Annotated in this window: 111 protein-coding genes and 2 pseudogenes (1 of these 113 only partly in view); 38 read left to right on the forward strand and 75 right to left on the reverse strand. The window is 67.5% G+C overall.

Annotation, left to right across the window (positions count from 1 at the left end; all coding sequences use genetic code 11):
- Window positions 1-61 precede the first annotated feature (61 nt).
- Together G6N59_RS11855 and G6N59_RS11860 are read right to left on the reverse strand one after the other, a co-directional pair.
- Window positions 62-610 carry a DUF5994 family protein gene (locus G6N59_RS11855; RefSeq protein WP_163911255.1) on the reverse strand — a complete coding sequence of 183 codons (549 nt, stop codon included), beginning with the start codon at window positions 608-610 and terminating at the stop codon, window positions 62-64.
- The gene (locus G6N59_RS11860) at window positions 607-870 is read right to left on the reverse strand and encodes a hypothetical protein (RefSeq protein ID WP_138232449.1); all 264 of its coding nucleotides are present in this window, start codon (window positions 868-870) and stop codon (window positions 607-609) included. Before G6N59_RS11860 ends, G6N59_RS11855 begins: the two co-directional genes overlap by 4 nt.
- Window positions 871-1,129: 259 nt before the next feature.
- Between G6N59_RS11860 and G6N59_RS11865 the strand changes: the two genes are divergently transcribed.
- Both G6N59_RS11865 and G6N59_RS11870 read left to right on the forward strand, forming a co-directional pair.
- Entirely contained in the window at window positions 1,130-1,879 is a 750-nt protein-coding gene (locus G6N59_RS11865) for a TetR/AcrR family transcriptional regulator (RefSeq protein WP_138232450.1), read from the forward strand.
- Between the two features lie 24 nt (window positions 1,880-1,903).
- Window positions 1,904-3,007: a fatty acid desaturase family protein gene (locus tag G6N59_RS11870; RefSeq protein ID WP_138232451.1), complete on the forward strand. Its 1,104-nt coding sequence runs from the start codon at window positions 1,904-1,906 to the stop codon at window positions 3,005-3,007.
- A 37-nt stretch (window positions 3,008-3,044) separates the two neighbouring features.
- On the opposite strand, the gene G6N59_RS11875 is transcribed toward G6N59_RS11870, so the two are convergent.
- Both G6N59_RS11875 and G6N59_RS11880 read right to left on the reverse strand, forming a co-directional pair.
- Window positions 3,045-3,188: a hypothetical protein gene (locus tag G6N59_RS11875; protein WP_163910715.1), complete on the reverse strand. Its 144-nt coding sequence runs from the start codon at window positions 3,186-3,188 to the stop codon at window positions 3,045-3,047.
- Complete coding sequence (locus G6N59_RS11880) at window positions 3,176-3,463, reverse strand: maleylpyruvate isomerase N-terminal domain-containing protein (protein WP_407665849.1); 288 nt, start codon at window positions 3,461-3,463, stop codon at window positions 3,176-3,178. The genes G6N59_RS11875 and G6N59_RS11880 overlap by 13 nt, the downstream gene beginning before the upstream one ends.
- A gap of 353 nt (window positions 3,464-3,816) precedes the next feature.
- Here G6N59_RS11880 and G6N59_RS11885 point away from each other — a divergent pair, with 353 nt between their 5' ends.
- Window positions 3,817-5,295: a hypothetical protein gene (locus tag G6N59_RS11885; protein ID WP_138232452.1), complete on the forward strand. Its 1,479-nt coding sequence runs from the start codon at window positions 3,817-3,819 to the stop codon at window positions 5,293-5,295.
- Here the strand turns inward: G6N59_RS11885 and G6N59_RS11890 are convergent.
- The 12 genes from G6N59_RS11890 to G6N59_RS11945 form a co-directional block, all read right to left on the reverse strand.
- On the reverse strand, window positions 5,259-5,876 hold the full coding sequence (locus tag G6N59_RS11890; protein WP_138232453.1) for a TetR/AcrR family transcriptional regulator: 618 nt from the start codon (window positions 5,874-5,876) through the stop codon (window positions 5,259-5,261). The two genes, G6N59_RS11885 and G6N59_RS11890, sit on opposite strands and share 37 nt — an antisense overlap.
- A complete protein-coding gene (locus tag G6N59_RS11895) occupies window positions 5,860-6,717 on the reverse strand; it encodes an oxygenase MpaB family protein (RefSeq protein WP_138232454.1) in 858 nt (285 codons plus the stop codon). Before G6N59_RS11895 ends, G6N59_RS11890 begins: the two co-directional genes overlap by 17 nt.
- Before the next feature lie 178 nt (window positions 6,718-6,895).
- On the reverse strand, window positions 6,896-8,107 hold the full coding sequence (locus G6N59_RS11900; protein WP_138232455.1) for an acyl-CoA dehydrogenase family protein: 1,212 nt from the start codon (window positions 8,105-8,107) through the stop codon (window positions 6,896-6,898).
- 10 nt (window positions 8,108-8,117) lie between these two features.
- Complete coding sequence (locus G6N59_RS11905) at window positions 8,118-8,360, reverse strand: hypothetical protein (protein WP_138232456.1); 243 nt, start codon at window positions 8,358-8,360, stop codon at window positions 8,118-8,120.
- Window positions 8,357-8,857 carry a transport-regulating membrane protein Mce1N gene (locus G6N59_RS11910; protein WP_138232457.1) on the reverse strand — a complete coding sequence of 167 codons (501 nt, stop codon included), beginning with the start codon at window positions 8,855-8,857 and terminating at the stop codon, window positions 8,357-8,359. The genes G6N59_RS11905 and G6N59_RS11910 overlap by 4 nt, the downstream gene beginning before the upstream one ends.
- Window positions 8,854-9,216 carry a hypothetical protein gene (locus G6N59_RS11915; protein WP_306789632.1) on the reverse strand — a complete coding sequence of 121 codons (363 nt, stop codon included), beginning with the start codon at window positions 9,214-9,216 and terminating at the stop codon, window positions 8,854-8,856. Before G6N59_RS11915 ends, G6N59_RS11910 begins: the two co-directional genes overlap by 4 nt.
- A 279-nt stretch (window positions 9,217-9,495) precedes the next feature.
- Window positions 9,496-9,978 (reverse strand): hypothetical protein, encoded by a 483-nt coding sequence (locus G6N59_RS11920; RefSeq protein WP_306789633.1) that lies wholly within the window; start codon window positions 9,976-9,978, stop codon window positions 9,496-9,498.
- On the reverse strand, window positions 9,975-10,955 hold the full coding sequence (gene hemB, locus G6N59_RS11925) for a porphobilinogen synthase (protein WP_138232459.1): 981 nt from the start codon (window positions 10,953-10,955) through the stop codon (window positions 9,975-9,977). Before hemB ends, G6N59_RS11920 begins: the two co-directional genes overlap by 4 nt.
- Before the next feature lie 10 nt (window positions 10,956-10,965).
- Entirely contained in the window at window positions 10,966-12,648 is a 1,683-nt protein-coding gene (locus G6N59_RS11930; RefSeq protein WP_138232460.1) for a bifunctional uroporphyrinogen-III C-methyltransferase/uroporphyrinogen-III synthase, read from the reverse strand.
- A gap of 3 nt (window positions 12,649-12,651) precedes the next feature.
- Window positions 12,652-13,611 carry a hydroxymethylbilane synthase gene (gene hemC / locus G6N59_RS11935; protein WP_138232461.1) on the reverse strand — a complete coding sequence of 320 codons (960 nt, stop codon included), beginning with the start codon at window positions 13,609-13,611 and terminating at the stop codon, window positions 12,652-12,654.
- A 6-nt stretch (window positions 13,612-13,617) separates the two neighbouring features.
- On the reverse strand, window positions 13,618-14,988 hold the full coding sequence (locus G6N59_RS11940; protein ID WP_138232462.1) for a glutamyl-tRNA reductase: 1,371 nt from the start codon (window positions 14,986-14,988) through the stop codon (window positions 13,618-13,620).
- Between the two features lie 165 nt (window positions 14,989-15,153).
- On the reverse strand, window positions 15,154-15,423 hold the full coding sequence (locus tag G6N59_RS11945) for a glutaredoxin family protein (RefSeq protein ID WP_268815828.1): 270 nt from the start codon (window positions 15,421-15,423) through the stop codon (window positions 15,154-15,156).
- 104 nt (window positions 15,424-15,527) lie between these two features.
- Between G6N59_RS11945 and G6N59_RS11950 the strand changes: the two genes are divergently transcribed.
- Together G6N59_RS11950 and G6N59_RS11955 are read left to right on the forward strand one after the other, a co-directional pair.
- A complete protein-coding gene (locus G6N59_RS11950) occupies window positions 15,528-16,424 on the forward strand; it encodes an HAD family hydrolase (protein ID WP_138232464.1) in 897 nt (298 codons plus the stop codon).
- A gap of 69 nt (window positions 16,425-16,493) precedes the next feature.
- Window positions 16,494-17,024, forward strand: coding sequence for an FAS1-like dehydratase domain-containing protein (locus G6N59_RS11955; RefSeq protein WP_138232465.1), 531 nt, complete (start codon window positions 16,494-16,496; stop codon window positions 17,022-17,024).
- Between the two features lie 144 nt (window positions 17,025-17,168).
- On the opposite strand, the gene G6N59_RS11960 is transcribed toward G6N59_RS11955, so the two are convergent.
- The 8 genes from G6N59_RS11960 to G6N59_RS11995 form a co-directional block, all read right to left on the reverse strand.
- Window positions 17,169-18,227: a lysophospholipid acyltransferase family protein gene (locus G6N59_RS11960; RefSeq protein WP_138232466.1), complete on the reverse strand. Its 1,059-nt coding sequence runs from the start codon at window positions 18,225-18,227 to the stop codon at window positions 17,169-17,171.
- Between the two features lie 33 nt (window positions 18,228-18,260).
- The gene (locus G6N59_RS11965) at window positions 18,261-19,379 is read right to left on the reverse strand and encodes an SDR family oxidoreductase (RefSeq protein WP_163911258.1); all 1,119 of its coding nucleotides are present in this window, start codon (window positions 19,377-19,379) and stop codon (window positions 18,261-18,263) included.
- A 39-nt stretch (window positions 19,380-19,418) separates the two neighbouring features.
- Entirely contained in the window at window positions 19,419-19,520 is a 102-nt protein-coding gene (locus tag G6N59_RS11970; RefSeq protein ID WP_003402602.1) for a 30S ribosomal protein bS22, read from the reverse strand.
- Window positions 19,521-19,747: 227 nt separating this feature from the next.
- On the reverse strand, window positions 19,748-19,972 hold the full coding sequence (locus G6N59_RS11975) for a cell division/environmental response transcriptional regulator (protein WP_029105159.1): 225 nt from the start codon (window positions 19,970-19,972) through the stop codon (window positions 19,748-19,750).
- A gap of 139 nt (window positions 19,973-20,111) precedes the next feature.
- Complete coding sequence (gene proC / locus G6N59_RS11980) at window positions 20,112-20,975, reverse strand: pyrroline-5-carboxylate reductase (protein ID WP_179970302.1); 864 nt, start codon at window positions 20,973-20,975, stop codon at window positions 20,112-20,114.
- A 29-nt stretch (window positions 20,976-21,004) separates the two neighbouring features.
- Window positions 21,005-21,850, reverse strand: coding sequence for a sugar phosphate isomerase/epimerase family protein (locus G6N59_RS11985; RefSeq protein WP_138232468.1), 846 nt, complete (start codon window positions 21,848-21,850; stop codon window positions 21,005-21,007).
- A gap of 11 nt (window positions 21,851-21,861) precedes the next feature.
- Window positions 21,862-22,986: an Rv0497 family membrane protein gene (locus G6N59_RS11990; RefSeq protein WP_163911260.1), complete on the reverse strand. Its 1,125-nt coding sequence runs from the start codon at window positions 22,984-22,986 to the stop codon at window positions 21,862-21,864.
- Window positions 22,983-23,969, reverse strand: coding sequence for a Ppx/GppA family phosphatase (locus G6N59_RS11995; protein WP_138232469.1), 987 nt, complete (start codon window positions 23,967-23,969; stop codon window positions 22,983-22,985). Before G6N59_RS11995 ends, G6N59_RS11990 begins: the two co-directional genes overlap by 4 nt.
- A 25-nt stretch (window positions 23,970-23,994) precedes the next feature.
- Here G6N59_RS11995 and G6N59_RS12000 point away from each other — a divergent pair, with 25 nt between their 5' ends.
- Window positions 23,995-24,822 (forward strand): DUF3109 family protein, encoded by an 828-nt coding sequence (locus G6N59_RS12000; protein WP_407665851.1) that lies wholly within the window; start codon window positions 23,995-23,997, stop codon window positions 24,820-24,822.
- A gap of 11 nt (window positions 24,823-24,833) precedes the next feature.
- Here the strand turns inward: G6N59_RS12000 and regX are convergent, their stop codons facing one another.
- From regX to G6N59_RS12030, 6 genes are all read right to left on the reverse strand, one after another.
- A complete protein-coding gene (gene regX, locus G6N59_RS12005; protein WP_043401347.1) occupies window positions 24,834-25,520 on the reverse strand; it encodes a two-component sensory transduction protein RegX in 687 nt (228 codons plus the stop codon).
- On the reverse strand, window positions 25,517-26,734 hold the full coding sequence (locus G6N59_RS12010) for a sensor histidine kinase (protein WP_138232470.1): 1,218 nt from the start codon (window positions 26,732-26,734) through the stop codon (window positions 25,517-25,519). The genes regX and G6N59_RS12010 overlap by 4 nt, the downstream gene beginning before the upstream one ends.
- A gap of 125 nt (window positions 26,735-26,859) precedes the next feature.
- A complete protein-coding gene (locus G6N59_RS12015; RefSeq protein WP_138232471.1) occupies window positions 26,860-27,603 on the reverse strand; it encodes a phosphoglyceromutase in 744 nt (247 codons plus the stop codon).
- Window positions 27,604-27,685: 82 nt separating this feature from the next.
- Window positions 27,686-28,192, reverse strand: a complete 507-nt coding sequence (locus G6N59_RS12020; protein WP_163911263.1) for a type III secretion system chaperone family protein — start codon at window positions 28,190-28,192, stop codon at window positions 27,686-27,688.
- Window positions 28,189-29,475, reverse strand: coding sequence for a D-inositol-3-phosphate glycosyltransferase (gene mshA / locus G6N59_RS12025; protein ID WP_138232472.1), 1,287 nt, complete (start codon window positions 29,473-29,475; stop codon window positions 28,189-28,191). The genes G6N59_RS12020 and mshA overlap by 4 nt, the downstream gene beginning before the upstream one ends.
- Window positions 29,476-29,614: 139 nt before the next feature.
- Window positions 29,615-30,913, reverse strand: a complete 1,299-nt coding sequence (locus G6N59_RS12030; protein WP_138232473.1) for an ROK family transcriptional regulator — start codon at window positions 30,911-30,913, stop codon at window positions 29,615-29,617.
- A gap of 196 nt (window positions 30,914-31,109) precedes the next feature.
- Between G6N59_RS12030 and G6N59_RS12035 the strand changes: the two genes are divergently transcribed.
- The gene (locus G6N59_RS12035; protein WP_138232474.1) at window positions 31,110-31,871 is read left to right on the forward strand and encodes an SDR family oxidoreductase; all 762 of its coding nucleotides are present in this window, start codon (window positions 31,110-31,112) and stop codon (window positions 31,869-31,871) included.
- Between the two features lie 88 nt (window positions 31,872-31,959).
- On the opposite strand, the pseudogene G6N59_RS12040 reads toward G6N59_RS12035, so the two are convergent.
- Window positions 31,960-33,246 (reverse strand): annotated as a pseudogene (locus G6N59_RS12040) (L,D-transpeptidase); the annotation flags it as partial.
- A 35-nt stretch (window positions 33,247-33,281) separates the two neighbouring features.
- Window positions 33,282-34,352, reverse strand: coding sequence for a UDP-N-acetylmuramate dehydrogenase (locus tag G6N59_RS12045; RefSeq protein ID WP_138232475.1), 1,071 nt, complete (start codon window positions 34,350-34,352; stop codon window positions 33,282-33,284).
- Window positions 34,353-34,378: 26 nt separating this feature from the next.
- On the opposite strand from G6N59_RS12045, the gene G6N59_RS12050 reads away from it, so the two are divergent.
- From G6N59_RS12050 to G6N59_RS12070, 5 genes are read left to right on the forward strand one after another with little or no spacing between them, the layout of a single operon-like run.
- Window positions 34,379-34,885: a DUF2505 domain-containing protein gene (locus tag G6N59_RS12050; RefSeq protein WP_138232476.1), complete on the forward strand. Its 507-nt coding sequence runs from the start codon at window positions 34,379-34,381 to the stop codon at window positions 34,883-34,885.
- A gap of 20 nt (window positions 34,886-34,905) precedes the next feature.
- Complete coding sequence (locus G6N59_RS12055; protein ID WP_138232477.1) at window positions 34,906-35,739, forward strand: class I SAM-dependent methyltransferase; 834 nt, start codon at window positions 34,906-34,908, stop codon at window positions 35,737-35,739.
- A gap of 25 nt (window positions 35,740-35,764) precedes the next feature.
- Window positions 35,765-36,940: a glycoside hydrolase family 3 N-terminal domain-containing protein gene (locus G6N59_RS12060; RefSeq protein WP_138232478.1), complete on the forward strand. Its 1,176-nt coding sequence runs from the start codon at window positions 35,765-35,767 to the stop codon at window positions 36,938-36,940.
- Between the two features lie 28 nt (window positions 36,941-36,968).
- Window positions 36,969-37,799, forward strand: a complete 831-nt coding sequence (locus G6N59_RS12065) for a carbon-nitrogen hydrolase family protein (protein WP_138232479.1) — start codon at window positions 36,969-36,971, stop codon at window positions 37,797-37,799.
- The gene (locus G6N59_RS12070) at window positions 37,796-38,806 is read left to right on the forward strand and encodes an LmeA family phospholipid-binding protein (RefSeq protein WP_138232480.1); all 1,011 of its coding nucleotides are present in this window, start codon (window positions 37,796-37,798) and stop codon (window positions 38,804-38,806) included. The genes G6N59_RS12065 and G6N59_RS12070 overlap by 4 nt, the downstream gene beginning before the upstream one ends.
- A gap of 63 nt (window positions 38,807-38,869) precedes the next feature.
- Here G6N59_RS12070 and deoC read toward each other — a convergent pair whose 3' ends face one another.
- The 6 genes from deoC to G6N59_RS12100 all read right to left on the reverse strand — a co-directional run bounded on the left by deoC (window position 38,870) and on the right by G6N59_RS12100 (window position 43,036).
- On the reverse strand, window positions 38,870-39,550 hold the full coding sequence (gene deoC / locus G6N59_RS12075) for a deoxyribose-phosphate aldolase (RefSeq protein ID WP_138232481.1): 681 nt from the start codon (window positions 39,548-39,550) through the stop codon (window positions 38,870-38,872).
- A complete protein-coding gene (locus G6N59_RS12080; RefSeq protein WP_179970303.1) occupies window positions 39,550-39,972 on the reverse strand; it encodes a DUF2599 domain-containing protein in 423 nt (140 codons plus the stop codon). Before G6N59_RS12080 ends, deoC begins: the two co-directional genes overlap by 1 nt.
- A 3-nt stretch (window positions 39,973-39,975) precedes the next feature.
- Entirely contained in the window at window positions 39,976-40,260 is a 285-nt protein-coding gene (locus G6N59_RS12085) for a DUF2516 family protein (protein WP_020101171.1), read from the reverse strand.
- A gap of 103 nt (window positions 40,261-40,363) precedes the next feature.
- Window positions 40,364-41,050, reverse strand: coding sequence for a heparin-binding hemagglutinin (locus G6N59_RS12090; protein WP_138232482.1), 687 nt, complete (start codon window positions 41,048-41,050; stop codon window positions 40,364-40,366).
- Between the two features lie 33 nt (window positions 41,051-41,083).
- On the reverse strand, window positions 41,084-41,539 hold the full coding sequence (locus G6N59_RS12095) for a helix-turn-helix transcriptional regulator (protein WP_138232483.1): 456 nt from the start codon (window positions 41,537-41,539) through the stop codon (window positions 41,084-41,086).
- A 108-nt stretch (window positions 41,540-41,647) separates the two neighbouring features.
- Complete coding sequence (locus G6N59_RS12100) at window positions 41,648-43,036, reverse strand: DUF445 domain-containing protein (RefSeq protein ID WP_138232484.1); 1,389 nt, start codon at window positions 43,034-43,036, stop codon at window positions 41,648-41,650.
- A gap of 50 nt (window positions 43,037-43,086) precedes the next feature.
- Between G6N59_RS12100 and G6N59_RS12105 the strand changes: the two genes are divergently transcribed.
- Both G6N59_RS12105 and G6N59_RS12110 read left to right on the forward strand, forming a co-directional pair.
- Window positions 43,087-43,791, forward strand: a complete 705-nt coding sequence (locus tag G6N59_RS12105) for a TetR/AcrR family transcriptional regulator (RefSeq protein WP_138232485.1) — start codon at window positions 43,087-43,089, stop codon at window positions 43,789-43,791.
- A gap of 5 nt (window positions 43,792-43,796) precedes the next feature.
- Window positions 43,797-44,657, forward strand: coding sequence for a polyphosphate kinase 2 family protein (locus G6N59_RS12110; protein ID WP_179970304.1), 861 nt, complete (start codon window positions 43,797-43,799; stop codon window positions 44,655-44,657).
- A gap of 48 nt (window positions 44,658-44,705) precedes the next feature.
- Here G6N59_RS12110 and G6N59_RS12115 read toward each other — a convergent pair whose 3' ends face one another.
- The 4 genes from G6N59_RS12115 to G6N59_RS12130 all read right to left on the reverse strand — a co-directional run bounded on the left by G6N59_RS12115 (window position 44,706) and on the right by G6N59_RS12130 (window position 49,094).
- Window positions 44,706-45,581: a cyclopropane mycolic acid synthase family methyltransferase gene (locus G6N59_RS12115; RefSeq protein ID WP_138232487.1), complete on the reverse strand. Its 876-nt coding sequence runs from the start codon at window positions 45,579-45,581 to the stop codon at window positions 44,706-44,708.
- Window positions 45,582-45,744: 163 nt separating this feature from the next.
- Complete coding sequence (locus tag G6N59_RS12120; RefSeq protein WP_138232488.1) at window positions 45,745-46,605, reverse strand: 3-hydroxybutyryl-CoA dehydrogenase; 861 nt, start codon at window positions 46,603-46,605, stop codon at window positions 45,745-45,747.
- Window positions 46,606-46,756: 151 nt separating this feature from the next.
- A complete protein-coding gene (aceA, locus tag G6N59_RS12125; RefSeq protein ID WP_138232489.1) occupies window positions 46,757-48,049 on the reverse strand; it encodes an isocitrate lyase in 1,293 nt (430 codons plus the stop codon).
- Between the two features lie 265 nt (window positions 48,050-48,314).
- Complete coding sequence (locus tag G6N59_RS12130; RefSeq protein ID WP_163911985.1) at window positions 48,315-49,094, reverse strand: acyl-[acyl-carrier-protein] thioesterase; 780 nt, start codon at window positions 49,092-49,094, stop codon at window positions 48,315-48,317.
- Window positions 49,095-49,330: 236 nt separating this feature from the next.
- Between G6N59_RS12130 and ramB the strand changes: the two genes are divergently transcribed.
- Window positions 49,331-50,752, forward strand: coding sequence for an acetate metabolism transcriptional regulator RamB (gene ramB, locus G6N59_RS12135; protein ID WP_138232491.1), 1,422 nt, complete (start codon window positions 49,331-49,333; stop codon window positions 50,750-50,752).
- A gap of 28 nt (window positions 50,753-50,780) precedes the next feature.
- Here ramB and G6N59_RS12140 read toward each other — a convergent pair whose 3' ends face one another.
- A complete protein-coding gene (locus tag G6N59_RS12140; RefSeq protein WP_234884407.1) occupies window positions 50,781-52,112 on the reverse strand; it encodes a phosphatase PAP2 family protein in 1,332 nt (443 codons plus the stop codon).
- A gap of 89 nt (window positions 52,113-52,201) precedes the next feature.
- Between G6N59_RS12140 and G6N59_RS12145 the strand changes: the two genes are divergently transcribed.
- Window positions 52,202-52,780 (forward strand): carboxymuconolactone decarboxylase family protein, encoded by a 579-nt coding sequence (locus G6N59_RS12145; protein ID WP_138232492.1) that lies wholly within the window; start codon window positions 52,202-52,204, stop codon window positions 52,778-52,780.
- A 67-nt stretch (window positions 52,781-52,847) separates the two neighbouring features.
- Here G6N59_RS12145 and G6N59_RS12150 read toward each other — a convergent pair whose 3' ends face one another.
- Window positions 52,848-53,057 carry a hypothetical protein gene (locus tag G6N59_RS12150; protein WP_306789634.1) on the reverse strand — a complete coding sequence of 70 codons (210 nt, stop codon included), beginning with the start codon at window positions 53,055-53,057 and terminating at the stop codon, window positions 52,848-52,850.
- A 67-nt stretch (window positions 53,058-53,124) separates the two neighbouring features.
- Entirely contained in the window at window positions 53,125-54,519 is a 1,395-nt protein-coding gene (gene lpdA, locus G6N59_RS12155) for a dihydrolipoyl dehydrogenase (RefSeq protein ID WP_138232493.1), read from the reverse strand.
- Window positions 54,520-54,626: 107 nt separating this feature from the next.
- Here lpdA and G6N59_RS12160 point away from each other — a divergent pair, with 107 nt between their 5' ends.
- Complete coding sequence (locus tag G6N59_RS12160) at window positions 54,627-55,490, forward strand: cyclopropane mycolic acid synthase family methyltransferase (RefSeq protein ID WP_138232494.1); 864 nt, start codon at window positions 54,627-54,629, stop codon at window positions 55,488-55,490.
- 6 nt (window positions 55,491-55,496) lie between these two features.
- Window positions 55,497-56,387 carry a cyclopropane mycolic acid synthase family methyltransferase gene (locus G6N59_RS12165; RefSeq protein ID WP_138232495.1) on the forward strand — a complete coding sequence of 297 codons (891 nt, stop codon included), beginning with the start codon at window positions 55,497-55,499 and terminating at the stop codon, window positions 56,385-56,387.
- On the opposite strand, the gene G6N59_RS12170 is transcribed toward G6N59_RS12165, so the two are convergent.
- Entirely contained in the window at window positions 56,371-56,859 is a 489-nt protein-coding gene (locus G6N59_RS12170; protein WP_138232496.1) for a DUF779 domain-containing protein, read from the reverse strand. The genes G6N59_RS12165 and G6N59_RS12170 overlap by 17 nt on opposite strands.
- Between G6N59_RS12170 and G6N59_RS12175 the strand changes: the two genes are divergently transcribed.
- Window positions 56,853-58,913: a prolyl oligopeptidase family serine peptidase gene (locus G6N59_RS12175; RefSeq protein WP_407665853.1), complete on the forward strand. Its 2,061-nt coding sequence runs from the start codon at window positions 56,853-56,855 to the stop codon at window positions 58,911-58,913. The genes G6N59_RS12170 and G6N59_RS12175 overlap by 7 nt on opposite strands.
- A 51-nt stretch (window positions 58,914-58,964) precedes the next feature.
- Here G6N59_RS12175 and G6N59_RS12180 read toward each other — a convergent pair whose 3' ends face one another.
- The 7 genes from G6N59_RS12180 to G6N59_RS12210 form a co-directional block, all read right to left on the reverse strand.
- Window positions 58,965-59,846 carry a hypothetical protein gene (locus G6N59_RS12180; RefSeq protein WP_138232498.1) on the reverse strand — a complete coding sequence of 294 codons (882 nt, stop codon included), beginning with the start codon at window positions 59,844-59,846 and terminating at the stop codon, window positions 58,965-58,967.
- A gap of 27 nt (window positions 59,847-59,873) precedes the next feature.
- Window positions 59,874-60,740 (reverse strand): polyphosphate kinase 2, encoded by an 867-nt coding sequence (ppk2, locus tag G6N59_RS12185; protein ID WP_138232499.1) that lies wholly within the window; start codon window positions 60,738-60,740, stop codon window positions 59,874-59,876.
- A 58-nt stretch (window positions 60,741-60,798) separates the two neighbouring features.
- Window positions 60,799-62,316, reverse strand: a complete 1,518-nt coding sequence (locus G6N59_RS12190) for an aldehyde dehydrogenase family protein (protein ID WP_138232500.1) — start codon at window positions 62,314-62,316, stop codon at window positions 60,799-60,801.
- A gap of 53 nt (window positions 62,317-62,369) precedes the next feature.
- The gene (locus G6N59_RS12195) at window positions 62,370-62,930 is read right to left on the reverse strand and encodes a phosphatase PAP2 family protein (protein WP_138232501.1); all 561 of its coding nucleotides are present in this window, start codon (window positions 62,928-62,930) and stop codon (window positions 62,370-62,372) included.
- Window positions 62,931-62,937: 7 nt separating this feature from the next.
- Window positions 62,938-63,471, reverse strand: coding sequence for a mycothiol transferase (locus tag G6N59_RS12200; RefSeq protein ID WP_179970306.1), 534 nt, complete (start codon window positions 63,469-63,471; stop codon window positions 62,938-62,940).
- A 26-nt stretch (window positions 63,472-63,497) separates the two neighbouring features.
- Entirely contained in the window at window positions 63,498-63,881 is a 384-nt protein-coding gene (locus tag G6N59_RS12205; protein ID WP_138232503.1) for a VOC family protein, read from the reverse strand.
- A 100-nt stretch (window positions 63,882-63,981) separates the two neighbouring features.
- Window positions 63,982-64,593 (reverse strand): hypothetical protein, encoded by a 612-nt coding sequence (locus G6N59_RS12210; RefSeq protein ID WP_407665854.1) that lies wholly within the window; start codon window positions 64,591-64,593, stop codon window positions 63,982-63,984.
- A gap of 134 nt (window positions 64,594-64,727) precedes the next feature.
- On the opposite strand from G6N59_RS12210, the gene G6N59_RS12215 reads away from it, so the two are divergent.
- Window positions 64,728-66,485, forward strand: coding sequence for an N-acyl-D-amino-acid deacylase family protein (locus G6N59_RS12215; RefSeq protein WP_138232504.1), 1,758 nt, complete (start codon window positions 64,728-64,730; stop codon window positions 66,483-66,485).
- Here the strand turns inward: G6N59_RS12215 and G6N59_RS12220 are convergent.
- The 11 genes from G6N59_RS12220 to G6N59_RS12270 form a co-directional block, all read right to left on the reverse strand.
- Entirely contained in the window at window positions 66,464-67,933 is a 1,470-nt protein-coding gene (locus G6N59_RS12220; protein WP_220099691.1) for a hypothetical protein, read from the reverse strand. The genes G6N59_RS12215 and G6N59_RS12220 overlap by 22 nt on opposite strands.
- Window positions 67,934-68,157: 224 nt before the next feature.
- Window positions 68,158-69,168, reverse strand: coding sequence for a hypothetical protein (locus G6N59_RS12225; protein ID WP_163911266.1), 1,011 nt, complete (start codon window positions 69,166-69,168; stop codon window positions 68,158-68,160).
- Entirely contained in the window at window positions 69,165-70,208 is a 1,044-nt protein-coding gene (locus G6N59_RS12230) for a vWA domain-containing protein (RefSeq protein ID WP_138232506.1), read from the reverse strand. Before G6N59_RS12230 ends, G6N59_RS12225 begins: the two co-directional genes overlap by 4 nt.
- A complete protein-coding gene (locus G6N59_RS12235) occupies window positions 70,205-71,269 on the reverse strand; it encodes a hypothetical protein (protein ID WP_138232507.1) in 1,065 nt (354 codons plus the stop codon). Before G6N59_RS12235 ends, G6N59_RS12230 begins: the two co-directional genes overlap by 4 nt.
- Window positions 71,260-71,733 (reverse strand): hypothetical protein, encoded by a 474-nt coding sequence (locus tag G6N59_RS12240; protein ID WP_138232508.1) that lies wholly within the window; start codon window positions 71,731-71,733, stop codon window positions 71,260-71,262. The genes G6N59_RS12235 and G6N59_RS12240 overlap by 10 nt, the downstream gene beginning before the upstream one ends.
- Window positions 71,723-72,622 (reverse strand): DUF58 domain-containing protein, encoded by a 900-nt coding sequence (locus G6N59_RS12245; RefSeq protein ID WP_138232509.1) that lies wholly within the window; start codon window positions 72,620-72,622, stop codon window positions 71,723-71,725. Before G6N59_RS12245 ends, G6N59_RS12240 begins: the two co-directional genes overlap by 11 nt.
- Before the next feature lie 5 nt (window positions 72,623-72,627).
- On the reverse strand, window positions 72,628-73,638 hold the full coding sequence (locus G6N59_RS12250) for an AAA family ATPase (protein WP_163911269.1): 1,011 nt from the start codon (window positions 73,636-73,638) through the stop codon (window positions 72,628-72,630).
- The gene (locus G6N59_RS12255) at window positions 73,635-74,870 is read right to left on the reverse strand and encodes a DUF4878 domain-containing protein (RefSeq protein ID WP_138232510.1); all 1,236 of its coding nucleotides are present in this window, start codon (window positions 74,868-74,870) and stop codon (window positions 73,635-73,637) included. The genes G6N59_RS12250 and G6N59_RS12255 overlap by 4 nt, the downstream gene beginning before the upstream one ends.
- Before the next feature lie 212 nt (window positions 74,871-75,082).
- A complete protein-coding gene (gene groL / locus G6N59_RS12260) occupies window positions 75,083-76,708 on the reverse strand; it encodes a chaperonin GroEL (RefSeq protein ID WP_138232511.1) in 1,626 nt (541 codons plus the stop codon).
- 197 nt (window positions 76,709-76,905) lie between these two features.
- Window positions 76,906-77,742: an LLM class F420-dependent oxidoreductase gene (locus G6N59_RS12265; protein WP_138232512.1), complete on the reverse strand. Its 837-nt coding sequence runs from the start codon at window positions 77,740-77,742 to the stop codon at window positions 76,906-76,908.
- Between the two features lie 10 nt (window positions 77,743-77,752).
- Complete coding sequence (locus tag G6N59_RS12270) at window positions 77,753-78,319, reverse strand: TetR/AcrR family transcriptional regulator (RefSeq protein ID WP_138232540.1); 567 nt, start codon at window positions 78,317-78,319, stop codon at window positions 77,753-77,755.
- Between the two features lie 100 nt (window positions 78,320-78,419).
- On the opposite strand from G6N59_RS12270, the gene G6N59_RS12275 reads away from it, so the two are divergent.
- On the forward strand, window positions 78,420-79,325 hold the full coding sequence (locus G6N59_RS12275) for an SDR family NAD(P)-dependent oxidoreductase (protein WP_138232513.1): 906 nt from the start codon (window positions 78,420-78,422) through the stop codon (window positions 79,323-79,325).
- Window positions 79,326-79,400: 75 nt separating this feature from the next.
- Here G6N59_RS12275 and G6N59_RS12280 read toward each other — a convergent pair whose 3' ends face one another.
- Window positions 79,401-79,808, reverse strand: a complete 408-nt coding sequence (locus tag G6N59_RS12280) for a hypothetical protein (protein WP_138232514.1) — start codon at window positions 79,806-79,808, stop codon at window positions 79,401-79,403.
- 839 nt (window positions 79,809-80,647) lie between these two features.
- Between G6N59_RS12280 and G6N59_RS31580 the strand changes: the two genes are divergently transcribed.
- Entirely contained in the window at window positions 80,648-85,246 is a 4,599-nt protein-coding gene (locus G6N59_RS31580) for a PE family protein (protein ID WP_163911274.1), read from the forward strand.
- Window positions 85,247-85,286: 40 nt separating this feature from the next.
- Here G6N59_RS31580 and G6N59_RS12290 read toward each other — a convergent pair whose 3' ends face one another.
- Together G6N59_RS12290 and G6N59_RS12295 are read right to left on the reverse strand one after the other, a co-directional pair.
- On the reverse strand, window positions 85,287-85,985 hold the full coding sequence (locus G6N59_RS12290; RefSeq protein WP_138232541.1) for a M24 family metallopeptidase: 699 nt from the start codon (window positions 85,983-85,985) through the stop codon (window positions 85,287-85,289).
- A 10-nt stretch (window positions 85,986-85,995) separates the two neighbouring features.
- Window positions 85,996-86,757 (reverse strand): polysaccharide deacetylase family protein, encoded by a 762-nt coding sequence (locus G6N59_RS12295; RefSeq protein WP_179970307.1) that lies wholly within the window; start codon window positions 86,755-86,757, stop codon window positions 85,996-85,998.
- 141 nt (window positions 86,758-86,898) lie between these two features.
- Here G6N59_RS12295 and G6N59_RS12300 point away from each other — a divergent pair.
- Together G6N59_RS12300 and G6N59_RS12305 are read left to right on the forward strand one after the other, a co-directional pair.
- Window positions 86,899-87,376: pseudogene (locus tag G6N59_RS12300) on the forward strand (cupin domain-containing protein).
- 336 nt (window positions 87,377-87,712) lie between these two features.
- Window positions 87,713-89,185, forward strand: coding sequence for a hypothetical protein (locus tag G6N59_RS12305; protein ID WP_138232543.1), 1,473 nt, complete (start codon window positions 87,713-87,715; stop codon window positions 89,183-89,185).
- 84 nt (window positions 89,186-89,269) lie between these two features.
- Here the strand turns inward: G6N59_RS12305 and G6N59_RS12310 are convergent, their stop codons facing one another.
- Window positions 89,270-92,041 (reverse strand): helix-turn-helix transcriptional regulator, encoded by a 2,772-nt coding sequence (locus tag G6N59_RS12310; RefSeq protein WP_163911276.1) that lies wholly within the window; start codon window positions 92,039-92,041, stop codon window positions 89,270-89,272.
- 113 nt (window positions 92,042-92,154) lie between these two features.
- On the opposite strand from G6N59_RS12310, the gene G6N59_RS12315 reads away from it, so the two are divergent.
- On the forward strand, window positions 92,155-92,796 hold the full coding sequence (locus G6N59_RS12315; RefSeq protein WP_138232545.1) for a TetR/AcrR family transcriptional regulator: 642 nt from the start codon (window positions 92,155-92,157) through the stop codon (window positions 92,794-92,796).
- 30 nt (window positions 92,797-92,826) lie between these two features.
- On the forward strand, window positions 92,827-94,548 hold the full coding sequence (locus G6N59_RS12320) for a DEAD/DEAH box helicase (RefSeq protein ID WP_138232546.1): 1,722 nt from the start codon (window positions 92,827-92,829) through the stop codon (window positions 94,546-94,548).
- Window positions 94,549-94,554: 6 nt separating this feature from the next.
- On the opposite strand, the gene G6N59_RS12325 is transcribed toward G6N59_RS12320, so the two are convergent.
- A complete protein-coding gene (locus tag G6N59_RS12325) occupies window positions 94,555-95,370 on the reverse strand; it encodes an HAD-IIA family hydrolase (protein WP_138232547.1) in 816 nt (271 codons plus the stop codon).
- Window positions 95,371-95,437: 67 nt separating this feature from the next.
- Here G6N59_RS12325 and G6N59_RS12330 point away from each other — a divergent pair, with 67 nt between their 5' ends.
- The 6 genes from G6N59_RS12330 to G6N59_RS12355 are packed head-to-tail and all read left to right on the forward strand — an operon-like array spanning window position 95,438 to window position 102,044.
- Window positions 95,438-96,358, forward strand: a complete 921-nt coding sequence (locus G6N59_RS12330) for an SDR family NAD(P)-dependent oxidoreductase (RefSeq protein ID WP_138232548.1) — start codon at window positions 95,438-95,440, stop codon at window positions 96,356-96,358.
- A 4-nt stretch (window positions 96,359-96,362) separates the two neighbouring features.
- Window positions 96,363-97,562 carry a molybdopterin molybdotransferase MoeA gene (gene moeA, locus G6N59_RS12335; protein WP_138232549.1) on the forward strand — a complete coding sequence of 400 codons (1,200 nt, stop codon included), beginning with the start codon at window positions 96,363-96,365 and terminating at the stop codon, window positions 97,560-97,562.
- A gap of 29 nt (window positions 97,563-97,591) precedes the next feature.
- A complete protein-coding gene (locus tag G6N59_RS12340) occupies window positions 97,592-98,332 on the forward strand; it encodes a phosphatidylserine decarboxylase (protein ID WP_138232550.1) in 741 nt (246 codons plus the stop codon).
- On the forward strand, window positions 98,329-99,219 hold the full coding sequence (locus G6N59_RS12345) for a CDP-alcohol phosphatidyltransferase family protein (RefSeq protein WP_138232551.1): 891 nt from the start codon (window positions 98,329-98,331) through the stop codon (window positions 99,217-99,219). The genes G6N59_RS12340 and G6N59_RS12345 overlap by 4 nt, the downstream gene beginning before the upstream one ends.
- Before the next feature lie 35 nt (window positions 99,220-99,254).
- Window positions 99,255-101,453 (forward strand): AAA family ATPase, encoded by a 2,199-nt coding sequence (locus G6N59_RS12350; RefSeq protein ID WP_138232695.1) that lies wholly within the window; start codon window positions 99,255-99,257, stop codon window positions 101,451-101,453.
- 9 nt (window positions 101,454-101,462) lie between these two features.
- A complete protein-coding gene (locus G6N59_RS12355) occupies window positions 101,463-102,044 on the forward strand; it encodes a TetR/AcrR family transcriptional regulator (protein WP_138232552.1) in 582 nt (193 codons plus the stop codon).
- 6 nt (window positions 102,045-102,050) lie between these two features.
- On the opposite strand, the gene G6N59_RS12360 is transcribed toward G6N59_RS12355, so the two are convergent.
- The 5 genes from G6N59_RS12360 to G6N59_RS12380 form a co-directional block, all read right to left on the reverse strand.
- Complete coding sequence (locus tag G6N59_RS12360) at window positions 102,051-103,568, reverse strand: zinc ribbon domain-containing protein (protein ID WP_138232553.1); 1,518 nt, start codon at window positions 103,566-103,568, stop codon at window positions 102,051-102,053.
- Window positions 103,565-105,166 (reverse strand): S53 family peptidase, encoded by a 1,602-nt coding sequence (locus tag G6N59_RS12365; RefSeq protein ID WP_407665885.1) that lies wholly within the window; start codon window positions 105,164-105,166, stop codon window positions 103,565-103,567. The genes G6N59_RS12360 and G6N59_RS12365 overlap by 4 nt, the downstream gene beginning before the upstream one ends.
- Window positions 105,167-105,179: 13 nt before the next feature.
- Window positions 105,180-105,461, reverse strand: a complete 282-nt coding sequence (locus G6N59_RS12370; RefSeq protein ID WP_138232555.1) for a hypothetical protein — start codon at window positions 105,459-105,461, stop codon at window positions 105,180-105,182.
- Between the two features lie 171 nt (window positions 105,462-105,632).
- The gene (locus tag G6N59_RS12375; RefSeq protein ID WP_138232556.1) at window positions 105,633-106,079 is read right to left on the reverse strand and encodes an SRPBCC family protein; all 447 of its coding nucleotides are present in this window, start codon (window positions 106,077-106,079) and stop codon (window positions 105,633-105,635) included.
- 15 nt (window positions 106,080-106,094) lie between these two features.
- Entirely contained in the window at window positions 106,095-107,108 is a 1,014-nt protein-coding gene (locus G6N59_RS12380; RefSeq protein WP_138232557.1) for a VWA domain-containing protein, read from the reverse strand.
- 160 nt (window positions 107,109-107,268) lie between these two features.
- Here G6N59_RS12380 and G6N59_RS12385 point away from each other — a divergent pair, with 160 nt between their 5' ends.
- From G6N59_RS12385 to mnhG, 6 genes are read left to right on the forward strand one after another with little or no spacing between them, the layout of a single operon-like run.
- The gene (locus G6N59_RS12385) at window positions 107,269-110,103 is read left to right on the forward strand and encodes a Na+/H+ antiporter subunit A (protein ID WP_138232558.1); all 2,835 of its coding nucleotides are present in this window, start codon (window positions 107,269-107,271) and stop codon (window positions 110,101-110,103) included.
- Window positions 110,100-110,570 (forward strand): Na(+)/H(+) antiporter subunit C, encoded by a 471-nt coding sequence (locus tag G6N59_RS12390; protein ID WP_138232559.1) that lies wholly within the window; start codon window positions 110,100-110,102, stop codon window positions 110,568-110,570. Before G6N59_RS12385 ends, G6N59_RS12390 begins: the two co-directional genes overlap by 4 nt.
- Window positions 110,567-112,159, forward strand: a complete 1,593-nt coding sequence (locus G6N59_RS12395) for a Na+/H+ antiporter subunit D (protein WP_138232560.1) — start codon at window positions 110,567-110,569, stop codon at window positions 112,157-112,159. Before G6N59_RS12390 ends, G6N59_RS12395 begins: the two co-directional genes overlap by 4 nt.
- Window positions 112,156-112,686 carry a Na+/H+ antiporter subunit E gene (locus G6N59_RS12400; RefSeq protein ID WP_138232561.1) on the forward strand — a complete coding sequence of 177 codons (531 nt, stop codon included), beginning with the start codon at window positions 112,156-112,158 and terminating at the stop codon, window positions 112,684-112,686. Before G6N59_RS12395 ends, G6N59_RS12400 begins: the two co-directional genes overlap by 4 nt.
- Complete coding sequence (locus tag G6N59_RS12405) at window positions 112,683-112,970, forward strand: monovalent cation/H+ antiporter complex subunit F (RefSeq protein ID WP_138232562.1); 288 nt, start codon at window positions 112,683-112,685, stop codon at window positions 112,968-112,970. Before G6N59_RS12400 ends, G6N59_RS12405 begins: the two co-directional genes overlap by 4 nt.
- A complete protein-coding gene (mnhG, locus tag G6N59_RS12410; RefSeq protein ID WP_138232563.1) occupies window positions 112,967-113,302 on the forward strand; it encodes a monovalent cation/H(+) antiporter subunit G in 336 nt (111 codons plus the stop codon). The genes G6N59_RS12405 and mnhG overlap by 4 nt, the downstream gene beginning before the upstream one ends.
- 65 nt (window positions 113,303-113,367) lie before the next feature.
- On the opposite strand, the gene G6N59_RS12415 is transcribed toward mnhG, so the two are convergent.
- Window positions 113,368-113,810, reverse strand: partial view of a DUF4878 domain-containing protein gene (locus G6N59_RS12415; protein WP_163911279.1) — the final stretch only. The gene runs 847 nt beyond the window's last position; 443 of the gene's 1,290 nt are visible here — the last part of the coding sequence; the start codon falls outside the window, past its right edge — the gene reads right to left on this strand; its stop codon occupies window positions 113,368-113,370.

Raw genomic sequence — 113,810 nt, forward strand, 5'->3', positions numbered from 1 at the left:
GCGCCGAGAAGCGGTCGGGCACTGACTTTTCGACCGCCGGTCGCGGATTGAGGTTCGGACTTCAGCCGGCAATCCGCGCCAGCTTGGGGTTGGCAGACGTTCCGCCTTCTGACTCCCAGCGCTCTTGCGCAGTGGCCGCCTGAGCGCGCCTGCTCCGGTCTCGGGAACTGATCATCAGCAGCCCGTCGACCGTGGCAGCGCTTTCCGGCTGGGCTGCGGCCATCATCGTGGTGTGGGCGTCGTCGGGGTCCGTGCGTGGGGGGATAACCAGCAGTATCAGCCGGTCCCGGTCGTCGTCGAGACCGCGAACCTCGATGGTGTTGAGCGGCTGACGTCGGTACCCGTCCAGGCGTATTGCCCGACCACCGGTGGTGAGCTTGTGGGGTGCATTCGCCCAGGCGCCCAGGCGATACGACACGCGGTCGATGCGGCCCAGCCGCACCGACAGCACGGCCAACAGATCCGGCAGCTCGGCGGCAAGGTCATCGCTGTGCGGCCACCATGCCCCATCGACGTATCCGCCATGCGGCGCTTTGGATTTCAACCGAAGCCGCGGTGTGTGCGCGGGCACGGTGCCGTTCTCGTCGTTCTTGCGAGTGTGTGGCGTCATGACGACGCTCCCTTCGTTACTTCTCTGGTGTCGGCGCGATCCCACTGAGTCGTTGAGCTGCCCAGCGCAGACCGGTGCCTCGTTGTGGTGCATGCCGACGGGTGATCGCCGACATCAGCCGGCGTCGACACCGGCCGTGCTTGGAGTGACGAGGCACGATGCTTGTTGCGGTTGTTGCCCGCCAGCCACGCGAAACCCGCGATGAGCGCCATCGCCACGAAGACGACGAGAACCATGAAAACTGTTTTGCTGGTAGCCATTTCGGCTCCTAAGGTTGGCGGACGGGAGGGAAATGTGTACCCACATCACCGGCTATCTGCCGTGGGCCACGCCAGAGCCATGGCCGCAGCGCCGAGCACCGCGGGCGATCCAACAATGACGATCATGACGGCGCCTCAATCCGGTGCTATATGTCCAGTAGACGCGCCGATTCCACCAATGTCAACAGCGTAGACCTACGATATAGGCTTACACTGAAGCGATGCCAGAGAGACGCGCCCCGAGGGCGGTGCTTCAGCCATGACGCCGCCGCCAAGAGGTCCAGCACGTCCGGGTCGCGTGACCCAGGGCGCCGCCTCGATCACGGAGGACGGCGCCAGCCGGCCGATCACCCGCGCGGCGGTCCTGACCAGCGCCCTGGAAATCATCGACCGTGACGGCGTCGACGCACTGTCGATGCGCCGCCTCGGCGATGCCATGGGGCGTGACCCGATGGTGCTCTACCGGCACGTGTCGAACAAGGCAGCCGTGCTCGACGGTGTGGTCGAGATGATCTTCGAGCAGTTGGCACTGGACACGGCGGCGACGGACTGGGCTGCCGCGTTACGCAAACTCGGTCACGACTTCCGCGAACTGGCGCGCGCGCATCCCAACGTGGTGCCGCTGCTGGTCACCCGCCCCCTTGCCACACCGCTCGGGATGCGGCCACCGGGCATCCTGCGGCACCTCGAAGAGGTGCTCGCACTCCTGACCGAGGCAGGCTTCGGCGGAGACGACGCGCTTCATATGTACCGGACGCTGTTCGGGTTCCTCTACGGACATGTCCTGACCGAACTGCAGGAGATCGTCGAACGCCCCGAGGAAACCGATCATGTGTTGCGGCTCGGGCTGTACCGGCTGCCGATCGACCAATTCCCCCACGTGCGAGACCTCGCCCCGACGTGGGCCCGCTATGACGGACGGGCCGAGCTCGACCGGGGACTCGACATCTTGCTCAGCGGGCTCGGTTCCCGATTCGGCGTACCGCGGCCTGCGGCCGATTCGCCATAACCACCACGAACGGAGGTGACCCAGATGGCGATCACCGAGGTAGCCGAATACGCCCATCTCAGCGAGGCAGACCTGGACGCGCTGGGAGCCGCGCTGGATGACATCCGTCGCGACGTCGAGAATTCGCGTGGCGCACCCGACCGGGCATACATCCTGCGCACCATCGTGTTTCAGCGCTGCCTGGAACTCTCTGCCCGGCTGATCATCGCCGTCAGCCGCGGCAAGGTCGGGTCCACGCTCGGCACCACCGCACTGGCCACGGCCAAGGCCATCGAGAACATGGAACTCGGCCACAACATCTGCCACGGTCAATGGGATTGGATGAACGACCCGGAGATCCACTCCAGCACCTGGGAGTGGGACATGGCCGGCGTCTCCGCGCAGTGGCGCCATGCCCACAACTACCGCCACCACGTGTTCACCAACGTGATCGGTATGGACGACGATCTCGGGTACGGCATCATGCGGGTCACCCCAGACCAGCCATGGAGACCCAGCAATCTGCTGCAGCCGCTGCGAAACGTCGTGCTGGGTGTCCTGTTCGAATGGGGTATCGCCCTGCAGGGCTGGGAGTCCCAGCAGAAGGCCTCGGCCACTCGCGCCGAGAAATCCGCCCACACCCGGGCGCTCGTCCGCAAGATCGCCCGCCAGGCCGGCAAGGACTATCTGTTTTTCCCCGCGCTGAGCGTTCGCCGCTGGCGCCGCACGCTCACTGCGAACGCGGTCGCCAACCTGGTGCGCAACGTCTGGGCCTACATGGTGATCTGTTGCGGTCATTTCGCCGACGGCACACAGAAATTCACGCCCGCGGCCTTGGACGACGAGACCAAACCCGAATGGTATTTACGACAGATGTTGGGCACCGCGAATTTCCGCGCGGGGCCCGTGTTGGCGTTTCTCAGCGGAAACCTCTGCTACCAGATCGAGCATCACCTGTTCCCCGACCTTCCGAGCAACCGTTATGCCGAGATCGCCGTCCAGGTTCGGGCCGTGTGCACTCGATTCGGCCTGCCCTACACGACCGGACCGCTCGCTCTTCAGTATCTCCGTACCCTGCGGACCATCATCACACTCGCGTTGCCGGATCACGTTGCGCCCGAACGGGTCTGCGTGTGCGCTAGCTCGTAGGCGAGCCGAACGATCATGTCATCGACATCGTGGACGGTCATTGTCCGACCTCGCCTATCCCCGATATCCAGTACACGCCCGCTGCCGCGGCGCTGTCGACGCCGGAGCCGGACCAGCTACCGGACACCCAGGTTCCGGCGTAGCCGGTCCACACCGGGGCCGGCGAGATCAGCGAGCGCACAAGGCCGCGCGACCATCACCATCAGCAGGGCTTCCGCCGGCCCAGAGGCTTCCGGTCCGCGCCCGAACCGCGGCATTGATCCGTGGCGGGAAGAGCCCGCCGCGGAGGAACTCCCGAACCGTCTGCGCGCCGGTCAGTTCGTCGTACCCGATGATGTGGCCGACGACGTCGCGTACCCGCCAGCCGGTGCACAGCGAGGGCTGTTCCCACTGCTGCGTGGTGAGCCCACCCAGAAACTCGACGAGGTCCCGGCGTTCGAGACGAGCCAGATCCATTGCTGCCACCACTACCCCACTTCCCAGCGAAGCGCCCACCAGAACCGGCCCGAGTGTGCGGAGTTCGATTCCACCATACGTCGCAACCACGCGATCGATTGCTGCGAATTCACGCACGCAACACTGCGCGAATTCAGCAAATATTCACGCCATCGAAAGACGAGATATTAACCCGCACAACATGATTGACTTCCACAAATGTGTGCATCAGGCACCGAAAATTGTGGTTAGCTACCCCTGGCGACAAAGGGACTGCGCAGGTTCATTGCGCTTCCTACGGGGGTGGGGAAAACATCATTACATTTGCCGGCACCACAACGAACGAACGCGTTATCACCTGGGCCATTCATCGGATGGTTCCGGCCGCGCTCGTCGGACTCTGCCTCTGGCGCATCTTCGGTGGCCTTGATCCGACCGTCCGATTCTTCGATGACTTCTTCTATTACCTTAAGGCCGCCCAGAACTGGGTCGATGGCGCCGGATCCACGTTCTTCCCCGGTGAATCCACCAACGGCTATCACCCGTTGTGGTTCTTGTGGTTGTCGGCGCTCTATGCCGTCACCGGCCGCGATCCGGCATTCTTTGCCGGCGTCGACATCAGCGTAACGATTCTGCTGATCGGATTCTTCTTCCTGTTCGAGCGGTTCCTGCAGCAGGTCACCGGCCGCCGGTTGCCGGCCGCCGTGGGCGCTGCCGTCGCCACCATCGTGATCGCGCCATTTGCCGCATGGGGACTCGAGATGGCCCTGACGGTCTTCCTCGCCGCGGCGCTGCTCAGGCATCTCACGCGCACGCCCCTCGCCGAGCAGTCCACCCGAAATGCCGCCGTCGCGGGACTGCTGTGCGCCCTGATGGTGCTGGCCCGCATCGACGCAATCGTGTTGGCGCCGTTGCTGTTAGCGGCGATCGCACCCACCTGGGGCTGGCGTCGCACGCTGGCAGCAGTGGCGGGAGCGTTTCCGCTGGGGCTGTACGCCTGGTTCAACGAAGTCTTCTACGGCCACTTCTCCACCACGTCCATGGCCGCCAAGTCGCTCGGCAGCTATCTGCCGCCGAACCTGCACTTCGTGTCCGTCGACCTGCCATTCCCCGGCGCGAACGCGATGCAGCTGGCCGCCGTCGTGGCCGTGGTCGGCACGCTGGCCCGCCGACTCGAGAACCGTGACGCCCGGCGGATCGTGCTGGCACTGGCCGCGGCCCCGGTCGTGCAGCTGGTCCTGCAATCGGTCATGAGCGGCTGGATGATGTTCTGCTGGTACCTCTACTTCGAGAACATGGCGCTCGGTGTGGCCGCCGCGCTGGTGGCCGTCGAACTGACCCGGTCACCTGCGCGGACCAGGCGTGTCGGCGTGCCGGTCGGGGTGCTGACCCTGGCGGTACTGTGCGCGACGGTCACTTTCGAAGCACGGCCGCAGCCCGTTCAGGGCGGCATTTCCCAAGCCGCACACCAACTCAGGGACTTTGCGCAGCAGCATCCGGGCGTCTACGCCATGGGCGACGCCGCGGGGACTCCCGCCTGGCTCATGACCCAGCCGGTGGTGCACCTCGAAGGGCTGATGATGTCCCACGCGTTCCTGAAGCTCATCCGGGAGCAGCGGCCGTTATGGGCGGTTTTCAAGCGGTACGAAGTCAACTACTACGTCGCGGTCCGGCCCGAGTTCACCGATGACTCCGGGTGCCAGCATTACCGTGAACCCAATTCCCGGCAGTCGTCGTCCCGGGCCCCGGCCATGTCGATGACGATCTGCCAGCAGCCGATCCACGAGATCCGCGCCGGCTCCTATCACATGCGCATCTACCGCATCGACCCTGCGACCGGCTTGCCCGGCTGACCCTGCAGCGCCGACGGCAGACTCGGCACGAAATGCCTTGCGGCGAAAGCCCGGATGTCCTCGGCACTGTCCAGCGCCTCGACGCTCGGCAGCAGCAGTACCATCGCGGCGTAGCGCAGGATGGTGTCGGCCAGGTCGTTGACCGCCTGCTCGCCGATCCGGTCGGCGAACCCGTCGGGGAAGATGACGCGCAGCGCTGCCGCCATCCGGCCGACCGCGGCGCCATAATGCCGTTGCATGAGCTCGATGACGAGAGCGGGTTCGTCGGTCATCATCCGGTTCAGCACCCGGTGCCGCCGGAAGCGCAGGATCGACAGCGTGAATGCCTCGACATACAGATTTGATTGCGGCCCAGCAGCTTTCAGTTCGCTCGCGATGTCGTCGAACAGCTCGACGTTCTCCCGCTCGACGACAGCGGCCGCCAGTTCGTCGCGATTCACGAACCGCCGGTAGATCGTGGTGCGGCTGACGCCGGCCCGGCGGGCGACGTCGTCGAGCGCAACGCGGCGGAAGCCGTGCTGTTCGAACTCGACGAGTGCGGCATCGAGGATCGCGGTCGTCGCATCACCGAGCACGTGCATAGCCCTTCTGCGCAAATGTGTTGTACCGCAGCGACATCGGCAGCCGATCCCACATCCAGTTCACGGGCTTGGAACGCCAAGCAGCCGCGAACAGCTGGTAGGCGCGCTCCTGCCGGTCGGTCCAGGGCAGCTCCAGTAGATCGCGCGCCCGCGGCGGGAGGCCACCGGTCGTCAGGAAGGCCGCGACCGGGTTGAACACGATCGAAATCGCGCGCCACACCGCCGGGTTGACGCCCTTCGGCGCCGGAAAACCTTTGGTTACATAGCCGACGCCGTAGCGGGCCGTCTTGTGCGGCACCGCAACCTCGTTCATCATCCGGTCCCAGTACTCCTCGAATTCGGCGTAGGTGGCCGGCATCGGCCGGTCGCTCACACCGTAGCGGCGGTACCAGGTCTTGGACTCGAGGTAGATCTGTTCCTTTTCGGCGTCGCTCAGCCGTTTGACGAAGGTGTCCGCGAAGTACAGCACCTGCTCGACGAACGTCGCGTGCGCCCAGTAATAGGTCTCGGGATCGAGCGCGTGGTACCGGCTGCCGTCCGGCATGTCGCCTTTGATCTCGCGGTGGAAGTCGCGGACCTGAGTACCAGTGTTGGCGTCATCGGTGCCGTAGACGGTGCGGAAGATCGGCGGCAGCGACCGCTTGATCCGCGCCGACGTGTCGGCGAAGAACACCGAATGGTCCAGCACGCCCTGGCCGAGCTGGGCCAGCATGTTCTGCAGCACCGCCGGCCTAGGCCCGATCAGATACATGCGGTTGTCGCCGAAGTACTTCCACACCAGCGACTCCGGCCCCAATGGCAAGGAGTCGACGAGCTCCGCCTGTTCCGCGATTTCGGTCATACGGAACAGTGTTACAAATTTTGCACTCTGTAACAACTCCCATTCAGCGCGAGCGTGCGTGTCTGCGGACGACACACCGTGAGTTCCGAACACAAACGTCCCGCTCGGGCCAGCCGAGCGGGACGTTCGCGGACGCCAATTGCGGCGCGTCGTGTGCAGACACGCACGGTCGCGGAACCTATTTGAGCGGCAGCCCCGTGATCGCGCGGGCCATCACGAGCCGCTGAATCTCGCTGGTGCCCTCGAAGATCGTGAAAATCTTGGCGTCACGGTGCCACCGCTCCACCGGGTAGTCGCGGGTGTAGCCGTTGCCGCCCAGAATCTGGATGGCCTCGTCGGTCACATAGACCGCCGTCTCGCTGGCCACCAGCTTCGCCATGGAGCCTTCGGCGTTCTCGAACGGCTTGTTGTTGCGCGCCATCCAGCCGGCCCGCCACACCAGCAGCCGCGCCGCGTCGACCCGGGACTTCATGTCGGCCAGCTTGAATGCGACGGCCTGGAAGTCTCCGATCTTGCGGCCGAACTGCTCGCGCTCCTGGGCGTAGCCCAGCGCGTACTCGTACGCCGCGCGGGATACGCCCAGTGCCATGGCCCCGACGGTCGGCCGGGTCCGCTCGAACGTCTTCATCGCCACCTGGCCCGCGGAGCTCTTGCCCTCGCGGGTACGGGCCACCCGCTCCTCGAACTTCTCCCGGCCGCCGACGATCAGCCGGCCCGGCAGCCGGACCTCGTCGAGCACGACCTCGGCGGTGTGCGAGGCCCGGATGCCGTGCTTCTTGAACTTCTGGCCCTGACTGAAACCCTTGGTGCCCGGCGGAATGATGAAGCTGGCCTGGCCGCGCGAGCCGAGTTCCGGGTACACCGAGGCGACGACGATGTGCACGTTGGCGATGCCGCCGTTGGTGGCCCAGGTCTTGGTCCCATTGAGGACCCACTCGTCAGTGGCCTCGTCATAGCGGGCGCGCGTGATGATCGCCGAAACATCCGATCCCGCACCGGGTTCCGACGAACAGAAGGCCGCCAGCTTGGGCTCGTCGATGTCGCCGAACATCTGCGGCAGCCACTCGCCCATCTGCTCCATGGTGCCGTTGGCCGCCAGCGAGGCCGCCGCCAGACCGGTGCCCATGATGGACAACGAGATTCCGGCGTCACCCCAGAACAGCTCCTCGACGGCGACGGGCATGCCGAGCCCGGTCGGCTCCGCGCTCTGGGTGGCAAAGAATTCCATGGAGTACAGGCCGACCTTGGCCGCCTCCTGGATGATCGGCCATGGCGTCTCCTCGCGCTCGTCCCACTCTTCGGCAGCCGGGCGGATCACCCCGGCAGCGAACTCGTGGACCCAGTCGCGGACCTGGCAGACGTCAGCAGACAGTTCTAACGAAAAAGACATGGGCGACACACTACTTGGCGCGCCGCCACCTCGCCGTACCCACTACGGCGAGCACCCCGGCCAGGGTCGCCAGCAACAACGACAGTGTGACGAACGACGGGTCATAGAGCACCGACGTCTTCACCGGCTCGCCGGGGATCACCGGCGCCACGTCGGCGATGGACGTCGCAGCCAGCCAACTCACGACCGAGCCGACGGCCGCCAGCACCGCCAGCACCAGGGCGCCGGCCGCCACGATCCTGCTGCTGCTCATTCGTCGTCGTCCTCGCCGAGTTCGCGCACACCCAGCGACTCCAACTGGGCACGCAACCCGCGATGGCGGCGGGCCCAGGCCTGGCCGCTGCGCTCACCGGTCAGTTCGAGGCCGATCCCCGTGCGCCCGCGCGGGACGCCCGTCAGCTCCCCGAACGCCCGGTAAGACTGCCAGCGGGGTGCGTCGGCGCCGCGGGCCTCGGGGAACATTCCGATGATGTCCGCGACGCGGACGGACTCGGTGCCCTGGCGCAGGTACTCGGGAGTGAGCTCGACCGACGTGTGCAGGCGTGCGGCCTTGACCTGCAGCGCCAGGAAGCCGGTGACCAGCACCAGGAACACAATCGGGACCAGCGGGTCCAGCCGGTGGGCCGACCACAACTGCATTGCGGCGATGGAGCCACCGGAGAACGGACCCAGCAACAGCCACCACCAGCTGGCCCCGACTTCGTGGAAGAGAACCTGTTCGGCGTCGGTGTCCGCCGGCGCATCCGTCACGTACCGGCCTTCCCGCCGAACCAGGACTGCGCATCCGGCCGGGTTATCGACACCGTCCCGGCAATCAGCGGCAGCAGTGCGACCAGTGACAGCAGCTGCGCGATGCCCACCAGCGCGAGGACGCCGACGAAGACCACTGTCGCCATGGACAGCGCCGCAGCGGCCCGCCGAAACCTGTTGTCACCCCGGCGGGCACGCCCGGCAGAAAAGGCCATGGCTGCGCCGGCGACGGCGGTGATGACGCCGACGCCCAAGACGAGGTTGCGGTAGGCGGCCGGCACCTCAGCGGTGGCGGTCAGCGTGCCGCCAACCATCAGCAGCACCGCGGCCACCGCCCAACACCAGAAAGCAACAGTCACAGCCCGAGGCCGGGCGGGTACAGGAGGTGTGGTCTCAGTCATGTCCGGGCCAGCCTAGCGGGGGTTTGCCGGCACGGCCGCGATCGGCTCCGGGTTGGTCACGTCGACCTGACATCGACGCGCACCCGCTCTCGACCTTCTGCGGCCTCATTTCACGGTCAACCAGCGTGGGTGCGAATCCGACGTTCACCCTGCATCCGCGCACACCCGTTCTCGACCTTTTACGCCCACGATTCAGGATCAACGCGGAGACGGAATCGGATCGCGCGGGGGATGTGGTCAGCGGACGAAGTAGCCGTTCGAGTCGGGGCGGTGCAGGAGATAAACACCGCCGCCGATGAGCACCACACCGCCGATGCCGCACACCGCGTAGCCGAGCGCGGCGGCCGCGCCGTGGTAGTCGGCGAAGAGATTGGTGGTCAGGTAGAGGATCGTCGCCGCCGCCCCGCCGGTCAGGATGCTGCGCGCCCACCGGTAGCCCTGCCGCAACAGCACCAGGAACGTGGCCACCAGGACCACGATGATGAACAGCATCAGGCCCGACACCGCGTAGGCGTAGCCCGATACCGCACGCTCGGGCGTCGTCAGCAGGTTGATCACGTAGCCGATCACCGACAGCGGCAGCGCCGCCGTCCACAGCCAGAAGCCGGTGACGACGTCCTGCGGCATTTCGTGCGGCTCGGGGTCGGGCCCATCCGGCCCCGGACCCTGATACGGCGGGTACTGCGGATTCTGGGGATGCTGCGGGTGCTGTGGGTTCACCGCAGCCAGCCCGCGACGTCCGTCGCCCAGTACGTGAGCACGATGTCGGCGCCGGCGCGCCGAATGCTGATGAGCGACTCCAGGACCGAGGCCCGCAGATCGATCCAGCCGTTGGCCGCAGCCGCGCTGATCATCGCGTACTCCCCCGAAATCTGGTATGCCGCAACGGGTACCGGCGAAATGTCGGCAGCGGCTCGCACCACGTCCAGGTAGCTCATCGCCGGCTTGACCATCACCATGTCGGCGCCTTCGGCCAGATCCAGCTCGATCTCCCGCACCGCTTCCCGCGCATTGCCCGGATCCTGTTGGTAGGTACGACGATCGCCCTGCAAGCTGGAACCGACGGCCTCGCGGAACGGGCCGTAGAACGCCGACGCGAACTTGGCGGCGTAGGCCAGGATCGCGACGTCGGTGTGCCCGGCCAGGTCCAGCCCGTCGCGGATCGCCGCAACCTGACCGTCCATCATGCCGCTCGGCCCGACGACCTGCGCTCCCGAATCAGCTTGGGCCAACGCAAGTTTGATGTACTGCTCGTTGGTGGCGTCATTATCAACTCTGCCGAACCGGTCCAATACGCCACAGTGCCCGTGATCGGTGAACTCGTCCAGGCAGGTGTCGGCCATCAGCACGGTCGCGTCACCGAGGTCCGAATTCAGGTCGCGCAGCGCCACATTGAGGATGCCCTCGGGGTTGACGCCCTCGGAGCCGGTGGCGTCCTTGTCACCGTCGCACGGGACGCCGAACAGCATCAGCCCGCCGACACCGGCCTCGACCGCTTCGGCCGCGGCGCGGCGCAGCGAATCCCGGGTGTGCTGGACGACCCCGGGCATCGACCCGATGGGACGCGGCTCGGTGAGCCCGTCCGCGACGAACATCGGCAACACCAGATGCCGTGGCTCCAGCGAGGTTTCGGACACCAGACGCCGCAACGCCGGGGTGGTACGCAGTCGCCGGGGCCGGTGCCTTGGAAAGGACATGGTGCCGAGTCTAGCGACGCCGGCTCTTCTTACGCGGGGGTGGCAGGGCACCCTCGGCGCGCAGGCGAGCGGCGTGCTCGGCCAGCGCCTCGACCAGCGGACCCACGGCGGCGGTCTCCGGCTGCACGTCCACACGCAGGCCGAATTCGGCTGCGGTTTCAGCGGTTTTCGGGCCGATGCAGGCGACGATGGTCCGGGCGTGCGGCTTGCCGGCGATGCCGACCAAGTTGCGCACCGTGGAGCTCGAGGTGAAGCAGACGGCGTCGAAACCACCGGTCTTGATCATCTCGCGGGTATGCGCCGGCGGCGGTGCCGCACGGACGGTCCGGTAGGCCGTGACGTCCTCGATCTCCCAGCCACGCTCGCGCAGGCCCTCGGCCAGCGTCTCGGTGGCGATGTCGGCGCGCGGCAGCAGCACCCGGTTCACCGGGTCGAAAATTTCGTCGTAGTCCGGGAATTCGTCGAGCAGGCCCAACGACGACTGCTCACCGGCCGGCACCAGCTCGGGATTGATGCCGAACGCACGCACCTTGTCGGCGGTGGCCTGACCGACGCACGCGATCTTCACACCGGAGAACGCGCGGGCATCCAGACCGAATTCGTTGAACTTCTCCCACACCGCGCGCACGGCGTTGGTGGAGGTGAACACGACCCACTGGAAACGACCGTCGACCAGGCCCTTGACCGCACGCTCCATCTGGGCGGGGCTGCGCGGCGGCTCGACGGCGATGGTCGGCACCTCGATGGGCAGGGCGCCGTGGCCCACCAGCCGATCGCTCATCTCGCCGGCCTGGTCCTTGGTGCGCGGCACCAGCACGGTCCAGCCGTACAGCGCGCGGCTCTCCCACCAGTTCAGCTTGGCCCGGTGCGCCACCGTCTTGCCGATGGTGACGACCAGCGGACCCGCCAGCGGGCCGACGGGCTCGGGGCCGACCGGCTTCTCCAGCACGGCCTTGTCCAGCAGCCCGGCCAGCGTGGTCTCGATGGACCGCTGCTGGCACGTGGTGCCGTGGGCGGTCACGACGCACGGGGTGCTGTCGGTGAGGCCGTATTCGATCAGGGTGCGCGCGGCATCCGGCAGGTGCGACACCGTCGCGTGCAGGATCAGCGGCCCCGGAGCGGCGGCCAGCGCGGCCCAGTCCACGTCACCGCGGACGTCGGCCACGGTGTGCGCCGAGCCGACGGGCAGGCCCGCGTAGGTGGGCACCGCCGTCGACGACGGCAGGCCCGGCACAATCTCGAAGTGCGCCGCGGTCTTGGCCAAGGTGTTCACCTCGGTGATGACGGCGTCGACCGACAGCGGGTCGCCCGCCACCAGACGCACCACGTCGACGCCGGTCTTGGCCTCGGCGATGAGCAGCTTGGCCACCTCGGTCGGGTCACCCAGGGCGGGGCGGACGTCGACACCATGCGGGAACGTCATGGCCGGGGCCGCCGGCGCGGCCGGAGCGGCAGCGTCGTCGGTTTTGGCATCGGCGGCCGGCTCGGCGTCGGCCGGGTGCGGCCCGGAGGTCGGCGGCAGATCGGTACCGATCAGCGCCAGCACCGCCTCGGGCACATCAGGATCGGTGAAAACCAATGCCGCATGCGCCAAAACGTTCCGCGCACGCGTCGTCAACAGGCCCGGGTCACCGGGGCCGGAACCGACAAAGGTGATGCGGCCGGGCTTGTGCTTACGCACTCGGGTCGTCATCTCTCACTCCCGCTCTACAGTCCGCTGATCCAACACGTCGCGCGCCCCCAGGTCGAACAACTCCGCGGCCACCGAGAGCCCCAGCTCCCGTGCCCGTTCGGGTGTCCCGATCCCGGACGCCCGGATCACGTCGGATCCGTCCAGCGCCGCCACGCAACCGCGCAGCGACAGCTCTTCGAAGACTCGGCCGTCCTCGTCGATGGACTCGACCACTTCAGCGATCGCACCCACCGGCGCGGAACAACCCGCCTCCAGTTCGGCCAACAGGACTCGTTCTGCAGTGATCGCGGCGCGCGTGTCGGGATGGTCCAGCTTTCCCAGCAGCATCGCCAGCTCGGTGTCACCCACTCGGCACTCGACCGCGAGGGCGCCCTGCGCCGGCGCTGGCAACATCTGCACCGGCTCGAGGCTCTCGGTGACGACATCGAGCCGTCCGATACGGGCCAGACCCGCTCGGGCGACGACAACAGCGTCGAGATCACCACTACTTACCCTGTTCAACCTGGTATCTAGGTTGCCTCGTAGGGGGCGGATTTCCAAACCGAGACCCAGTGCTCTAAGCTGTGCCGCCCGTCGCGGGCTCGACGTGCCGATCACCGAGCCGGCTGGCAACTCCCCCAGGACCATTCCGTCGCGCGCCACCAAGGCGTCACGCGCATCTTCGCGCGGCGGCACCGCGGCGATGACGAAGCGCTCGTCGGGTGCCGTCGGCAAATCCTTGTACGAGTGCACCGCGACGTCGATGCGGCCGTCGGCCATGGCGTGCCGCAGCTCGGCGGTGAACACGCCGATGCCGATGTCTGCGACCGGCGCCTGGGAGCGGTCGCCTTCGGTGCTGATGATGACCAGCTCCGCGGGTTGGCCGAGAGCTATCAGGGCGTCACGGACGGTGCCGGCCTGCGTGGTAGCCAACAGGCTGCCCCTGGTGCCGATCCGGACAACATTTTCGAGGGTAGTTACCAAGTGAGATTACTCAGCCTTGTCGTGGTGGGAATGCGGCTCGCCTACCGCCAAATCTGGTGCCGCCAAGGGCAGTTCGCCGGCGGAAACCGCATCGATGGCCTGCGGGTCGAGCTCGAACAGCTCACGCAGCGCCTCGGCGTAGCTATCACCGCCGGGCGCGCTGGCCAACTGCTTGACCCGCACCGTCGGAGCGTGCAGCAACTTGTCCACGACCCGACGGACCGTCTTGGCGACCTCGTCGCGGTGGACGGCGTCGAGTTCCGGAACACGGTTGTCGAGGCGCAACAACTCCGCTTCGACGACGTCCGCGGCACGCTGACGCAGGGCTGTGACGGTCGGGGTGACCTCGGCCATCCGCTGGCCGGCCAGGTAACTGGCGACCTCCGCGGCGACCATCGAGCGGGCCGCTTCGGCATCCGAGGCCGCGGCCCGGGCCGACGGTTCCCGCTGGATGCGCTCCATGTCGATCACGTGCACGCCGGGCAGGCCAGCAATCGCGCCGTCGACGTCCCGCGGCATGCCCAGGTCGCAGATGACCAACTGGCGATGCTCGGGGCGGTTCATCAGTCCGCGGTGCGCATCGGCCAACGACACCACCGGGCGCACGGCGCCGGTACACGCGACGACGACGTCGGCGTTGCCCAGCGCGACAGCGATGTCGTCGAGGGTGTGCGCAGCGGCGTCGATGCCCTGGGCCTTCAGATTCTCGACCATGCGCTCGGCCCTCGGCAGCGAGCGGTTTACCACCTCGACGCGGGCGATCCCGGCGCGCGTCAGATGCGCGGCGGCCAGGGCACCCATGGAACCGGCGCCGATCACGGCGGCCGTCAGCCCGGTCAGCGACGTCAGCTTGGACTTGGCCATATCCAGCGCCACCGACACCACCGAGGCGCCCGCGGCGTCGATCCCGGTCTCGGCGTGGACGCGCTTGCCGACCGACAGCGCCCGCTGCGACAGCTCGTGCAGGGTGCGGCCGACCGTCTGGTGCGCTTCCGCGGAGGTGTAGGCCCGGCGCACCTGGCCCAGCACCTGCGCCTCGCCGATGACCGCCGAGTCCAGGCCGCTGGCGACGGCGAACAGATGCTCGACAGCCGCCTCGGCGTACCGCACGTAGGCGTGCTTGGTGAGGTCGTGCAGCGACATACCCGAGCGCTCGGAGAGCACCGAGCCGATCACCGAGAGCCCGCCGTGGAACGCATCCACGACCGCGTACACCTCGACCCGATTACAGGTGGAGAGCACCATCGCCTCGGTGACCAGAGAGGACTGCAGCAGCAGCTCGATGATCTTGGCCTGCTCAGCCTCGTCGGTGCTCAGTTGTTCCAGCACGGAAACCGGTGCACTGCGGTGCGAAACCCCGAACAGCAGTACGCTCACGGCCTCTTCACCTCGTCGCACCTCCGTCGCGCAGGCAGGTTGCCCGGGCCTCGTCTGGCCGCAGGAACGCATTCAAAGCTAGCCGCTCACCAGCCCGCCGACCAAATTTGCTATACGCCTGCCGAATCCCGGGGCACCGCCTCACCGGCGGCCTGATCGGCCGGGTCAGCCAGTCAAGTCGGCTCGCAGCTGCTCCTCGTCGACCTCCCAGTAACTGTGCTCAACATCATCAAGGAGCACCACAGGCAGCCGATCACCGAACTCGGCGCGCAGCGCGGTGTCCCCGGCAGCGGCCAGGACATCGACATCCGTGCTCGTCAGGACGAATCCGAGCTCGTCGGACAACGCCACGAGCTGAGCCGACGCGCGTTCGCACATGCTGCATCCGGCGCGGGTGAGCAACGTCACGCGGTGGCTGTTCCCTGATCGATCCACGCGCATCAGTATGGCGTGACCTGGCCGCACGATGATCACGCGGCGAGGTATGAGTCGCCCGAGTCGCCCTGAGGAGTGTGCCCAACGGGCACTAGTGTTGAACTGTGTCCGAATCCAGCCCCGTGACTGCCGACGAGCCCGTGCCCGCCGGCCCTGCCGACGGCCCCGATCAGGCGGCCGTCGACCAGGAGTCCGGGACCGAAGAACCCGCCGCCCCGGCGCTCCCGCCGCCGCCCGACCTCACCGCGGCCGCGTTCTTCGACGTCGACAACACGCTGGTGCACGGATCGTCGCTGGTGCACTTCGCCCGCGGCCTGGCCGCCCGCGACTACTTCAAATACGCCGACCTGGCCCGGTTCGCGTACGCGCAGGCCAAGTTCCAGGTGACCGGCAAGGAGAACAGCGACGACGTCGCCGCCGGCCGGCGCAAGGCCCTGTCGTTCATCGAAGGCCGCCAAACCGCGGAACTGGAAGCCCTCGGCGACGAGATCTACGACGAGATCATCGCCGACAAGATCTGGCAGGGCACGCGCGCACTGGCACAGATGCACCTCGACGCCGGCCAGCAGGTCTGGCTCGTCACCGCGACGCCCATGGAGCTGGCCCAGACCATCGCCCGCAAGCTGGGACTGACCGGGGCTCTGGGCACCGTCGCCGAATCGGAAGACGGCGTGTTCACCGGCCGGCTGGTCGGCGACATCCTGCACGGCGTCGGCAAGGCCCACGCGGTGCGGCAGCTGGCCATTCGCGAGGGCCTCAACCTGCGCCGGTGTACCGCGTACTCGGACAGCTTCAACGACGTGCCGATGCTGTCGCTGGTCGGCACGGCCGTCGCGATCAACCCCGACGCCGCGCTGCGCGACGTCGCCCGCGAGCGTGGCTGGGAGATCCGCGATTTCCGGACCGCCCGCAAGGCCGCCCGCATCGGCGTGCCATCCGCGCTGGCCCTGGGTGCCGTCGGCGGGGCGCTCGCCGCCATGGCGTCACGCAAGGGAAACTAGGCGCGTCGCCTGCGCACCCCGCCCGCGGTGTGCAGGTCAGCGACTCGAACGCTGATAGGCTCACCCGCCATGGGCATTGCGGACGACATCATCGGCACCCACTACCGGTACCCGGACTACTTCGAGGTCGGCCGCGAGAAGGTCAAGGAGTTCGCGCAGGCCGTCCAGGACGACCACCCCGCCCATTTCACTGAAGAAGCGGCCGCCGAGTGCGGTTCGGACACGCTCATCGCGTCGCTGACGTTCATCGCGGTCGCCGGGCGCCGGGTCCAGCTCGAGCTGTTCAACCAGTTCGACGTGCCGATCAACCTGGAGCGCGTGCTGCACCGCGACCAGAAGCTGATCTTCCACCGCCCGATCAAGGTCGGCGACCGGCTGTGGTTCGACTCGTATCTCGATTCGGTGATCGAGTCGCACGGCACGGTGATCAGCGAGATCCGCGCCGAAGTCACCGACGACGACGGTCAGCCGGTGATGACCAGCATCGTCACGATGCTCGGCGAGGCACAGCACGAAGGCGAAGCGAGCGAGGTCAGCGCGCAGATCGCCGCGGCCCGCGACGCCGCCATCGCGAAAATGGTTGCGGCACAAAAGGGTTAGCACTTCAGCGCGAGCGTGCGTGTCTGCACTTCGACACGCGCGATGCGCGTGCAAAAACGTCCCGCTCAGCAGCAGCGAGCGGGACGTTTTTGCACGAAGTCCGCGGTGTTTCGCGCCCAGACACGCACGCTCGCGGGTCGTTGACTACAGGAACGTACCGCGGCGATTGGCCAGCAGCTGGTACAGCGTCTGCTGAATGGTCGCGCGCACCTGGTCCGTCAGCTCGAAGGTGATCATCGGGTCGTCGGCGGCGGACTCGTCGTAGTCGGCCGTCGAGATGGGCTCACCGAACTGGATGTACCACTTCGACGGCAACGGCAGCAGCCCGATGGGCCCGGCAAGCGGGAACAACGGCGTCAGCGGGAAATACGGCAACCCGAGCAGCCGGGCGAGCAGCTTCACGTCGCCGATCTTCGGGTAGATCTCCTCGGAGCCGACGATCGAGCACGGCACGATGGGTGCCCCGGTGCGCAGCGCCGCCGAGACGAAGCCACCGCGGCCGAACCGCTGCAGCTTGTACCGGTCCTTGAACGGCTTGCCCAGCCCCTTGTACCCCTCGGGGAACACGGCGGTCAGCTCACCGGCCTCGAGCAGTCGGTGCGCGTCGGCGGTGCAGGCCATGGTGTGTCCGGCCTTGCGTGCGGCCTGGCCGACCACCGGCAGGTCGAAGACGAGGTCGGCGGCCAGCAACCGCAAGTCGCGATGCTTGGGGTGCTTGTCGTGCACGGCGACCGATGTCATCAGCCCGTCGAACGGCAATACGCCGGCATGGTTTGCCACAACCAACGCGGCGCCGTCATCCGGGAGGTTCTCGATACCAGAAACCTCGACGCGGAACCAGGAGTTGAAAAGCGTTCGCAGCAAAGGAAGAAACACCGCATTATTGAGGTGCTGGTCGAATCCGAATTCGTCGACGACATAATCACCGGTCATCCGCTTGCGGATGAAATCCGAAGCGGCACCGATACGTTGGGCCAACTCGTTGGGCCCGTCACCGGCCGAGGGGCCGGCTGCGGCAAACCGGTGCTGGTCGATCTCACGAACCACCGCAGCAATCTGCTCAGCCGATGCGCGGGTGCCGGGGTCGGTCAACAACGAAGGATGTCGCAGCGTTGCATCCCGTCTCGACGCACGACGTTGTGCAGAAGCACGTGTCGAATTCGAGTGTAGCGGAATGACTTTGGCTTTAGATTCGCCCGCCACGTCAATATCTCCCACCATCAAAGACTTGCGAAATCAGCGTCCCCACCGCTGCGCTGCGGCCACTGCACGACGCTCTACTGAGCCTACCCACCCCGGGTCGATAATGGGGGTCAGCGCACGGCCCGAAACGTAATCGTCAAAAGCCTCCATGGTCGTCCACTTTGGGGTATAGCCGAGTTGCCTCGTCATCCGTGTGGTGTCCATGACCCGGCCGTAGCGCATGTAATCGGACTGTTCGCGGTCCAGTTCGACGCCCGCCGTCGCGCGCCGCCACGCATCCAGTGCCCACATCGTGGGTCCGGCCAGCGGCAGCCCGATCCGGCCCGAGCGGCGAATGGCCTGGCTCATCAGGATGATCCCTGGCGCCCCGATGTTGAAGGTGCCGGCCCGGCCCAGCAAGGTGGCGCGTTCGAGCGCCCCGAGGGCGTCCTGCTCATGCAGGAGCTGCAACCGCGCGTCGTGCCCGAAGGCGGTCGGCACCAAGGGACCCGCCAGGTACCGCGACAACGCGGTGTCCATGGCCGGACCGATCATGTTGGCGAGCCGCAGGATGGTGACCGCGATGTCGGGCCGCCGGCGCGCGAGACCGCGGGCGTAGCCCTCGATGTCGATGCTGTCCCGGGCGAAGCCCTCCCCCGGTGGCCGACGAGCGCTGCTGTCCTCGGTGAACATCACCGGATCACGCGGGCTGGCCCCGTAGATCTCCGATGTCGACTTCAGGATCACCCGACGGACCGACGGCGCCTTCTGACAGGCCGCGAACAACTGCATCGCGCCCATCACGTTGAGCTCTTTGAGCGCCGCGCGACCGGACTGCGGCACGTAGGACGCCGCCGCCGCGTGGACGACCGTGTCGACGTTGCCGTTCCGGATGACCTTGGCGATGAAGGGGTTGCGGATGTCCGCGCGGACGAACTCCGCGCGGCCCATGCGCCGCAACATGTCCTTGCTCGGCGTGATCGCGTCAACCGCGATCACATGCTCGATGAGCTGATTCTGCGCAAGCCTGGCTGTCAGATACCCGCCCAGGAACCGGCACGCCCCGGTGACCAGCACCACCTTGGGGTGGTGCAGGGTCTCGGGGAGGTCCGGGCCGGAATCGCTTCCGCCCGGCGCACTGGGCCGGCTTCCAGGGCGTCCGTCGGCATCCATTTGGTCAGCCTAATGGGCGTCGCAGATGAGCGCTGAGAACTACTTACCGAGTTTTCTGCGCTGAACCCGGGTACGACGAAGCAGCTTGCGGTGCTTCTTCTTCGACATGCGCTTACGCCGCTTCTTGATGACTGAACCCATAGACTTTGAAGTCTCCGCTACTAGACGTCGATCCGTGAAGATCGGTGTGAAACCAACCCCGCCACTTTACCCGGCCGGGTTTCCCGCCACGAAAACGCCTGCTGGATACGCCCGCTCATCCGCGATTTCGGCGTGGCCTGTATCGCTCACCGATACAAATCACGCCGAAGTCGCGGATTCGGTGCTGCGCACGCAAGGTACGCAGCACTCACCCGGGCGCGCGGAGACTAACCCGCGTCGTGGTACGAGGACTCGAGTAGGTCGTGCACCGCCTTGGCGTGCACCCGAAATGATCGGCCGACACGCACCGCGGGCAACTCCCCGTTGTGCACCAGCCGGTATACCGTCATCTTGCTCACCCGCATAAGGCTCGCAACCTCGGCAACAGTCAGGAACTGCGTTCGTGGCTGATCGCCACCGTCACGCGCCGATGGCCCGTTCATAGACGTCATCGCAACCCAATCAATCAGGCACGGCCAGCTCCAGCGGCTTCCCCTCCGCTGGCACCAACGCGTGCTTACGAGAAGGAGAATAGCGTGGCCAATGTGGTTATTGCGACGGGTGTGGGGTAATCAATCTGAAATCTTAGAACTACTCAGATGTAATTCTGAGCTGCTCAGACCGGGTTTTTGCGGCTTCCACCGCACTCGCGACGGCTGCCCGCAACCCACCGCGCTCGAGTTCCCGCAGACCAGCGGCGGTAGTGCCCCCCGGAGAGGTCACCGAGGCCCGCAATTCAGCGGCACTGGTATCCAGGGGACCGACCGCGGAACCTGTTCCCGATTCGGCAATCCGATTGAGCAACATGGCCGCCGAGCCGGCCATCGTCCGGGCCGCCAGCTCGGTCGCCACGGCCCGTGGGAGGCCTGCCGCGACACCCGCGTCGACCACGGCTTCGACCATCAGGAAGAAGTACGCAGGGCCCGAACCGGACACCGCGGTGACCGCGTCCATCTGCTTCTCGGGCACGGTCAGCACCGCGCCGACGGCGGAGAAGATCTCCGCCACCTCGGCCAGCTGGGCCTCGTTCGCGAAACGGCCCCGCGACAGCGCGGTGATGCCCGCGCCGACCAACATCGGCGTATTGGGCATCACCCGCACCACCGGCGCACCGGCGGGCAGCTTGGCCTCGTAGAAGGACGTCGGGACGCCCGCGGCCACCGACACCACCACCTGCTCGACGCTGCTGCTGTCGGCGTCAGCGGCCGCGGCGGCCAGCGTCTCGACGACGCCCTCGACGGCGTCGGGCTTGACGGCCACGATCACATAGGCCGCGTTCTCCGCGGCATCGGCGACATCGGTGACCCGAACCGAGTACTTGTCGGCGAGCTGTGCGGCACGTGCCGGATAGGCCTCGGCGACCACCAGATCCTTGACCTGCCGCCCTGACTGCAACAGCCCCGCCAACAGGGCCTCTCCGATATTTCCGCCACCGATGATCGCAATTCTCGCCACGGGAGACAGCATGCCAGGACTGCGCAGGGTCAACGCAGCAGGTGCCGACGCGCGAATTCGAGCGACTCGACGAGCAGCGCCTCGCGCTCGGCGTTGTTGCGTGCCGCCGACGTGGTGACCTCCAGGATCACGTGCCCGGAGAATTCACTGGCGGCGAGCATCTGACAAATCTGTACCGTCGGCTGGCTGCCGCGCCCCGGCACCAGGTGTTCGTCGGTGGACGCACCGTTGCCATCGCACAGATGCAGGTGCACCAGACCGTTGCCCATGCGCCGCGCCATGTCGACGGCGTCGGTGCCGGCCGTGGCCGAATGCGACAGGTCCAGGGTGTAGTGGGCGTGATTGCCGTCCAGCGGGTCGTAGGACGGCGCGAACGCCGAGATCCCAGGGCCGGGGGTCCCGCCGCGCTTGCGCATCCGCTCGATGGACGGCTGGCCGGTGCCGAAGAATCGGTCGGTCCGGAAGGGGAACATGTTCTCGACCGCCACCAGCACGTCACTGGACGCCTCGAGCTCGGCGACCTGGTCGGCGAAACCCTCGGCGTAGCGGCGCTGCCAGCGGAACGGCGGGTGCACGACGACCGTCTGCGCACTCAGCTGCTCAGCAGCCCGCACACTGCGTTCCAGCTTCGGGATGGGGTTGGAGCCCCACACCCGCTGTGAGATCAGCAGACACGGCGCATGCACGCTGAGCACCGGCACGCCCCAGCGCTGCGACATGCGCTCGATGGCGTCGATGTCCTGACTGACGGGCTCAGCCCACACCATCAGCTCGACACCGTCATAGCCCAGGCGGGCGGCGTACTCGAACGCAGCCTCGGTCCGCAATGGATAGACCGACGCGGTGGACAGACCTACCTTGATGGCGGGACGCACAGGCCTCCGGTTCAGGCTGAGTAGAGCAGTGCCAGGGGGCCGAACGTAACCAGACCGCCGACCAGAATCGCGATCAGCGTACTGGCCAGATCATGATCCTTCCGGATCACCCGAATACCGGCGACCAAGCCGAGGATCACCAGCATCGACAGCATCAGCGCCACGATCTGGTTCCAGCGCCACAGCTGATCGAAGGCGAAGAACATGCCGGCGCCGAACGCGACGGCCAGCAGGCTCTGGCCGACCACCCAGGCGCCGCGCTTCAGCGCCGACCCGGACTCCTCGTGCTCCGCCTCGTCGTGGTCGACGTGCTCCGCCTCGTCGTGGTCGGCGACCACGTCCTCCCGGCGGGTGTCCTCGTCGGCGGCGAAGCCACCGAACAGGGCGTCATACCGCTCGCCGCGGCCGCCGCGCGACGTCTCGCGCACCGGTGCCGCATCGAGGGCCTCGGCGGCGGCAGCGGCCTCGACGGCGTCGGTGTCGTCGACGAGCGGGCGGGCGCCGCTGTCGAGCTTGGCGACGGGCTCGGCGCCTTTGAGCGCGAACAGATCGTCATCGATGTCCGCGCCGGCCGGCACGTCCTCGTCGACCGGATCGGGGACCATCTCTTCGGCCCCGCGGACCGGCTTGAACGACCAGCGGAAAGCCGGTTTGCGCGACGGTGCCACGAACTCCAGCGGGTCGGCATCGACGTCGCGGCGGCGTAGGTGGTCCTCGTAATCGGATTCCGCCTCGGTCGCCACGGGCGCGGGGGCGACGAGGTCGGTGTGCAGCATCTGCTCGTCGACGACGTAGTGGGCGGCGGTGTCGTCGGGCTCCATCTCGTCGGCCGCCGACGGCATCTCGTCCTCGACAGCCGCAACCGCGTCCTCAACCGGGGCCTCGGCCACCGGTTCGGGCTCGACAACCGGCTCGGGAGCGGTCTCGTCCGCGGCCTGAGCCGGCTCTCCCTGCAGTGTCTCCGGCCGGATGATCGGGATTTCGCCGGTCAGTTCGGCGACGGTCACCGCGTCGCTGTTCCCCCGCCGCCGGCGCCGGCGGCCACCGACCGGCGGCGCACCGATGGTGCCGTTCTTGGCCAGCAGCTCGGCGACCGAGATCGGTCGCGTCGCAGAGAAGTCGTCTGAATCTGTCATCGTGTCTCGCCTTTGGCGGGAGCTAAGCCCGCGAACGTTTCCACCAAGTCGGTTCCATCGGCTTCGCTGTCGAGTTTCCGCAGAATGACACCCTCCCGCAACGCCCACGGGCAGATGTCCACGGCGTCGAGCGACAGCGCTCGCATGGTCGCCTCGGCCACCAACGCACCGGCCACGATCTGTGGCGCGCGGTCGGCACTCACCCCTTCCAACTCGGCTCTGTCGGCCGTGGTCATCCTAGAGATGAAAGATATGAGCTGTCTGAGGCCAGCGGCGGTCAAGGTGCGCTTCACGCGCGGTCCCGCACCCGACGGCGCCGCACCGGTGAGCCGGGCCAGCGACCGGAACGTCTTCGAGGTCGCCACCGCCAGCTCCGGCGTGCCGGCTGCCAACACTTTCATCGCCGGGGCGGACAGCTCGTTGTCCAGCCAGTCCCGCAGCACCGCCACTCGCCGCCGTCCCGGCGGATCCTCCTGCAGCCATTCCCGCGTCAATCGGCCCGCACCCAGCGGCATCGACAGCGCGACGTCGGGTTCTTCGTCGATGCCGCCCGACAGTTCCAGCGACCCTCCACCGATGTCGAGGTTGATGATCCGGCCCGCGCTCCAGCCGTACCAGCGGCGCACCGCCAGGAACGTGAGCCGCGACTCGTCGACCCCGGAAAGAACCTGCAGCTGGACGCCGGTCTCGGCGCGCACCCGGGCCAGCACCGCCTCGGAGTTGGTGGCGTCCCGGACGGCAGATGTGGCGAACGCCATGAACTCCGCGCACCCCGAGCTGGTGGCGATCTTGGCGAACTCGTCGACGGTCGCGACCAGGCTGTCGGCGCCCTTCCGGGTCAGTTTGCCGGTGTCGTCGATGGCCTCGGCCAGGCGCAGCGAGGCCTTGGTCGAACTCATCGGAGTCGGATGCCCGCCGCGACGAGCGTCGACAACCAACAGATGAACGGTATTACTGCCCACGTCGAGGACGCCCAATCGCACGGAAACCACGGTAACGGGTCTACGGTTGCACGCTGTGACCGCATCGCAGATCAGTCCCGGTGAACCTTCCAAGCCCGGTTCCCACGAGGTCGGACTGGACTTCGCCCGCGAGTGGGTGGAGTTCTTCGACCCGGACAATCCGGAGCACCTGATCGCCGCGGATCTGACGTGGCTGCTGTCGAAATGGACCTGCGTCTTCGGGACGCCCGCGTGCCAGGGCACCGTCGAAGGACGGCCCGACGACGGCTGCTGCAGCCACGGCGCCTTCATGGCGGACGACGACGACGTCGCGCAGCTCGAGGAGTCGGTCAAGCTGCTGACCGACGAGGACTGGCAGTTCCGGGAGAAGGGCCTGGGCCGCAAGGGCTACCTCGAGATGGACGAGTACGACGACAAGCCCAACCTGCGGACCCGCAAGTACAAGGGTGCGTGCATCTTCCTGAACCGGCCGGGTTTCGCCGGTGGAATCGGCTGCGCACTGCACAGCAAGGCGCTCAAGCTCGGCGTCGAACCGCTGACCATGAAGCCCGAGGTCTGCTGGCAGCTGCCCATCCGCCGGACGCAGGACTGGGTGACGCGGCCCGACGGCACCGAGATCCTGCGGACCGTCGTCACCGAATACGACCGTCGCGGCTGGGGTGAGGGCGGCCACGACCTGGTCTGGTACTGCACAGGCGACCCGGCGGCGCACGTCGGCGCCAAGCCCGTGTGGCAGTCCTACGGACCCGAACTGACCGAGCTGCTGGGCGCGAAGGTGTACGCCGAGCTGGCTGCGCTGTGCAAGCGCCGGGCCGGGCTGGGGCTCATCGCCGTGCACCCGGCCACTCAGGCGGCCGACGCCACCGAGAAGTAACCGCGGGGGTACTAGCCCTCGAGCTTGTAGCCCAGCCCACGGACGGTGACGAGGTGCACCGGGTTGGCCGGGTCGGCCTCGATCTTGGAGCGCAGCCGCTTCACGTGGACGTCCAGGGTCTTGGTGTCACCGACATAGTCGGCGCCCCACACCCGGTCGATGAGCTGGCCACGGGTCAGCACGCGCCCGCTGTTGCGCATCAGGTACTCGAGCAGGTCGAATTCCTTCAGCGGCAGGGTGATGGCGTCGCCGTTGACCGACACGATGTGCCGCTCGACGTCCATGCGGACCGGCCCGGCCTCCAGCACGCCGTCCGCGCCGACGACGTCGTCGGATTCGCCGCCGCGGCGCAACACCGCCCGGATCCGGGCGATCAGCTCACGGGCCGAGTACGGCTTGGTGACGTAGTCGTCGGCGCCCAGTTCCAGGCCGACGACCTTGTCGATCTCGCTGTCCCGGGCGGTCACCATGATGACCGGGACGCCGGACCGCGAGCGCAGCTGCTTACACACGTCGGTGCCACTCATGCCGGGCAGCATCAGGTCCAGGAGCACGATGTCGGCCCCGGCCCGGTCGAACTCGGCCAGCGCCGACGGACCATCGGTCACGACGGTGGCCTCGAAACCTTCCTTGCGCAACAGGAATGCCAAGGGATCGGCCAGGGACTCCTCGTCCTCCACGATCAGCACACTGGTCATTGGTTCTGTCGCCCTCCTTGTGATGGCAATGAGTGGTCATCTCCCTCGTCGACATCTGCGTCGTCCGAATCGAGATAGGCCGGAATCGACAGCGTGAACGTCGATCCGGTGCCCGGCTGACTCCACAGCCGGATGGTTCCGTTGTGGTTGGCCGCCACGTGTTTGACGATGGCCAACCCCAGCCCGGTGCCGCCGGTGGCCCGGGACCGCGCCTTGTCGACGCGGAAGAATCGTTCGAAAACCCGCTCCTGGTCGGCTTTTTCGATGCCGATGCCGCGGTCGGTCACCGCGATCTCGATGTTGTCGCCGTACCGGCGCCGACTGACCGACACCTGAGAACCCTTGGGCGAGTAAGAGATTGCGTTGGACACCAGGTTCGCGAGCGCGGTCGCGAGCAGGGTCTCGCTGCCCAGCACCTGGTAGCCGCGGGGCGCATCGGTGGTGATCGCGATGTCGGCGTTGTCGGCAGCCACCTTGTGCCGGGAAACCACTTCGGCGACAACCGAATCCACGTCGACGACATCGAGATTCGGCAACGGCTCGGCGCCCTGCAGCCGGGACAGTTCGATCAGTTCACCGACCATGTTGGCCAGCCGGGTGGACTCGGTGACGATCTTCTCGGCGAACCGGTTGACCATCTCCTGGTCCTCGGACGACGCCAGCAGCGCCTCGGCCAGCAGCCCCATGGCGCCGACCGGCGTCTTGAGCTCGTGGCTGACGTTGGCGACGAAGTCGCGGCGACTGGCCTCCATCCGGGCCTGTTCGGACTGGTCGTTGACGTAGACCACCGCGAAACGGCCGTCCTCCTCGGTCAGCTGACGCGCCAGACCGCGCACCGCCAGTCGGGAACGGCCCGGGTTGGCTCGTTTGGCCGGGGACAGGTCGAACTCGACGTCTTCCCCGGTGGCCAGGGTCCGCTGCGCGGCCGCCCAGGCCCGGTCGTCGAGCAGCCGGTCACGCACCAGTCCCAGGTCTCTGGCCAGGCCGTTGGTATAGACGACGTCGCGGTAGGTGTCGACCACCGCCATGCCCAGCGGGGACATGGACACGATGTGGGCGAACATCTCGGACACCGTGAGGCCGGACTGCTCCGCGGTGCGGCGCTCGCGGCGCTCGATCAACCGCGGCGCCCACCGCAAACCGATCGCGATGCCCACAGCCAACGCAAGCAGCGCCGAGACGGCCACCAAAGGCAGCGCGGACGACAAGCTCACGCCGAAATCGTACGCATCAGGTGAACGTCATCCCAGCAACGAGCAGCCAGATCGGTATAAGTCACATGAACAAATCCAGGTGTTCGACCAGCGTTCACCGGAGTTCACCGATTGTTCTGACGCGGTCAGTTCTTTTTCGCACCCTGCGCGGCGACCGCGGCAGCACCAGCGGCGGCCGCCTCGGGGTCGAGGTACTCACCACCGGGCACGGTCGGCTTCAGATTTTCGTCCAGCTCGTACTTCAGCGGGATGCCCGTCGGGATGTTCAGGCCCGTGATCTCATCGTCGGACATGCCATCCAGGTACTTGACCAGGGCGCGCAGCGAGTTGCCATGCGCGGCGACCAGTACCGTCTTGCCGGCTTTGAGGTCGGCCGCGATGGTCTGCTCGAAGTAGGGCACGAGCCGTTTGACGACGTCGGCGAGGCATTCGGTCAGCGGCGCGTCGATGCCGGCGTACCGCACGTCGCCGTCCTGGCTGTAGGTGCTGCCCTTTTCGATGGGCGGCGGCGGGGTGTCGTAGCTGCGGCGCCACGACATGAACTGGTCCTGGCCGTACTTGGCCAGGGTCTCGGCCTTGTCGAGGCCCTGCAGCGCGCCGTAGTGGCGTTCGTTGAGGCGCCAGTCGCGCTGCACGGGAATCCAGTGCCGGTCGGCAGCGTCCAGCGCCAGGTTGGCGGTGGTGATCGCGCGGCGCAGCAGCGACGTGTACAGCACATCCGGCAGCACACCCTGCTCGACCAGCAGCTGTCCGCCGCGAACGGCTTCGGCCCGGCCCTTGTCGGTGAGATCGACGTCGACCCAACCGGTGAACAGATTCTTCTCGTTCCACTGGCTTTCGCCATGACGCAGCAGGATCAAGGTCGGCATGGCCTGCATCTTCTCACGTGCGGGTTTTTCGGGGGCGCCGCACCCGACACGCCCGGCCGGGACACGTCAGGCCCGAGCCGCCCTACTCAGGGCGCAGGTGCTCGAACGCCTGCAGGTTCTTCAGCGACTCCCCGCGGGAAAGCCGCCACTTCCACTCCTTCTCGATCGACGAGCGGAAGCCCAACTCCAGCAGCGTGTTGAAGTCGAAGTCGACGGCCTCGATCACCTGGCCCAGCAGCCGGTCGATCTCGTCGGCGGTCACCGCGTGCAACGACATCCGGCCCACCAGGTAGATGTCGCCGATGTTGTCCAGCGTGTACGCCATGCCGTACAGCCGCCGGTTGCGGCGCAACAGGTACTTGTAGACGCCCTCGAAGTTCTCGTCGGGCTTGCGGCAGACGAACGCCTCCAGGCGCACTCCGTGCTCACCGATGCTCAGCAGCGTGTTGGTGACCAGGCGGCGTTCACCCGGCAGCGCCACCACGATCCCCGGGCGCCCACCCACTCCCCCGTCGTGATGGGAGAACTCGAGTTCGTGCGTGCGCAGGGTCTCTTCGATCAGCTTTGTCACCGCGTCCGGCGTTGTCACGCGCGCACTCCCCGCCGCATCATGAACCGGCGGCTGCGGCGTGGCGCGGCGTCGCGTCGCGGCCGCCGCCCGTGGTAGTCGGCGATCGCCCGCGTGTAGCCGGCCAGCAGCGCGTCGACGGTATGCGCCCACGAGAATGTCGCGGCGTGCTGTAAAGCGCCCTCGCGCAACGACTCCGGACCCAGCTCCAGCGTTCGCCCGATGGCGTTGGCCCAGTCGCCGGGATCGTGGCCGGCGACCAGCACACCGCTCACGCCGTCGCGCACCGCGACGGGCAACCCACCGACCGCGGCGGCCACCACCGGCGTACCGCAGGCCTGCGCCTCGACCGCGACCAGGCCGAACGATTCCGAATAGCTCGGCACCGCAACCAGATCCGCGGCGCGGTAGACATTCACGAGTTGGTCGCGGGACTGCGGCGGCAGGAACGTCACCCGGTCGGTGATACCCAGTTCCGCGGCCAGGGAAACCAGGCCGTCGGGCACGGCCAGGCCACTGCCCGACGGGCCACCCGCGACGACGACGCGCACGTCGGGCAGCTTGGCGGCCGCACGCAACAGCACGTCGGGCGCCTTCAGCGGCTGGATGCGGCCCACGAAGGCCACCACCTGCTCGCTCTGCGAAAGTCCCAGTGCGGCACGGGCTTCTGCCTTGTCCCCAGGCGTGAAGGTCTCCAGGTCGACGCCCGGGTAGACCACGTCGATGCGGGCCGGGTCCGCATGGTGCAGCGAAACCAGTTGCTGCGCTTCGTCTTCGGTGTTGACGATGAGCCGGTCGGCGGCGTCGACCACCTGCTGCTCACCGACCGCGCGCAGCGCGGGCTCCGGGGTGTCACCTTCGGCCAGCGAGAGGTTCTTCACGGCGGCCAGCGTGTGCGCGGTGTGCACCAATGGCACCGCCCAGCGATCCGATGCCAGCCAGCCCACCTGGCCGGAAAGCCAGTAGTGCGAATGCACGATGTCGAAGTACCCCGGCTCATGGTTGGCCTCGACGCGCAGGACGCCCGCGGTGAACGCACACAGCTGCGTCGGCAGGTCGTACTTGTCCAGCCCCTCGAACGGACCGGCGACCACGTTGCGCACCAGCACACCGGGTGCCACCAGCACCACCGGGGCATCGGTCGACGACGTGGCCCGGGTGAAGATTTCCACCTCGACCCCGCGGCGGGCCAGCTCGAGGGCACTCTGCAGGACGTAGACGTTCATACCGCCGGCATCGCCGGTGCCCGGTTGAGCCAGCGGCGAGGTATGGACCGACAGGACGGCGACACGCACGCCCTCCATCCTTACACCGCCGCGTCGGCCGCTATCCGTCCGGGCGTCCGAGCTGCGCATTTTGCGAACGCTCGACGCCCGCGAGCGCCCCCAAATGGCACAGAATTTGCGGCGTGTCGCGCGCAGACACGCACGCTCGCGGAAGGAACTAGGCGGCGCGTAGCGCGCGGCGCATGGCGCCGATCGGGTCGGCGTACAGCCCGCCGAGGGACACCACGCCGGCCCCGGCTTCCTGCACGCGGTTGCCGAACATCGTCACCCGGATATCCCGGACACCGAGGACGGTGCGCTCCGCGAAAGCCTGCTCGACCAGCGGCAGGCCCTCGGGGTACTCGGAGAAGGCCTGACCGCCGACCACCAGGTCATCGGGGTTCAGCAGGTCACGCAGCAGCGCCACCGCACCACCGAGCACGCGGGCCCGTTCGGCCAGCAGCTCGACGGCCGCGGCATTGCCGGACCGCGCGGCACGCAGCACCGCGGCAATGGTCGACGACGGCCCGTCCGCCGGCACGATCCGCTGCTTACGGGCGGCGGCCAGCACGGCCTCGTCGCTGACGGTGGTCTCGAGCCGGCCGGTGCCGCCGAGCAGCTCCGAGTGCGCCGGCAATCCCGAGATGGTGCCCGGGCCGCTGGCCGGCGAGTGCACCTTGCCGCCGATCGACAACGCATAGCCGACGGTCTCGCGGGCGTACACGTAGAGGCTGGTCGCCGAAACCGTGGCGGGCTCGGCTCCGACCACGGCGCGCCGCGCGCCCAGCAACAGTTCGGCTCCCGCCATCGCATCGACGTGCGACGCCAGTGACACCGGCAGCCCCAGTGTCTGCGCCAGCACCGGCCCGACGGGCGCGTCCACCCAGCCCAGGCGCGGGTGGTCGACGTGACCGGTGGCGCTGTCCACCACACCGCCGGCGGCGACACCGACCCACAGCGGGCGGCGCCGGTGCCAGCGACTCAGGTAGCGCTGTGCACTCGCGGCCAGCGAGGCCAGCGCGGCGTGCTGGTCGCCGCGCGGCGTGGGCGTCTCCACCACGTCGAGGGTGCGGCCGAACAGGTCGGTGGCCACGATCGCGGTGGTGCGGGCGCCGATGTGCAGGCCGAGCGTGAGGAACGGCTCGTGGTTCACCTCGACGGGAATGCGCGGACGGCCGATGGCGCCGGCCACGGCCAGATCAGCCCGCTCACGGAGCATCCCCGCATCCAGCAAAGCCGTGACCTGGCGGTTCACCGTGGCGATGCTCAGGCCGGTGGCCTGCGCGATCACGTCCCGGGCGATGGGGCCGCGCAACCGGGCCGCACTGAAGACCGAGCCGGCGGCGGCGTCGGCGACCCGCAGCGACGGCGCGACGATGTGATGCCGAGCCAAGAGCGTGCGCTTGGCGTGGGCATTGGAGTGCACAGCAGGACGGACGCCGGAACGAGCGGCGACGGCGGAAACGGAAGCAGTCATGTGAGAGTCCTAGGGAAAGAAGTCGGGCTGGTGGGTCCTGAGGCCACACCTGCCGACAGCTAGGACGAAGAGATCCGTGTCGTGAGTCAGGCGCAGCGCGAAGCGCGACAACAACAACACGAACGCCGCACAGCGACGCCGGATGCCTGACTGATGATCACGAGAGGAATTTAGCACGCCCACTAAGGTCGGTCACATGTCTGCAGATGTTCGTCCCGTCCGCGTCGCGGTAGTGACCGGCGCCAGTTCCGGAATCGGCGCCGCTACCGCGAAAACCCTTGCCGCCCTTGGCTTTCACGTCGTCTGCGCGGCCCGTCGCGCGGATCGGATCACCGCGCTCGCAGCCGAGATCGGCGGCACCGCCGTTGTGACCGACGTCACCGACCAGGCATCGGTGGACGCACTTGCGGCCCAGGTCAACGATCTGGGCCCGGTGCACATCCTGGTCAACAACGCCGGTGGCGCCAAGGGCCTGGCCCCGGTCGCCGAGGCCAACCTCGAGCACTGGGACTGGATGTGGCAGACCAACGTGATGGGCACCCTGCGGGTCACGCGCGCGCTGCTGCCCGCGCTGATCGCGTCCGGCGACGGACTGGTCGTCACCGTCACGTCCATCGCGGCGCTGGAGACCTACGACAACGGCGCCGGATACATCGCGGCCAAGCACGGCCAGGGCGCGCTGCACCGCACCCTGCGTGGCGAATTGTTGGGAAAGCCGGTGCGGCTCACCGAGATTGCGCCCGGCGCCGTCGAGACCGAGTTCTCGCTGGTGCGGTTCGACGGTGATGAGGCGCGCGCCGACGCCGTGTACGAGGGCATCACGCCGCTGGTCGCCGAGGACGTCGCCGAGGTGATCGGTTTCGTCGCGTCACGGCCGCCGCACGTCGACCTGGACCAGATCGTCATGCGGCCGCGCGACCAGGCGCCCTACAGCCGGTTCAACCGGCAGCCGAAGTAGTCGTCGGGGCCGACGACGTTGTCGTGGTCGGCGTGGACGTCGACGACGAGGTGGTGGTCGTGGTTGACGTTGACGTCGAAGTCGGGGTCGACGACGAGGTGGCCGGCCCCTGCGGCGGCGGTGTCGTCGTGGTGGTCGGGGTACCCGAGTACGTCGGCGCATCCGTCGGAGTGGCCGGCGCGCTCTGCGGGATCGACGTCTCCGCTGGTGCGGCATTGGCCGGCGGAAGCGCCGACATCGACACCCAGGTGGCCCAGTCCACCGCCCAGTCCCAGATGTCGCCGTCGGCGTAGGACAACTGGATCGATGTGCCGGTCACCTCGACGGGGTCGCCGTAGAGGGCGGTCTGGAAGTACTGCTGGGCATTGTCGGTCGACAGGTTGATGCAGCCGTTGGTGACGTTCGTGTTGCCCTGTGCGCCCGAGCTGGCCGGGTTGGCGTGGATGAACTCACCATTGTTGGAGATCCGCACCGCCCAGCGTTCATGGACGTGGTCGTATCCGGCGGCCGGGTTGGACATCCAGAAGTCCGCGTACTTCTCGCTGACCACGTGGACGCCGCTGCGCGTGATGTTGCGGGGTTTGTCGGCTTCGCCATAACTACAGGGGAAGTCGAACAGCACGCCAGAATCGGTGATCACCTGGATGCGGTGACTGGTCGCGTCGGCCTTGACCACCTGACGGCGGCCGATCGAGATGTCCAGCGTCGAGTCCTGCGCGCCATAGGCGCCGTCGCCGAACGGCACGCCGTACAACTTCGCCGTGACGCTGACCTTCGCGCCTGCCGGGTAGTACTCGCGGGGACGCCAGTGCATGCGCGACCCTTCGCGCTCGTCGGGCAGCCAGGCCCAACTGCCCTCGACCGGCGGCTCGGTGACGACCTTGACGTTGCGCTCGACCGAGGCCTTGTCGCTGATCGAGGCGTCGAACTGCAGGATGATCGGCGCCGCCACCCCGACGGTCTGCCCGTCGGCGAGCTGGAACTGGCCGTTGACCTGCTTGGTCGGGTTCACGGTGGTGAACGTTGCGGCCACCGGCACGGCTTTGCCGTCACGGCCGACGACCGAGCCCGCGAAGGTGTACGTCGCACCGAAGCCGAGCGGCTCGGCGGCGTTGAACGACGTCCGGTCCTTGTTGAACACCGCGGCGACGACCTTGCCGTCGGCGTTGGTCAGCGTCAGCTTCTGGAACCAGCCGTCGGTGACGTCGACCCCGACGCTGCTGGTCGGCACGACGTCGGTGGCGCCGTTGGCGGGCCGGTAGGTGATGACGGGCGCCGCGGTCTCCTTGGCGGGGGCCGAGGAAGATGAAGTGCCCGACTTGTCGGAACACGCGGCAAGCACGCCGGAAGTGCCGACGGCAATCGCCGTCAGCATCTGTCGCCGGTTCACACTCACAGGCTTGAATTTACCTACAGCGAACAGCCGACTAAGCACGGTTCCGGTGTGAGATCTATCCCGAAAGCGGCCTTGACGCCGTCCCGAACCGTCCTGGCCAGCGCTAATACGTCCGCGCTGCCAGCAAAGCCCCGGTTCGTCAGGGCCAGCGCGTGCTTGGTGGAAAGCCGGGCCGCAGCGCCGTCACCCGGGTAGCCCTTGCCGAAACCGGCCTGTTCCACCAGCCAGCCGGCGGCCAACTTGACCCCATTCGGGGCCGAGTAATTGGGCACCGGCCCGTCCGCGGCGTCCCTGATGCGTTCGAAGACTTCCTGCGGAACCACGGGATTGGTGAAGAACGACCCGGCGCTCCACGTGTCGTGGTCGGACGCGTCGGTGTCGTCGAGGATGACCATGCCCTTGCCGCGGCGCAGTGCCAGCACCGCCTCGCGAACCGCGAGCGCATCGACGCGCGTGCCCGCCTCGGCGCCGAGGCGGGCGGCGAGTTCGCCGTACCGCAGCGGCGCACTGAGGCCGTCAGGGTTCAGCGTGAACTCCACCTCCAGCACGACGGCGTGATCGGAGTTCTTCAGCACGCTGTGCCGGTAGCCGAAGTCCAGGGTTTCGGGGCTGACCCAGCTGTCCTGGCCGGTCACGCGGTCGAGCAGCCGGACGCGGCTGATGGTGTCGGCCACCTCGGCCCCGTAGGCGCCGACGTTCTGCACCGGTGTCGCGCCGGCCGAGCCGGGAATCCCGGACAGGCACTCGAGGCCGCCGAGCCCGTGGGCCAGCGAGGCCACGACCACGTCGTCCCACAGCGCGCCGGCCTCGGCGCGCACCACATTGCCCTCGACGGTGATCTCGGTGTTCGCCAGCAGCACAACGGTCAAATCGACCATGTCATCCGCGACCAGCACATTCGAACCGCCGGCCAGCACCAGCAGCGGCCCTGGGTGATCTCGCAGCGCACTCAGCGCCCCGACCACCTTGGCAGTGGTATCGCAGGTGATCAGACGGGCTGCCACCGGTCCGACGCGGAACGAGGTCAAGGGTGCCAACGGCACGTCATAGTCGACCGCCGCGCCCCCGATATCCGAACTGACCACGGCCGCTAACGGTAGCGTGACCGACTATGGCCCGCTCTTTCGACGTGGTTGCCGAATACCTCGGCACCGTGGCGCAGGTGCACCGCGCTTTCTGCAGCAAGGACTACTGGCTGGACCGGCTGGCCGAGGCTCGCGCCGACGAATCCACCCTCGACTCGTTCGCCGACGACGGCCGAGGCGGAACGGACGTCACCACCACCCAGACCGTGCGTGCTGCCGGCCTGCCCGCCGTCGTCACCCAGTTCCACCTCGGTGACCTCAGCCTCGTGCGGGAAGAGCATTGGGGTCCGCTGACCGACGGACGCGCGGTCGGGACGGTCCGCAGCCGGGTCCCCGGCGCACCGGCCACCATCACGGGCACCGGTGTCCTGACTCCCACGAACAGCGGTGCGCGTCTCGACTTCTCGGCTCTCGTCGAGGTGCGCATCCCGCTGATCGGCGGCAAGCTCGAGGCGATGCTGGGCCAGCAACTCCGATATCTGATCGAGCTGGAGCAGAAATTCACCACCGCCTGGATCGCCGCCCGCTGGTGAACCGCCCATAAACTCGGGCCATGAATTCGCCCGTCGGCCAGCCACGGGGCACACTTGTCGGCCAACCACGGGGTCCAATTGTCGGCCAGCCGACGCGCGGCACCACGGGATACAACCGCCTGCGCCGCAGCGACCGCTGGCTGGTGCACTCGCCGCGGGTCCGGTCCGTGCTGCGCACCGCGGCCGAGCCCTTGGTCGTCGACCTCGGTTACGGCGCACTACCCGTGACCACCGTGGAACTGGCCTCGCGGCTGCGCACGGTCCGCGCCGATGTTCGGGTGGTCGGCCTGGAGATTCACCCCGAACGCGTACGACTGGCCCGTGAATTGGCCGGCGACATCGTGGAATTCGGCCTCGGCGGCTTCGAATTGGCCGGGCACACACCGGTTTTGGTCCGCGCGTTCAACGTGCTGCGGCAGTATGACGTCGCCGAGGTGCCCGCTGCGTGGGCGCAGATGACGGGGCGGCTGGCACCGGGCGGGCTGCTGGTCGACGGCACCTGCGACGAGTTGGGTCGACGCTGCTGCTGGGTGCTGCTCGATGCCGACGGGCCGGTGAGCCTGACCTTGTCGTGCGACCCGTTCGCGATCGATCGCCCGTCCGACCTGGCTGAGCGACTGCCGAAAGTGCTTATCCACCACAATGTTCCGGGTCAGCCGATCCACCGGCTGTTGCAGGCCGCGGACCGGGCCTGGGCCACCACGGCCGGGCACGGGGTGTTCGGGCCTCGCGTCCGGTGGCGCGCCATGCTCGACCTTCTGGTCGATGAGGGTTATCCGCTGGAGCCGCCGCGGCGCCGATTGCGCGATGGCGTGCTGACCGTGCCGTGGGCTGCCGTCGCGCCCACGCACTGACGACACAGCGAATAGGGTTCGCCGTATGCCATCACTGCGATCGCCCGTCGTTCTGGCATCAGCCGCGGCGGTGATCGTCGTCGCCCTGATCGTCGCGGCCGTCATGAGCAAGCCCCGGCCCGCCCAGGCGCCGACCGAACACCCGTCGATGTCATCCGCCGTGGCAGCCGAGCCACCCGCCTGCCAGAAACTCGACGCCACGGTGAGCGCACTCACGCCACACCAGAAGCTCGCGCAGCTGCTGATGGTCGGCGTCACGAACCTGGCCGACGCGCAAGCGGTGGTCCGGGAGCAGGAAGTCGGCGGCATCTTCATCACCAGCTGGACCGACTATTCGATGCTCGGCGCTCCGCTCGCCGGCCTGGCACAGGAGCCGCGGCCGCTGCCGCTGGCGGTCGCTGTCGACGAGGAGGGTGGCCGGGTGCAGCGGCTGAAAGGCCTCATCGGCAGCCAGCCGTCACCCCGCGAACTCGTCGCCGCCGGCAAGACCCCGGAACAGGTTCGGGACATCGCCAGGCAACGCGGCCTGGCGATGAAAGAACTCGGCATCACCATCGACTTCGCGCCCGTCGTCGACATCACCGATGCGGCCGACGGCACCGTGATCGGTGACCGGTCCTGGGGCAACACCGCCGAGACCGTCGCCGCGTACGCCGGGGCGTACGCCGACGGCCTTCGCGACGCCGGCCTGCTGCCGGTGCTCAAACATTTCCCCGGCCACGGCCATGCTTCCGGCGACTCACACAAGGGCGGCGTCGTCACCCCGCCGCTGGCACAGCTGGAGACGCTCGACCTGGTCCCCTATCAGTCATTGACGACCGACAAGCCCGTCGCCGTGATGGTCGGCCACATGCAGGTACCCGGGCTTACCGGGACCGACCCGGCCAGCCTGTCCGAAGCCGCCTACGACCTGCTGCGCGCCGGCAACTACGGCGGCCGGCCGTTTCACGGCGCGGTATTCACCGACGACCTGTCCAGCATGGGTGCCATCACACAGCGCTACAGCGTGCCGGAGGCGGTGCTCAAGGCCCTGCAGGCAGGTGCCGACACCGCGCTGTGGATCACCACCAAAGAGGTGCCGGACGTCCTCGACCGCCTGCAGCAGGCCGTCGACGCCCGCGAACTGTCCCAAGAGCGCGTCGACGACGCGGTGCGTCACATGGCGGTGACCAAGGATCCCGCCCTGGCCTGCACCGCCTGAGCCGGCTGCCATCACTACGCTGGGCCGCATGCGCATCGCATTGGCCCAGATCGGCGCGGGAACCGACCCCGAGGCCAACCTGGAACTGGTCGCCGACCACACGGCGCGCGCCGCCGACGCCGGCGCTGACCTGGTGTTGTTCCCCGAGGCGACGATGTGCCGGTTCGGGGTTCCGCTGGCGCCCGTGGCCCAATCGCTGGACGGCCCGTGGGCGAACGCGGTGCGGGACATCGCCGAGCGTTCGGGTATCACCGTGGTGGCGGGGATGTTCTGTCCGGCCGAGGACGACACAGATGGCCGCGTCACCAACACCCTGATCGCCACCGGCCCGGGTCTTGATGCGCACTACCACAAGATCCACCTGTACGACGCCTTCGGGTTCGCCGAATCCGAGACTGTCGCAAGGGGATTCGCGCCTGTCGTGATCGACGTCCCGACCGCCGACGGCACCGTCCCCGTCGGCCTGACCACGTGTTACGACGTGCGGTTCCCGGAGCTGTATCTGGAGCTCGCCGAACGCGGCGCCAAGCTGCTGACCGTCCACGCGTCGTGGGCGTCGGGCCCCGGCAAGCTGGAGCAGTGGACGCTGCTGGCCCGGGCCCGTGCGCTCGACACGAGCTGCGTCGTCGCTGCGGTCGACCAGGCCCACCCCGGTGACGAGCTCGCCAAGAAGGGGCCGACCGGCAGCGGCGGCAGCCTGGTGGCCTCCCCCACAGGTGAGATCGTGGCGCAGGCCGGCCTCGACCCGGAACTGCTGGTCACCGACGTCGACCTGGCCGCGGTCGAGCGGGCCCGCGAGACCATCGCCGTGCTGCGCAACCGCACCACCATTGCGCGTAAGGCACAATCGCAAGGGTGACTGACCCTTGGGCCCGCCCCGCCAATGAGGACGCTGCACCATCTGCCGAGCCCGCGCCGCAGGCGACCCATGTCCCCGCGGCTCCGGGTGCCCAGCCCACCGAGGTGCTGACGGCCGCCGAACAACCGGCACCGGCCGCGGCCGATGTGCCGCCCGCATATGGCGCCGACGTTCCGGCCCCACCGCCCTACGGCGCCGGTGACGTGCCACCGACGTCCTACCCGGCTCCCCAGCAGGTGCCCGCCACCGACCCGCCGAAGAAGCGCCGCGGTGTCATGGAACTGCTGCGCGACCCGATGTCGCTGATCCTGATCATCGTCATCGCCCTCGCGCTGTCGGCGGCCGGTGTCGTAGGCGGCGAGTTCTACGCCCGCAGCCGCGGCAACAGCGTCGTGTCCCAGGCTGTCCAGTGCGTCGTCCAGGACAAGGTCGACGTGCAGTTCGGCGCCACCCCGTTCCTGTGGCAGGTCGCCAACAGCAACTACGACCACATCACGGTGACCACGGCCGGCAACCAGGTGCGCTTCGCCAAGGGGATGAAGGCCCAGATCCAGATCGACGACGTCAAGCTCCAGAAGACGGACAAATCGGCGGGGACCATCGGGTCGCTCGAGGCCACCGTCACCTGGTCGGCCGACGGCATCAAGCAGACCATCGCCGACACCGTCCCTGTGCTCGGCGGCCTGGTCTCCGACGTCACCACCGACCCGTCGTCGGGCACCATCGTGCTGGACGCGCCGATGACCCAGATCGTGGCCAAGCCGACCATCTCCGACGGCGACCTGACACTGCAGGTCGAGCAGTTGACGGGACTGGGTTTCCTGCTGCCGCGCGAATCGATCCAGCCCGCGCTGAACATGTTCGCGGCGCAGCTGACCAAGGACTACCCGATGGGCATCCGTCCGGAGAGCCTGCAGGTCACCGGCACCGGCGTGACCGCCAAGTTCTCCACCAAGAACGCGACCATCCCGCTGGCCCAGCAGAACACCTGCTTCTCCGGCCTCTGATCTCACCGCGATTTGTGCACGATTTTCCGCGGTGACCGCGGATTTTCGTGCACAAATCGCTGACTAAGCCAGCCCGTCGAGGACAGCGCGGGTACCGGACAGCCCGAGCCGGGTGGCACCTGCGTCGAGCAGCGCCACCGCGTCCGCGGCCGCGCGGATACCGCCGCTGGCTTTGACGCCGAGGCCCGGGACGGTCTCGGCCATGATCTCCACGGCCTGCACGGACGCGCCGCCGGCCGGGTGGAATCCGGTGGAGGTCTTCACGAAATCGGCGCCGGCATCGGCGGCCGCGCGGCAGACGTCGGCCAGCGTCGGTGCGCCGGCCATGGTCAGCAGCGCCGCGGACTCGACGATCACCTTCAGCACCGCTGTCGGGGCGGCCCCACGGACTGCGGTGATGTCGGCGAACACCGCCGAGATGTCACCTGCGATGGCGGCACCGACGTCGATCACCATGTCGATCTCATCGGCACCGCGCCGGCCGTCGGCCCCGACGATCGACAGCGCCGCCTCGCGGGCCTTGATCTGCGAATCATGCTTGCCCGACGGGAATCCCACGACGGTGGCGACCTTGATGCGCTCGGGCACCTCGACCGCGGCGAGCATCGACGGCGACACGCACACCGCACAGACCCCCAGATCGGCGGCCTCCCAGCACAGGCTCGCCACATCCGCGGCCGTCGCCTCGGGCTTGAGCAGGGTGTGGTCGACCAGTGCGGCCACCTGCTCGCGGGTCCAACTCATCAGAACGGCTCCTCTGTGCCACCGGGATTGCAACGCGCCTTCAACATCTGGCTGTCATCGACCACCGGTCGCCAGGGCTCCAGATTCCAGCTGGTCTTGCCCGGCGCGGCGGCTTCGGCGAAATACCAGTGGCACATGAACTGGGCCCGCATCCCGGGGGTGTCGGCGTCCGGCGCCAGGTTCAGGACCTCGGACCAGGCCTCGTCTCCCGGCTGCGTGGCGCCCAGGCCGGACGCGCGCCGGCCGGCCACTGTCGGGTAGACCCGAAGGCTCGACACGCCATCCCACTGCGTCCACCGGGTGTGGTCGACGTATGGCGGCGGCGGAACAGGGTATGGAGCGGGATCAACAGGGTCGGCCAGCACCGGGGGCGCCAGCACCACCGCGGCGGCAGCCAGGACCCCGCACAGGATCGAGCGCACCGACTACCGGGATTTCCCTTGGACCTCAAGGAGTTTGGGCTTCACATCGACCAGGTACACACCGGTGGCGCAGGCCGCGATGGCCGCACCCACCGGCGGCCCGATGATCCAGCCCAGGACCGCACCGCCGCCCAGAATCGCCAGCCAAACCGGCTTGGTCAGCTTGTCGACCGCGGTGTAGGCGTCCGGCCGCTGCATGGCGGCGTGTACGAACGCGTACACGGTCGTGGCGAGCACCGCGATCTGTAACGCGAAAAGGACGTAACCCACCAGGCTTCCGAGGTACACACCCTCAGCCTATGTGGGTTACGTCCCTGACGTCTAACTCTCCCGTCGCTTCGCTCGCCCCGGAAAAACTCTCCCGTCGCTTCGCTCGCCCCGGGAAACCCGATTACTTCTGCGTGACCTTCTTGGCCGGAGCGGCCTTCTTGGCCGGAGCCTTGGCAGCAGCCTTGGCCGGGGCGGCCTTGGTCGCAGCAGCCTTGACCGGGGCGGCCTTCTTGGCGGCCGGCTTGGCCGGAGCAGCCTTCTTGGCAGCCTTGGCCGGGGCCTCTTCCTTCTCGGGCAGCTCGACGCCGACCAGCTTGGCGGCACGCTCGCCGACGGCGCGGGTCTGGCTGGCAACGTTGCCCAGGGCATCCTGGGTCAGCTCGGTGACCTGCTCGGTGTAGTTCTCGACACGGCCACGGACGTCCTCGACGCGCTCACGGACACTCTCGATCGACGACTGGGCGCGCAGGCGCTCCAGGGCGGCCTCGCCGCGCTCGACCAGCTTGTTGTAGGTGTTCTGAGCGTTCTCGGCGTAGGTCTCGGCGGCCTTGCGCAGCTCTTCGGTGCTGAACTTCTCGCGCAGCTCCTCAACCTGGCCCGGCAGCTCTTCCTGCAGCTTGGTCAGGCGGGCACGGCCTTCTTCGACGCGGGTGTTGGCATCGGTGCGGGCCTCTTCGGCACGCTCACGCAGGCTCGCGACGATCTCGTTGACGGTGGCCAGAGCCAGGTCCGCAGCGCCGACGGCGGCGAACAGGGGGGCCTTCAAGTCTTCGATGGTGGGCTGGCTGGTCTCTTTGTTCTCTGCCATGTTCGTTGTTTCCTTTCTCGGGTACTGCGTTGGTCAGTTCGCTACTTGGTGAGTGTCAGTCGTCGTTGTCTGCTCCTCACTCGCGGCTTCCAATTCAGGCTGATCAGGAAGCGGTTTGGATTCGGCATCGTTCTGCTGCCGGAAGGACGTGTAGATATCGAGCAGCACCTGCTTCTGCCGCTCGGTGATCGAGAGGTCCGCGATGATGGCGTCACGCACCTCGCCGGCGGCGCTGGGCTCCAGAATTCCGGCCCGTACGTAGAGCACCTCGGCCGAAACCCTGAGCGCCTTGGCGATCTGGTTCAGCACATCGGCCGACGGCTTGCGCAGGCCGCGCTCGATCTGGCTCAGGTAGGGGTTGCTGACGCCCGCCTTCTCAGCGAGTTGGCGGACCGAGACCTGCGCAGCCTCTCGCTGGGTGCGGATGAAACTGCCGATGTCCTGAGCCGCATTCGACACGACGGCGGCGATATCTGCATCCTGCGCCATGTCGTGCCCCTGTCGTCATCGACCGCTTTTGGTTGGCGATCCGTACCAAAACAACGGTACGAGGGGGTGCTAACTATTGCAAGCGCTAGCAAGCGCCAGCTAGCACCGTCAGACGAACAGCTCGGCGATGGTGTAGATGACCAGCCCGGCCAGCGATCCGACGACCGTGCCGTTGATCCGGATGAACTGCAGGTCACGACCGACATGAAGCTCGATTCGCCGGCTCGCCTCGTCGGCGTCCCAGCGCTCGATGGTCTCCGTGATAATCGCTGTGATCTCCGTCCCATATTGCGCAACAAGGTGTTTTGCGCCTCTGACGAGCCAGTCGTCGACCTTGTCCCGAAGGTCCGCGTCGTCCCGTAGGGACTCCCCGATCCGCACCACCGAATCTGCAATCCGGGTGCGCAAAACCGACGATGGATCGTCCACGGACTCGAGGATGATGCGCTTGGCCGTGCTCCACGCCGTCTCCGCCGCCCGTGCCACCTCGTCGCGCGCCAGGATCTGTTCCTTGATCCGTTCCGCCCGCGCGATGGTGTCTTCGTCGTTCTGCAGATCGTCGGCGAAGTCGAACAGGAACTTCGTGGCCGACATGCGCAGCTCGTGCTCGGGGTTGCGTCGCACCTTGTCGGTGAAGTCCATCAACTCACGGTGGATACGGTCGCCCACCAGGTGATCGACCCAGCGCGGCGACCACGTCGGCGAGTCCCGTTCGATGACGCGCTCGATGATCTCGCCCGCGTTGAGCGACCACTGGAACGCGCGGTCGGCCAGCAGCTGCAGCAGCGCCTCCTGCCGCCGCTCGGCCAGCATGCTCTCCAGCACCCGGCCGATCGGCGGACCCCACTGTGGTTCGGCGATCCGCTTGACGATCATCCGGTCCAGCACGTGCTGCACGTCCTCGTCACGCAGCAGCTCCACCAGCACCCGCAGCACCGTCGACGCCTCGGCCGCCACCCGGGAGGCATGCACCGGCTCCGAGAGCCACTTGCCCAACCGGCTCGCCACCTGCGCGTCGCGCAGCTTGGTCTCGATCACTTCCGGCGACATGAAGTTCTCGCGCACGAAGGTGCCGAGGCCTTCGCCCAGCTGGTCCTTCTTGCGCGGAATGATGGCGGTATGCGGGATGGGGATGCCCAGCGGATGGCGGAACAGCGCCGTCACGGCGAACCAGTCGGCCAGGGCGCCGACCATGCCGGCCTCGGCAGCGGCCCGCACATAACCCACCCACGGGCCGGTCCAGCTGTACGCGCCGCCACGCGCCTGCAGCCACGTACACACCGCAAACAACACGGTGGCACCGAGCAGGAAGCTGAGCGCGACCGCTTTCATCCGGCGCAGGTTGCGCCGCCGCTCTTCGTCAGCCGTCCGGTCGGCGCCGGCAAACGACTCCGCGAGACTGACGTGCGGTTCGAGGGATTCCTGGTGCCTCGGATGAGGTCCAGGTCCAGGCCTGGGTCGGTGTGCCACGCTTCCATCATCCTGTATGTGCGCCATGGTCGCCCCGTATTATTAAGCGGACCTAGCGGAATGGACGTACTGCGACCGTGGCACAGCAAAACGCACCTTCGTCGGCAAAAGCCGACGGGCGTAAACGACGCTGGCATCAACACAAGGTCGATCGCCGCAATGAGCTGGTGGACGGCACGCTCGAAGCCGTCCGGCGCCGCGGCAGCAACGTCAGCATGGACGAGATCGCGGCTGAGATCGGCGTGTCGAAGACCGTCCTGTACCGCTACTTCGTCGACAAGAACGATCTGACCACCGCAGTGATGATGCGCTTCGCGCAAACCACGCTGATCCCCAACATGGCGTCGGCGATGTCGTCGAATCTTGACGGTTTCGAACTCACCCGGGAGATCATCCGGGTCTACGTCGATACTGTCGCCGCCGAGCCAGAGATCTACCCGTTCGTCTTCGCCAACAGCTCGGCGAGCAAGAGCAAGGCCATCGCCGACTCGGAACAGATCATCGCGCGGATGCTCGCGGTCGTGCTGCGCCGACGGATGGCGCACGCCGGCATGGACACCGGCGGCGTCGACGCGTTCGCGTTCCACACCGTCGGCGGCGTGCAGCTGGCCACCCACTCGTGGATGTCGAATCGCCGGATGAAGCCCGAGCAACTCATCGACTACCTGACCATGTTGTCGTGGAGTGCGCTGCGCGGCATCGTCGAAGTGGGCGGGTCACTCGATGAATTCAACGCGCAACCGCATCCGTCCCCGACCATCCCGACGCATCTGCTTCACTGATCTGCGTGACCGCCGATCTGCCGTCGTTGTGGACCCACGAGCCGCACAAGCACCTGGAGTTCAAACCCGGCCTTCGCGTCGGCGACATCAACCCGGACGCCACGCCCGGATTCCGCGGCAGCAAGCCCGACGCCCCGGATCTACAGATCGAACGCAACGAGCGGTTCGCCGAACTGCAGGAGATGCTGTACGCGAGCAGCCGGTCCGGCGATACCCGTTCGATACTGCTGGTGCTGCAGGGCATGGATACCGCGGGCAAGGGTGGCATCGTCAAACACGTTGTGGGAGCTGGTAATCCGCAAGGGATTCGGTACGCCAGCTTCGGAAAGCCCACCGCAGAAGAGCTTTCGCACCACTATCTGTGGCGTATCCGCAACGCCCTGCCTCCCGGCGGGCACATCGGCGTCTTCGACCGGTCGCACTACGAGGACGTGTTGATCGTGCGAGTGCGCGACCTCGTGCCGCCGTCGGTGTGGGAAGGCCGGTACGACGAAATCAACGCCTTCGAGCGCGAACTCGTCGACGCCGGGACGACGATCATCAAAGTCGCGATGTTCGTGTCGCTGGACGAGCAGAAGAAGCGACTCGCGGAGCGACTCGACCGGCCGGACAAGTACTGGAAGTACAACCCCGGCGACATCGACGAGCGGCTGGGGTGGCCCAAGTACCAGGAGGCCTACCAGGCCGTGCTGGACCGCACCTCCACCGATTACGCGCCGTGGCACGTCGTGCCGTGCAACCGGAAGTGGTACTCCCGGCTGGCCATCACCGAGCTGCTGATCGAAGCACTCGAACGGCTCCAACTGTCCTGGCCTGCAGCAGATTTCGACGTCGAGGCGGAGAAGATTCGACTGGAGTCTGCTTAGCGCAAAGAGAAGCGCCCCCGACCGAAGTCGGGGGCGCTTCTCTTTGACTTACTTGACCAGCGTGAACTGGCCGATGTTGGTGATGCCGCGGCGGAAGAAGTCGGCGCAACCGGTCAGATACTTCATGTAGCGGTCGTAGACCTCCTGGCCCTGCATGGCGATGGCCTCGTCCTTGTTGGCCGCCAGGTTCGCCGCCCACATGTCCAGCGTGCGCGCGTAGTGCGGCCGCAGCAGGTGGATGCGCTCCAGGGTGAAGCCCGAGCCGGCGGCGAGCTGCTCGATGTCCTCGACTGCCGGCAGCTGCCCGCCGGGGAAGATCACGTCGCCGATGAACTTCATGAACTTCAGGTCGCTGATGGTCAGCTTGATGCCGTTCTCACGGAAGAACTGCTGGGTGTGCGCCAGGATCGTGTGCAGCAGCATGCGGCCGCCGTTCTCCGGCAGGATGTTGTACGCACGCTCGAAGAAGATCGGGTAGCGCTCCTGCTTGAAGGCCTCGAAGGCGCCGATCGAGACGATGCGGTCGACGGGCTCGTCGAACTCTTCCCAGCCCTGCATCCGGATCTCGATGCTGCGGTTGGTGTCGATCTTGGCCAGTCGCGCGCGGGCGTACTCCGACTGTTCCTTGCTCAGGGTGATTCCGATGACGTTCACGTCGAACTGGGTGATGGCCCGCTCCAGCGCGCCGCCCCAGCCACAGCCGATGTCGAGCAGGGTCATGCCCGGCTTGAGGTCGAGCTTGCCCAGCGCCAAGTCGAACTTGGCGTTCTGCGACTCTTCGAGCGTCATGTCCTCGCGCTCGTAGTAACCACAGGTGTATCCCATGGTCGGTCCGAGCCACAGCGCGAAGAACTCGTTCGAGATGTCGTAGATCGACTGCGACTCCTCGTAATGGGGGGTCAAATCGATGTCGGCTTGTGACATTTCGGTATCTATCCTTTGCGTTTACGTCCGCTGGCGCGGGCGGCGCTACCGCTTGTTGCGGTCAGCTGGCAACCCATACGTGCGCAGCCCTGACGGGCCCAGCGAAAAACAACCCGCACGCAAGGTTAACGAAAATTACTGCCAGGCTCCAACCCAGCGTCTGTCAATAGGTGTAAAAGCCCTTGCCCGACTTCCTGCCGAGCTGGCCGGCCTCAACCATACGCAGCAACAGCGGCGGCGCAGCGTACAGCGGCTCTTTGTACTCGTCGTACATAGAGTCCGCGATCAACTTCATGGTGTCCAGGCCCACCAGGTCGGCGAGCTTCAGCGGGCCCATCGGGTGCGACAGCCCGGCGACGACCGCGGTGTCGATGTCCTCGACCGTAGCGAAGCCCGACTCGGCCATGCGGATGGCCGCCAGCAGGTAGGGAACCAGCAGGAAGTTCACAACAAAGCCCGAGCGATCCGCCGCACGCACAACCTTCTTACCCAGCACCTCGGCCGCGAACGTCTCGACGCGGGCGGCGGCTTCCGGGGCGGTCGTCACCGAGGAGATGAGCTCGACCAGAGGCAGCACCGGCACCGGGTTGAAGAAGTGCAGACCGAGTACGCGGCTCGGGTTCTTGGTCGCGGCGGCGATGCGCATGATCGGGATGGACGACGTGTTCGATGCCAGCACCGCGTCGGGGTCGGTGATGATCTCGTCAAGCTGAGAGAAAACCTTCGCCTTGACGTTGGCATCTTCGACGATGGCTTCGATGACGAGCTGACGGTCGGCCATATCGGCCAGGTCGTTGGTGAAGCTCAGGCGGCCCAGCGCGGCGTCGCGATCGGCCTCGGACAGTTTGCCCTTCTTGACGGCGTTGTCCAGCGACTTGGTGATCCGCTCCCGGCCGGCGGTGGTCAGCGCCTCGGTCGGCTCGAACGCCAGGACCTGCGCGCCGGCCTTGATGCAGACCTCGGCGATACCGCCGCCCATCTGCCCGGCCCCGATGACGCCGACTCGTTCGATTGCGTTGCTCACCGCTGTCCTCTCCTCGTGATTACGTCTGAAGATATGCGACAGGCCCCGCCCAGTTCCTGAGCGGGGCCTGCCGTATCTAGCTGTCGCGGCCGTGAGGGCTGTGCACGGGCATCACTACCCGATGCGTACAGCACTCACACTCGTGGCCGACTTAGTGGAACTGACCCTCTTCGGTCGAGCCCTTCAGAGCTGCGGTCGAGGTGTTCGGGTCCACGGTGGTGGCGATCTTGTCGAAGTAACCGGCGCCGACCTCACGCTGGTGCTTGGTGGCGGTGTAGCCACGGGCCTCGGCCGCGAACTCGCGCTCCTGCAGGTCGACGTAGGCGGTCATGCCCTCGCGGGCGTAGCCGTAGGCCAGGTCGAACATGGAGTAGTTCAGGGCGTGGAAGCCGGCCAGGGTGATGAACTGGAACGTGAAGCCCATGGCACCCAGTTCCTTCTGGAACTTGGCGATGGTCGAGTCGTCCAGCGCCTGCTTCCAGTTGAAGGACGGGCTGCAGTTGTAGGACAGCAGCTGGTCCGGGAACTCGGCCTTGACGGCCTCGGCGAACTTACGGGCGACCTGCAGGTCCGGCACACCGGTTTCCATCCAGATCATGTCGGCGTAAGGGGCGTAGGCCTTGGCACGCGCGATGCAGGGCTCGATGCCCTTCTGGATGTTGTAGAAGCCTTCAGAGGTGCGCTCGCCGGTGACGAACGGCTTGTCGCGGTCGTCCACGTCCGAGGTGATCAGGGTGGCGGCCTCGGCGTCGGTACGGGCGATGACGACGGTGGGGGTGTTCGCGACGTCAGCGGCCAGGCGAGCCGAGGTCAGGGTGCGGATGTGCTGCTGGGTCGGGATCAGCACCTTGCCACCGAGGTGGCCACACTTCTTCTCCGAAGCCAGCTGGTCCTCCCAGTGGGTACCGGCGGCACCCGCGGCGATCATGGCCTTCTGCAGTTCGTAGACGTTCAGCGCGCCACCGAAGCCGGCCTCACCGTCGGCGACGATCGGCACCAGCCAGTTGTCGACGCTCTTGTCACCCTCGACGCGGGCGATCTCGTCGGCGCGCAGCAGGGCGTTGTTGATGCGACGGACGACGGCCGGCACCGAGTTGGCGGGGTACAGGCTCTGGTCCGGGTAGGTGTGGCCCGAGAGGTTCGCGTCACCGGCGACCTGCCAACCCGAGAGGTAGATGGCCTTGAGGCCGGCGCGGACCTGCTGCACGGCCATGTTGCCGGTCAGGGCGCCCAGCGCGTTGATGTAGGAGCCGTCGCCCTTGGTGACGCCTTCCCACAGGATCTCGGCGCCACGCCGCGCGAGGGTGTTCTCCTCGACGACACTGCCCTGCAGCTCCTCAACCTGAGCTGCGGTGTAGTCGCGGGTGATGCCCTTCCAGCGGGGGTTGGTGTCCCAGTCCTGCTGAATCTCAGCGGCGGTACGTGGCTGACCGACGTTCGACATAGGAGCTGCTCCTTCGTGACTTGTCACTGTGGGCGTCAGATTCAAAGTGATTGTTAACGCTTTGGCGACTTCGCTTGTGTGCTGTTAACGACGATGACACAGCACATACCCGCAGGTCCAGCGGTTACAAGTGCCAACTTTCGCCAACAGTCATAGCCAAGTTGCGAAGATTGCGAATTTGCTGGGGAGCTTGACCGGTTCAGTAGCTACTGACAAGTAACCGAAATGCGCTGGTCAGTACGCTCGTACTGTTAAATCGGCGCACTCAGAGCGCGAACAGGCACGCGACGGCTTTGACCTCGTCACCGACCACATATGTGAGCGTTGTAACACTGCGGTCACACAGCTCTGGACCGAATTTCTCGGTCGATCCGGCGGGGTACTCGTGCGTGATGATCTCCAACCGCTCCCCCAGGGCCACCGCGGCGTCGTGCTCGATGGTCACCCGCAGCGGCGCCTCGAGCAGCTCGGGCCGGTAGGTCTGCAGGTAATCCTCGACCACCGACCAGTAGACGGAGTTGTTCATGTGGTCGAACAGGTCGATGTCGCTGACCCGGACCGGGAAGTCCACGATCCGAAGCGCGTCTTCGCGAGCGCCGGCCTTCAGGTAGCCCTTCCACCGCAGCCGGTCGGTGGAGGCGGTCCGCTTGAGCCCGGCGACGAAATCGTCCGCGATGCGGGCCGGTCCCTGCGTATCGAGGTTGATGTTGATCCAGAATGCCTCTGATTCGATGAGGCCGCCCTTGCGGCCGTCGATCCGCACGCGCATCTCACACCACCGGCTCGACGTACCCGAACACCAGCGCCGCAGGCGCAGGATCTCGCTGCCCTCGATGGGGCGGATCACATCCACCATCGTGCGCCGGACGACCCACGCGGGGTGGACGTCTTCGTAGCCCATCTGGCGCAGCTGGTCCTGGCCGATGTCCTGGATGTGCCGGCACGCGCCGTCGAACCGCAGCCGGCCGTTCCGATCGACGTCGGCCATCCGCAGCGGCCAACCCGTGTCGTACACGTCGGGATGCCCCTCCGGGACCGGCATCATGACCTTGGCCAGGCCCGGCGCTGCTGTGACCCTGGCCTTCTCAACGGCCTTTTCGGTGGCCTTTTCTGCGGTCTTTTCGGCGGTCTTCTCGGCGGTTTCGACAGTGCTCATGGCGTCCCTTCCACACGGGCCCCCTCGGCCGGATCGCCCAACTCACCCGCGGGCCCGATCCTGCCACAGCGCCAGTTTGCCAATAATGCGAAGACGGTATTCACATGATTGCTAGGCTGGGTTTCATGGCGAAGACTTTTGTTGGCTCGCGGGTGCGTCAGCTCCGGGGCGAACGCGGCTTCAGCCAGGCCGCACTGGCCCAGATGCTCGACATCTCGCCCAGCTACCTCAACCAGATCGAGCACGACGTCCGGCCCCTGAGCGTGGCCGTGCTACTCCGCATCACCGAGGTGTTCGGGGTCGATGCGACGTTCTTCGCCTCCCAGGACGACACCCGCCTGGTCGCCGAGTTGCGCGAAGCACTGATGGATCGGGACCTGGGCGTCGACGTCGACATCCCGGAGATCGCCGACCTGGTCAGCTCCCACCCGACGATGGCCCGCGCGATGGTCGATCTACACCGTCGCTACCGGTTGTCGACTGCCCAGCTGGCCGCCGCCACCGAAGACCGGTTCTCCGACGGCAGCGGCACCGGGGCCATCACCATGCCGCACGAAGAGGTGCGCGACTACTTCTACACGCGGCAGAACTACCTCCACGAACTCGACACCGCGGCCGAGGAGTTCATCCTCCGCATGCACATGCGGAGGTCCGAGCTGTCCCGCGAGCTGGCCGAGCGGCTGAGCCGCGTGCACCACGTGCGCATCGTGCAGCGGCTCGAGCTCGGTGACAACGTGCTGCACCGCTACGACCCCGAGACCAGGACGCTGGAGATCGGCGGCCACCTGTCCTCAGGGCAGTACGTGTTCAAGTTGGCCGCCGAGCTGGCCTATCTGGAATTCGGCGACCTGCTGGAAAGTCTGGTGGCCGAGGGCAATTTCACCAGCGACGAGTCGGTGAAACTGGCCCGCATGGGGCTGGCCAACTACTTTGCCGCCGCCGCGGTGCTGCCCTACGGCCAATTCCATGCCGTCGCAGAGGAATTCCGCTACGACGTCGAGCGGCTGTCGGCGTACCACTCGGTGAGTTACGAGACCATCGCACATCGGCTGTCGACGCTGCAGCGGCCGTCGATGCGCGGTGTGCCGCTGTCGTTCGTCCGGGTCGACCGGGCCGGGAACATGTCGAAACGCCAGTCCGCCACCGGTTTTCACTTCTCCTCATCGGGCGGCACCTGCCCCCTCTGGAATGTCTACGAGACATTCGCGAACCCCGGCAAGGTGCTGGTGCAGATCGCCCAGATGCCCGACGGGCGCAACTACATGTGGGTGGCGCGCACCGTGGAACGACGGGCCGCGCGGTACGGCCAACCCGGCAAGACGTTCGCCATCGGGCTGGGTTGCGAACTGCGCCATGCCAATCGGCTGGTCTACTCTGAAGGCCTGGATCTGTCCGGCGGAGCCGCGACGCCCATCGGCTCGGGCTGCCGGGTGTGCGAGCGGGACAACTGCCCGCAGCGGGCGTTCCCCGCACTGGGCCGGGAACTGGACCTCGACGAACACCGCAGCACCGTGACGCCGTATGTGGTGAAGCGGGTAAATCAGTGACGGGAGGTGCCGTACGGTCCTACCGCCGTCACAGAGCTGGACTTTCTGACGCTTCGCCGGGCAGTTGCTCGATCGCCGGCGCGGGTGTGCCCGGTCGCGAGAAGAACGTTGCGTAGAAGCCGTAGACCAGCGTCGCGAACGCGCCAACGATGAGCAGCCCGAACATGATCGGGTACTGCGCCATCAATTCGGACAGGTAGCGAACACACAACATCAGGCCGACGATGATGGCCGCACCACCGGCGATCAGCCGGAGTCGGGCATGGACACCCGGCCGAACGGGTTCCCGCAGAGCCGATTCCACCGTGAGGCACAACGCCGCACCGACCACCAGGTCGACGCCGTAGTGGAACCCGAAGCCCAGGGTCGCGGCCAGGGTGCCCACCAGCCAACAGGTGCCGCCGATACGTAGCCACCGCGGACCCGAGCGGGAATGGATGAACACGGCCAGTGCCCATGCCGTATGCAGCGACGGCATGCAGTTGCGCGGAGTCGACCTGTCGAACCCGATGGGCACCGCCGCCCCGTCGACCGGCGGCAACAGCGCCGGCCAGCAGTCGCCGACCTGAAATCCGCCACCGGCCGAACCGAACGCGTAGGTGGGCCCCACCAAGGGGAACATCAGATAGATCAACGGGCCGATCAGACCGAGCACCAAGAAGGTCCGGACGACGAAGTGCCGCGGCCACCGGCCACCGGTGGTCACGTTCCGCAACTGATAGATGGCCACCACGGTCGCGGCGGCGGAGAGTTCGAGATACACCCAGTGCAGTACGAAGTAGAGCACCGAATGGTGCTGGACCAACTGGCCCATCACCCACGACGGCTGTCCCAAGGCAACATCGGCTCGCGCCGCGAATTCGTCGAGCACGGTAGGGCGCGTCAACGACGTGATCGTCAGCCAGGCGTCACCGGCCTTGGTGGCCAGAACGAGCAGCAGACCGGTGGCCACGCCTTTCAAGGCGGTGTCACGCTCCGGGCCTGTCCACCTCAGCAGGGCAAATACACCCAGCCCAGTGAGCACGACCAGGGCGCCGCTGCCCATCGCTGAATGCAGGCCGAGAAAATCCCGCCCGGCGACAAAGGCCACGTCGAGCCCCAGTGCAGTGGCCGCAGCCGGCAGCCGGTACTGCCGCGGTACCGCGACCAGAGCCACCACCAGGGCCGCCCACGGCACCGTGAATCCCGCCGGAGTTCCGACGTAATCGCCGAGCAAGCGCTCAAGTGGACCCCGGAATCCGCACAGCATCGCCGTGATCTGCAGCGCGCACATGAACGTCGCGACCAGCGCAATGCCGATCGCGACCTTCGTCCGGGGCGGTACACCCTCCTTAAGAAAGGGTGAATGTTCGGTGAACACGTCATAGACGATAGGTCGTCGGGCGGCGCTACCAGCAACTTGCGACCAATTTGGGACTCAGCGGTTTCACCCCATCGCCCGACCCTACGATGGCCTCGCCTGTGCCAGACTCGGGAATTGTGAACACCATCGAGCCGGCCCGCATCGAACCCGGCGGCTTCCGTGAACTCGGCCCGCTCAACTGGGTCATCGCCAAGATCGGCGCCAGGACCATCCGGGCCCCGAGGTTCACCCTCTTCAACGTCCTCGGCCAGCATCATCTGCTGTTCCTGACGTTCCTGCCCTACTCGGGCATGCTGCTGGGCCGCAGCAAGCTGGGGCTCAAGGACGCCGAGCTGGTGATCCTGCGCGTCGGGCATCTGCGCGGCAGCGAGTACGAGCTGCAGCAGCACCGCCGCCTCGCCCGCAGCCGCGGCGTCGACGCCGAGACGCAGGCCCGGATTTTCGAAGGCCCGGACGCCGAGGGCCTCACCGACCGGCAGCGCGTCCTGATCACCGCCACCGACGAGTTCGTCATCACCCGCTCGGTGTCCGACCAGACGTGGAAGTCGCTGGCGTCCTACCTCGATCGCAAACAGCTCATCGAATTCTGCCTGCTGGCAGCGCAATACGACGGGCTGGCAGCGACCATCGCGACGCTGCGGGTGCCGCTCGACTTCCCGGACTAGACCGCTCGAACATGAGCCTGTGTTCGAAACTCCAGGAGAATTCGGCACACACGCTCAGGCTCGACGACTACAAGTAGGTGACTCCGAGTACTGCGAGCGTCATCAGCACCGGCGCGACAGGCAGGCACCACAGGAACGCGGACTTCGCGAAAGCCTTGCGCTCCTGAAGCTTTCGCGCAAAGAACACGGCGACACCGGCCACCACGAAGACCACTCCGGACATCACCAGCACCCAGAAACTGATGCTGGTGGTGTCCATCGCGAGCGAGATGGCCACCAGCCACAACATGTGGCCGACGACCAAACCGCCTATCGCGGCAACAACATTCGCGCGCAAAGCCGACCTAGAAGTTGATCATGTGGCCGGCCAGGCCGTGGATGGCCTCCTGCAGCGCCTCCGACAGTGTCGGGTGCGTATGCACGTTGCGAGCCAGCTCGTTGACGGTCAGATCCCACTTCTGGGCCAGCGTGAGCTCGGGCAGCAGCTCGGACACATCGGGTCCGATCAGGTGGCCACCGATCAGCTCGCCGTACTTGGCGTCGGCGATCAGCTTCACGAAGCCGGTCGGATCGGCCAGGCCGTGCGCTTTGCCGTTGGCGGTGAACGGGAACTTGGCGACCTTGATGTCGTAGCCCTCGGCCTTGGCCTGCTCCTCGGTGAGCCCGAAGCTCGCGACCTGTGGCTGGCAGAACGTGGCGCGCGGCATCATCCGGTAGTCACCCAACGCCATGGTCTCGGCACCGGCGATGGTCTCGGCGGCCACGACGCCCATCGCCTCGGCCACGTGCGCCAGCATCAACTTGGCGGTGACGTCACCGATCGCGTAGATGTGCGGCACGTTGGTGCGCATGTAGTCGTCGATCGCGATGGCGCCGCGGTCGGTGAGTGCGACACCCGCCGTCTCCAGGCCGTAGCCCTCGACGTTGGGGCCGAAGCCGATGGCCTGCAACACCTTGTCGGCCTTGAGCTCCTGGGTCGCACCGTCCTTGCTGACGACGACGGTCACCTCCGAGCCGCCGTCGGTGATCGACTCGACCTTGGTGCCGGTGAGGATCTTGACGCCCAGCTTCTTGTACTGCTTCTCGATCTCCTTGGAGACCTCGGCATCCTCGTTGGGCAGCGCACGCGGCAGGAACTCGACGATGGTCACGTCGACGCCGTAGTTCTTCAGGACATACGCGAACTCCATGCCGATGGCACCAGCGCCGGCGATGATGATCGAGCCGGGGAGCTCCCGCGTCATGATCTGCTTCTCGTAGGTGACGACGTTCTCGCTCAGCGAGGTGCCGGGCACCAGCCGCACCGACGAGCCGGTGGCGATGATCGCGTTGGCGAAGGTGACGTCTTCGGTGCCACCGGCGTTCAGTGCGACGCGCATCGAGTTGGGGCCGGTGAAGGTGCCGTAGCCGTCCAGCTCGGTGATCTTGTTCTTCTTCATCAGGAAGTGCACGCCGGCGACGCGGCCCTCGGCGACCTTGCGGCTGCGGTCGAATGCCGCGCCGAAGTCGAAGCTGGCTTCGCCCGTGATGCCGAACGTCTTGGCTTCCTTGTTGAAGATGTGCGCCAGCTCCGCATTGCGCAGCAGGGCCTTGGATGGGATGCATCCCACGTTCAGACAGACGCCGCCCCAGTACTTCGGTTCGACGATGGCGGTGGTCAGCCCCAGCTGGGCTGCGCGAATGGCGGCGACATATCCGCCGGGACCGGCTCCGAGAACGACGACGTCATAGTGAGTCACATGCACACCTTATAGGCGCGACGACGAGGAGGGTCGGGAGACCGATTCAACGGTGCGAAACGTGGGTATATGGCGGGGACCCATCGTCAGAAAGGGTCCGATGCCTCATGTCAAACTCCTTGATGCCGCACTTCAGCGATGTGCAGGCGCACTACGACCTGTCTGATGAGTTCTTCCGGCTGTTCCTCGATCCGACCCAGACCTACAGCTGCGCCTACTTCGTGCGCGACGACATGACGCTGCAGGAAGCACAGCTGGCGAAGATCGATCTCGCGCTCAGCAAGCTCGGCCTCTTACCGGGCATGAAATTGCTGGACATCGGCTGCGGATGGGGCTCGACCATGCTGCGTGCCATCGAACGCCACGACGTGGATGTCATCGGCCTGACGTTGTCGATGAACCAGGCGGCTCATGTCCAGCGCACCTTCGACCGGATGAACTCCAGTCGCAGCCGCGAGGTCCGGCTACAGGGCTGGGAGCAATTCAACGAACGGGTCGACCGGATTGTCTCGATCGGTGCTTTCGAGCATTTCGGGCCCGATCGTTACCCGGAATTCTTCCGGCGGACGTACGCGGCCATGCCGCCCGACGGCGTGATGCTGCTGCACACCATCTGCGGTTTCGATTTCCGGGAAGCCAGAGCACTCGGGATACCGCTGACCTTCGAATTCGCCCGATTCGTGAAGTTTCTGATGACGGACATCTTCCCGGGTGGCCGACTGCCGATCATCCCCGTGGTGGAGCAGCTCGCGACCGATGCCGGATACACCGTCAGCCGAAAACAGTCACTGCAGCCGCATTACGCCACGACCCTCGACATCTGGGCGCAGAACTTGGCGGAACACCGGAACGAGGCCATCGAAATCCAGTCGCAAGAGGTCTACGACCGCTACCAGAAGTATCTGACCGGGTGCGCGCAACTGTTCCGCAACAAACAGGCCGACGTCGTCCAGTTCACCTTGGAGAAGTAGCTCATCATGACCGAAAGCACCCCCACCACAACGCAATTGCAGCCGCACTTCGAAGACATCCAGGCCCACTACGACATCTCCGACGACTTCTTCGGGCTGTTCCAGGACCCAAGCCGCACCTATAGCTGTGCGTACTTCGAACCGCCCGGCCTCAGCCTCGAAGACGCCCAGGTGGCGAAGATCGACCTGAACCTCGACAAGCTGAACCTGGAACCGGGAATGACGCTGCTGGACATCGGCTGCGGCTGGGGTGCGACCATGCGCCGTGCCGTCGAACGGTACGACGTCAACGTCATCGGCTTGACCCTGTCCAAGAATCAGTTCGCGTACACCAAACGACTGCTGGACGGCGTCGACAGTACGAGGACGCGGGAGCTGCAGCTCCACGGCTGGGAGCAGTTCCACCGGTCGGTGGACCGCATCGTCTCCATCGAGGCCTTCGAGCACTTCGGCTTCGACCGGTATGACGACTTCTTCAAGAACTGCTTCGACATCCTGCCCACCGGCGGCCGGATGGTGATCCAGAGCAGCACCGGCTATCACCCCTACGATCTGAACCGGCGCGGCAAGGCCCTGACGTTCGAGACCGCCCGCTTCATCAAGTTCATGGTCACGGAGATCTTTCCGGGCGGGCGGATCCCGACTGCCGACATGATGGTCGAGCACGGCAGGAAAGCAGGATTCGACGTGCCGGAATGCCTGTCACTGCGTCCGCACTACATCCAGACTCTCGGCATCTGGGCCGATACGTTGGAGGCGCATCGCGAGCAGGCCCTCGCCATCGCCTCGGACGAGGTCTACCAGCGCTACATGCGGTACCTGCGTGGGTGCCAGCACTATTTCACCGATGAGATGCTCGACGTCAATCTGGTGACCTACGTCAAACCCGAGGCCTGACCCCACTCGGCACCGGGCACGCCTCTTCAACGTGGTCGACAACCAACGTGCCGCCGGTCACCGGTCGCGCACCCTGCGCGTACTGCGCGCCGGTGACGGGCGGCTGCGCGCCCAGTTCGGCGTTCTCCGCTTCGGTGAACACCCGGCCACGCGACAGGAAGCGCTTGCCTTCGGGTGCCTCCAGGCTGAACCCGCTGCCCCGTCCCGCGACCACGTCGATGATCAGCTGCGTGTGCTGCCAGGCTTCGAACTGCGGACCGGAGATCCAGACTGGTACGCCGTCCGGGCCGACGTCGAGCACCGCCAGCAGGACGTCCCGGTCGCCGACGATGAAGTCGCCTTCGGGGTAACACATCGGCGACGACCCGTCGCAGCAACCGCCGGACTGGTGAAACATCAACGGCCCGTACTGGTCCTGCAGCGCGCGCAACAGCTCGGCGGCTTCGGCGGTGATCAGTGCCCGAGATGGCATACGGCCACCCTACGCCGGAGGGTAAGAATGACCGGGTGAGTTCTGAATCTCTCGTTCCGGAAGACCCCCACCTCTGGCTTGAGGACGTCACCGGCGACGACGCCCTCGCCTGGGTGCGCGAGCACAACGAGCCGACGATCGCCGAGTTCGGCGGCGAGCGCTTCGAGCAGATGCGCACCGACGCCCTCGAAGTGATGGACACCGACGCCCGCATCCCCTACGTCCGGCGCCGCGGCGAGTTCCTCTACAACTACTGGCGCGACGCGGAGAACCCCCGCGGGCTGTGGCGGCGCACGACGCTGGACAGCTACCGCACCGACGCCCCCGAGTGGGACGTGCTGATCGATCTGGACAAGCTCGCGGCCGACGAGGATGAGAACTGGGTCTGGGCCGGCGCCGACGTCATCGAGCCCGGGCTGAACCTGGCGCTGATCGCGCTCTCGCGCGGCGGGGCCGACGCCACCGTGGTGCGCGAGTTCGACATGGAGACAAGGCTGTTCGTCGAAGACGGGTTCAGCCTGCCGGAGGCCAAGTCCAGCGTCTCGTGGGAGACGCCCGACACGGTGCTGGTTGGCACCGATTTCGGGCCTGGCGCCATGACCGACTCGGGGTACCCGCGGATCGTCAAGCGGTGGCACCGCGGGCAGCCACTGTCGGAGGCCGTGACGATCTTCGAAGGCACGGCCTCGGACGTCAGTGTCGGCGCGGGCTACGACAGCACACCGGGTTTCGAGCGGTTGATGGTGTCGCGGTCCACCGACTTCTTCAACCGCGAACGCTACGAACTCCGCGGCGACGAACTGATCCGCATCGACGTACCCACCGATGCCGCGATCTCCATCCACCGGGAGTGGCTGCTGATCCGGCCCCGAGTCGAATGGACCGTCGGTGAGACGACGTACGCGGCGGGGACGCTGCTCGCCTCGCGCTACGCCGACTACCTCGCCGGAAACCGGGACCTGAGTGTGGTTTTCGAGCCCGACGACCACAGCAGCATGCAGAACTTCGCGTGGACCCGCGACCGGCTGCTGCTGCAGACGTTGGTCGACGTCATCGGCCACATCGAACTCGTCACCCCTGGCACGTGGGAGCGCGAGGACATTCCGGGCGTGCCCGAGCACGCCACCACGGTCATCGTCGACGTCGACGAGTACGGCGACGAAATCTTCCTGGACTCAAGCGGATTCGACAGCCCGTCGCGCTTGCTCTGGGGACATGCCGGCGGCGCGGTGGCCGAGATCAAGCGGGCGCCGGGGTTTTTCGACGCCTCCGAGGTCGAGGTGTCGCAGCACTTCGCGACCTCAGCTGACGGCACCCGCATCCCGTATTTCGTTGTGGGACAACGCGGTGTCACGGAGCCGAGGAAGACGCTGCTGAGCGGCTACGGCGGCTTCGAGTCATCGATGCTGCCCGGCTACGCCGGCGTGCTCGGCCGGTTGTGGCTGACCCAGGGCGGCACCTACGTCGAGGCCAACATCCGCGGCGGCGGTGAATACGGCCCCCGCTGGCACACGCAGGCGATACGCGAGGGCCGCCACCTGGTCTACCAGGACTTCGCCGCTGTCGCAGCCGATCTGGTGCGGCGCGGCATCACGACTGTCGACCAGCTCGCCGCCGAGGGTGGCAGCAACGGCGGGCTGCTGATGGGCGTCATGCTCACGCAGTACCCGGAGTTGTTCGGCGCTCTGGTGTGCAGCGTGCCACTACTGGACATGAAGCGGTATCACCTGTTGCTCGCCGGTGCGTCGTGGGTGGCCGAATACGGCGACCCCGACAACCCCGACGACTGGGAGTTCATCTCGAAGTACTCGCCGTACCAGAACGTTTCGGCCGATCGGCAGTACCCGGCGCTGCTGATGACCACCTCCACGCGCGACGACCGGGTACACCCCGGCCACGCGCGGAAGATGACGGCAGCGCTCGAGGCCGTCGGCCACCGCGTCAGCTACTACGAGAACATCGAGGGCGGACACGGCGGAGCCGCGGACAATTCGCAGGCCGCGTTCAAGGCCGCGCTGGTGTATTCGTTCCTGGAGCGGACCATCGGCTCGTGATTTGTGCACGATTTTCCGCGCCGGCCGCGGATTTTCGTGCACAAATCGCTGTCAGGCGGTAGGAGCTCCCGCGGGCTTGGGCTTGCGGACCACGCGTCGACCCAGGTTGCCCAGCAGCGTCACGAGCACGCCCAGCACCACCAAGCCGCCACCGATGGCGAGGGTGATGTTGAGCCACTGGTGGGCGTTCGCGATGGCCGTATCGACCATGACGTCGGCCACCTGCCGGACGTTTCCGGTGGTGCGGTTCAGCCCGTCGCCCAAGTACCGACGCCCCACCTCGATGCCGGCCCAGCCGGCAGCACCCACGATCATGGTCGATATCCCCAGGGCAGCAACGGTTTTCCCGCGAGAGCGGGCCACCGCGAGCGTCAGCAGGGCGAACACGCCCGTCAGGACGCCAATGCCGACCCGTACCCACGGTCCCCACGTCGTCGCAGCGCGGAACTGGCCCGGACGCACCGATTGGGCGGAATCGGTGATCGGCACTTCGATTTTCGACGGGACGCGGATCCCGAGCGCCGTCAGGGTCGCCTTGAACGACCCGTCGGACAGCATCGGTGACAGATCGATGGTCCAGCGGCCGGATGCGTCCGAGTGCGCCATGGTGTCGGTGAACAGCCAGTCGTGCGCGTAGCCGTTGGCCGTGCCGAACTGGCCCGGGAACACCGAGCTGGAGGTGTAGAGGCCGGCCGCAGTCGACATGGTGCTGGTGCTCAGGTCATAACCCGCGCTGGTGGCCAGCTTGTTGATCTGGATGCCCAACTCACTGGCCGTGGCCTTCTGCAGCTCAGGGTTCTGCGCTGCCGTGGTCGCCAGGGCGACGTAGCCGCCCCGGTCGACGAGCGTGTGCTGCGCCCAGCAGACCGGTACCGCCACCGCCACAGCGACGGTGGTGACCAGCCACAACAGCAGTGTCGCGACGAATCGCAAGCGCCCTCCTACGTTGGTGGGCGCCGCTCAGTCGGACAGCGCCCGTCCCACGATCAGCGGGTCGGCGTGCCCGACCACCTCATGGTCCTTGTTGTCGTAGTCGAACTTACCGAGAACATGGCGCATGGCGTTGATCCGGGCGCGCTTCTTGTCGTTGCTCTTCACCACAGTCCACGGCGCGACCTCGGTGTCGGTCCACGCGAACATCTCTTCCTTGGCCGTGGTGTAGGCGTCCCACTTGTCGAGCGAGGCCAGATCTGTGGGTGAGAGCTTCCACTGGCGCACCGGGTCGACCTGCCGGATGGTGAAGCGCGTGCGCTGCTCCGCCTGGGTCACCGAGAACCACAGCTTGGTGAGGCTGATGCCGTCGTTGACCAGCATCTGCTCGAAAAGCGGTGCCTGACGGACGAATTCAGCGTGCTGCTTGGGCGTGCAATAGCCCATCACCCGCTCGACCCCGGCCCGGTTGTACCAGGAGCGGTCGAGCAGCACGAGCTCACCGGCGGCCGGCAGATGGTTCACGTAGCGCTGGAAGTACCACTGGGTACGTTCCTTCTCCGTCGGCTTCTCCAGCGCGACGACGCGGGCGCCGCGCGGGTTGAGGTGCTCCATGAACCGCTTGATGGTCCCGCCCTTGCCGGCGGCGTCCCGGCCTTCGAACACGATGACGTGGCGGTGGCCGTTGGCCTGGCTCCACTTCTGCAGCTTCAGCAGTTCGATCTGCAGCAACCGCTTCTGCTCTTCGTATTCATCCCGCTTCATGCGGTCGTCGTACGGATAGCCCTCACGCCAGGTGTCGACCACTTCCCCACTGGGCAGCAGTACCAACTCGGGATCGTCGTCGTCGTCATCGCGAACGGCATAGCCGTTGGCGGTAGCGGTGTCGAGGGTCACCGGCCGAAAATAACGGCTCCGCCGAACCTGACGGTGACATCCCGGTGAACAGCAGGTGCTACTTGGCGGTGCGCTTCGACCGGATCAACGACACCTTGGTCAGCACGGTGTTCATGCGGGCCAGCGCCTTCATCGAGTTGTGGTAGTAGTTGCCGCCGGCGCCTGCGCTGGTGCGCGGCTCCACCACCGTCTCCTGGCGACAGAACTTGCGCATCCCGTCCGCTCCACCGAAGCGGGCGCCGATGCCCGACGCCTTCCAGCCGCCCATCGGCGCAGTGGTGCACATCAGGTTGGCCAGCACGTCGTTGATGTTCACGGCACCGCAATCAAGCTGCAGTGCAACATCTTTGGCCCGCTTCACGTCGCCGGAGAACACGGTGGCGCTCAACCCGTACGGGCTGTCATTGGCCAGGCGCACCGCGTCACCGACGGTGGCGACCTTCATGATCGGCAGGGTCGGGCCGAACGTCTCCTCGGTCATGCACGCCATCGAATGGTCGACGTCGACGAGCACCGTCGGCGGGTAGAAGCTGCCCGGCCCGTCGGGGCGCTTGCCGCCGGTCAGCGCCCGGGCACCGGCAGCCAGCGCCTCGTTGACGTGCCGCTCGGTGATGTCCACCTGGCTCGCGTCGATCTGTGCGCCCAGGTGGTGCCCCTCGCCGGCGCCCACCTTCAGGTTCTGCACCGCCTTGACGACGGCCTCGACGAACGCGTCGTACGCCGGCTCCAGCACGTACACACGCTCGACGGACACACAGGTCTGCCCGGCATTGAACATCGCGCCCCAGACCGCGGCGTTCGCGGCCAACTCCACATCGGCGTCCTCGAGCACGATCATCGGGTCCTTGCCACCGAGTTCGAGGCTGACCGGGGTGAGACGGCGAGCCGCGCGCTCCATGACCTTGCGCCCGGTGGCCGTGGAGCCGGTGAACTGGATGAAGTCAGCGTTGTCGATGACGGCCTCGGACACCTCGCGGGCGCCCTGCGCCAGCGCGAGCACCTCGGGCGCACCGGAGTCGGTCCAACCGCGCAACAGCAACTCGGCGGTCAGCGGGGTCCGCTCGGACGGCTTGAGCAGCACGGCGCAGCCGGCCGCGAGCGCCCCGATGGCGTCCATCAGTGCGTTGGCGACCGGGTAGTTCCACGGCGCGATGATGCCGACCACCGGACGCGGACGGTAGTGCACGGTGATCTTCTTGATCGACAACATGGGCATCGGCGCCGGCCGGGTATCCGGTGCCAACGCCTTCTCCATGGTCTTGACCACGTACGAGATGATCAGGATCGCCAACGGGATTTCGACCTTCGCGTCGACCATCGACTTACCGGTCTCGCGGACCAGCAGGGCTTCGACCTCATCGCGGTGATCGTTCAGCCACACCGCAAAACGCGCCAGCACCTTCGCCCGCCCCTGCGGCCCGCGGGCCTCCCACTCCCGCTGCGCAGCGCGCAGGCCGGCGGCGATGCGAGGTACGTCGTCCAGGTCCGTCCACCTCACGGTTCCTGCGATGGCACCGGTGGCAGGGTCGTAGATGGTGCCGGAACCCGGCGACTGGACGTCAGACGTAGCGGTCATACGGCCATGGTAACGACCAGGTGTGACATGGGTCGCACCCGGCTTGACGCGTGTCAAATTCGGCTGGCCGCCATCGCCGTCGCAGCCCAGACCGCCAGGCACACCAGACTGGACCCGAACAGCAACGCGCCGACGGTGTCCGTGAAGTAGTGATAGGTGAAGGCCTGCCCGAGCATGCCCAGCGGTACGAAGATGCCCGCGAGCAGTCGAGCCCACAGCACTGCCCCGGCGGCGGCGACGATCACGCCCAGCACCGTCACCATCAAGACGGTATGCCCGCTGGGATAGGCGAGCGCCCCGCCCTTGTGCCGGCCGAACAGCTCTTTGAGTCCGCGCTCGATGAACACCGCCAGCAGTGGCGTCAACACGATGACCGCTGCCAGGCGCCAGCGCTTGTGCCACAACGTGATTGCGATCGCGATCGCCAGCATCACCAGGAGCACGCGCGGATCGGTGAAGAACAGCAGCCAGCCCGTATACGGCTGCCCGGCCCGCCCCGCGCTCTGGAAGACGTCGTCAACCGGCGTGGAAGCCTTGCCGACAACCCAGCCCAACAGGGCCATCATCACGAGCCCGACCGGCGGCCACCAGCGGACGAATTTCTCAGTTGTCATCGGCCGGTCATCTGTGCGCGGCGATACCCCGCACATACGCGGCCTGCCCCAGGTGCTGCGCGCAGTCGTCGACGATGCTGACCAGTCGCGCGCTCGCGGTGACCGGCGGATTCCAGCGGCGATCGACGATCCGCTCGAGTTCCTCCGACGTGACGGTGGCGATGTACTCCAACGTCACCTTGTGCACCGCGCGGTAGTAGCCGACCAGCAAGTCGACCGGCGGTCGTACCTTGCCGACGTCTTCGGGCGTGTGACCGTACCCGATGTCGTAGCCGGGGGCAGCACTGTGCGGCAGGTCGAGAGCGAACCGCTGCTCCCACCCCTCACTCGTCCACACCTGATCGACGCCGGCGATGTCGCACAGCTGCATGTCCTGACACCGCGCGCTGTGCCACAGCAGCCACGCGATGCTGTTGGCCTCCGGCGTCGGACGCCAGCACGACACGTCTTCGGTGAGACCATCGGTGACCTCGTCGACGTGCTCGATGAGCCGGGTGAACGAGTCGCGCAACAATTCCCGCGCTGCAGCGGTGTCAGACATGGTGCCGACGCTACCGGAGCCAGCCATCAGCCGGCCGCGCCATGAAAGACCGCCTCGACGTTGTTGCCGTCCGGGTCGCGAACGAAGGCACCGAAATAGCCCGGGTGATACTCGGGCCAGAGCCGCGGCGCGTGCAGTGACTCGGCACCAAGTTCGACTGCGGCGTCATGGAATGTCGTCACCACGTCGGCATCGGCGGCCTGGAACGCGAGATGCACTTCACGGTTCGGACCCGAGGCGTCCCCCGCGCTGGCATCGGCGATCCAGAAGTCCGGTTTGCCGTCGCGGCCGTAGCCGATGGCGACCTCGAAATCCATCTGCCGGCTGTACCCGAGGACACCGAGCACGGCGTCGTAGAACTCTTTGGACTTGGCCCAGTCGCTGCAGTTGATACCGACGTGATCGATCATGCCCCGATGGTGCCACGGGGTACCGACAACAATCGGAGCGACGAACCCCGGGTGGGTCCGCCGCTCCGATGTGGTCAGTTGCCCGTCAGTTGTCGGCCCGTCAGTTGTCGGCCAAGGTGCGGTACAGCGCCTTCTTGGCCTCGGCGACGGCTGCCGACAGCGTCGCGACAGCTGCTGCCAGGTCGGCCTTCTGCGTGTCGTTTCCGGTGAACTTGATGGTGCGCGCCAGACCGGCGAGCTCGAACAAGTCCTTGCGCAGCTTGATGACGTCACCGAACTTCGCCGCCTGCCCGAGGAACGCCTGCACCGTCTCGCTGCTGATGCCGCGCCAGGCGAGCAGTTGCTCACCGAACTCGGTCAGCGTCGCGACGCCTTCGTCGACCGTGGCCACACCGCGCGCGGCGAGCAGCGAGATGACGAACTCGACCTTGTCCACCGGCGGGGTGAACGCGCCGTCGGTGATCTCCGAAACCCGCTGCGAGAGCTGCTCGGCAGTGGCCGGACCTTCCTGTAGTAGCGCGGCCGCCGCAATCGCGGCACGCTTGATACGACCCTTGAAGAAGTGGTGCCCGGCCCCGGCTCCGAAGCCGCCGCCGAAACCACCACCGAAGCCTGGGCCGCAGGCGCCGGGACCACCCGCGCCGGGACCGAAGCCGCCGAATCCCGGGCCGAAGCCCCCACCGAAACCGGGGCCGAAACCAGCTGAGAACATCGCAATTCCTTTCGTTGATTCGATGCATCTTGTACCTATCACGATACATCGTTTCTGCAATGCCTAGCCGTTCTAATCTTCAACTCAAAGCCAACTCACAGATCTGATGAGGGGCTGAGTCGTACGTTGTTCACATGAACGCAGCAGGCGCGGCCTACGACATCGTCATTCGGGGCGGACTCATCGTCGACGGGCTGGGCGGCACGCCCTTCCGTGGCGATATCGCAGTTCAGGACGGGTCCATCGTGGCCGTCGGCACTGTCGAGGGCACCGGCACCCGCGAGATCGACGCCACCGGCAAGCTCGTCACACCCGGCTTCGTGGACCTGCACACCCACTACGACGGACAGGCCATCTGGTCGGACCGGATGACCCCGTCGTCCGCTCACGGCGTAACGACGGCGGTCATGGGCAACTGCGGTGTCGGCTTCGCGCCGTGCCGCCCCGACGATCACGACGTACTCGTCGACGTGATGGCCGGCGTCGAGGACATCCCCGGAGTGGTGATGGTCGACGGCCTGCCGTGGACCTGGGAGACCTTCCCCGAATTCCTGGATGCGGTTGACGCGGGACGCCGCGACATCGACGTCGCCGCATTCCTGCCGCACTCCCCGCTGCGGGTGTACGTGATGGGGCAGCGCGGCGTAGACCGCGAGCCTGCCACCCCCGAGGACCTCGCGCTGATGCGCAAGCTCGCCGCCGAGGCCGTGGAGGTCGGTGCGCTGGGTTTCGCGTCGTCGCGGCTGACGCTGCACAAGACCGCTGGCGGGCAGCCCATCCCGAGCCATGACGCGGCACAGGTGGAGATCGAGGCCATCGCCCGCGGCATCGAAGACGGCGGCGGCGGGCTGATCCAGTTCGTGCCCGACCTGTTGTCGGGCGACTACGAGGTCGCGCTCAAGACCGTGTTCGACGTCGCGGCCGACGTCGGGCTGCCCGTCACGTTCACGCTGGCGGTCGGCAACGCCGGGCCGGCGACATTCGAGGACGCGCTGCGCATGGTCGAGAAGGCCAATACCGATGGCGGTTCGATCTCGGCCCAGATCTTTCCCCGGCCGATCGGCCTCGTCATCGGCCTGGAGCTGTCCGGCAATCCGTTCGTGCTGTATCCCTCATATCGCGAGATCGCCGACCTGCCGTTGGCAGAGCGCGTCGCCGAAATGCGCAAACCCGAAGTACGCCAGCGGATTCTGAACGACACCGCGGCCGCCGACGGCCACCCGCTGATGTTCGCGGCACAGGCGTGGGACTACATGTTCCCACTGGGCACTCCTCCGAATTATGAACCGGCACAGTCGGATTCGATCGCCGCACGGGCTGCCGCCCGCGGCGTCAGCCCACTCGAAGAGGCCTACGACCGGGTCCTCGACGACGACGGGCACGCCATGCTGCTGGTCACCCTCGCCAACTTCCGGGACGGTTCGCTCGACACCGTGGGCGAACTGATCCAGCGCGACGACGTCATCCTGGGCCTCGGCGACGGCGGCGCGCACTACGGAATGATCTGCGACGCTTCATTTCCCACGTACCTTCTGACGCACTGGGTGCGCGACCGGGCCGCCGGCCGGTTGGACTTGGCACACGCGGTGAAGGAGCTGACGTCGGTACCGGCGCGCGTCGCGGGCCTGGCCGACCGTGGCCGAATCGCGGTGGGCTACAAGGCCGATCTCAACGTGATCGACCACGACACCCTGACGCTGCACAAGCCCACCATCGAACACGACCTGCCCGCCGGTGGGCGTCGCCTGGACCAGACCGCCGACGGCTACGTCGCGACCATCGTGTCCGGCGAGATCATCGCCGAGAACGGCGTGCCGACGGCGGCGCGGCCGGGACGTCTGGTCCGTGGCCGTCAACCCGCGCCGGCAGCTCAGGCAGCCGCGCCCGCGTGATCCGTCACGGAGCTTGAGCCGCTCGGATCGGGATGAGCGCCGCCGGCAGGCTTGTCGGTGCCCCCGGACACCGGCGGTTTGTCAGAACCAGTGGTCGACGTTGGTGTGTCGGTGTTGCCCGTCGCCGCGCCGCTCGGGGCGGTTTTGGTGCCCGGCCGAACCTTGTTGCCCGACTTGACCTTGTCGGCCGTCGTTTTCGGCTTGTCGGTATTTCCTGCCGTGCCCGTGTCACCAGCCGCGGGTCCGGTAGCGGTCGCCCCGTCCTGCTCGCCCGGCTTGTTCTGCGGCACCGTCGGAGCGTCCGGGGCTTTCGAAGCGTCTGGGGCGTCTGGACTCTTCGAGTTGTCCAGCGCCTTGGTGGTGTCCGGAGCCTTCGTGACGTCCGGAGCCTTCGCGGCGTCCGGGACGTTGGTGGCGTCGGGAGCCTTGGTGGCGTCCGGGGCGCCCGACACCGCGAGCGTCACCGCATTCACACTCGGCCCGGCGACCGCCGGGATGTCGGCGGCACCCACGCCCGCGCCCGCAACCGCGGCAGTCGATACGGGCGCCGCGCCCGCAGCGGTTTTCGCCGCCAAGAGATTCGGCGGTACCGGCGCCGGAAGATTCGCCAGCAGATTGTCGAGCCCCTGTTGAAGATTCGCGACCACGTTGGTCGCGAACTGGCCAACCGGCCCGGGGAGAGTGGTCAGCGGATAGCTGAGGTCGTGGATCAGGTAGCCCGCCAAGCCACCTTGGGCATCGGAGCCGAGCAGCCCGTAGATCAAATTACTGATCAAGCCGGGAATTGCTTGCGGGGACTTGATGGCCGACTCGATGGTCGCCACCACGTTGTAGGGCAGGAAGCCGGCATAGTCGGCGACATCCCATAGCGCCCACACCGGAGCCATTGGGAGGTTGTTCACCGACGTCAGGATGCGTCCGGCCGTGGTCGCCCAGAACGCGTCGGCGCCGGCCGCCCCGGCGGCTGGATCAGGGAGCCCGCTGAGGGCGCTGCCGATCGCGTTTGCGATGCCGTCGACGACGCTGTTGATCAGCCCAGGCTGGGCGCCGCTCGGGCCCAGCGGGTAGGGAAACGCAAGGGCGATGTCGCCGAGCGCGTTCGTCTTGAAATCCCACGGGAACGTGTAATACGGATACGACTCAGCCGGGTTGGCGTACCGATTGACCAGCCAGCTCAACACCGACGGGACAGAGCCCGGGTTCTGCACGGCGACGGCGATGGCGGTCAATGCGTCGAACGGCAGCGACACCACGGTGTCGATCGGAATCGCAACGCTTGACGCCGCTCCTTGCACGAACCAGCCCACGCTTCCGAAAAAGTCGGTGATCAACGAGGTGTTGACCACCTTGGCCTCGATGATCGGTTGCACGCGCTCCGTCGTACCGATCGCCGACCCGGCCACGACCACGCCGGCGGTCAGAGCCGCGGCTGCCAACCTGGTCGGCATCAGTCGAACGGAAGCAGTCATGAGAACGACCCCCTGCGGTGTGACGGCAACTGGGGGATGCAGCGCCGCAATGGACCCAATATTGACTTAAAGGTCAATTGTTACCAGATTCCCGGCACTCCCGCGGTCGGTTCAGCAACGCCTCGCGCGCCGTGGGCTCACGAACCTGACCACAAGGCGATTTTTCGACCAGTTCTCCGCCACCCGGTCAGTGGCGCGGCAGCTCACTCACGATCGATACCCGTGGCACCGGAATCCTCCAGCAACCGCTTGAGCACATCACCCCGATCGCCTTGTTGCGGATGCAGTTCATGCGTCGACACCCCGCCGGATTCGGTCGCGACACGGTCTGCGCCAACGGTGTCGGGGGCCTGTGTGGTGGGTCCGCCGGCCGGGGCTTGACCGTCCGGACCGCCTGGGCCTGGGCCCGAGCCCTGAGCGTCCGGACCGGGCGGCGGGTTTCCCGAACCCGGCGGCGGATTGCCCGGGCTCGGGGGCTGCTCACCCGGGCCCGGCGGCGGATTGCCGGGACTCGGCGGCTGCTCACCCTGGCCAGGCGATTGGCCGTTCTGACCCGAGTCACCCTCCCCGCCGCTGTTGCCCTGGCCACCCTGACCGCCCTGCCCGTCCGAGGACTTCGGCTCCGGATCCTTCAGCTTGTCCTGCAACCGCTTCGCCGTGTCGTTGCGGTGTTTACGCTGCGCCTCGTCGGGCTCGGTCGTGGTGTCGAAACAACGGGCGGGCGCCTGCTGTACAACCGTCAGCGCCTCTTGCCACAGGGGTTTCGCCTGGTCGCGGTGTTTCTCACTGTTCTTCACGTCGCCCCGCGCCTCGAGCACCTCGGCGAGGTTGATGCGCACCGGGCACGACTCATCGTCGTCGACCAGTGCCAGCGATTTCTTGAACTCCGACTCGGCGTCCACCAGTTTGCCTTCCAGCAGATAGCGGTCACCGTCGGCGAAATACGCCTTGTAGGAGTCGATCACGTTGAACGACTTGAGTTTCCGCACATCGCGCGCCATACCGTAGGAGTCATATGCGACGAAGTCCGATCTCGCGGACTGCCCGTAGGTCACCATCGTCACCAACTTGACCGCGATGCCCACGATCAACAGAGCCGGCAGCACCGAGATGATCAGTAGTTTGCGCCGCAACACCTTTCGGTGCGGGCCGGCCGAGAAGTACCGACCGACTGCCGCGGCCACCCGCTGCCACGCCACTGCTACCTTCGTCATTCGCCCCGCACCTTCGTCATGCGGGAAACCCGGTACTCCCGTGCCATGGCGAAGAGTTCATAGCCCATCAACAGCATCGCGATGGCCGTGAATATCCAATAGAACTCGGTGCGCTCCCCCGGTAGCGAAACCTGTTGCTTCTCCGCGGCGGCCTTCACATCGAGCGCCGGGATGATGGTGGCCGTCGAATCGCCCGAGGTCCGATGGTAGTACGGCAGATTCAGTTGGCCGGCGACGGTCTTCAGCGACGCCTCGTCGAAGGCCGAGAGGAACTGCGCACCACTCGGGTCCGGAAAATATGACATCTCACCGCCCGCCGCCAGCTTGCTGGCCACCCGGCCGCCGCCGGCCGTGCCGTAGCCGAGCACCGCGCCTCCGGCGATCAACCCCGCGGGGATGTCGAATTTCGTCGCCACCCGCTTCGAAACACCCGCTCCCTCACCGAGATAGAAGACCACGTTGGTCGCACCCGGGTATTGGCGCTGCGCCAATTCCAGCTGGCGCTTCAACTGGTCTTGGGCCGCGCCGACATCGACCTGATACACCGAATCGAAGTCCGACTCGTACGCCGAATAGCCCTTGAGCAGCGCGCGCAGACTCCACACGTCGTCGGACAACGGCCAATCGACGCGCGCTTTCGTCGCGAACGACGTGATGGAGAACCGTCCCGAGGGGTACTGGTCGACGATCGACTGCATGTCGGCCCGAATCCCGGCCATCCGGAACTGGTTGTTCCCGTAATCCTCGGCCTTGGAGTTGAGGGAGCGATCGACGACGAAGAACACATTCACATTGCGGCCGGCGGCCGCTGCGACAGATTGATCCGAAACCTGCTTGGCCCCTTCGACGCCCGGCCGCGCGGCCGCCGCGAACAGGCAGACGATCACCAGCGTCAACAAGCTCCAGCGCAGCACCACCTTGCGCTGGCTGCCTTTTCCGACCACCACCAACACCCGGTAGAGGGTGAACATGCGCAGGATCAGGGTCAGCCCGGCCAGCAGCAGGAACACCCACCAGGCCACCACCGGTTCGAACGTCATCGACGCACCCCCGCCAGGCAGAGCGAGAAGACGATCACCATGACCAGCGCCACGGCCAGCACCGTATTGGGCCGGTCATGCACCTGCTCGACCAGAATGGTTCCGTCAGAACGGGTCAGCGCGGGTGGGTGAGCGCGGATGTCGTCGAGATGGCTGCGCAGTGCCGCGTCCATCGCGTCCTGCTGCGTTCCGCTGTTGCCGCCCTTGGGATCCGCCGCGACGTAGCTGATGAACCGTCCGCCGGTGGCCTCCGTCATGCCGCCGAGCGCGCCGCCGGCGTCGCGCGTCGTCCGGGTCAGGACGTTCAGCTGGATACCCGAGGATCTGGCCAGCGCGCCGAGCGCGGCGTCAGAGTAGATGGGCGCCTTCGAACCGCCGGCGGGCCCCAGGTAGATCACCGAGCGCCGGGCGTCCGACGACTTTCCCACGCCCGGAAAGCCCTTCATGCACAAGGCGAGAGCATCGTTGACGGTCAGCTGATAGTCGGAATAGTTGACCGTTCGGCCGAACTCATGCTGCGCGCGCTGCAGCGCCGCGGTGTCCTCCGCAGCGGGCTTCTGTTCGGACTTCTGCCGCTCCAGGTTCGCATAGCGGCCCAGTTGCTCCTGGAGAAAGGCGTAGTCCCGGGTCAGCGGGATCACCCGCAGCATGCGCGAGGTCAAGCCGAGACGCTGTGTCTCGAATTTTGCGGCCTGGTCACGGAAGTACGAGAACAGCACGGACGCGTCGTGGGCGGCCGGGTCATCCGCCACACACAGCATGATCTCCTCCGGGTGCGCCCGGTTGATCTCCGCGGCGGTGGCCTGGGCACTGACGGGCCGCGCAGTGGCCACGATTGCGCACAGTGATACGCCGACCGTCGTTGCGGCGATGGCCGCCAACAGGATTCGGTACCGGCGATAGGCGCGTGCGTACTCGGGCAGCTGGGTCAAGCGACCGACCCACGCCAGCGGACGCAGCCGGCGCTGTTGTGGTCTCAGCGGCCAGAGAAACGCGACGGCCACAATGACGACCAAGGCCGTCAGCCCCACGACGACCACCCACCACCATCTCAGCTCCATGACCGGATCGCGCTCCGCACCTGCGCTGCCGCGGCAGCAACATCGGGGTTGTCGACAACGTCGAATTGTCGGGTGTACAGGGCCTTCACGATGGGCGCCGCCGCAGCCGCAGGCCCGCGCTCCACCTCACCCAACGTCATGTACTGGGCCGGCACACCCGTGCGGTAGAACACGAAATTCCGCAGTATCCGGCTCATTTCGGTGTACGCCTGACGGCTGCTCAGCTCACCGGCACGGTATCGGTCGGCTACGCGTCCGACCGCGGCGCTGAACTTGCGCTGCAGCACCCGAGCGCTGATGTCGCGGATCACCGGGAGGGTGCGCAACCGTTCGACGGGCAGCGTCCACACCAGCACGCCGCCGAACCAGCCGATCACCCCGAGGATCAGCAGGACGCCGAGCACCAGCCACAGCATCGAGTACGGCAGTGGCGCCACAACCCATTTCAGAAAGTCATTTGCCACGGCCGGCCTTCTTCAACATCAGGGTGACGGCGCCAAACAACTCACCACTGCCGGAAACCCGTGCGCACGGGATCGCGGAGCTGTTGACGTATTGCTCGAATGCCGCCTCGCGCTGGGCCTCGGCCCGCCGGTACGCCTCCAGTACCCGGTGCCCCAGGATCTCTTCGCGCAGCAGCGTTCTGCCGCTGTCGACGTCGTATCCCTCGCCGCCGAATCCAGGCGCTCCGATCATCGGGGCGTCGCGCACCGTCACCCAGTACACGTCGTGACGCGCCGCCACCTTGCGGAACTGCTCGTCCAGCTCCGGGCTGACATCGGGTTCATCGGAGATCACGAAAACGATGTGCCTGCGCCGGAAATGGTGCTGCACATAGTCCAGTTGTCTGCAGATGTCGCTCCGGCCACTGCCGGCGACGTCGTGGCGGTTGACCCGTTCCAGGATGTGCTCGAGGTGCGCCTCGCCACGCCGGTTGGGCATGTGTGCCGATCCCGTCGCGTCCCCGTATACCAGGCCCATCTCGTCACCCTTGCTGATGGCGATGAGCCCGACCAGACCAACGGCATTGAGCACGACCCGCTGTTTGACCTCGCCACTGGCCGCCAGCGCCAACGCGTTTCGGCCGAGGTCGGTGACCATCAGGATCCGTTGTTGCCGGTACGAGACGAATCGCTTGACCAGTACCTCGGGCGAGCGCGCCGACGCCTTCCAGTCGATATCGCGGACGTCGTCGCCCGGGACATAGGGACGCAGATCGTCGAATTCCAGACTGCGTCCCTGGAACATCGAGCGGTGCTCGCCTTCCAGCAGCCCGCGGGACACCCCGTTCGGACCCGAGAGCCGATTGCCGGCGAGGGTCTGCGCCTTGACCTCCTGCAGTAGTACACCCATCGCGACTAGGGGGTTCGGACTGCCTGAATGACGTTGTCTATCAACACTTCCGGAGTGACATTCTGGGCCACCGCCTCGAACCCGAGAATCAGCCGGTGCCGCAGCACCCGGTGCGCCAGTGCTTTCACGTCGTCGGGGAGCACGTGGTTGCGACCCGACAACAACGCCAACGCCCGCGCCGCCTTACAGAAGGCGATGGTGGCACGCGGACTGGCGCCGTACTCGATGAGCCGGGCCAGATTCGCCGGGAGGTACTGCTGCGGGGTACGGGTCACCGCGACGATCTGGGTGATGTAGTTGACGATCGCCGGATCGAGGTAGACGCGTCGCACCACGTCCCGGATGTACAGGATGTCGTCCAGCGACGCCACGGGAGCATTCCGGTGGTTGGTGTAAACGCCGGCGTCGATCCGGAAGACCATCTCCGCCTCTTCGCGAGGATTCGGATAGCTCAGGATCTCTTTGAACATGAACCGGTCCATCTGCGCCTCGGGCAGCGGATAGGTACCCTCCTGATCGACCGGGTTCTGCGTGGCGAGCACCAGGAACGGCTCGGGAATCTTGTAGACGTCGCCGGCGATGCTGGTCTGGCGCTCCTCCATGGCTTCCAGCATGGCGCTCTGGGTTTTCGCACTTGACCGGTTGATCTCGTCCAGCAGCACGATGTTGGCGTGCACCGGTCCCAGCTGAGTGTGGAAGACGCCTTTGGACGCGTCGAAGATCTGGGTTCCGATGATGTCGCTCGGCAGCAGATCCGGGGTGCACTGAATGCGCCGGAACTTGGCCTGCACCGCGTCGGCCACGGCCCGTGCGGCCGTCGTCTTGGCAAGTCCCGGAACGCTTTCCAGCAACACATGGCCGCCGGTGAACAGCCCGATCAACAAGCTCTGTTGCAGCCCGGTCTGGCCCACCACCTTGGCCGCGAATGCTCCGGACACCGCATGTACCACCGAGCGGGCGCGGTCGAGTTCTTCCCGTGTCGGCTGCGGCTGCATCGTGTTCGCCGGGGCGCTCATCGGCCGAACCACTTCACTGTCAACGGATCCTGTGTCATATCGATCTGCCCCATCAGCGGGACGAACTGCTTGCCCTGCACCGTCGCGCCACTGGTGCTCGTCGCGGTGATGGTCCACTGCGAGGTCCCCATGGTGCGCACCGACAGGTCGAACGCCGTGAACGTGTAGTTGACCTGGTTCAGATCGGCCGGCGGTTCCCAGTGCACGGTCCCGTCGGTCAGCGTCGGGTTCGGCATGGCGTTCGGGCAGCCCGGCGGCGCCAGCAACGTGGACTTCGCGCATTCGGCGACCGCGGCGGCCACGGCCTGCTTGGCCGCCTCCGAGCCGGCCTCGCTGAGCTGCATCTGGGTGCCGACAGTGAGTCCGACACCTGAGGCGACCAACCCGTCGAGCAACACCGGCCGCGCCGTCGACACCGTCAGATACTTGCTTGCCGAACCCAGATCGAGCCACCCCGGAAACACATACACCGCCGCATTACTCGGCGCGGGCTTGCCGAACAGAGTCAGCGGCGCGGCCGGCAGGGGCTGACCGGTAGCCGGGTTGTTCATCCGGATACCACCGCTCGCACCGAGATTCACCTTGACGCTGGCAGTCGGCAGGCGCCAGCCGTTGTCGTCCTTCTTCACCATCAACGTCTGGTCGGCGGTTTGATCACCGAAGTTGACCGACACGTGCACCTGCGCCATGGGACCGGTTTCGTTGGTGCTCAGAATCCGGACGTTGGTGATGGGCCACTTGGCCGTCTGCTGCTTCAGCACATCGTCGGTCAGGAAGTCCTTGGAGCCCGGCTGATCGGCGCCAAAGGCCAAGGCGGCGCCCGCATCTCCCTTCGACAGCGCTTCCAGGTAACCCTTGACCGCACCCTCTGCCGAACTCGCGCCACCACCACCGGGACCGTTCGATCCGCCGCCGGAGAATGACACGATCGCCACGACGATGCCCACCACGAGGAGCACCGCAAGAGTGGCTCCGCCGGTGATGAACAGTGCCTTCTTGCTCTTGGCCTGCTGGGGCGCCGGCGCGTACCCGGGCTGCGGAAAGTTCTGGAACTGCGGCTGCTGCGGCGCGGCCGGCCAACCCCCGTGCGGCGGCACCTGAGGCGGCGCACCCTGCGGCGCCGGACCGCCCCACTGCGGCGCGGGCGGCGGTTGCCCGTAACCGGGATGCTGCGGCGCCGGCCCGTCAACCGGATTGGGACCACCGAAAGGCGACTGCGGTGGCTGCGTCACGAGGTGAATCCACCGTCAAGAACCGTCACCAATTGAACCTCCCCCTCTCCCCGTGCCGACGTACACCGGCGACCCGACGGTATCACTACTCCAGGCGACCCTCCGTCGCCAACAACCAGCGCACACGACGGTGAACGACACCCACCGGGCAGTGACACGAAAAAGCCCCGACTCGCCAGGCGAGTCGGGGCTTTCCCGTAAAAGAGCTGGACTCAGAAGTCCATACCGCCCATGCCACCGGTCGGGTCGCCGGCGGGAGCGGCGGCCTTCTCCGGCTTGTCGGCGACGACGGCCTCGGTGGTGAGGAACAGCGCCGCGATGGACGCCGCGTTCTGCAGCGCCGAGCGGGTGACCTTGACCGGGTCGGCAACGCCGGCGGCCAGCAGGTCCTCGTACACGTTGGTCGCGGCGTTCAGGCCGTGACCGGCGGGCAGGTTCGACACCTTCTCGGCGACGACGCCCGGCTCCAGACCACCGTTGAAGGCGATCTGCTTCAGCGGAGCCGACAGGGCGACACGCACGATGTTGGCACCGGTGGCCTCGTCACCCTCGAGCTTGAGCTCGTCGAGCGCCGGAGCCGACTGCAGCAGGGCCACGCCACCACCGGCGACGATGCCCTCTTCGACGGCGGCCTTCGCGTTGCGAACGGCGTCCTCGATGCGGTGCTTGCGCTCCTTGAGCTCCACCTCGGTGGCAGCGCCGGCCTTGATCACCGCAACACCGCCGGCCAGCTTGGCCAGGCGCTCCTGCAGCTTCTCGCGGTCGTAGTCCGAGTCGCTGTTCTCGATCTCGGCGCGAATCTGGGCCACGCGGCCCTGGATCGCGTCGGCGTCGCCGGCACCCTCGACGATGGTGGTCTCGTCCTTGGTCACGACGATCTTGCGGGCGGTGCCCAGCAGGGAAACGTCAGCGGTGTCCAGGGACAGGCCGACCTCTTCGCTGATGACCTGGCCACCGGTGAGGATCGCCATGTCCTGCAGCATCGCCTTGCGGCGGTCACCGAAGCCCGGGGCCTTGACGGCGACGGACTTGAAGGTGCCGCGGATCTTGTTGACCACCAGGGTCGACAGGGCCTCGCCCTCGACGTCCTCGGCGATGATCAGCAGCGGCTTGCCGGACTGGATGACCTTCTCCAGCAGCGGCAGCAGGTCCTTGACGGTCGAGATCTTCGAGCTGACCAGCAGGATGTAGGGATCCTCCAGGACGGCTTCCTGACGCTCGGCGTCGGTGACGAAGTAGCCCGAGATGTAGCCCTTGTCGAAGCGCATGCCCTCGGTGAGCTCCAGCTGCAGGCCGAAGGTGTTGCTCTCCTCGACGGTGATGACACCCTCGTTGCCGACCTTGTCCATGGCCTCGGCAATGAGGTCACCGATGGACTGGTCACCGGCCGAGATGCCGGCGGTGGCAGCGATCTGTTCCTTGGTCTCGATCGCCTTGGCGGACGCCAGCAGCGACGCGGTGACGGCCTCGACGGCCTTCTCGATGCCGCGCTTCAGGCCGAGCGGGTTGGCGCCGGCAGCGACGTTGCGCAGGCCTTCGCGAACCAGGGCCTGAGCCAGCACGGTGGCGGTGGTGGTTCCGTCGCCGGCGACGTCGTCCGTCTTCTTGGCAACTTCCTTGACCAGCTCAGCGCCGATCTTCTCGTACGGGTCCTCCAGCTCGATCTCCTTGGCGATGGACACACCATCGTTGGTGATCGTGGGAGCGCCCCACTTCTTCTCCAGGACGACGTTGCGGCCCTTGGGGCCCAGCGTCACCTTTACCGCGTCGGCGAGGGCATTGAGACCCCGCTCGAGGCCGCGACGGGCCTCTTCGTCATACGCAATTGTCTTGGCCATTGCGAAGTAATTCCTCCGGTTGGGAATTGCACGTCTTTGGTCAGGCGCAGCGCCCGCGACGGACGGCCTGGGCTGTGCTCGCAGATGCGGCCCCGGCCTCACTGTCCCGACCTAGCACTCACCTATCGAGAGTGCCAACGTCTTTTTAGCACTCAGGTAGGGCGAGTGCAAGGTTGTTCACCATCCGCGCAACCGAATCAGGACGCCGACCGGTACCGCGCCACCTGCGCGACGTATTCATCGAGCAGGCGCAGCGATTCATCCCTGCCCACCGAGGGCAGGAACAAGCCGAGCTGCCCGTAACCGAGACCTTCGACGGCCTGCCAGTATTCGGGTTTCACCGGTGCGCCGAACATCGCCAGCGGGACGTCGTGACCGGCGGCCTCACGCATCTGCCCAATACGTTTGGCCAGCACGTCGCGAGGCAGCGGGTTGGAGATCCAGCCGGCACCATGCCGAACGACCCGTTTGACGGTCGCATCCGAATTTCCGCCGACATAGATCGGCGGGTGCGGCTTCTGCACCGGCTTGGGACGGCAGTACGACGGATCGAAGTTGACGAACTTCCCGTGATATTGGGCGGGTTCGTCGGTCCACAGCTCTTTGATGGCCTCGACACTCTCGTCCAGCCGCGCGCCCCGCGTCTTCGGATCGGTGCCGTGGTCACGCATCTCCTCGAGATTCCAGCCCGCACCGACACCGAAGGTGAACCGACCGCCCGAGATGAGATCGATGCTCGCGGCTTCCTTGGCGGTATGGATCGGGTCGCGCTGGATCAGCAGGGCGACGCCGGTGAACAGTTCGATCGTGGAGGTCACCGCAGCGGCAGCGGCGAGGGTGACGAACGGGTCGAGGGTGTTGTAGTACCAGGGCGGCAGGTCACCGCCGTTCGGGTACGCGGATTCCCGGCTCGCCGGGATGTGACTGTGCTCAGCGACGATGAGCGATGCGAAGCCCCGTTCCTCGATCGCCCGCGCCAATGTCACCGGGTCGACGGTGTCGTCGTCGACGAAGGTGGCGATTCCGAACTTCATGCGGCCGACGCTACTCCCGGCGCGGCCGCAAGCCGTCCATCATCAACTCGACCACCCGGTCTGCGGCGTCGGGGTTGTAGCGTTGCGCGGCCTGCGCCGCCACCAACAGCGTCTTGACCTCGGGGACCGAGACGTCCGAACGGACGGCGCCGACGCGCTGGGCCGCCGCCAGCAATTGGCCCAGCAGGGCCAGGAATTCGTCCTCGACGTCGGGCACCAAGGTCTTGACGTCGATCCCGAGGCCGGCGAGCGCGTCGACCAGCCCCTGATCGGTCTCCCCCCACTGGACCAGCGACCGCACGAAATCGAACAACCCGTCACCCGGAGCGTCGGACGCCAAACACGCCCGGCCGGCATCCGTGACCGACTGCAGCCGATCCTCGATGACCGCGCGGTAGAGATCGTCCTTGGTCGGGAAATGGCGATAGACGGTGCCGGCGCCAACGCCGGCCCGTCGGGCGATCTCGTCGATGGGCACCGCGAGCCCCTCGTCGGCGAAGGTTTGATAGGCGACTTCCAGCACGCGAGCCCGGTTCCGGGCCGCGTCGGCACGCAGCGGCCGCTTGGGTTTGCACATCGTCATGCTCTCGGGAACAAATTAAACGGGGCGACCGTTCCGGATATGTGAATATCCGGGGCGCTCGCCCCGAATAAGGCCAGGCTACCGAGGAACCCTCATGACCAAGTGGACCACCGCCAATATTCCCGACCAGACCGGACGCACCGCCGTCGTCACCGGCGCAAACACCGGACTCGGCTATGAGACCGCCGCCGCGCTCGCCGCCAAGAACGCGCACGTCGTCCTCGCCGTCCGCAACCTCGACAAAGGCAAGGACGCCGTCGACCGCATCCGGCAGGCGACGCCCGACGCCGACATCGTCCTGCAGGAACTCGACCTCAGCTCCTTGCAGTCGGTCCGCGAGGCCGCCGAGCAACTGAAGTCGGAATACCCGGCAATCGACCTGCTGATCAACAACGCCGGCGTCATGTGGACGCCGAAGCAGACCACCGCCGACGGCTTCGAGATGCAGTTCGGCACCAACCACCTCGGACACTTCGCGTTCACCGGCCTGCTGCTGGACCAGCTGCTGACGGTGCCTGGTTCGCGCGTCGTGACGGTCAGCAGCCTGGGCCACCGGATTCGCGCCGCCATCCACTTCGACGATCTGCAGTGGGAACGCCGCTACAACCGGGTGGCGGCCTACGGCCAGTCCAAGCTCGCCAACCTGCTCTTCACCTACGAACTGCAGCGGCGACTGACCGGTGCCGAGACCGTGGCCCTCGCTGCCCACCCGGGCGGGTCTAGCACCGAGCTGGCACGGCACGTCCCGCTGCCGCCCGCCGTCGTGACACTCATCGCTGAGCGGCTGTTCCAAAGTGCCGCCATGGGCGCCCTGCCCACGCTGCGCGCCGCAACCGACCCGGCCGCCTACGGCGGCCAGTACTACGGGCCGGATGGACTGTTCCAGCAGACCGGCCATCCGAAGGTTGTCGGCTCGAGCGACCAGTCGCACGACACCGCGTTGCAAGAGCGGTTGTGGGCGGTCTCCGAAGAACTGACCGGAGTGACGTTCCCGGTCTGACCGCGGCGATGCCCTGTGGGTGGTGCGGCACACGGCCGTGCGATCCACAGGGCCGGCGGGCAAACTCCTCGCTAGCTAGTGCCCCAGGCCCAGCAGTCCTGTTCGCCCGTTACCGATGGCCAGGACCCCCTTGTTGCCGGTGCCGATGTTGAGCAGCCCCGTGTTGCCGGCGCCGACGTTCACCAGACCGACGTTGCCGGCACCGATGTTGGCCACACCGCCATTGAGCGACCCGAGGTTGGCCACGCCGCCATTGAGGGAGCCACCGAGAAGACCGTTGGCGATGCCGACGTTCAGTCCGCCGGGGCCGAGAAGATTGTTGGCGATACCGGTGTTTGCCGTCCCGCCGTTGAGTAGGCCGTTGTTACCCGGCGTGACGTTGATGCCGGTGTCGGCAGCAGCCGCAGCGGCACAGGCGAGCGCGATGGCCCCGGCACCGATCGCTGAGGCCCCCAAGACTGCGGCTGAACGGATCATCGACATGGCTGCTCCTTCGCTAGCCCGAAAGTGGGTAGTTCAAGACTAGACAGCGGCCAGCAAAATGAGTAGCAGTTTGGCAAATAACGCTACTTCATTACTCGCATCTTTGAACCAGGCGCCGACGCGGTGCCACGGAACAGCCCGATGCGCGGCGGCCATGGCTCAGCACTCCGCCAATCCCATTAATTGACAACATAATTCATAGCCATCTCCGGCCGCCTAAATTAACGATGTCGGGCAATTTCGAGAGAAATCGATAACCGGGAAAATAGTGTCTCCGTTGAAAATGCAACTGGAGTGGCAAATACGAGCCGGATCGAATATTTACGCATCGCAGCGATTTTCATCTAACATCTGACATCAGCAGATATTTTGCTGCAGAGCCGGGATTCACCCCGCGTCACCGAGCCCGCGTCGGGCCCCACAGCTATTCGCAGAACCCGCCGAGCCTCACAATGAACACGCACCGGCCACACCGCCACAGCCGACCCGGCGGCGTCATCAAACGAGCATTTCAGCGAGCCGAAACCACGCCGATCCGTGGACCACGACCAGAATGAACGTGTTCTAAATATGTTCCGGACGCGATCCCGACAGTTGCCCGATACCCGTCCGCACAGACCGCTAACATCCCGCTCAGCACGCCACACATTTCGCCCAGTGGTCGACTTTGCCGCAGGTGAACAGGCATTTCGAGCGATGCTCGCGCGCCCTCCGGCTCGCCGATATGAACAGACACACACTTTTCCCAATATGTTCACAGCTTCTTGGTTACGGGTGTTAGTCTCCCCACGTTTATTTACGGGGGTGCTATATCTCACACCCGGCGAGTGAGGAGGATCGTGGCCAAGCACAGGGCAGTGGGAACCAACAGCTGGTGGAGCGCGGCAGGGCCGCTCACGGCTGCGGGATTGACGGGTGCGGCGTTCGCCAGCGCAGGCGTGATGCTGCTGCTGGGGCCAGATTCGCCGACGATGCAGTCGGTAACGGCGGACATCAGGCTCGTCAACACCGAGAGCTCGTCCAACGATGGCGGCGCCAAGCCGGCCAACTCGGGCGCCTCGAAAGCCACTGATGGCACGACCAAGAACCCGGGTCAGCCCAAGCCTCCGACCAAGCCTGGTAAGGCGCCGGACTCCGGCACCACGCAGAACTCCGGCACCACGACCGACACCCCGCGCACCCCGCGCCAGCAGGCGCAGGACCGCATGCGCCAGTACGCGGACGACGCCAGGAAAGCCCTGAACGACATCGCCCGGGGCGGCAAGCCGAAACACGCCGGCACCTCCGACGACGGCTCGGGCGCCACCGCCGGCGACACTGCCTCCAGCACTTCGCCCAACCGGCACTCGAGTAGTACGCGGCCAACGGCCACCCAGAAGCCCCCCGCAACGGACAAGGCGACTCCGACCGCGGCCGTCGGCACCACAAAGACTCGCACCGGCGCGGTCGCCGGCGGCTCGACCGCCGGGCACAGCCCGACCGAACCTCGACCCGCGGCCGGCAGCCCGGCCACGGCAACGCCGACGGGGTCGAGCGGCCAGACGGCCCCGTCCGCACCGTCGGCACCAGTAGTCGGCCCGATCGTGAGCGCCCCGACGAGCAAGCCGTTCAACCCCATCACCGGCGTGCTGTCCGCGCTCGGCCTGGGCACCATGCTGGTTCCCGACGCACCGACCACCCCCAATCAGATGCCCGGGGTCTGGGCCGTGATGGCCTGGGTGCGCCGCCAAACCGAATACGGCATAGCGGCCAAGCGAGTGCAACTGACCTCCGCGGCCCACCCGGCCTCGGTGGCCACCGCCCCGCCGACCACAGCTGACCGGCTGCCCACCGCCACGCCGGCGGCCGCGGTCAAACCGGTGGCCGCACCGAGTCCCCTGGCCGCGGTCACCCCACTGGCCGCCGTCAACCCGCTCGCCGCACCCAGTTTGGTCATGCCGACCTTCGTCGACCCGACGGTGCTGGTCGCCGACTGGATCTACAACAACGTGCACTTCGGCGTGCAGGCATGGATCAACAGCCCCATCGGCTTTGTGGTCGACACCGGGATCAACCTGCTTGCCGGCCAGTACTTGATCGGCAACGGCACCAGCGGCAACCTGATCAACCACAACGGCGGCAACGGCGGCCTGTGGTTCGGCGATGGTGGTGACGGCTACTCGAGTGGTCTGCCCGGAGTCGACGGCGGCAACGGCGGCAACGCCCGTGGATTCGGCAACGGCGGCAAGGGCGGCAATGGCTACTCGGGCTTCGGCATCTTCACCCCGACCAACGGCGGCAACGGCGGCAACGGCGGCGGAATCGGCCATGGCGGCGCGGGCGGTGCCGGTGGCACCGGCGCTGACGGCGCAGGCGGTCTTGCCGCACTTGGCCAAGACGGCGCAGACGGCCAGAACGGTGCCAACGGCGGCAACGGTGGTCGCGGTGGCCACTTCTTCGGAAACGGTGGAGTCGGCGGCGTCGGCGGCAACGCCGGCAAGGGCGGCAACGGCGGCTCGGGTGTGCTCGGTGGCGGCGCCCTCGGCGGCGGCGGCAACGGTGGCCACGGCGGCATCGGTGGCGTCGGCGGCAACGGTGGCCAGGCCGGGATGCTCGCCAGCCAGGTCGGCGCAGGCGGTCGCGGCGGCGCATCCGGTGCCGGCGGTAATGGTGGCAATGGCTCCGACGGCAGCTCGTCACTGATCCCCGACGGCGGCAAGGGCGGTAACGGCGGCAATGCCGGCACCGCGGGTGCCGGCGGCTTCAACGGCAGCGGGACGACGCAGGCCGCGACCGGCGACACGACCGCCGCCGGCGGTAACGGCGGCAAGGGCGGCAACGGCTTCACCGCCATCACCGCGGTCGACGTCACCGGCAACGGCGGCGCCGGCGGCAACGGCGCCAATGGCCTTGCCGCACTGGGCCAGAACGGCCCCAACGGCGGCAACGGCGGCACGGGCGGCATCGGCGGCGCCGGTGGCACCAACTCCGGCAACGGCGGCAACGGCGGGGTCGGCGGCAACGCCGGCAACGGCGGCAGCGGCGGCTCCGGCGTCCTCGGCGGTGGAGCCCTCGGTGGCGGCGGCAAGGGCGGCAACGGCGGCGGCGGCGGCACCGGCGGCAAGGGCGGCGCCGCCGCCCACGGCACCGTCGGCAACGGCGGCAAGGGCGGCAACGCCGGCAACGGCAGCGACGGCGGCAACGGCTCCGACGGCAGCTCGTCACTGATCCCCGACGGCGGCAAGGGCGGCGACGGCGGCAATGCCGGCACCGCGGGTGCCGGCGGCTTCAACGGCGCCGGGGTCAACCAGGCGGCCAACGGAACCGGCGGCAACGGCGGCAACGGCGGCAAGGGCGGCAACGGCTTCACCGCCATCACCGCGGTCGACGTCACCGGCAACGGCGGCGCCGGCGGCAACGGCGGCTCCGGTGGAACCGACGGCAACGGCGGCAACGGCGGCGCCGGCGGCACCGGCGGAAACGGCGCCAATGGCCTTGCCGCACTGGGCCAGAACGGCCCCAACGGCGGCAACGGCGGCACGGGCGGCATCGGCGGCGCCGGTGGCACCAACTCCGGCAACGGCGGCAACGGCGGGGTCGGCGGCAACGCCGGCAACGGCGGCAGCGGCGGCTCCGGCGTCCTCGGCGGTGGAGCCCTCGGTGGCGGCGGCAAGGGCGGCAACGGCGGCGGCGGCGGCACCGGCGGCAAGGGCGGCGCCGCCGCCCACGGCACCGTCGGCAACGGCGGCAAGGGCGGCAACGCCGGCAACGGCAGCGACGGCGGCAACGGCTCCGACGGCAGCTCGTCACTGATCCCCGACGGCGGCAAGGGCGGCGACGGCGGCAATGCCGGCACCGCGGGTGCCGGCGGCTTCAACGGCGCCGGGGTCAACCAGGCGGCCAACGGAACCGGCGGCAACGGCGGCAACGGAGGCAAGGGCGGCAACGGCTTCACCGCCATCACCGCGGTCGACGTCACCGGCAACGGCGGCGCCGGCGGCAACGGCGGCTCCGGTGGAACCGACGGCAACGGAGGCAACGGCGGCGCCGGCGGCACCGGCGGAAACGGCGCCAATGGCCTTGCCGCACTGGGCCAGAACGGCCCCAACGGCGGCAACGGCGGCACGGGCGGCATCGGCGGCGCCGGTGGCACCAACTCCGGCAACGGCGGCAACGGCGGGGTCGGCGGCAACGCCGGTAACGGCGGCAGCGGCGGCTCCGGCGTCCTCGGCGGCAACACTGGTGGTTCCGGTGGTGCGGGCGGCAACGGCGGCACCGGCGGCAAGGGCGGCGCGGCCGCCCACGGCACCGTCGGCAACGGCGGCAAGGGCGGCGTAGCCGGCAACGGCGGCACCGGTGGTGCCGGTTCGGACGGTATTTCGTCGATCCAGCGCAACGGCGGCAAGGGCGGTACCGGCGGGACGGCCGGCAGTGCCGGCGCGGGCGGCTTCGACGGCAACGGCGCCAACCAGGCCCTCAGCGGCGTCGGCGGTGTCGGTGGCGCCGGCGGCAAGGGCGGCAACGGTTTTGGCGCCCTCACCATCCTTGACACCGCGGGTCGCGGCGGGGACGGTGGCGCCGGCGGCTCGGGCGGCGTGACCGGTAACGGTGGTGCCGGTGGTATCGGCGGTACCGGTGGCAATGGCGCCGACGGAACCATCGGGGGCCTGCTGGGCGCTACCGGCTTGTCCGGCAGCAGCGCCGGTGCAGGCGGCAACGGCGGTGTCGGAGGTGCCGGCGGAACCACGTCGGGTGACGGCGGCAAGGGCGGGGCCGGCGGCGCCGGCGGGACCGGTGGGTCCGGCGGCATCGGTGGGCTCCCGGCCTTCGGTTCCAACAATGCGGCCGGGATCAGCGGCGGTGGCGGCTTCGGTGGCATCGGCGGCGCGGGTGGTTCCGGCGGTGGCGGCGGAGCCGGTGGCACCGCAGCGCACGGCATCGACGGGGCCGGCGGGACGGGCGGCACCGGTGGCAACGGCGGCACCGGCGGCGCGGGTCAGACCGGCGCGCACGGCACCCCGTTCATCAACGGAAACGCCGGTGCCACCGGCGGTGTGGGTGGCCACGGTGGTCTCGCGGGTGCCGGCGGCAGCGGTGGAACCTCGGGCAACAACGTCGGTGGTGCCGGCGGTAACGGTGGCGTCGGCGGCGCGGGCGGTTCCGGCGGTGCCGGCGGCGACGGCTACAACGACAACGTGACCCAGTGGGGCAACGGCGGCAATGGTGGCGCCGGCGGCGTCGGCGGCACCAGCGGCAACGGCGGTGCGGGCGGAACCGGTTCGGCGACCGGCGCCGGTGGCAACGGTCCGGCCGGCGGTGCCGGTGGCGCGGGTGGTTCCGGCGGTGCCAATGGCGGCCACGGCACTCACGACGGCACCGGAGGCGCCACTGGCGCTGATGGTGGCAGCGGCACCGGAGGCTCCGGAAATCCCGCCGGCGGCAGCGGAATCCAGGTATAGCGAGTGCGGTGTGGCGCCGGCCATCGGCGCCACACCGTGCTCACCTCCGCAGGTCCAGCAGTTCCTCATGAAAGCCGCCAAACCGCCGGCTCGGGTCGACGAGGTGCACCTCGAGGATCCAATGACATTGTCGCCCTTGGGAATCCGCCCGACGCATCGGCAGGTCCGAGCCGGGCGCCACATAGGAATCGATCTCGTGGCCGGCGATCTTCTCGTGCGGGAACTCCCCGACGATGTGCCCGGCGATCGCGCCACCGAATTCCCAACCGGCCGCGCGGGTCAATTCCACGACATGGTCGAACAGCTGCGCTCCGGTGAGGTTCGGGTTCGCGTCGAAATATGCGCGGCCCGCTTCCCATACCGTCGGTAAGTCATTGCGCAAAGCCAGCTTTCGCGGGTCGTCGCCGAGCACGAACGTGCGGCCGAAGTCGGCTTCCCATTCCTCGAAGATCGGGCCGAGGTCGATGAACACGATGTCGTCGTCGGTGATCACCCGGTCCGGCGGGTTCTCCCGTGCGGTCGCCAGCGTGTTCTCGCCGCCGTGCACGATCCGCTTGTGCCAGTGCCGGGTGACGCCGAACATCTCGGCCGCCAGATGGCGAATCTCGTCGGACACTCGGCGCTCGCCGATACCAGGCCGGATCAGCCCGCGCCTTTCGATCTCGAGGAACAGCTCCGCCGCCTTGCCCTGGGCATCGAGAAGGTGTGCGACGCGGGCGTGTTCATCGATCTTGTCCACGCCACCGATGCTAGGCGGGCCGCACGAATTCCCAGCCGGCCGCCTTCATCTCGGTGATCGCCCCTGCGTAGCCGGCCGCGGTACCCGACCCCGGGTGGTTCATGTGGGAGATGACGACGGAACCAGGCTGCGCGCCGACCAGATTCGCGCGCACGCGGGCGGCGGGCAGCGTGGCGCCGCTATCACCGTTGACGCTGAAGCCGAGCGGCTGCAACCCGAGGTCGTGCACGATCCGCACGGAGATGTCGTCGTAGTGGGCGGTGCCCGGGCGGAACCAGGTGGGCGCCCTCCCGGTCAGTGCGGTGAGCTTGGTCTGGTTACCCCAGACCTCGTCGACCACCTCGGCCGCCGACCGCGTTCCGGTGATGCCGTAGGCGGCCCGCCCGGTCACCGACAACGGTACGTGGCGGGTGCCGTGGTTGCCGATGTCAAAGAGCGGGTTGGCCGCCAGCTGCACCGCACGGTCCGGGTGTTGGTCGATCCACCGGGAGTTCAGGAACAGCACCGCGGGCACGTTGTTGCGCTGCAAGGTGTCGAGCAAAGCGTCGTCGACGCCGCCGCGGCAGGCGTCGAAGGTCAGGGCAATCTGGCGCCCGCTCGCCGGGATCGTGGTGACGATCCCGGGCAACGCCATCCCCCACTGGGTCGGCACTCCGCGCGCATATTGGCCCGCGACGGCCGCCGGATCCAGCGCGGCAGACACCCGGGATGCCAACGCCAGCGAACCCGCAGCAGCGGCCCCAGCAGCCAGGAAAGCGCGTCTGGTTATCACGGCCCCGGACGCTAGGCCGCGACTCTGAACAATGAGTGTCCGGAGCCTGTGAGTTTGTCGCCAGGCTGCGGAACTTCGAGTGCCCGCCCTATCCTGGGCCTCGAGAAGCCGCCGGTGCTCGCCCGGTCACAGGAGCTGACCATGTCTTTAGTTGTACCGCCCTATCCTCCGGTCCGCTACACCGCCGACAAGCCGGAGGTCAGCGCAACCCTGCGGCGCGGCGACGAGTCGGCCGACTACGACTCGCATGGGCTGGTCCAGTACCACTACCTCGCGAACCAGACGAAGACCGCAGGCGACTACGGCCTGTACCGCGTCGACATCGCACCACACGGCGGCGGCCCCGGCCCACATTTCCACCGCGCCATGTCCGAGGCCTTCTTCGTGTTGTCCGGCACCATGACGCTGTACGACGGCACCGACTGGGTACAGGCCGGCGCCAACGACTTCCTCTACGTCCCGCCCGGTGGCGTCCACGGTTTCCGCAATGGTTCTGATGCTGTTCGCGCCGGGGGCTCCGCGGGAGGCGTACTTCGAAGGGTTCGGTCAGCTTGCCGACATGACCGACGACGAACGCCGCGAGTGGTTCATCAGGCACGACAACTTCTTCGTCGAGTAAAACCGCCGGTCCGCTACCGCGCATGCTCGCGTGCGCGGCGGTTTCCCGCACCGAAGCTGTGCACATTGAGTCATTTGTCTCTACCGGCCAGTAACACAAACATCCCATGATGTGCGTTGCCGTCAATTTGTGCTCGATCCGTGATCGAACCGACGGATTAGTCAGGTACCCGCTGCGCCATGGACCGGCTGCAGCGAATGAGAGGAAACCATTTTGCACGCCGCCGTTCGAACGTCCGTCCTTTCCGGAGCCACACTGCTGACGGCGGGAGCCATCGCAGTCGCCCCGATGCAACCGCTGGCTCACGCGCCGTCGATCCCCTCGATCAGTCACGCAATGTCAACGGCCGCCGTCAACCTGACCAGCAGTCCGTTCGACCTGTACGGCCAGGTTCTGGGGACCGCTGCCGGCAACCTGCAGGCTGACGTCAAGTCCTACCTGGACATGGGGCTGTTCCCGATCCTGCGCCAGATTCTGACCAACCAGGTCGGCACCATGACCGGTCTGGTCGATGCGCTGGGCGACAGCGGGAGGGCCGTCTTCACCGCGCTGACCACGCAGGTGCCCGGCTACCTAGGGTCCGCCGTCGGCGACCTCGGCCAGGCCAACATCGAAGGCGCGCTGAACAACCTCCAGCTGGCGATCGTTCTCCCCATCTTCGCCGCGATCAACCCGATCGGGACCCTGCCGAAGGCCCTGGGCAACCTCATCTCGCAGCCGCTGCAGAGCGTGATCAACATCGCCAACGATCTGCCGAACATCATGCTCGCGCTCGGCGTCGGCCTCATCGGCCCGGTAGCCAGCACCATCGGCGCGATGGGCACGGCCACCCAGAATGTCATCAACGCGGTGCAGGCCGGCGACCTCGGCAAACTGGCGACCGCCGTCATCCAGGCGCCGGCCACCATCATCGACGGCCTGCTCAACGGTGGCTACGGGCCCAACCTCGGCGCTCTGCTGGGACTCGACATCCCCGGCTTCTCCATCTTCGGTGGCGGCTTGCTCGGCGGCGGCGCGACTGTGCCCGGTGGCACCACGATCGCCGGTACCGTGCAGGCGATCGTCGCCGTCGTGAGGTCGATCCTCACCGACATCACTCCCACCAAGCCGGCAGCAGCTGCGACCGCCGCGACGACGACCACCACCAAGGCCGTCTCCGATGCGGCTTCGGTGCCGTCCACCACAGCCGCGACGGTGACGCTGAGCACCGCCGCGACGACGAAGGCCGTGGCTGCGGACCCCACGAGCACCGACAAGGCCAAGACCGCCGGCTCGACGAGCGACGCCACCGGTTCGGCGACCGACGCCACCACGAAGGCCCCCAAGGCCACCGAAACCTCGACCGACACCAAGACCGGCACCTCGACGGGCTCGGGCACCGACACCAAGACCACGGGTTCTGTTGCGGGTTCGACCTCCGCCGCCGACGGCAAGACGGGCGACACCAAGACCGGTTCCAGCTCCAGCTCGTCCAGCTCCAGCTCGAGCTCGTCCAGCTCCGGCAGCGACAGCAGCGCGGGCTCGGGCTCGGGCTCGGGCAGCAACGGTGGCACCAAGACGACCACGTCCGGCCAGAAGGGCCATGAGGGCAAGTCGGGTTCGGGTTCCGGATCGGCTTCGGGTTCCGGATCGGCTTCGGGTTCCGGATCGGCTTCGGGTTCCGGATCGGCTTCGGCTTCGGGTTCGGGTTCCGGATCGGCTTCAGGTTCCGGATCGGCTTCAGGTTCGGACTCGGGAGCCAAGGGCAGCCCCTCCAAGGGCTCGCACTCGGGTTCCAAGAGCAAGTCGGAGTCGCACAGCGCGGCCTGACGCGTAAGACCAGTCGGCGGCGGCGGATTCTCCGTCGCCGCCGGCTTTCCATTGAGGACCGTCGGTTGGAACCGCCGGTCGTTCTCAGGTGAGCGCGGGAGGATCGATCGTCCAGCTCGCTGGGCGCGCCACGTCATGAATCTGATGACGGCTGGTGACGCCGAGCTTGGGGAACGAGCGATACAGATGGTTGGACACGGTCCGCACCGACAGATTCAAGATGGCGGCGATCTGCGGATTGGTGTACCCCTGGCTGACGAGGTAGACCACGTTGTGTTCCTGCGAGCTCAACGCGCCGGTCTGCACCGATGACGAACGCGGACGCACCCCGGCCGCCCGCAGTTCACGGGTGCACAGATCGACCCACGGTGCCGCGCCGAGGTCCTGCATGACGGTCAGCGCCGCGGCCAGCTGATACTGGCAGTCCCGGCGCCGACGGTGCCTGCGCAGCCATCCGGCATAGCTGATGCGCAGCCGCGCCCGCTCGAACGGCCAACGGCTACCGGCCGGATCGGACAGCGCCTCGAAATAGCGCGCACCCGCGGTATCGGGATTGAGTACGGCGTCCGCATGAGCGACCAGCTGAGCCAACCGCGGTGACACGGATCTGGGCAGGTGACCCAGAATCCGGGTCAGTTGTTCGCGCGCCTGATCGATTCGGCCCGTCAACACGGCGGCCTCGGCGTAATCCGCCAGCGCCAGATACGACGCGCATGGATGCAGCGGCAATCCGGATCCGTCGAACAGCTCCGACAATTCGGCGTAGGCGGTGGTGTTCTGGTTCTCGGCCAGCGCGATCGAACCCGCGACGTGGTGCATCCACGCCGCCAACACGGGCCGGTCCCGGAAATCGGCCAACTCGGCGGCCGACTTCAGGCGCTCACGGCCCGTGGCGGTGTGCCCGCGCCGGGCAGCCACCGTGGCCATCACCAGGTCTGCGATCCGGGCGACCACCGGCACGTCGGCGACCGCCGCCGAAGAGCTCATCGCGGTCGCCGACTCGACGGCCTCATCCCAGCGGCCCGAGTCGACGAAAGCCCAGGACAGCGCTGTTGAGGCCAAACCGCCGAAGCGCGGCGCGAGCACTCCGGTGTGTGCGTCGCGCAGGCAGCGCACCGCCAGGTCCGGTTCCCCGGCCAGCCAGGCCGACGCACCGACCGCGGTGAGCCCGACGGAGTCGCCGACCTGACCGGCCAGCCCGATGAGGTCCGGCAACTTCAGATGTGCCCGGTGCGGGTCGGTGGCGGTCAGGATCCAGAGGCGGTCGGCGCGCGCAGACGCCGAGGTGGGCGGCTCCGCGTCCTCCAGCTGCCTCAGCAGGCGTGCGACACCACACCGCCCCGCGGCGTCGTCGGCGATGAAAGTGACGGTCGCGGCGACCCGAAGCGACTCCCAGGCGACCGCGGGGGCGATGTCGACCGCCAGGCCGGCCGCCTTGAGCAACATGTCCAGAACCTGCTGGTTGTTGGCGTCCCAGCACCGTGCCGACCCCAACTCGGTGTGGGCGCGTACCTGAGATATGAGGTCGTCGACACCGTTCAGGGCACGCCGGCTCAGCTCCGCGGACCAGTTGGGATCACCGGCGTTGCGCGCCAGGGGCGCCGCCCGCACCAGGCGCCGGGCATGCTCGCCGATATCGCTGGTCAGCATCGCCGCACGGTGCATGACGGTCGCGGCCGCCAGATAGCCGTCCCGGCGCAGCACCTCGTCGCAGGTATCGGCCAACTGCGCGGCCAGCGCGTCATCGGGCGTGAGCGCGGCTTGCGCGCGATGCCACACCTGTCGGTGCGGTAGGGCCACCAGGGCCTCGGCCAGCTGAAGGTGCGCCGCCGAGCGCGCCGCCGACGGTGCCCGGTGATAGGCCGCCGACCGCATCAGCGGGTCCAGGAACCGCACCCTGCTCGATTCCACCCGGACGATCCCGGCGATCTCGGCCGGCGCGAGGGTCTGCGCATCGGCGAGCGCCGCGGGCATCAGGTGCCGCAGATCTTGTTCTGAGGCCGCCGCGAGCACGAGCAGCGCGGCTCGGGTCGTCGCGGGTAACCGCGCGAGGCGGCGACTGAAGATGCCGAGGCTGGGCGCGGGCAGCGCCAACGGTTCGGCGGCCGGCCCCGCCGTGAGGTCATCGGCCGCGGCCGTCTCGGCGAAGGCGATGACGGCCGCCGGGTTGCCCGCGGCCGCGGTCAGGACCTGCTCGCGTCGCAGTCCGCGCGGCACGTAGGACTGCCGCTCGAGCAGCTCGGCAGCATCGTCGCGCTCCAGTGGCCGCAATTCGATCTCGACAGAGCGGCCGTCACCGCTGAGCACTTTTGCGGCCGTGGACGGGATCGCCAGGACGACGGTCAACGACCGGCCTGCGCTGCGGCGGGCGGCGAACATCATCGCGGTGCGCGACGGTGCGTCGAGCCATTGCCCGTCGTCGATGCAGACCAGCACCGATTGCCGCTTCTCGACGGCGTCGAGAAGCCCGAGCAGGGCCATGGCGACCCGAACGGTGTGGAGTTGCTCCCCGCTCGGCGATTGCAGGGCGGCTTCGATGACGCGCTGGTACTGCTGGGCCTCACCACCCCAGCAGCCGAGCGCGTGGATGAGTTGGTGCACGCCGGCGAACGGGGTATTTGATTCGCCCGGGGTGCCGGCGATGGACAGCACCCGGAAACCAACCGACCGGGCATGGCGGCAGGCCACCTCGAGCAGTGCGGATTTGCCGGACCCGGCAGCACCGGACACCACCACCGTGTGCCCGCGCGGGGTGTCGCTGATCGCGGACATCAACTTCGAAAGTTGTTCACCGCGACCGACGAGTTCCGGTGTCAGCGGAGGGGCCGACCGTTGCGGAAAGGGCTCGGCGACCACACCACCTCCCTGTGACCCACATCCCATCCGATTCGGAACGTTAGGCAGACCTCACCGCGCTGTCAACTATCCGGTTAGTTAGCAAACTGGCCGAGGTGGCTAAGATCTGGGAAATGGGACACCCGCGAGATTCCGACGCCACTCGGGCGCGGCTCATCTGCGCGGCAACTGCCGAATTCGCCGAGTACGGCATCGCCGGGGCGCGTGTCGATCGCATCGCCGCGAGCGCGGGCGCCAACAAGGCACAGATTTACCACTACTTCGGCAGCAAAGATCAGCTGTTCGACGCCGTGTGGGCGGCGATGACGCAGAGGTTCTTCGCCGACAGCCCGGTGGTCGCCGACGACCTGCCCGGTTACGCGGCCCATCTGATCGACGTCTATGCCGACCAGCCCGAAGTCGGCCGGCTGATCGCCTGGCACCGGCTCGAGCGGGCCGACGATTCCGGCTCGGCCTTTCCCGGCGCGACCATGCACGAGCAGATTGCGGCCATCGCCGCCGCCCAGGCCGGCGGCAAGCTCACCAGCGAGCTTCCCGCGCCGGTGCTCTTCGCGCTCGTACTCACCATCGCGTCGATGTGGCACAACCTCAGTCCCACCTTGCTGGCCGTGATCGGCGTCGACGACCACGCCCAGCGCAAGGCGATCGTCTGCGACGCGGTGACACGGCTGATCGCCACCTCAGGCGGCGACACCACTGGGCCGAGCGCCCGGACACGCCGGACAAATGTGCATCCGCCAAACCCGTTGCCCTAAACTGCCCTTCGACCAAGGAGGAGTCTTCGGGTGCGGGCTTACGCAGCGCCCAGCACCCAGGCTTTGCGGGGCTGGCAACGTCGGGCTTTGGTGCGGTATTTGACCGCCAAGCCGCGGGATTTTCTTGCCGTCGCGACCCCTGGCGCAGGTAAGACGACCTTCGCTCTGCGCATCGCCGGTGAGTTGCTGACGGAGCGGACCGTCGACCAGGTGGTCGTCGTCGTCCCGACCGAACACCTCAAGACCCAGTGGGCAGAAGCCGCCGCTCGGGTCGGCATGTCTCTGGACCCCAAGTTCAGCAACTCGACCGGGCAAACGTCGGCGGACTACCACGGCATCGTCGTCACCTACGCCCAGGTCGCCAGCCATCCGACCAGGCACCGCGTGCGCACGGAGAACCACAAGACGCTGGTGATCTTCGACGAGGTCCACCACGGCGGCGACGCGAAGAGCTGGGGCGAGGCCATCCGCGAGGCCTACGACGATGCGACGCGACGTCTGTGTCTGACGGGGACGCCGTTCCGGTCCGACGACAGCCCCATCCCGTTCGTCAACTACGAACCCGACGGCAGCGGCCACCAGCAGTCGGTCGCCGACCACACCTACGGTTACTCCGACGCGCTCGCCGACGGCGTCGTCCGCCCGGTGGTGTTCATGGCGTACTCGGGTGAGGCCCGCTGGCGCGACAGCGCCGGCGAGGAGCACGCGGCCCGCCTCGGCGAACCGCTCACCGCCGAACAGACCGCCCGGGCCTGGCGTACCGCATTGAACCCCGAGGGCGAATGGATGCCCGCGGTCATCGCGGCCGCCAACAAGCGTCTGGGTCAGCTCCGGCAGAGCATCCCGGACGCCGGCGGCATGATCATCGCCACCGACCAGACCACGGCCCGCGCGTACGCCAAGCTCCTGCACACCATCACGGGTGAGGAAGCGACCGTCATCCTGTCGGACGACCCGACGGCGTCGGCTCGCATCTCGCAGTTCTCCGAGGGCAGCAGCCGCTGGCTGGTCGCGGTCCGCATGGTGTCCGAAGGCGTCGACGTGCCGCGGCTGGCGGTCGGCGTGTACGCCACGAGTGCGTCGACCCCACTGTTCTTCGCCCAGGCCATCGGCCGGTTCGTGCGGCTGCGCCGCAAGGGCGAGACGGCCAGCATCTTCCTGCCGTCGGTGCCGAACCTGCTGGAGCTGGCCAGCGAGCTGGAACGCGAACGCAACCACGTGCTGGGCAAGCCGCACCGCGTGTCCGACGGGCTCGACGACGAACTCCTCGAGCAGGCGCAGAAGAAGGAAGACGAGAAGTCGGAGCTGGAGAACGGCTTCGAGATGCTCGGGTCGGACGCCGAGCTGGATCAGGTGATCTTCGACGGCTCGTCCTTCGGCACCGCGACTGAGGCCGGCAGCGACGAGGAGGCCGACTATCTCGGCATCCCGGGGTTGCTCGACCCCGGCCAGATGCGCGACCTGCTGAGCAAGCGCCAGGATGAACAGCTGCAGAAGCGCAGCGCCAAGGCCGCGGCCAACCCGGGGATTCCCCAGCCGGCGATGACCACGCACGGTCAGCTCCGCGAGCTGCGCAAGGAGCTGAACCTGCTGGTGTCGGCGTTCCATCACCGCACCGGCAAGCCACACGGCTGGATCCACAACGAGCTGCGCCGCCGCCATCCCGGCCCGCCGGTGGCCGCCGCGACCCGCGAGCAGCTGCAGGACCGCATCTCCGCGATCCGCAACATGCAGCGGGAGCTGACCGCCTGACGGCCCCTAGAGCCCGAGCAGCTCCGGCAGGTCAGCCACCGAATCCACCACGTAGTTCGGCTGCATCGCGAATTCGTCCGCGGCCCAACGGTCCAGCGTGTCCTGCCGAAACTTGCCGGTACGCACCAGCACGCCGGTCATCCCGACGACCTGGGCCGCCAGCACGTCGTTGTTGAGGTCGTCACCGACCATGTACATCTCTTCGGGTTCGACGCCGAGGCGGGCGGCCGCGGCCAGGAACCCGGCGGGCGCGGGCTTGCCGACGGCGGTGCCCTGATACCCGGTGGTCTGTTCGAGGCCGGCCAGATAGAGCCCGGTGTCCACCCGCAGCCCGTCGGCGGTGGTCCACGCGTTGCTGCGGTGCATGGCCACCACCGGGACCCCGCGGGCCATCCAGTCGTAGACCCAGCTGAGGGTCAGATGCGTGTATTCGGGCCCGGCACCGCCGAGCAGCACCACGTCCGGTGTGTCGGGCTGCTGCGGGCCGGCGAAATCGGAGGCGTAAACCAGCTCGACCCCGGGCATGTCCGCACCGATCTGGCCGTTGTTCACCAGGAAACATCGGGCGCCCGGGTAGCGGTCGCGCACGTAGTCGGCGGTCAGGACGGCGGCCGTGACCACCTCGTCGACGGCGACGTCGATCCCTGCGGCACAAAGCAATTCGGCGATCTGCTGGCGGGTCCGCGTGGTGGTGTTGGTGAGGAAGGACCGGGCGATCTGACGCGCTTCCAGCGCCCGCAGAGTCTCCGCCGCACCGTCGATCGGGCGCCACGAGGTCACCAGGACACCATCGATGTCGAAGAGAACCCCGCCGATTGCCATGCTGCCGACAGTAAACGCCCGCCGCTCCTGCGCAACTCAGGCGGTCCGCTCGGTAGTGTCATCGCGCATGAGCACCGTGTGGAGCGCAAACGACGTGCCGGACCAGACGGGGCGGGTGGCGATCGTCACCGGCTCCAACACCGGGTTGGGCTATGAAACGGCGCGGGTGCTGGCGGGCAAGGGCGCGCGCGTGGTGATGGCTGTGCGCGACACCGCCAAGGGCGACGACGCAGCCGCGCGGCTCCGGGCGAGCACCCCGAACGCCGATGTCACCGTGCAGAAGCTGGACCTGGGGTCGCTGACCTCGGTCCGCGCCGCCGCCGACGACCTGCGCGCGGCCTACCCGCGGATCGATCTGCTGATCAACAACGCCGGCGTGATGTACCCGCCGAAGCAGACCACCGCAGACGGCTTCGAGTTGCAGTTCGGCACCAACCACCTGGGCGCCTTTGCGCTGACGGGCCTGCTGATCGAGAACCTGCTGCCGGTCGCGGGCTCGCGGGTCGTGACGCTCGGCAGCATCGCCCACCGCATCCTCGGGAAGATCGACTTCAGCGACCTGCAGTGGGAGCGGCGCCGCTACAACCGCGTCGCGGCCTACGGCCAGTCGAAGCTGGCCAACCTGATGTTCGCCTACGAGCTGCAGCGCCGGCTGGTGGCCACCAACGCCGAAACCATCTCGGTCGCGGCCCATCCCGGCATCTCCAACACCGAACTGATGCGCCACATCCCCGGCTCGGGACTCCCGGGCTTCCACCAGATCAGCGGACTGGTCGCCAACAGCCCCGAGGTCGGCGCCCTGGCCACCTTGCGGGCTGCCGTCGACCCCGCCGCGCGCGGTGGCGAGTATTACGGTCCGTCGGGCTTTCGGCAACTGGTCGGCCACCCGGTGCTGGTCCAGTCGAGCGCCCAGTCGCACGACGCCGGAATCCAGCGCCGGTTGTGGGCCGTCTCCGAAGAACTGACCGGCGTCACGTTCCCGATCTGACGTCATGCGGACTGTCGAAGAACATCAGCGCGTCGTCGCCGGGTTGATCAGCGCCCGGCCGGCCGTCACCGTGCCGCTGGCCGACGCGCTGGGGCTGGCCCTTGCCGACGATGTGGTGGCCCCGCTGCCCCTACCCGGTTTCGACAACTCGGCCATGGACGGCTATGCCGTACTCGCTGCCGACGTGGCTGGGGCGTCGGCCGAGAATCCGGTGAAACTTCCTGTCGCCGAAGACATTCCGGCTGGTCGCACCGACCTGCTCACCTTGGCGCCCGGCACCGCGCACCGGATCATGACCGGCGCCATGCTGCCGGCCGGTGCCACGGCGGTAGTGCCCGTGGAATCGACCGATGCGGCGACGGACACGGTCTCGATCTTCGCCCCCGCTGCCGAGGGCCGGCACATCCGGCGGGCCGGCGAGGACGTGACCGCCGGGATGACGGTGCTGTCCGCCGGCGAAGTGCTGTCCCCCGCGGCGCTGGGCCTCGCCGCCGCACTCGGCTTCGCCGAGCTGAAAGTGCTTCCGCGGCAGCGGGTTCTGGTGCTGTCCACCGGAACGGAACTGGCCGCACCGGGCACGCCGCTGCAGCCGGGCCAGATCTACGAGTCCAACGCCGTCATGCTGGCCGCGGCGCTGCGCGACGCCGGGGCCGACGTCAGCACCGCACCCGCGACGTCAGATGACGTGGCGTTGTTCCGCGAGACCCTGGCCCGTCACGGCCAGGATGTCGACCTGATCGTCACCACCGGCGGAGTCAGTGCCGGCGCCTACGAGGTGGTCAAAGACGCCCTCGCCGCGGATGTCGAATTCGTGAAGGTCGCCATGCAGCCGGGTATGCCTCAGGGCTGTGGCCGTTTGGGAGGCACCGTCAACGGCACGCCCATCGTTACGTTGCCGGGCAACCCGGTCTCGGCGCTGGTGTCGTTCGAGGTGTTCATCCGGCCGCCGCTGCGGGCGGCGATGGGGCTGACGTCGCAGCGGCCGCGCCGCTCGGCGACCCTCACCGAAAAGTTGACCTCCCCCGCCGGGAAACGTCAGTTCCGCCGCGGCGTGCTCGGCACCGATGAGCAGGTGAGCAGCTACGGCCCGCCGGCCTCGCACCACCTCCGTTGGCTGGCAACGGCAAACTGCCTGCTGGACATCGACGAGGACGTGGTCGAATTGCCGGCTGGATCGCCCGTGCCCGTCTGGGATCTCAGTTAGAGCCCCGCAAACCGTAGAATCGAGTCCCGATGGCCAGACCTGCGCGCCCCCCAGCTGACACTCCAGAGTCCGACCTTTCCCGATTGGTCGACCTGGTCCGTTCCACCGTCCCCCCGATCCACCCGGCTGGGCTGCCGTTCGTCGGCGGCGCCCTCGGCGTCGCCCTGTTGGGCCGCCGCAAGCGCTGGGTCCGGGCTGCGGGTCTGACCGCGGCCGCCGCGTGTGCCGGGTTCTTCCGGCATCCGCCGCGGACGCCACCGAGCCGACCCGGCGTCGTCGTCGCTCCGGCCGACGGCCAGGTGACGTTGATCGACGAGGCCGTACCGCCCGCCGAACTGAACCTGTCGGACGAGCCGCTGCCGCGGATCAGTATCTTCCTGTCGCTGTTCGACGCGCACGTGCAGCGCGCGCCGGTGGCCGGTGAGGTGATCACGGTCAAGTACAAGCCGGGCCAGTTCCTGTCCGCCGACAAGGCCGAGGCCAGCGAGAACAACGAGCGCAACAGCATCTGGCTGCGCACCGCCGACGGCCACGACGTCGTCGCGGTGCAGCTGGCCGGGCTGCTGGCCCGCCGCATCGTGTGTAACACCCACCCGGGTGCGCACCTGGCGCTGGGCGAGACCTACGGCTTGATCCGGTTCGGCTCGCGGCTGGACACCTACCTGCCCAAGGGCTCGGTGATCGGCGTCGAGATCGGGCAGCGTGCCATCGGCGGCGAGACCGTGCTGGCAGAGCTTCCGGGCGAGCCGAACACCGGGTCGCCGGAATGAAACCCCGGATCAAGACTCCGCAGGTGAGCCTGCGGAAGCTGGTCCCCAGTGCCCTGACCGTCGCCGCCATCTGCCTGGGTCTGACGGCGGTCAAGTTCGCTCTCGACCACCGCCCCACCGAGTCCATGGCGCTGCTGGCGGGTGCGGCGATCCTCGACGCGCTCGACGGGCGCGCGGCCCGCATGCTGAACGCCACGTCCAAGATGGGCGCCGAGATCGACTCGCTGGCCGACGCGGTGAACTTCGGTGTGGCGCCGGCGTTCATCGTCTACGCCACCCTGCTGGAGCACAACACCTCGCCGCTGGCCTGGATCGTGGTGCTGCTGTACGCGGTGTGCATCGTGCTGCGGCTGGCCCGGTTCAACGCCATGCTCGACGTCGACCGTCCGGCGTTCGAGAAAGAGTTCTTCGTCGGCATGCCGGCACCCGCCGGCGCCATCGGCGCCATCGGCCCACTGGCCGCCAAGATGCAGTTCCCCGGCCCGTGGTGGGACTCGCACGGGGGCCAGATCTTCATCTTCGTCTGGCTCATCATTGTTTCGCTGCTGGTGGTCAGCACTGTGCCGATGCGCAAGGTGCACACGTTCGCCATCCCGCCGAACATGGTGTTGCCACTGTTGGCGGGGCTCGCGATCCTGGTGGCCGCCTCGGTCACGTACGGCTACATCGTGATCCTGGTGATCATCGTGGCGTACGTGCTGCATATCCCGTTCGCCATCCGGACCAAGGCGTGGCTGCGTGAGCATCCTGAGGTGTGGGATGACAAGCCCAAGGAACAGCGGCAGGCGCGCCGGGCCATCCGCCGTGCGCAACCGCGGCGTACCGACCGCAGCCAGCGCCGCTCCACGGCCCGGCTCCGGTTGCGTAGGCCCGGACCCCGGCGATGACCTCTGCGCCCGGGCAGAGCAATCAGGCGCAGGCCATGCAGGCTGCTGCATCCGATCCGTCCGGTGCGCAGCTTCAGCTCACGGCCCGCCTCAACACCTCGGCCCTCGACGCCCGTCGCGGCGTGGTCATGCTGCACCCCGAAGCGATTGCCGCCCTGGGCATCCGCGAGTGGGACGCGGTGTCACTGATCGGCACCCGCACCACCTGTGCGGTGGTCGGCGTCGCCGCTCCCGGGACTCCCCCGGGCACCGCGCTGCTCGACGACGTGACGCTGTCCAATGCCGGGGTCCGGGCCGACTCTCCGGTGCTGGTGTCGCCGGCGACGGTGTACGGCGCCCGTTCGGTGACCGTCAGCGGTTCCCGGCTGGCCAGTGGCTCGATACCGCCCGCGACGCTGCGAATGGCATTGCTGGGCAAGGTGATGACGGTCGGCGACACCGTCTCACTGTTGCCCCGCGACCTCGGTCCGGGTACCTCGACGTCGGCGGCCACCTCGGCGCTGGCCACCCAGGTCGGTATCACCTGGACCTCGGAGTTGCTCACTGTGACGGCCGTGGATCCGGCCGGTCCCGTGAGCGTCCAGCCGAATTCGGTGGTCACGTGGGGCGACGCGAGCGTCGTCACCGCAGCCGCGCAGCCGGTCATCTCCCCTCCGGAAAGCCCTGCCGCCCAAGCTCTTTCGATCGACGACCTCAAGGGCGTGGACGCCCAGGTGACGCGGCTGACCGAGTGGCTGAAGCTGGCGCTCGACCAACCCGAACTGCTCGAAACCCTGGGCGCCACCGCCAATCTGGGCGTCCTGGTGTCGGGACCCGCAGGCGTCGGCAAGGTCGCGATGGTGCGTGCGGTGTGCGCGTCCCGCCGTCTGGTCGAACTCGCCGGGCCGGAGGTCGGGGCACTGCGGGCCGAGGACCGGCTGGCCGCCGTCACGGATGCCGTCCGATCCGTGCGCTCACCCGATCACGGCGGGGGCGTGCTGCTCATCACCGATGTCGACGCTCTGCTGCCCGCGGTCGCCGAGCCGGTAGCCACGTTGATCCTGGCCGAGCTGCGCAAGGCCGTCGCCAGCCGGGGTGTGGCGTTCATCGCGACGTCCGCCGTACCCGACGGCGTGGATGCCCGGTTGCGCGCGCCTGATCTCTGCGACCGCGAGTTGGGGCTGACCCTGCCGGATGCGCCGACCCGCAAGGCGCTGCTGGAAGTGCTGCTGCGGTCGGTTCCGGCGAAGGAGCTGAACCTCGACGAGATCGCTGAGCGCACACCGGGGTTCGTGGTCGCCGACCTCTCCGCACTGGTACGCGAGGCCGCGCTGCGGGCGGCAGCCCGAGCCAGCACCGACGGCGCCGAGCCGGCGTTGACGCAAGACGATCTGACCGGCGCGCTGTCGGTGATCCGGCCGCTGTCCCGGTCGGCGACCGAGGAAGTCGCGGTCGGGTCGGTGACCCTCGACGACGTCGGCGACATGGTGGCCACCAAACAAGCGCTGACCGAAGCGGTGCTGTGGCCGCTGCAGCACCCGGACACCTTCGAGCGGCTCGGCGTGGAGCCGCCGCGCGGCGTGCTGTTGTACGGCCCGCCCGGCTGCGGCAAGACGTTCCTGGTGCGGGCCCTGGCCAGCTCCGGCCGGTTGTCGGTGCACGCCGTCAAGGGCGCGGAGCTGATGGACAAGTGGGTCGGTTCGTCGGAGCGTGCCGTGCGCGAATTGTTCCAGCGCGCACGCGATTCCGCGCCGTCGCTGATGTTCCTCGACGAGATGGACGCACTGGCGCCCCGGCGCGGCCAGAGCTTCGATTCCGGCGTCACCGACCGCGTGGTGGCCGCGCTGCTCACCGAGCTCGACGGCATCAATCCGTTGCGCGACGTCGTGGTGGTGGGCGCAACCAACCGGCCGGACCTCATCGACCCCGCGCTGCTGCGGCCCGGCCGGCTCGAGAAGCTGGTATTCGTCGAGCCGCCCGACGCCGATGCGCGTCGCGAAATCCTGCGTACCGCAGGTAAATCCATCCCACTGGCACCCGACGTCGACCTCGGCGAGTTGGCCGGTGAGCTCGACGGCTACAGCGCCGCCGATTGCGTCGCACTGCTGCGCGAGGCGGCATTGACCGCGATGCGCCGGTCCATCGACGCCGCCGACGTGACTGCGGCCGACGTCGCCAAGGCCCGGCAGGCAGTGCGGCCGTCGCTGGATCCCGCTCAGGTGCAGTCTCTTCGGGAGTTCGCCGACGGGCGATAGGGTCGGAGCATGGCAACTGAGGGGCGGTACGCCAAGGGCGAGGCCAAGCGCGCGGAGATCCTCGCTGCCGGACTGGCCGTGCTCGAACGCGACGGCGAAGCCGGCACCTCGATGCGCGTGGTCGCCAGGGAAGCCGGCATCAGCCTGGCGGGGCTGATGCACTACTTCCCGACCCGCGACGCCCTCCTCACCGACATCCAGCGCGACGGCGACGCCAAATTCGAAGAGTGGTACCGGAATTCGGACGTCGACGGCGACCCGGGCGAGTTGCTCGCCCGAGCCATGGCGGCCAAGGTCACCAAGCCCGGGTTGGCAACCCTCTACCTGTCCCTGGTCGCGGCCGCGGCCGTCGACCCGTCGCACCCCGCCGCGGCGTATCTGACGGAGCGCTACGCGCACATGCGTGGCCTCATCGCCGACTACGTGGCGCGGCGGCAGGCCGCGGGCGACATCCCGTCGCACGTCGATGCCGATTTCGCCGCATCGGCGCTGATTTCGGCGACCGACGGCATCCAGTTCCAGTGGATGTCCGACCCGTCCATCGACATGGCAAACCATGTCCGGGCCGTGTGGCAGAAATTGCTTGCGTAGCAGCGCTCAGCGCGGCGGATCGCCCCGCCACCGAAAGCTGTTGACGTACTTGCCCATATCCGCGGCGAGTTCCAGACTGACCCCGGTCGGCGGACCGGAGTGGGCGCCGAATTCGTGGAACGGCCCGGCCGCCGCGGCGATGAGAGCCAGATCGTCTTTCACGGCCACCATCACCAGAATGCGGGTCCGGGAGGCGACGACGTTCTGTCCGTCCGGCCAGTCGTCGGCCGCCACGCCGTACCCCGGGTGATAACCCACCAAGGTGTTGGGCACCTCATAGGCCACCCGCGAGTCGGGGTAGGCATCTTTGAGCAAGGTCATCGTGACGTCCTTGGCATCACGCCCCCGTGCCGGCTCACCCCACAGCCGCATGACGCCACCGCCGCCCCCGGTGTATTGCGCCGTCACCCCGGTGTCGTCCTTGGTCACCGAATAAGCCGTTCCTTCAGCAGGATACGAGACAGTGAACGCACCGTCGGCAGCGGTGAAGGTGGGATTGATCGCCACCGGCTTGCCCATCAGCGGGTGACCGCAATTGGGCGGGCACTCGTACCGGGCCACCGGAGTGGTCGTCGTAGCGGACAGGCCGACCAAGCCGAGGGCCAGCACGGCGACAACCGCGGTCCAGGTCACGACCAGGCGCGGCACGGTCAGTACGCGCACCGCCCGTGCGGCGTCGTCCCCACGATCTTCGTGCCGCAACGTCAACTGCAGGACGAGCCGCAGCAGCAGCACTGCCAGCACGGCGAACCCGACGTGCCAGGCCACCTTCGCCCACTGCGAGATGCCCGCCGAGTCCTCGTCACCGAGCCACATGTGCACCAGCACCGGAACGACCGCGATCAGCACCGCACGCCACCAGATCCGGCGGCCACGAGGCCAGAACCACAGTGCGGCGCCGAGCATTCCGGCCGACGCAGCTGCGGTGACGGGCATGGTGAGTCCGCGAATCCCGGCCTCGATCAGCAGGTCGGCCAACGGCTGGTCACGGTCGACCATGCCGGATTCCAGCTGCGCGAACATCCGGACGGTGACCGTCGCGGCCGTCAGGCCGAGGGCGCCCGCCGCACCGATCGCGTAGCCGTACAACGCCTTTCGATCGCCAGGGCCGAACATCCGGACGAGCAGCGCAGGCGCTATCACCAACAGCGCCTCCACCGCCGAGAGGCCGGCCTCAACGGTCCGCAGATGCACTGCGGCAACCCCACTTTCAAGTGGGACCCCATAGGCGTGCGACACCGCCATACCGGACCCGACGGCAAATGCGACGCCGAATCCGATACCCAGCGCCGCGCTGACATACAACCGGACGAGCGCCGGCCGGCGGTAGCCCAGCTGCCGGACATAGAGCGCGAACAGCAGCGGAAAACCCACGGCCACAGTCGAGATGAACAGACCCGGGAGTCGCATCGCCGAAGCCCCGACCAACGACGCCACCAGAAGGGCCAGGCCGAGCCGGAACGGCCGGCGCCCGCCCTCCGGAAGCCGCGGAAACAGCGCACTCACCAACCCGATGTCGCTCATCCGGTCGTCCCCTGGGCCACCAGCAGGCTGCGCGCCAGCTTGTCGACATCGGGTGTGCCCAGACCGGTCACCGAGTCGAAGCCGGGGCCGGCCATCGCCACCGCGTTGCCGCCCACGGTGACATCGTGGAACGCCGGCAGCCGGCCGACCCGCTGCACCCGGTACAGCAGCGGATTCAGATCGCCGAGCAGTCGTCCACCGTTGTCCAGCAGGTACTGGTCGATCACGGCGGCCATTCCCGCCCAGATCGGCGCGGACATCGAGGTGCCGCCGGCCAGTACCGTTTCGCCGTCGAAGACCATGCGCGCCCCGGTGAAGAAGTCCGCGACCGCAGAGACATCCGGGATGAGTCGCTTGTTGCGGCCACGGTCCGACGGCACGCCCCGTTGCCATCCCGGGCGGTCGAACAACGCGGACATTCCGCCGCCACTGCCGTGGGTGAGGGGCACGTCGAACCAGGCCTGCTCACCGAGCCACTGGCCGCGTTCATCGGTGGACAGCGTGGTGCCCCCGACAGCCGTCATCTCCGGCACCGAAGCCACCGAATCCAGCCCGATGTCGTCGATGCTCGGCGGTGCCGACCAGTCCTGCCCGCCTTTGCATTCCAGGCCCGCCAGGTCACCACTGGCGTCGAAGGCGGTGGTCCCGCTGCGGTGCGCCTGTGCCAGCGCCGAACGCACCGGCGCCAGATCGGCAGCGGTGAGGATCTTGTCGCAGCCCCATCCGATCGACAGGCTCCACTCGGCGCCGGGAAACCGCCGGTCGGCGTCTGCCATCATCTCGCCGATCTTGCGGTAGGCGCCGTCGCCGGACACCGTCGGCCGGGCATTCACGTAGACGGTTCGGGCATCGGGAGCAATGGCGTGGGCCATCTGGAGGTCCATCGTGGTTTCGCCCGTGCGCTCGGATGGCATGTCTCCCACCACGATGGGCGTGAAGCGCGGCAACTGGTTCAGTTCGGCGAACTTGTCGAGATCGGACTGCTCGAAGCCGTCGAAACCGAAGACGACGATGGTGCGTCCCTTGCCGGTGTATCCCTGATCGGTCAGCGGGAAGACGTTGTAAGCCCGACGAAGGTCCTGGGCCGTCAGGCCGCCGGCGGGGACGTCGCGCGGTGCGATCAACGGACGCGACTGCCGGAACGGCGTGTAGCCGAGGAGCCGGCCGAATCCGCTCAACTCGGCCACCAGCGACGGCGGCAATTCGGGTTGGCTGGTTGCGGCATAGAAAGTCTGCCCGCGGCGCCCGCGGTAGTCACGCACGTCGACGCGCAGCGCCTCCGCCATCGCGCGGGCCGTGCCTTCGACGGTCGCCCAATTCTCGCCCGGGCGCCACTGCACGGAAAGCCCTGCGGCTCTTGCCCATTGGATCAACTCATCCGGACGGGCGGCTTGCGCCAGCGCCGCAGTCAGTTCGACGTGCGCGGCCGCCGACGGTCCCAAATCGACCGAGGCCGAGAGCAGATGCGCCAGTGGACCGGAGAGGGCCAGATGGCCGCCCCGCTCAGCGGGCGGACCGGCGGACGCCAGCGCCGTCAGCCCGACTGCTACCAGTACTGCGCCGATGCGCCGTGCGGCGCATCGGCGACCTACTGGAATGGGGCTCCCGCTTCTAGTTCGGAGCGGTGATGACGTTGCCGGGCAACGCCGTCTGCGGGCCAGGGGCCTTCACTGTCGGGGAGAACGAGTTGCCACCCTTCGTAGGCCCGCCCTTCTCGCTCGGCGTCACCGGCGACGACGAGGCGGGTGCCGACGTCGTGGTGGTGGTCGAGGTCGTGGTGGTCGGCTCTTCCTTGGCCTTGTCACCACACGACGAGAGCAGGCCCGCGGCGAGTCCGGCGGTCACGGCGAGGCCGGCCACCATCTTCTTACGGGTCGAGCGCCGAACGGTCATACCGGTTCTCCTTAGTCCATTCCGTTCGCCCCGACAGCCATAGCTACGAAGAAACGGGCATCGCGATCGTAATCCCGATTCGCTTCTCACAGCATACCGATCCAGATGGCTCAGCGTTGGGACATCTAGCCCAAATCTAGGACATCACCGATTGCTGGCAAACCCGATTGGTCAGCTCTCGGCCAGTTCCGCGAGCCGGGCCAGTGATGCCTGCAGCCACTCGGTGGAGGTCTGCCTGGCCCGGTTCAGCCGCTTCTCGTCGGTCAACGCTGTCCAGTCGTAGGTGTGGGTGACGCGGGTGCGCTCGTCGTCGCTGGGCTCGAGCTCCCAGCGCCACAGGTGCCCTGGCTGCGGTAGTCCGGGCTCGGACGGCTTCCACGCGATACGCCGTCCCTCGACGAATTCGACGACGTGGTTCTCCCGTTGAGCACCCAGGGTCAAGCCCATGACGAAGACGTCCCCCACCGCGCGGACACGTTGTCCGGCGGGCGCCTCGGCCAGGTTGTTGTTGCCGTCCCAGCGCGGCTGCTGAGCGGGATCGGCGATCAGGTCAAAGATCCGCGCCGCGGGGGCGGCGATGTCACGGCTGGCACTGACGACTCGAGTTTCGTTGTCCACGAGCCGTATTCAACCCTATGTCGGCAGTCGCCGGTTGATGAACAGCGCCGAGATCACCGCACAGGTCAGGGCGAACACACCCAGCCGCAGCCACGAGGTCCCACCGGGTCCGCGAATGATCTCGTAGCCGATCTGCTGCTGGATGGCGTCGTAGCTCTTGTTCAGGTCCTCGATCTTCGCCGCCGTGTACATCTGCCCGCCGGACAGCTCGGCGACCCGCTTCATCGTGGTGTCGTTGACGGGAACATTGACGCTCTGATCGTCGATCTTGATCTTGCCGCTCTTGGTCCCGAACGCGATCGTGGAGATCGGGGTGTCCGACTCCTTCGCCGTCCGCGCGGCGGTGTACGCGCCGTGCGGGCTGTCCGGGTTGCCCGGCCGGTTCTCCGCGCCGTCGGACAGCAACACGATGCGTTTCGGGGGCTTGTCGGTGTTACCACTGCCACCCAGCACGTCGGCCAGTGTCGAGATCGCACGCAGGGCCGCGAAGATGCCGTCGCCGGTCGCGGTGCCGTCGTCGACGGTCAGGTGGTCCAGGGCGGTGATGGTCGCCTGGTGGTCAGGTGTCGGCGACACCAGGAGGTTGGTGTTGCCGGAGAACGTGACCAGCCCCAGGTTCACACCGGGGGTCAGCTTCTTCGAGAACTCCTTGGCCGCGTCCTTCGCCGCCGCCAGCCGGCTCGGCGAGACGTCATCCGCCTGCATGGACCGGGAGACATCCATCACGAGCATGATCACCGCGCGGTTGCGCGGGGTCTTGATCTCGTGGGTCGGTGCGGCCAGCGCGACGGTCAGGGACAGCAGCGCGGCCACCGAGAACACCATGGGTACGTGCCGCCAGCGCGACGGCTGCAGCGGTACGACATCGGTCCGCGGTTGGTCGCCGGCGTAGCTGCGCAGCCGGCTGGCGCGGTTGCGCTGCGCCGCCAGATACACCGCCACCAGCGCGATGGGCAACAGCGCGGTCAACAACAACCAGGGGTGGGCGAAGCCCGACAACGACACCGATCCGATTCCCGGCAGGTTCATCGGCGCCACGTCGCGTTCGTCACCATAAGTGAAAAGTGTAGGAGTCGGTGCGGTGGGCGCTCGGTGGCGGGCCTGTGGCCTGCGAGAACCGCCAGACCACGGCAGTCACAGCCGCCCCGTAAGCTGGCCGCGGACCGTCCCCGACACCTGCCGGAGGCCCATGCTCACCGTTCTGTACGTGCACGCGATCGCCACCGTGCTCGCTCCGTTGTTGGTACGTCGTTGGGGACGGCGGGCGTTCTATCCGCTTGCGCTGGCACCCACCGGCTCATTGCTCTGGTTGGCCCTGAACTGGCCCGGCAAGGGCGCGCAGACCCTGCACATCGACTGGGTGCCGCAGCTGTCCATGGACATCACACTGCGACTGGATTCACTGGCGGCGATCATGTCGGTGCTGGTCCTGGGCGTCGGCACCCTGGTGCTGCTGTACTGCGCGAGTTATTTCGACCACGCCGATGGCCACACCGAAAACCGGCTGCCCAGCTTCGCCGCTGAACTGGTCGCGTTCTCCGGCGCCATGTTCGGACTGGTCTGCAGCGACAACACGCTGCTGCTGTACGTGTTCTGGGAGCTGACGACCGTCCTGTCGTTCCTGTTGGTCGGCCACTACGCCGAGCGCGCCACCAGCCGCCGCGCCGCGACCCAGGCGCTGCTGGTCACCACGTTCGGCGGGCTGGCCATGCTGACCGGCATCATCATGCTGGGGACGCTCGCCGGCACCTACCGGCTGTCCGAACTCGTCGCCGGCGCGCCGACCGGCACCACCTCGTCGGTGGCCGTCGTACTGGTACTGATCGGCGCACTGTCCAAATCGGCCATCGTGCCCATGCACTTCTGGCTGCCGGGCGCCATGGCGGCGCCGACACCCGTCAGCGCCTACCTCCACGCGGCGGCCATGGTGAAAGCCGGTGTGTACCTGATCGCCCGCATGACACCCGGCTTCGCCGACCACCAGCCGTGGCGGCCGACGGTCGTGGCGCTGGGGCTGGCGACGCTGCTGCTGGCCGGTTGGCGCGCCGTCCGCGAGTACGACCTCAAGCTGATCCTGGCCTTCGGCACGGTGAGCCAACTCGGGCTGATCACCGTGATGGTCGGCGCCGGCGGTGGCGACCTGATGCTGGCCGGGCTGGCCATGCTGTGCGCGCACGCGATGTTCAAGGCCGCACTGTTCATGGTGGTCGGGATCATCGACCACGCGACCGGCACCCGCGACATCCGGAAATTGGCCTGGCTCGGCCGCCGCAGCCCCGCGCTGTTGGGCATCGCCGTCGCTGCTGCCGCCAGCATGGCCGGTCTGCCACCGTTCTTCGGCTTCGTCGCGAAGGAAGCGGACTTCGAAACCTTGTGGCACAGCCCGACGTTGGGCGCATCCGCCCCGTTCGTGCTGGCGACCGTGGCCTTCGGGTCGGTGTTCACGACGATCTACAGCCTGCGGTTTCTGTACGGGGCATTCGCCCGAAAGGGCAAGGCAGAGCCGACGATTCGCGTCGCCGAGATGCACCGCCCCAGCCTCGGCTTCCTGCTCCCGCCGGGCGTCCTGGCCGCCGCGGGTCTCGGGTTCGGGCTGCTGCCGAACTCGCTGGATCACGCCATCGCGGACTACACCGCGACCATGCCGGGCAGCACCGGCTATCACCTGGCCCTGTGGCACGGCGTCAACCTGCCACTGGTGTTGTCGGCGGTGGTCCTCGCTTCCGGAGCGGCGGCATTCGGCCTGCGGCACCGGCTCGAACGGTTCCGGGTGCCGTATCTACCGCTCGGCAACGCCGACCGGATGTACGACGCAGCGATCCGCGGCGCGGACCGGTTCGCCGTGCGGCTGACGGCGTTCACCCAGCGCGGATCGATCCCGACGACCCAGTCCATGATCCTGTCCACCCTCGCCGTGCTGCCCATCGCGGTGCTGCTGCTCGGCGAGCGCGACCAGCCCGAACTGCGCTGGTGGAACTCGCCGATCCAGGTGGTCGTCGGCCTGATCGTGCTGGCGGCCGCCATCAGCGCCACAGTGATGCGCAACCGGCTGGCGGCAGTGCTGGTCGTCGGTGTCACCGGCTACGGCTGCGGCACGCTCTACGTCTTCTACGGGGCGCCGGACCTGGCCCTCACCCAATTCCTGGTCGAGACACTGACTTTGGTGGTCTTCCTGCTGGTGCTACGCACCTTGCCCGCCGAATCCGACGCGACGCACATGAAGCGGCACCGACTCCCCCGCGCACTGCTGGCCACCGCCGTCGGCTCGTCGGTCACCGGGCTGGCCGTCTACGCCATGGCCGCCCGCAATACCCGGCCGCTGGCCGAGCTGCTGCCGGACGCGGCCTACTACCGCGGGCACGGCGCCAACACCGTCAACGTGTTGCTGGTGGACATCCGGGCCTGGGACACCCTCGGCGAAATCTCGGTGTTGCTGGTCGCCGCGACCGGCGTGGCGTCAATGGTGTTCCGGCACAGGCGTTTCGGCTCGGCGCCCCGGGTGCCGAGGGACCACCGGCCGACGCCCGACATCACCTGGCTGCGGGGCAGCGACCTTCGCGATCCACGGCACCGCTCACTGGTGCTCGAAGTGGCGACGCGCATGATCTTCCCGCTCATCATGGTGCTGTCGGTGTACTTCTTCTTCGCCGGGCACAACACTCCGGGCGGCGGTTTCGCCGGCGGCCTGACCGCCGGCCTGGCGTTGGTGCTGCGGTACCTGGCCGGCGGCCGCTACGAACTGGGCGAGACGCTGCCACTGGACGCCGGGAAGATTCTGGGTGCGGGGCTGGCCCTGTCCGCCGGGACGGCGACGGCCTCGCTGCTGCTGGGCGCTCCGGTGCTGTCCAGCGCAGTCGTGAAATTCACGCTGCCCCTGCTGGGTTCGGTGAAGGTGGTGACGGCGCTGTTCTTCGACCTCGGCGTGTACCTCATCGTCGTGGGCCTGGTGCTGGACATCCTGCGCAGCCTCGGCGCCAAAGTCGACGAAGAGTTGTACGCACCACGTGAGGCGGCCACCCGATGACCACCTATCTCGTACCTCTCGTGCTCATCGGCGGGCTCACCGGCACCGGCGTGTACCTGCTGCTGGAGCGCAACCTGACCCGAATGTTGCTGGGCCTGTTGCTGATCGGCAACGCGGTGAACCTGCTGATCCTGGTCATGGGCGGCGACTCCGGCAATCCGCCGGTACGCGGCCGCACCAGTCACGGTCAGACCGGGACCGCCGATCCGCTGGCACAGGGCATGGTCCTGACCTCCATCGTCATCACCATGGGGGTCGCCGCGTTCGTGCTGGCGCTGAACTACCGGGCCTACCGACTGACCACGGTCGAAGAGGTGGGCAACGACCCCGAGGACAGCCGTCTGGTGCAGCTGTCGACCACCGACGCCCCGGCGGTCGACGAGGACCGCGCCGCACCGTCGGTCGTCGCCGACGCCGACGCGCCCGCCGAACTCGACGCGCTGCCAACCGAAACGGACCAGACGTGACGACCGGCGCGGTGCTGGCACCGCTGCCCGTCCTCATCCCGATTCTCGGCGCCGCCGCGACGTTGTTCGCGGGGCGCCATCCGCGGCTGCAGCAGATCGTGGCACTCGTGGCGCTCGCCGCGGTGACGGCGGTCTGCGCGGCGCTGGTCTACGTCGTCGACCACAGCGGCACCGTCGCGGTCCACGTCGGCGGCTGGGGCCAGACCGAACCCGGGATGGGGCCCCTCGGAATCGTCCTTGTCGTGGACCGGCTTTCGGCCCTCATGCTGGTGGTGTCCGCGATCGTGCTGCTGGCGGTGGTCTGGTACGCCATCGGGCAGGGTATCCGCGACGGCGGTGACGAGCAGCCGGTGTCGATCTTCCTGCCGACCTACCTGGTCCTGTCGGCGGGCGTCTGCATCGCGTTCCTCGCAGGCGATCTGTTCAACCTGTTCGTCGGCTTCGAAGTGCTACTGGCCGCCAGCTTCGTGCTGCTGACCGTCGGCGCCAGCGAGGAACGGGTGCGGGCCGGCATCGGCTACGTCATGGTCTCCATGGTGTCGTCGTTGATCTTCCTGATCGGCATCGCGCTGATCTACGCGGCCACCGGCACCCTGAACCTGGCCGAGCTGGCGAACCGGCTCGACGGCATCACGCCGGGCACGCGCGCGGCGTTGTTCGCGGTGCTGCTGGTGGCATTCGGCATCAAGGCGGCGGTGTTCCCGCTCTCGGCATGGCTGCCCGACTCCTATCCCACGGCCCCCGCACCGGTCACCGCGGTGTTCGCCGGCCTGCTCACCAAAGTCGGTGTGTACGCGATCATCCGGGCCCACACCCTGCTGTTCCCCGGTGGCTCGCTGGACGACGTACTCATGGTCGCGGCACTGTTGACCATGGTGATCGGCATCTTCGGAGCCATGGCCCAGAGCGACATCAAACGGCTGTTGTCCTTCACCCTGGTCAGCCATATCGGTTACCTGGTGTTCGGCATCGCGGTGTCCAACCGCATCGGCATGGCCGGCGCCATCTACTACGTGGCCCACCACATCGTCGTGCAGACGACGCTGTTCCTGGTGGTCGGGCTGATCGAGCGGCAGGCCGGCGCGTCAACGCTGCAACGCCTCGGCGGGCTCGCCGCAGCCAGCCCGCTGCTGGCGTTCGTCTTCATCATCCCGGCACTGAATCTCGGTGGCATTCCCCCGTTCTCGGGTTTCATCGGCAAAGTGGCGTTGCTGCAGGCGGGCGCGACGAGCGCGTCGGTCCTCGCCTGGGCGCTGGTCGCCGGCTCGGTGATCACCAGCCTGCTGACGCTGTATGTGATGGCGCGGGTGTGGACGCTCGCGTTCTGGCGGGCCCGCGCCGACGCACCCGAGGGCATGCTCTCCGCGGCGGCCCCGGCGGGCCTCTTGGAGCCGGTCGCCGATGTGGCCGTCGACGACCGGCCGGACGTCGGCCGGATGCCCGTCAGCATGCTGGCGCCGACCGCGGTTCTCATCGGGGTGGGCCTGGCCCTCACGGTGTTCGCCGGACCCATCTTCGGGTTCGCGGAGCGGGCCGCCGACCAGGTGACCGACCGCGGCCAGTACATCTCGGCGGTGTTGACGCCATGAGGCAGTGGTTACCGCGTATCGGCATCCTCGTCTGGCTGACGGCCGTGTGGGTCCTGTTGTGGGGCAACATCTCCGCCGCCAATATCGTCGGCGGTCTCGCCGTGGCGCTGCTGATCACCGTACTGTTGCCGCTGCCGCAGGTGCCCGTCGCGGGCCGGCTCCACCCGCTCTCCCTCGTGCATCTGACGGTCAAGGTCACCTACTATCTGGTGCTGTCCTCGGTGCAGCTCGCCTGGCTGGCGATCAGACCCGGTCCGCCACCGTTGACCGCGGTGCTGCGGGCCCGGCTCGCCCTCAAGTCGGATCTGGTGCTGGCTATGGCGGTCAACGTCATCAACCTCATCCCCGGTTCGATCGTGCTCGAGATCGACCAGGCGCGCCGGATGATCTATGTCCACGTACTCGATGTCGGATCCGAGCGCGCGGTGCAGCAGTTCCACCGTCAGATCGCCGAAGTGGAGCGCTTGATGATCGCCTCATTCGAACGTGAATCCCATTGGCAGCCTTTGGAAGCGGACCCCGCATGAATACCCTCTGGACCGTTGCTGCCGTGCTGCTCGTCGCAGCCGCGGCCATCACGGTGTTCCGGCTGCTGGCCGGTCCCGGTACCCTGGACCGCCTGGTCGCACTGGACACCTTCGTCGCCGTCACCATGTGCGGCATCGGCACCTGGGCGGCCTACAGCCTCGACACCACGGCGACCTACAGCTTGACGGCGCTGGCGCTGATCACCTTCGTCGGCTCCGTCAGTGTGGCCCGGTTCCGCGTCCGCGATACCGATACCGAAACCGGAACAGAGCCGCCGCGATGACCGTATTGGACGCTGTCTCAGGCGCTTTGGTGCTCGGTGGTTCGGCGCTCGCACTAACCGCGGCCATCGGTGTGGTGCGTTTCCCCGACACGTTGTCGCGGCTGCAAGCCGCCAGTAAGCCGCAGGTGCTGGGGCTGCTGTTGGTGCTCACCGGCGCCGGGCTGCGGCTGCGTGGTCACGCCGACGTCGGCATGCTGATCCTGGCCGGAATGTTCACCCTCATCACAGCTCCGGTGGTGGCGAACCGGGTGGGCCAGTTGGCCTATCGTGAGCAGAGTTTCCGCGATGACCTGCTGATCCGTGACGAATTGGACGATCATGGCGCGAACTGACGAATCCGCTTCGGGGAACCCGCTATTCGGTGACCCCGACGCGCAGCTGTTCGCCAACGCCAAGCTCAACTGAACTTGATCTTCACCTGTTCGCCGCTGACGTCGGCGGTGGTACCGGTGACGTACGACGTCACGGTGCCCCGCTTGGTCCCGCCGTTACGTCCCTGACCACTGACGTCGTAATGCACCTCACCGGAGATGCGCACTTCCATGCGGTATTCGTCGAGGTCCCCGACCGTGACGGCGCTCATGTCGGGCTGACCCCACGTCACGGTGCCGTCGACCAGGTCACTGTCGCTGATCTTCACCGGGCAGGGCGCCGGCGGGTCCAGCGAACGTGACGACGTGCAACTGCCGTACGCCGCGTTGAGCAGTTTGCCGATGGTCTTGGTGCCGGAATCGTTGAGCGCGAACTTCGGCTGCAGGTAGGAACTCGCCGAGTAGCCTTCGATGGCGTCGAGCAGCAGGGGCTTGTTGTTGGCGACCGACACGTACGGGCTGGTGCTGC

Source organism: Mycolicibacterium aubagnense, assembly GCF_010730955.1.
Lineage (GTDB): Bacteria > Actinomycetota > Actinomycetes > Mycobacteriales > Mycobacteriaceae > Mycobacterium > Mycobacterium aubagnense.

Bases quoted from the DNA above. Each gene is read 5' to 3' on its own strand.
- G6N59_RS12405 (WP_138232562.1), top strand. From the start codon at position 112,683: ATGAATACCCTCTGGACCGTTGCTGCCGTGCTGCTCGTCGCAGCCGCG.
- regX (WP_043401347.1), bottom strand. From the start codon at position 25,520: ATGACCAGTGTGCTGATCGTGGAGGACGAGGAGTCCCTGGCCGATCCC.
- mshA (WP_138232472.1), bottom strand. From the start codon at position 29,475: ATGGAGGGCGTGCGTGTCGCCGTCCTGTCGGTCCATACCTCGCCGCTG.
- G6N59_RS12350 (WP_138232695.1), top strand. From the start codon at position 99,255: ATGCAGGCTGCTGCATCCGATCCGTCCGGTGCGCAGCTTCAGCTCACG.
- G6N59_RS11965 (WP_163911258.1), bottom strand. From the start codon at position 19,379: ATGGATGCCGACGGACGCCCTGGAAGCCGGCCCAGTGCGCCGGGCGGA.
- G6N59_RS12210 (WP_407665854.1), bottom strand. From the start codon at position 64,593: ATGTTCTCAGCTGGTTTCGGCCCCGGTTTCGGTGGGGGCTTCGGCCCG.
- G6N59_RS11970 (WP_003402602.1), bottom strand. From the start codon at position 19,520: ATGGGTTCAGTCATCAAGAAGCGGCGTAAGCGCATGTCGAAGAAGAAG.
- G6N59_RS11905 (WP_138232456.1), bottom strand. From the start codon at position 8,360: ATGAGCAGCAGCAGGATCGTGGCGGCCGGCGCCCTGGTGCTGGCGGTG.
- G6N59_RS12065 (WP_138232479.1), top strand. From the start codon at position 36,969: ATGCGCATCGCATTGGCCCAGATCGGCGCGGGAACCGACCCCGAGGCC.
- G6N59_RS12130 (WP_163911985.1), bottom strand. From the start codon at position 49,094: ATGATGCCGGTCCCGGAGGGGCATCCCGACGTGTACGACACGGGTTGG.
- G6N59_RS12315 (WP_138232545.1), top strand. From the start codon at position 92,155: ATGGGACACCCGCGAGATTCCGACGCCACTCGGGCGCGGCTCATCTGC.
- G6N59_RS12220 (WP_220099691.1), bottom strand. From the start codon at position 67,933: ATGCCGACCAGGTTGGCAGCCGCGGCTCTGACCGCCGGCGTGGTCGTG.
- aceA (WP_138232489.1), bottom strand. From the start codon at position 48,049: ATGTCGAACGTCGGTCAGCCACGTACCGCCGCTGAGATTCAGCAGGAC.
- G6N59_RS12035 (WP_138232474.1), top strand. From the start codon at position 31,110: ATGTCTGCAGATGTTCGTCCCGTCCGCGTCGCGGTAGTGACCGGCGCC.
- G6N59_RS11930 (WP_138232460.1), bottom strand. From the start codon at position 12,648: ATGACGACCCGAGTGCGTAAGCACAAGCCCGGCCGCATCACCTTTGTC.
- ramB (WP_138232491.1), top strand. From the start codon at position 49,331: ATGGCGAAGACTTTTGTTGGCTCGCGGGTGCGTCAGCTCCGGGGCGAA.
- G6N59_RS12050 (WP_138232476.1), top strand. From the start codon at position 34,379: ATGGCCCGCTCTTTCGACGTGGTTGCCGAATACCTCGGCACCGTGGCG.
- G6N59_RS12390 (WP_138232559.1), top strand. From the start codon at position 110,100: ATGACCACCTATCTCGTACCTCTCGTGCTCATCGGCGGGCTCACCGGC.
- G6N59_RS11865 (WP_138232450.1), top strand. From the start codon at position 1,130: ATGACGCCGCCGCCAAGAGGTCCAGCACGTCCGGGTCGCGTGACCCAG.
- G6N59_RS12145 (WP_138232492.1), top strand. From the start codon at position 52,202: ATGGCCTCGCCTGTGCCAGACTCGGGAATTGTGAACACCATCGAGCCG.
- moeA (WP_138232549.1), top strand. From the start codon at position 96,363: ATGCGGACTGTCGAAGAACATCAGCGCGTCGTCGCCGGGTTGATCAGC.
- hemB (WP_138232459.1), bottom strand. From the start codon at position 10,955: ATGTCCTTTCCAAGGCACCGGCCCCGGCGACTGCGTACCACCCCGGCG.
- G6N59_RS12225 (WP_163911266.1), bottom strand. From the start codon at position 69,168: ATGACGAAGGTAGCAGTGGCGTGGCAGCGGGTGGCCGCGGCAGTCGGT.
- G6N59_RS11870 (WP_138232451.1), top strand. From the start codon at position 1,904: ATGGCGATCACCGAGGTAGCCGAATACGCCCATCTCAGCGAGGCAGAC.
- G6N59_RS11890 (WP_138232453.1), bottom strand. From the start codon at position 5,876: ATGCACGTGCTCGGTGATGCGACGACCGCGATCCTCGATGCCGCACTC.
- G6N59_RS12190 (WP_138232500.1), bottom strand. From the start codon at position 62,316: ATGACCGCTACGTCTGACGTCCAGTCGCCGGGTTCCGGCACCATCTAC.
- G6N59_RS12165 (WP_138232495.1), top strand. From the start codon at position 55,497: ATGACCGAAAGCACCCCCACCACAACGCAATTGCAGCCGCACTTCGAA.
- G6N59_RS12340 (WP_138232550.1), top strand. From the start codon at position 97,592: ATGGCCAGACCTGCGCGCCCCCCAGCTGACACTCCAGAGTCCGACCTT.
- G6N59_RS12090 (WP_138232482.1), bottom strand. From the start codon at position 41,050: ATGGCAGAGAACAAAGAGACCAGCCAGCCCACCATCGAAGACTTGAAG.
- G6N59_RS12325 (WP_138232547.1), bottom strand. From the start codon at position 95,370: ATGGCAATCGGCGGGGTTCTCTTCGACATCGATGGTGTCCTGGTGACC.
- G6N59_RS11975 (WP_029105159.1), bottom strand. From the start codon at position 19,972: ATGACGTCTATGAACGGGCCATCGGCGCGTGACGGTGGCGATCAGCCA.
- G6N59_RS12060 (WP_138232478.1), top strand. From the start codon at position 35,765: ATGCCATCACTGCGATCGCCCGTCGTTCTGGCATCAGCCGCGGCGGTG.
- G6N59_RS12275 (WP_138232513.1), top strand. From the start codon at position 78,420: ATGACCAAGTGGACCACCGCCAATATTCCCGACCAGACCGGACGCACC.
- G6N59_RS12345 (WP_138232551.1), top strand. From the start codon at position 98,329: ATGAAACCCCGGATCAAGACTCCGCAGGTGAGCCTGCGGAAGCTGGTC.
- G6N59_RS12170 (WP_138232496.1), bottom strand. From the start codon at position 56,859: ATGCCATCTCGGGCACTGATCACCGCCGAAGCCGCCGAGCTGTTGCGC.
- G6N59_RS12270 (WP_138232540.1), bottom strand. From the start codon at position 78,319: ATGTGCAAACCCAAGCGGCCGCTGCGTGCCGACGCGGCCCGGAACCGG.
- G6N59_RS12330 (WP_138232548.1), top strand. From the start codon at position 95,438: ATGAGCACCGTGTGGAGCGCAAACGACGTGCCGGACCAGACGGGGCGG.
- G6N59_RS12385 (WP_138232558.1), top strand. From the start codon at position 107,269: ATGCTCACCGTTCTGTACGTGCACGCGATCGCCACCGTGCTCGCTCCG.
- G6N59_RS12400 (WP_138232561.1), top strand. From the start codon at position 112,156: ATGAGGCAGTGGTTACCGCGTATCGGCATCCTCGTCTGGCTGACGGCC.
- G6N59_RS12205 (WP_138232503.1), bottom strand. From the start codon at position 63,881: ATGATCGATCACGTCGGTATCAACTGCAGCGACTGGGCCAAGTCCAAA.
- G6N59_RS12235 (WP_138232507.1), bottom strand. From the start codon at position 71,269: ATGGAGCTGAGATGGTGGTGGGTGGTCGTCGTGGGGCTGACGGCCTTG.
- G6N59_RS11990 (WP_163911260.1), bottom strand. From the start codon at position 22,986: ATGACAGATTCAGACGACTTCTCTGCGACGCGACCGATCTCGGTCGCC.
- G6N59_RS11855 (WP_163911255.1), bottom strand. From the start codon at position 610: ATGACGCCACACACTCGCAAGAACGACGAGAACGGCACCGTGCCCGCG.
- G6N59_RS12230 (WP_138232506.1), bottom strand. From the start codon at position 70,208: ATGACGTTCGAACCGGTGGTGGCCTGGTGGGTGTTCCTGCTGCTGGCC.
- G6N59_RS11885 (WP_138232452.1), top strand. From the start codon at position 3,817: ATGGTTCCGGCCGCGCTCGTCGGACTCTGCCTCTGGCGCATCTTCGGT.
- G6N59_RS12245 (WP_138232509.1), bottom strand. From the start codon at position 72,622: ATGGGTGTACTACTGCAGGAGGTCAAGGCGCAGACCCTCGCCGGCAAT.
- G6N59_RS12030 (WP_138232473.1), bottom strand. From the start codon at position 30,913: ATGACTGCTTCCGTTTCCGCCGTCGCCGCTCGTTCCGGCGTCCGTCCT.
- G6N59_RS12175 (WP_407665853.1), top strand. From the start codon at position 56,853: ATGGCATACGGCCACCCTACGCCGGAGGGTAAGAATGACCGGGTGAGT.
- G6N59_RS12100 (WP_138232484.1), bottom strand. From the start codon at position 43,036: ATGGCGCACATACAGGATGATGGAAGCGTGGCACACCGACCCAGGCCT.
- G6N59_RS12355 (WP_138232552.1), top strand. From the start codon at position 101,463: ATGGCAACTGAGGGGCGGTACGCCAAGGGCGAGGCCAAGCGCGCGGAG.
- G6N59_RS11880 (WP_407665849.1), bottom strand. From the start codon at position 3,463: ATGGATCTGGCTCGTCTCGAACGCCGGGACCTCGTCGAGTTTCTGGGT.
- G6N59_RS12370 (WP_138232555.1), bottom strand. From the start codon at position 105,461: ATGACCGTTCGGCGCTCGACCCGTAAGAAGATGGTGGCCGGCCTCGCC.
- G6N59_RS12265 (WP_138232512.1), bottom strand. From the start codon at position 77,742: ATGAAGTTCGGAATCGCCACCTTCGTCGACGACGACACCGTCGACCCG.
- G6N59_RS12280 (WP_138232514.1), bottom strand. From the start codon at position 79,808: ATGTCGATGATCCGTTCAGCCGCAGTCTTGGGGGCCTCAGCGATCGGT.
- G6N59_RS11860 (WP_138232449.1), bottom strand. From the start codon at position 870: ATGGCTACCAGCAAAACAGTTTTCATGGTTCTCGTCGTCTTCGTGGCG.
- G6N59_RS12215 (WP_138232504.1), top strand. From the start codon at position 64,728: ATGAACGCAGCAGGCGCGGCCTACGACATCGTCATTCGGGGCGGACTC.
- G6N59_RS12305 (WP_138232543.1), top strand. From the start codon at position 87,713: ATGTCAACGGCCGCCGTCAACCTGACCAGCAGTCCGTTCGACCTGTAC.
- G6N59_RS12160 (WP_138232494.1), top strand. From the start codon at position 54,627: ATGTCAAACTCCTTGATGCCGCACTTCAGCGATGTGCAGGCGCACTAC.
- groL (WP_138232511.1), bottom strand. From the start codon at position 76,708: ATGGCCAAGACAATTGCGTATGACGAAGAGGCCCGTCGCGGCCTCGAG.
- G6N59_RS12095 (WP_138232483.1), bottom strand. From the start codon at position 41,539: ATGGCGCAGGATGCAGATATCGCCGCCGTCGTGTCGAATGCGGCTCAG.
- G6N59_RS12115 (WP_138232487.1), bottom strand. From the start codon at position 45,581: ATGTCACAAGCCGACATCGATTTGACCCCCCATTACGAGGAGTCGCAG.
- G6N59_RS12250 (WP_163911269.1), bottom strand. From the start codon at position 73,638: ATGAGCGCCCCGGCGAACACGATGCAGCCGCAGCCGACACGGGAAGAA.
- G6N59_RS11900 (WP_138232455.1), bottom strand. From the start codon at position 8,107: ATGTCTTTTTCGTTAGAACTGTCTGCTGACGTCTGCCAGGTCCGCGAC.
- deoC (WP_138232481.1), bottom strand. From the start codon at position 39,550: ATGAGTTGGACCCGCGAGCAGGTGGCCGCACTGGTCGACCACACCCTG.
- G6N59_RS12380 (WP_138232557.1), bottom strand. From the start codon at position 107,108: ATGAACCTGCCGGGAATCGGATCGGTGTCGTTGTCGGGCTTCGCCCAC.
- G6N59_RS12015 (WP_138232471.1), bottom strand. From the start codon at position 27,603: ATGCCGACCTTGATCCTGCTGCGTCATGGCGAAAGCCAGTGGAACGAG.
- mnhG (WP_138232563.1), top strand. From the start codon at position 112,967: ATGACCGTATTGGACGCTGTCTCAGGCGCTTTGGTGCTCGGTGGTTCG.
- G6N59_RS12200 (WP_179970306.1), bottom strand. From the start codon at position 63,471: ATGTCTGACACCGCTGCAGCGCGGGAATTGTTGCGCGACTCGTTCACC.
- G6N59_RS12360 (WP_138232553.1), bottom strand. From the start codon at position 103,568: ATGAGCGACATCGGGTTGGTGAGTGCGCTGTTTCCGCGGCTTCCGGAG.
- G6N59_RS12055 (WP_138232477.1), top strand. From the start codon at position 34,906: ATGAATTCGCCCGTCGGCCAGCCACGGGGCACACTTGTCGGCCAACCA.
- G6N59_RS11895 (WP_138232454.1), bottom strand. From the start codon at position 6,717: ATGACCGAAATCGCGGAACAGGCGGAGCTCGTCGACTCCTTGCCATTG.
- G6N59_RS12195 (WP_138232501.1), bottom strand. From the start codon at position 62,930: ATGACAACTGAGAAATTCGTCCGCTGGTGGCCGCCGGTCGGGCTCGTG.
- G6N59_RS11955 (WP_138232465.1), top strand. From the start codon at position 16,494: ATGGGCATTGCGGACGACATCATCGGCACCCACTACCGGTACCCGGAC.